97 protein-coding genes, 1 tRNA gene and 2 pseudogenes (1 of these 100 running past the window's edge) are annotated in these 115,343 nt (G+C 66.6%); 70 read left to right on the top strand and 30 right to left on the bottom strand.

Translation table 11 applies throughout. The features are described from left to right. The 3 genes in view from KR541_RS29945 to KR541_RS29935 are tightly spaced (at most 13 nt apart) and all read right to left on the bottom strand, a layout consistent with a single transcriptional unit that may run on beyond the window. Nucleotides 1-109, bottom strand: partial view of an efflux transporter outer membrane subunit gene (locus KR541_RS29945; protein ID WP_124630540.1) — the start only. Its footprint begins 1,379 nt before the window's first position; 109 of the gene's 1,488 nt are visible here — the first part of the coding sequence; its start codon is at nt 107-109; its stop codon lies beyond the left edge, outside the window. Nucleotides 110-122: 13 nt separating this feature from the next. Continuing rightward, on the bottom strand, nt 123-1,712 hold the full coding sequence (locus KR541_RS29940; protein ID WP_089489147.1) for an MDR family MFS transporter: 1,590 nt from the start codon (nt 1,710-1,712) through the stop codon (nt 123-125). Further along, nucleotides 1,705-2,823: an HlyD family secretion protein gene (locus KR541_RS29935; protein WP_124630539.1), complete on the bottom strand. Its 1,119-nt coding sequence runs from the start codon at nt 2,821-2,823 to the stop codon at nt 1,705-1,707. The genes KR541_RS29940 and KR541_RS29935 overlap by 8 nt, the downstream gene beginning before the upstream one ends. 91 nt (nt 2,824-2,914) lie before the next feature. Between KR541_RS29935 and KR541_RS29930 the strand changes: the two genes are divergently transcribed. Then, the gene (locus KR541_RS29930; RefSeq protein ID WP_050011315.1) at nt 2,915-3,751 is read left to right on the top strand and encodes a CerR family C-terminal domain-containing protein; all 837 of its coding nucleotides are present in this window, start codon (nt 2,915-2,917) and stop codon (nt 3,749-3,751) included. Between the two features lie 33 nt (nt 3,752-3,784). Here KR541_RS29930 and KR541_RS29925 read toward each other — a convergent pair whose 3' ends face one another. Together KR541_RS29925 and KR541_RS29920 are read right to left on the bottom strand one after the other, a co-directional pair. Further along, nucleotides 3,785-6,175, bottom strand: coding sequence for a mechanosensitive ion channel family protein (locus KR541_RS29925; RefSeq protein WP_089489149.1), 2,391 nt, complete (start codon nt 6,173-6,175; stop codon nt 3,785-3,787). A gap of 339 nt (nt 6,176-6,514) precedes the next feature. After that, nucleotides 6,515-7,474 carry an LLM class oxidoreductase gene (locus KR541_RS29920; RefSeq protein WP_216089987.1) on the bottom strand — a complete coding sequence of 320 codons (960 nt, stop codon included), beginning with the start codon at nt 7,472-7,474 and terminating at the stop codon, nt 6,515-6,517. A gap of 1,213 nt (nt 7,475-8,687) precedes the next feature. Between KR541_RS29920 and KR541_RS29915 the strand changes: the two genes are divergently transcribed. The 4 genes from KR541_RS29915 to KR541_RS29900 all read left to right on the top strand — a co-directional run bounded on the left by KR541_RS29915 (nt 8,688) and on the right by KR541_RS29900 (nt 12,289). Beyond that, the gene (locus tag KR541_RS29915; RefSeq protein WP_089489150.1) at nt 8,688-9,596 is read left to right on the top strand and encodes an NAD-dependent protein deacetylase; all 909 of its coding nucleotides are present in this window, start codon (nt 8,688-8,690) and stop codon (nt 9,594-9,596) included. Then, the gene (locus KR541_RS29910; protein WP_050011311.1) at nt 9,593-10,234 is read left to right on the top strand and encodes a DUF938 domain-containing protein; all 642 of its coding nucleotides are present in this window, start codon (nt 9,593-9,595) and stop codon (nt 10,232-10,234) included. The genes KR541_RS29915 and KR541_RS29910 overlap by 4 nt, the downstream gene beginning before the upstream one ends. Nucleotides 10,235-10,331: 97 nt before the next feature. Next, nucleotides 10,332-11,744, top strand: a complete 1,413-nt coding sequence (gene gndA / locus KR541_RS29905; RefSeq protein ID WP_050011310.1) for an NADP-dependent phosphogluconate dehydrogenase — start codon at nt 10,332-10,334, stop codon at nt 11,742-11,744. Between the two features lie 200 nt (nt 11,745-11,944). Then, the gene (locus tag KR541_RS29900) at nt 11,945-12,289 is read left to right on the top strand and encodes a DUF4148 domain-containing protein (RefSeq protein WP_069618486.1); all 345 of its coding nucleotides are present in this window, start codon (nt 11,945-11,947) and stop codon (nt 12,287-12,289) included. A 110-nt stretch (nt 12,290-12,399) separates the two neighbouring features. Here the strand turns inward: KR541_RS29900 and KR541_RS29895 are convergent, their stop codons facing one another. Continuing rightward, a complete protein-coding gene (locus KR541_RS29895; RefSeq protein WP_011694691.1) occupies nt 12,400-12,720 on the bottom strand; it encodes a hypothetical protein in 321 nt (106 codons plus the stop codon). 416 nt (nt 12,721-13,136) lie between these two features. On the opposite strand from KR541_RS29895, the gene KR541_RS29890 reads away from it, so the two are divergent. Continuing rightward, nucleotides 13,137-13,871 carry a M23 family metallopeptidase gene (locus KR541_RS29890; protein WP_050011308.1) on the top strand — a complete coding sequence of 245 codons (735 nt, stop codon included), beginning with the start codon at nt 13,137-13,139 and terminating at the stop codon, nt 13,869-13,871. 78 nt (nt 13,872-13,949) lie between these two features. On the opposite strand, the gene KR541_RS29885 is transcribed toward KR541_RS29890, so the two are convergent. Beyond that, nucleotides 13,950-14,588: a Pr6Pr family membrane protein gene (locus KR541_RS29885; RefSeq protein ID WP_089489725.1), complete on the bottom strand. Its 639-nt coding sequence runs from the start codon at nt 14,586-14,588 to the stop codon at nt 13,950-13,952. Nucleotides 14,589-14,816: 228 nt separating this feature from the next. Between KR541_RS29885 and KR541_RS29880 the strand changes: the two genes are divergently transcribed. The 5 genes from KR541_RS29880 to KR541_RS29860 all read left to right on the top strand — a co-directional run bounded on the left by KR541_RS29880 (nt 14,817) and on the right by KR541_RS29860 (nt 20,447). Further along, nucleotides 14,817-15,353: a cytochrome b gene (locus tag KR541_RS29880; protein ID WP_050011307.1), complete on the top strand. Its 537-nt coding sequence runs from the start codon at nt 14,817-14,819 to the stop codon at nt 15,351-15,353. A 157-nt stretch (nt 15,354-15,510) separates the two neighbouring features. Beyond that, complete coding sequence (locus KR541_RS29875) at nt 15,511-15,879, top strand: DUF2946 domain-containing protein (RefSeq protein ID WP_050011406.1); 369 nt, start codon at nt 15,511-15,513, stop codon at nt 15,877-15,879. A gap of 81 nt (nt 15,880-15,960) precedes the next feature. Next, nucleotides 15,961-18,093, top strand: a complete 2,133-nt coding sequence (locus tag KR541_RS29870; protein ID WP_050011306.1) for a TonB-dependent copper receptor — start codon at nt 15,961-15,963, stop codon at nt 18,091-18,093. A gap of 221 nt (nt 18,094-18,314) precedes the next feature. Then, the gene (locus tag KR541_RS29865; protein ID WP_050011305.1) at nt 18,315-19,409 is read left to right on the top strand and encodes a triacylglycerol lipase; all 1,095 of its coding nucleotides are present in this window, start codon (nt 18,315-18,317) and stop codon (nt 19,407-19,409) included. A 3-nt stretch (nt 19,410-19,412) separates the two neighbouring features. Next, nucleotides 19,413-20,447: a lipase secretion chaperone gene (locus KR541_RS29860; RefSeq protein ID WP_089489153.1), complete on the top strand. Its 1,035-nt coding sequence runs from the start codon at nt 19,413-19,415 to the stop codon at nt 20,445-20,447. A 30-nt stretch (nt 20,448-20,477) separates the two neighbouring features. Here KR541_RS29860 and pdxR read toward each other — a convergent pair whose 3' ends face one another. Beyond that, a complete protein-coding gene (gene pdxR, locus KR541_RS29855; protein ID WP_050011303.1) occupies nt 20,478-22,001 on the bottom strand; it encodes a MocR-like pyridoxine biosynthesis transcription factor PdxR in 1,524 nt (507 codons plus the stop codon). Nucleotides 22,002-22,109: 108 nt separating this feature from the next. Here pdxR and KR541_RS29850 point away from each other — a divergent pair, with 108 nt between their 5' ends. From KR541_RS29850 to KR541_RS29830, 5 genes are all read left to right on the top strand, one after another. After that, nucleotides 22,110-23,222, top strand: a complete 1,113-nt coding sequence (locus KR541_RS29850) for an ABC transporter ATP-binding protein (protein WP_050011302.1) — start codon at nt 22,110-22,112, stop codon at nt 23,220-23,222. 76 nt (nt 23,223-23,298) lie between these two features. Further along, nucleotides 23,299-24,345 carry an ABC transporter substrate-binding protein gene (locus KR541_RS29845; protein WP_050011301.1) on the top strand — a complete coding sequence of 349 codons (1,047 nt, stop codon included), beginning with the start codon at nt 23,299-23,301 and terminating at the stop codon, nt 24,343-24,345. Between the two features lie 111 nt (nt 24,346-24,456). Further along, a complete protein-coding gene (locus KR541_RS29840) occupies nt 24,457-25,713 on the top strand; it encodes an ABC transporter permease (RefSeq protein ID WP_050011300.1) in 1,257 nt (418 codons plus the stop codon). 37 nt (nt 25,714-25,750) lie between these two features. Further along, nucleotides 25,751-26,587: an ABC transporter permease gene (locus KR541_RS29835; protein ID WP_050011405.1), complete on the top strand. Its 837-nt coding sequence runs from the start codon at nt 25,751-25,753 to the stop codon at nt 26,585-26,587. A gap of 334 nt (nt 26,588-26,921) precedes the next feature. Beyond that, nucleotides 26,922-28,340, top strand: coding sequence for an MFS transporter (locus KR541_RS29830; protein ID WP_080334132.1), 1,419 nt, complete (start codon nt 26,922-26,924; stop codon nt 28,338-28,340). Nucleotides 28,341-28,402: 62 nt separating this feature from the next. On the opposite strand, the gene KR541_RS29825 is transcribed toward KR541_RS29830, so the two are convergent. Then, nucleotides 28,403-30,136: a S53 family peptidase gene (locus KR541_RS29825; protein WP_050011299.1), complete on the bottom strand. Its 1,734-nt coding sequence runs from the start codon at nt 30,134-30,136 to the stop codon at nt 28,403-28,405. 647 nt (nt 30,137-30,783) lie between these two features. Here KR541_RS29825 and KR541_RS29820 point away from each other — a divergent pair. From KR541_RS29820 to KR541_RS29810, 3 genes are read left to right on the top strand one after another with little or no spacing between them, the layout of a single operon-like run. After that, on the top strand, nt 30,784-31,107 hold the full coding sequence (locus tag KR541_RS29820) for an ArsR/SmtB family transcription factor (RefSeq protein WP_050011403.1): 324 nt from the start codon (nt 30,784-30,786) through the stop codon (nt 31,105-31,107). Further along, nucleotides 31,107-31,538: an SRPBCC family protein gene (locus KR541_RS29815; protein ID WP_216089986.1), complete on the top strand. Its 432-nt coding sequence runs from the start codon at nt 31,107-31,109 to the stop codon at nt 31,536-31,538. Before KR541_RS29820 ends, KR541_RS29815 begins: the two co-directional genes overlap by 1 nt. Further along, on the top strand, nt 31,535-31,975 hold the full coding sequence (locus KR541_RS29810; RefSeq protein WP_089489157.1) for a DUF1801 domain-containing protein: 441 nt from the start codon (nt 31,535-31,537) through the stop codon (nt 31,973-31,975). The genes KR541_RS29815 and KR541_RS29810 overlap by 4 nt, the downstream gene beginning before the upstream one ends. 173 nt (nt 31,976-32,148) lie before the next feature. Here KR541_RS29810 and acnA read toward each other — a convergent pair whose 3' ends face one another. The 5 genes from acnA to KR541_RS29785 form a co-directional block, all read right to left on the bottom strand. Next, a complete protein-coding gene (gene acnA, locus KR541_RS29805) occupies nt 32,149-34,866 on the bottom strand; it encodes an aconitate hydratase AcnA (protein ID WP_050011296.1) in 2,718 nt (905 codons plus the stop codon). A gap of 300 nt (nt 34,867-35,166) precedes the next feature. Continuing rightward, nucleotides 35,167-36,618 carry a bifunctional 2-methylcitrate dehydratase/aconitate hydratase gene (locus tag KR541_RS29800; RefSeq protein ID WP_050011295.1) on the bottom strand — a complete coding sequence of 484 codons (1,452 nt, stop codon included), beginning with the start codon at nt 36,616-36,618 and terminating at the stop codon, nt 35,167-35,169. Between the two features lie 22 nt (nt 36,619-36,640). Then, nucleotides 36,641-37,156, bottom strand: coding sequence for a hypothetical protein (locus KR541_RS29795; RefSeq protein WP_050011294.1), 516 nt, complete (start codon nt 37,154-37,156; stop codon nt 36,641-36,643). 230 nt (nt 37,157-37,386) lie between these two features. Then, nucleotides 37,387-38,394 carry an HpcH/HpaI aldolase/citrate lyase family protein gene (locus KR541_RS29790; protein ID WP_176015423.1) on the bottom strand — a complete coding sequence of 336 codons (1,008 nt, stop codon included), beginning with the start codon at nt 38,392-38,394 and terminating at the stop codon, nt 37,387-37,389. Nucleotides 38,395-38,578: 184 nt separating this feature from the next. Beyond that, nucleotides 38,579-39,565, bottom strand: a complete 987-nt coding sequence (locus KR541_RS29785) for a malate dehydrogenase (RefSeq protein WP_006479357.1) — start codon at nt 39,563-39,565, stop codon at nt 38,579-38,581. A 288-nt stretch (nt 39,566-39,853) separates the two neighbouring features. On the opposite strand from KR541_RS29785, the gene KR541_RS29780 reads away from it, so the two are divergent. From KR541_RS29780 to gltA, 7 genes are all read left to right on the top strand, one after another. Then, nucleotides 39,854-40,678: a GntR family transcriptional regulator gene (locus KR541_RS29780; RefSeq protein WP_006479356.1), complete on the top strand. Its 825-nt coding sequence runs from the start codon at nt 39,854-39,856 to the stop codon at nt 40,676-40,678. 168 nt (nt 40,679-40,846) lie between these two features. Beyond that, nucleotides 40,847-41,263, top strand: coding sequence for a succinate dehydrogenase, cytochrome b556 subunit (gene sdhC, locus KR541_RS29775; protein WP_023474464.1), 417 nt, complete (start codon nt 40,847-40,849; stop codon nt 41,261-41,263). 4 nt (nt 41,264-41,267) lie between these two features. Continuing rightward, the gene (sdhD, locus tag KR541_RS29770) at nt 41,268-41,636 is read left to right on the top strand and encodes a succinate dehydrogenase, hydrophobic membrane anchor protein (RefSeq protein WP_006487767.1); all 369 of its coding nucleotides are present in this window, start codon (nt 41,268-41,270) and stop codon (nt 41,634-41,636) included. 3 nt (nt 41,637-41,639) lie between these two features. Beyond that, entirely contained in the window at nt 41,640-43,415 is a 1,776-nt protein-coding gene (gene sdhA / locus KR541_RS29765; protein WP_050011292.1) for a succinate dehydrogenase flavoprotein subunit, read from the top strand. 21 nt (nt 43,416-43,436) lie between these two features. Beyond that, on the top strand, nt 43,437-44,138 hold the full coding sequence (locus tag KR541_RS29760; protein ID WP_050011291.1) for a succinate dehydrogenase iron-sulfur subunit: 702 nt from the start codon (nt 43,437-43,439) through the stop codon (nt 44,136-44,138). A 6-nt stretch (nt 44,139-44,144) separates the two neighbouring features. Further along, the gene (locus KR541_RS29755; protein ID WP_050011290.1) at nt 44,145-44,417 is read left to right on the top strand and encodes an FAD assembly factor SdhE; all 273 of its coding nucleotides are present in this window, start codon (nt 44,145-44,147) and stop codon (nt 44,415-44,417) included. Nucleotides 44,418-44,483: 66 nt separating this feature from the next. Further along, nucleotides 44,484-45,785: a citrate synthase gene (gene gltA / locus KR541_RS29750; RefSeq protein ID WP_050011289.1), complete on the top strand. Its 1,302-nt coding sequence runs from the start codon at nt 44,484-44,486 to the stop codon at nt 45,783-45,785. Nucleotides 45,786-46,069: 284 nt separating this feature from the next. Here the strand turns inward: gltA and KR541_RS29745 are convergent, their stop codons facing one another. Together KR541_RS29745 and KR541_RS29740 are read right to left on the bottom strand one after the other, a co-directional pair. Further along, nucleotides 46,070-46,807 carry a hypothetical protein gene (locus KR541_RS29745; protein WP_124593214.1) on the bottom strand — a complete coding sequence of 246 codons (738 nt, stop codon included), beginning with the start codon at nt 46,805-46,807 and terminating at the stop codon, nt 46,070-46,072. A gap of 577 nt (nt 46,808-47,384) precedes the next feature. Then, nucleotides 47,385-48,350 (bottom strand): helix-turn-helix domain-containing protein, encoded by a 966-nt coding sequence (locus tag KR541_RS29740; protein WP_050011287.1) that lies wholly within the window; start codon nt 48,348-48,350, stop codon nt 47,385-47,387. Between the two features lie 71 nt (nt 48,351-48,421). On the opposite strand from KR541_RS29740, the gene KR541_RS29735 reads away from it, so the two are divergent. From KR541_RS29735 to KR541_RS29715, 5 genes are all read left to right on the top strand, one after another. Continuing rightward, nucleotides 48,422-48,811 carry a VOC family protein gene (locus KR541_RS29735; protein WP_050011286.1) on the top strand — a complete coding sequence of 130 codons (390 nt, stop codon included), beginning with the start codon at nt 48,422-48,424 and terminating at the stop codon, nt 48,809-48,811. 111 nt (nt 48,812-48,922) lie between these two features. Continuing rightward, nucleotides 48,923-50,173: a DUF1479 domain-containing protein gene (locus KR541_RS29730; protein ID WP_050011285.1), complete on the top strand. Its 1,251-nt coding sequence runs from the start codon at nt 48,923-48,925 to the stop codon at nt 50,171-50,173. A gap of 209 nt (nt 50,174-50,382) precedes the next feature. Continuing rightward, nucleotides 50,383-51,141: a dimethylarginine dimethylaminohydrolase family protein gene (locus tag KR541_RS29725; RefSeq protein WP_050011402.1), complete on the top strand. Its 759-nt coding sequence runs from the start codon at nt 50,383-50,385 to the stop codon at nt 51,139-51,141. Nucleotides 51,142-51,252: 111 nt separating this feature from the next. Further along, entirely contained in the window at nt 51,253-51,717 is a 465-nt protein-coding gene (locus KR541_RS29720) for an Lrp/AsnC family transcriptional regulator (protein ID WP_216089985.1), read from the top strand. A 102-nt stretch (nt 51,718-51,819) separates the two neighbouring features. After that, a complete protein-coding gene (locus KR541_RS29715) occupies nt 51,820-53,397 on the top strand; it encodes an amino acid permease (protein WP_050011283.1) in 1,578 nt (525 codons plus the stop codon). 52 nt (nt 53,398-53,449) lie between these two features. Here KR541_RS29715 and KR541_RS29710 read toward each other — a convergent pair whose 3' ends face one another. Continuing rightward, nucleotides 53,450-54,175, bottom strand: a complete 726-nt coding sequence (locus tag KR541_RS29710) for a glutathione S-transferase (RefSeq protein WP_050011282.1) — start codon at nt 54,173-54,175, stop codon at nt 53,450-53,452. Nucleotides 54,176-54,348: 173 nt separating this feature from the next. Between KR541_RS29710 and KR541_RS29705 the strand changes: the two genes are divergently transcribed. From KR541_RS29705 to asd, 8 genes are all read left to right on the top strand, one after another. Next, nucleotides 54,349-54,954 carry a TetR/AcrR family transcriptional regulator gene (locus KR541_RS29705; RefSeq protein ID WP_080334131.1) on the top strand — a complete coding sequence of 202 codons (606 nt, stop codon included), beginning with the start codon at nt 54,349-54,351 and terminating at the stop codon, nt 54,952-54,954. Nucleotides 54,955-55,122: 168 nt separating this feature from the next. Next, complete coding sequence (locus tag KR541_RS29700) at nt 55,123-56,052, top strand: alpha/beta fold hydrolase (RefSeq protein WP_089489163.1); 930 nt, start codon at nt 55,123-55,125, stop codon at nt 56,050-56,052. Between the two features lie 176 nt (nt 56,053-56,228). Beyond that, nucleotides 56,229-57,638: a 3-isopropylmalate dehydratase large subunit gene (gene leuC, locus KR541_RS29695; protein WP_050011280.1), complete on the top strand. Its 1,410-nt coding sequence runs from the start codon at nt 56,229-56,231 to the stop codon at nt 57,636-57,638. Nucleotides 57,639-57,641: 3 nt separating this feature from the next. Continuing rightward, a complete protein-coding gene (locus KR541_RS29690) occupies nt 57,642-57,788 on the top strand; it encodes an entericidin A/B family lipoprotein (protein WP_011548098.1) in 147 nt (48 codons plus the stop codon). A gap of 68 nt (nt 57,789-57,856) precedes the next feature. Beyond that, nucleotides 57,857-58,507 carry a 3-isopropylmalate dehydratase small subunit gene (gene leuD, locus KR541_RS29685; protein WP_050011279.1) on the top strand — a complete coding sequence of 217 codons (651 nt, stop codon included), beginning with the start codon at nt 57,857-57,859 and terminating at the stop codon, nt 58,505-58,507. Nucleotides 58,508-58,585: 78 nt separating this feature from the next. After that, a complete protein-coding gene (gene leuB, locus KR541_RS29680) occupies nt 58,586-59,653 on the top strand; it encodes a 3-isopropylmalate dehydrogenase (protein WP_011548096.1) in 1,068 nt (355 codons plus the stop codon). Between the two features lie 120 nt (nt 59,654-59,773). Next, nucleotides 59,774-59,893, top strand: coding sequence for a hypothetical protein (locus KR541_RS29675; protein WP_006756675.1), 120 nt, complete (start codon nt 59,774-59,776; stop codon nt 59,891-59,893). Between the two features lie 85 nt (nt 59,894-59,978). Beyond that, a complete protein-coding gene (gene asd, locus KR541_RS29670; protein WP_069618461.1) occupies nt 59,979-61,100 on the top strand; it encodes an aspartate-semialdehyde dehydrogenase in 1,122 nt (373 codons plus the stop codon). A 99-nt stretch (nt 61,101-61,199) separates the two neighbouring features. On the opposite strand, the gene flgE is transcribed toward asd, so the two are convergent. Next, a complete protein-coding gene (gene flgE / locus KR541_RS29665; protein WP_050011277.1) occupies nt 61,200-62,444 on the bottom strand; it encodes a flagellar hook protein FlgE in 1,245 nt (414 codons plus the stop codon). An 812-nt stretch (nt 62,445-63,256) separates the two neighbouring features. Here flgE and KR541_RS29660 point away from each other — a divergent pair. The 12 genes from KR541_RS29660 (at nt 63,257) to KR541_RS29605 (ending at nt 76,655) form a co-directional block, all read left to right on the top strand. Further along, nucleotides 63,257-65,413 carry a FimV/HubP family polar landmark protein gene (locus KR541_RS29660; protein ID WP_216089984.1) on the top strand — a complete coding sequence of 719 codons (2,157 nt, stop codon included), beginning with the start codon at nt 63,257-63,259 and terminating at the stop codon, nt 65,411-65,413. Beyond that, entirely contained in the window at nt 65,413-66,225 is an 813-nt protein-coding gene (truA, locus tag KR541_RS29655; RefSeq protein WP_050011275.1) for a tRNA pseudouridine(38-40) synthase TruA, read from the top strand. Before KR541_RS29660 ends, truA begins: the two co-directional genes overlap by 1 nt. Beyond that, nucleotides 66,222-66,923 carry a phosphoribosylanthranilate isomerase gene (locus tag KR541_RS29650; RefSeq protein ID WP_050011274.1) on the top strand — a complete coding sequence of 234 codons (702 nt, stop codon included), beginning with the start codon at nt 66,222-66,224 and terminating at the stop codon, nt 66,921-66,923. Before truA ends, KR541_RS29650 begins: the two co-directional genes overlap by 4 nt. A gap of 54 nt (nt 66,924-66,977) precedes the next feature. Continuing rightward, complete coding sequence (gene trpB / locus KR541_RS29645; RefSeq protein WP_050011273.1) at nt 66,978-68,171, top strand: tryptophan synthase subunit beta; 1,194 nt, start codon at nt 66,978-66,980, stop codon at nt 68,169-68,171. A gap of 9 nt (nt 68,172-68,180) precedes the next feature. Then, nucleotides 68,181-69,032: a DNA-methyltransferase gene (locus tag KR541_RS29640; protein ID WP_050011272.1), complete on the top strand. Its 852-nt coding sequence runs from the start codon at nt 68,181-68,183 to the stop codon at nt 69,030-69,032. 90 nt (nt 69,033-69,122) lie between these two features. Beyond that, complete coding sequence (gene trpA, locus KR541_RS29635; protein WP_050011271.1) at nt 69,123-69,938, top strand: tryptophan synthase subunit alpha; 816 nt, start codon at nt 69,123-69,125, stop codon at nt 69,936-69,938. Nucleotides 69,939-70,002: 64 nt separating this feature from the next. Continuing rightward, complete coding sequence (accD, locus tag KR541_RS29630; RefSeq protein ID WP_009691548.1) at nt 70,003-70,875, top strand: acetyl-CoA carboxylase, carboxyltransferase subunit beta; 873 nt, start codon at nt 70,003-70,005, stop codon at nt 70,873-70,875. Between the two features lie 100 nt (nt 70,876-70,975). Next, nucleotides 70,976-72,286, top strand: coding sequence for a bifunctional tetrahydrofolate synthase/dihydrofolate synthase (gene folC, locus KR541_RS29625; RefSeq protein WP_089489167.1), 1,311 nt, complete (start codon nt 70,976-70,978; stop codon nt 72,284-72,286). 29 nt (nt 72,287-72,315) lie between these two features. Then, nucleotides 72,316-73,119, top strand: a complete 804-nt coding sequence (locus KR541_RS29620) for an SPOR domain-containing protein (protein ID WP_216089983.1) — start codon at nt 72,316-72,318, stop codon at nt 73,117-73,119. 7 nt (nt 73,120-73,126) lie between these two features. Continuing rightward, nucleotides 73,127-73,621, top strand: coding sequence for a CvpA family protein (locus KR541_RS29615; protein ID WP_027782633.1), 495 nt, complete (start codon nt 73,127-73,129; stop codon nt 73,619-73,621). Between the two features lie 51 nt (nt 73,622-73,672). After that, nucleotides 73,673-75,205 carry an amidophosphoribosyltransferase gene (purF, locus tag KR541_RS29610; RefSeq protein ID WP_050011268.1) on the top strand — a complete coding sequence of 511 codons (1,533 nt, stop codon included), beginning with the start codon at nt 73,673-73,675 and terminating at the stop codon, nt 75,203-75,205. Between the two features lie 259 nt (nt 75,206-75,464). Next, the gene (locus KR541_RS29605; RefSeq protein ID WP_050011267.1) at nt 75,465-76,655 is read left to right on the top strand and encodes an O-succinylhomoserine sulfhydrylase; all 1,191 of its coding nucleotides are present in this window, start codon (nt 75,465-75,467) and stop codon (nt 76,653-76,655) included. Between the two features lie 109 nt (nt 76,656-76,764). Here KR541_RS29605 and KR541_RS29600 read toward each other — a convergent pair whose 3' ends face one another. Genes KR541_RS29600 through KR541_RS29590 form a run of 3 tightly spaced genes read right to left on the bottom strand, consistent with a single transcriptional unit; the run spans nt 76,765 to nt 79,863 of the window. Beyond that, nucleotides 76,765-77,730: an NAD-dependent epimerase/dehydratase family protein gene (locus tag KR541_RS29600; RefSeq protein ID WP_089489170.1), complete on the bottom strand. Its 966-nt coding sequence runs from the start codon at nt 77,728-77,730 to the stop codon at nt 76,765-76,767. Beyond that, on the bottom strand, nt 77,717-78,763 hold the full coding sequence (gene gmd, locus KR541_RS29595) for a GDP-mannose 4,6-dehydratase (protein ID WP_050011265.1): 1,047 nt from the start codon (nt 78,761-78,763) through the stop codon (nt 77,717-77,719). Before gmd ends, KR541_RS29600 begins: the two co-directional genes overlap by 14 nt. 35 nt (nt 78,764-78,798) lie before the next feature. Further along, nucleotides 78,799-79,863 (bottom strand): acyltransferase family protein, encoded by a 1,065-nt coding sequence (locus tag KR541_RS29590; protein WP_050011264.1) that lies wholly within the window; start codon nt 79,861-79,863, stop codon nt 78,799-78,801. Nucleotides 79,864-80,332: 469 nt separating this feature from the next. On the opposite strand from KR541_RS29590, the gene KR541_RS29585 reads away from it, so the two are divergent. The 3 genes from KR541_RS29585 to KR541_RS29575 are packed head-to-tail and all read left to right on the top strand — an operon-like array spanning nt 80,333 to nt 86,467. Beyond that, nucleotides 80,333-82,525 (top strand): NHL repeat-containing protein, encoded by a 2,193-nt coding sequence (locus tag KR541_RS29585; RefSeq protein WP_425542639.1) that lies wholly within the window; start codon nt 80,333-80,335, stop codon nt 82,523-82,525. A gap of 19 nt (nt 82,526-82,544) precedes the next feature. Further along, nucleotides 82,545-84,011, top strand: a complete 1,467-nt coding sequence (locus KR541_RS29580; protein WP_050011262.1) for a flippase — start codon at nt 82,545-82,547, stop codon at nt 84,009-84,011. Next, nucleotides 84,008-86,467: a glycosyltransferase family 4 protein gene (locus KR541_RS29575; RefSeq protein WP_216089982.1), complete on the top strand. Its 2,460-nt coding sequence runs from the start codon at nt 84,008-84,010 to the stop codon at nt 86,465-86,467. Before KR541_RS29580 ends, KR541_RS29575 begins: the two co-directional genes overlap by 4 nt. Nucleotides 86,468-86,895: 428 nt before the next feature. On the opposite strand, the gene KR541_RS29570 is transcribed toward KR541_RS29575, so the two are convergent. Next, nucleotides 86,896-88,071, bottom strand: coding sequence for an acyltransferase family protein (locus tag KR541_RS29570; protein WP_124554022.1), 1,176 nt, complete (start codon nt 88,069-88,071; stop codon nt 86,896-86,898). Nucleotides 88,072-88,287: 216 nt separating this feature from the next. On the opposite strand from KR541_RS29570, the gene KR541_RS29565 reads away from it, so the two are divergent. Both KR541_RS29565 and galU read left to right on the top strand, forming a co-directional pair. Further along, nucleotides 88,288-88,431 (top strand): hypothetical protein, encoded by a 144-nt coding sequence (locus KR541_RS29565; protein ID WP_006479318.1) that lies wholly within the window; start codon nt 88,288-88,290, stop codon nt 88,429-88,431. A 230-nt stretch (nt 88,432-88,661) separates the two neighbouring features. Then, complete coding sequence (galU, locus tag KR541_RS29560; protein WP_027782643.1) at nt 88,662-89,549, top strand: UTP--glucose-1-phosphate uridylyltransferase GalU; 888 nt, start codon at nt 88,662-88,664, stop codon at nt 89,547-89,549. A 365-nt stretch (nt 89,550-89,914) separates the two neighbouring features. Here galU and KR541_RS29555 read toward each other — a convergent pair whose 3' ends face one another. After that, complete coding sequence (locus KR541_RS29555; RefSeq protein WP_050011260.1) at nt 89,915-91,033, bottom strand: acyltransferase family protein; 1,119 nt, start codon at nt 91,031-91,033, stop codon at nt 89,915-89,917. Nucleotides 91,034-91,290: 257 nt separating this feature from the next. On the opposite strand from KR541_RS29555, the gene KR541_RS29550 reads away from it, so the two are divergent. From KR541_RS29550 to KR541_RS29540, 3 genes and pseudogenes are all read left to right on the top strand, one after another. Continuing rightward, nucleotides 91,291-91,740 carry an HU family DNA-binding protein gene (locus KR541_RS29550; protein WP_011548077.1) on the top strand — a complete coding sequence of 150 codons (450 nt, stop codon included), beginning with the start codon at nt 91,291-91,293 and terminating at the stop codon, nt 91,738-91,740. Nucleotides 91,741-91,963: 223 nt separating this feature from the next. Continuing rightward, nucleotides 91,964-92,065, top strand: a pseudogene (locus KR541_RS29545) (ATP-binding cassette domain-containing protein); the annotation flags it as partial. Nucleotides 92,066-92,098: 33 nt separating this feature from the next. Continuing rightward, nucleotides 92,099-92,892 (top strand): annotated as a pseudogene (locus KR541_RS29540) (AadA family aminoglycoside 3''-O-nucleotidyltransferase). A gap of 155 nt (nt 92,893-93,047) precedes the next feature. On the opposite strand, the gene KR541_RS29535 reads toward KR541_RS29540, so the two are convergent. The 3 genes from KR541_RS29535 to KR541_RS29525 form a co-directional block, all read right to left on the bottom strand. Continuing rightward, nucleotides 93,048-93,521, bottom strand: coding sequence for a VOC family protein (locus tag KR541_RS29535; protein ID WP_050011259.1), 474 nt, complete (start codon nt 93,519-93,521; stop codon nt 93,048-93,050). A 393-nt stretch (nt 93,522-93,914) separates the two neighbouring features. Beyond that, nucleotides 93,915-95,072, bottom strand: coding sequence for a porin (locus KR541_RS29530; protein WP_089489176.1), 1,158 nt, complete (start codon nt 95,070-95,072; stop codon nt 93,915-93,917). Nucleotides 95,073-95,491: 419 nt separating this feature from the next. Beyond that, complete coding sequence (locus tag KR541_RS29525) at nt 95,492-96,436, bottom strand: YihY/virulence factor BrkB family protein (RefSeq protein WP_050011257.1); 945 nt, start codon at nt 96,434-96,436, stop codon at nt 95,492-95,494. 154 nt (nt 96,437-96,590) lie between these two features. Between KR541_RS29525 and fdnG the strand changes: the two genes are divergently transcribed. The 8 genes from fdnG (at nt 96,591) to KR541_RS36835 (ending at nt 106,554) form a co-directional block, all read left to right on the top strand. Continuing rightward, nucleotides 96,591-99,662, top strand: coding sequence for a formate dehydrogenase-N subunit alpha (fdnG, locus tag KR541_RS29520; protein WP_143328897.1), 3,072 nt, complete (start codon nt 96,591-96,593; stop codon nt 99,660-99,662). A 10-nt stretch (nt 99,663-99,672) separates the two neighbouring features. Further along, nucleotides 99,673-100,587 carry a formate dehydrogenase subunit beta gene (fdxH, locus tag KR541_RS29515; protein WP_059783956.1) on the top strand — a complete coding sequence of 305 codons (915 nt, stop codon included), beginning with the start codon at nt 99,673-99,675 and terminating at the stop codon, nt 100,585-100,587. Next, complete coding sequence (locus tag KR541_RS29510; protein WP_089489179.1) at nt 100,584-101,210, top strand: formate dehydrogenase subunit gamma; 627 nt, start codon at nt 100,584-100,586, stop codon at nt 101,208-101,210. Before fdxH ends, KR541_RS29510 begins: the two co-directional genes overlap by 4 nt. A gap of 391 nt (nt 101,211-101,601) precedes the next feature. After that, on the top strand, nt 101,602-102,537 hold the full coding sequence (gene fdhE, locus KR541_RS29505; RefSeq protein WP_176015415.1) for a formate dehydrogenase accessory protein FdhE: 936 nt from the start codon (nt 101,602-101,604) through the stop codon (nt 102,535-102,537). Between the two features lie 72 nt (nt 102,538-102,609). Next, complete coding sequence (gene selA, locus KR541_RS29500) at nt 102,610-104,049, top strand: L-seryl-tRNA(Sec) selenium transferase (protein WP_216089981.1); 1,440 nt, start codon at nt 102,610-102,612, stop codon at nt 104,047-104,049. After that, the gene (selB, locus tag KR541_RS29495) at nt 104,046-105,971 is read left to right on the top strand and encodes a selenocysteine-specific translation elongation factor (RefSeq protein WP_216089980.1); all 1,926 of its coding nucleotides are present in this window, start codon (nt 104,046-104,048) and stop codon (nt 105,969-105,971) included. The genes selA and selB overlap by 4 nt, the downstream gene beginning before the upstream one ends. Before the next feature lie 32 nt (nt 105,972-106,003). Further along, nucleotides 106,004-106,099, top strand: a tRNA-Sec gene (locus tag KR541_RS29490). A gap of 206 nt (nt 106,100-106,305) precedes the next feature. After that, nucleotides 106,306-106,554: a hypothetical protein gene (locus tag KR541_RS36835; RefSeq protein WP_235356133.1), complete on the top strand. Its 249-nt coding sequence runs from the start codon at nt 106,306-106,308 to the stop codon at nt 106,552-106,554. A 470-nt stretch (nt 106,555-107,024) separates the two neighbouring features. On the opposite strand, the gene KR541_RS29480 is transcribed toward KR541_RS36835, so the two are convergent. From KR541_RS29480 to KR541_RS29465, 4 genes are all read right to left on the bottom strand, one after another. Further along, nucleotides 107,025-108,272 (bottom strand): citrate/2-methylcitrate synthase, encoded by a 1,248-nt coding sequence (locus tag KR541_RS29480; protein ID WP_204384150.1) that lies wholly within the window; start codon nt 108,270-108,272, stop codon nt 107,025-107,027. A gap of 59 nt (nt 108,273-108,331) precedes the next feature. Further along, nucleotides 108,332-108,724: a VOC family protein gene (locus tag KR541_RS29475; protein WP_050011250.1), complete on the bottom strand. Its 393-nt coding sequence runs from the start codon at nt 108,722-108,724 to the stop codon at nt 108,332-108,334. 60 nt (nt 108,725-108,784) lie between these two features. Next, complete coding sequence (locus KR541_RS29470; protein WP_050011249.1) at nt 108,785-110,071, bottom strand: MFS transporter; 1,287 nt, start codon at nt 110,069-110,071, stop codon at nt 108,785-108,787. An 89-nt stretch (nt 110,072-110,160) separates the two neighbouring features. Beyond that, complete coding sequence (locus KR541_RS29465; RefSeq protein ID WP_050011248.1) at nt 110,161-110,919, bottom strand: SDR family oxidoreductase; 759 nt, start codon at nt 110,917-110,919, stop codon at nt 110,161-110,163. A gap of 313 nt (nt 110,920-111,232) precedes the next feature. On the opposite strand from KR541_RS29465, the gene KR541_RS29460 reads away from it, so the two are divergent. From KR541_RS29460 to KR541_RS29450, 3 genes are all read left to right on the top strand, one after another. Then, complete coding sequence (locus KR541_RS29460; protein WP_050011247.1) at nt 111,233-112,195, top strand: 2-hydroxyacid dehydrogenase; 963 nt, start codon at nt 111,233-111,235, stop codon at nt 112,193-112,195. Nucleotides 112,196-112,790: 595 nt separating this feature from the next. Next, the gene (locus KR541_RS29455) at nt 112,791-113,891 is read left to right on the top strand and encodes a mandelate racemase/muconate lactonizing enzyme family protein (protein ID WP_252996735.1); all 1,101 of its coding nucleotides are present in this window, start codon (nt 112,791-112,793) and stop codon (nt 113,889-113,891) included. Nucleotides 113,892-114,009: 118 nt separating this feature from the next. Then, nucleotides 114,010-115,296, top strand: a complete 1,287-nt coding sequence (locus KR541_RS29450; protein ID WP_050011246.1) for an MFS transporter — start codon at nt 114,010-114,012, stop codon at nt 115,294-115,296. Nucleotides 115,297-115,343: the final 47 nt, after the last annotated feature.

The raw sequence follows: 115,343 nt of genomic DNA, 5'->3' as shown, positions 1-115,343 counted from the left end.
GCGCGGCGGGCGCGCCGCGATAGTCGGGGCCGACCGTGCAGCCGGCGAGCAGGCACGCGGCCACGCACAGGGTGAGCACGGGGCGGCGGGGCAGGGAGAAGGATTTCATCGCGTATGACGGGTCAATGGCCGGACGACATCGGTTGCGGGCCGCGCGGCGGCGTTCTCAGCAGCAGCGCGAGCGGCACGCAGGCGAGCAGCGCGAGGCCCAGCAGATAGAAGGTTTCTGAATAGGTCATGACGACGGCCTGGATCTGGATCTGCCGCGCGAACTGGCCGAGCGCGCGCATGTTCGAATACGCGAGATCGCCGGTGTGCGCGAACCAGTTGGCCGCATAGGCCGACAGGCGATCCTGACCGATCAGCGAGTTCGCGCTCACCGATTCGCGCAGCACGGCCGTATGGAAGGTCGTGCGGCGGTCGATCACGGTGCCGATGATCGCGAGCCCGATCGAGCCGCCGAGATTGCGCGCCATGTTGTAGAGCCCGGCCGCGTCGCCCGAGTCTTCGCGCGCGACGGCCGCCATCGACGCCTGGTTGAGCGGCATCATCGCGAGCATCTGCGCGAGGCCGCGGATCAGTTGCGACCACACGAAATCGTGGCCGACGCTCTGCGCGGTCAGGCTGATGTCGAGCATGCAGCTCAGGCAGAACAGCAGCAGCCCGGTGATCACGAGGATGCGGAAATCGACCTTGCCGAGCAGGCGCGGCAGGATCGGCATCACCAGAAAGGCCGGCAGCCCCGACAGCAGCATGATCGCACCGGCCTGTTCCGCGTTGTAGCCGGCGACGATCGCGAGGAACTGCGGTAGCAGGTAGGACACGCCGTACAGCCCGGCGCCCACCGCGGACACGATCACGATCACGCTCGCGTAACGCGGGTTGCGCATCAGCGACAGCCGCATGATCGGCCGCTTCGCGAAGCGCTGCGACAGCGCGATCAGGACCATCCCGACGAACGACACGACGCTTAGCGTGACGATCATCTGCGATTCGAACCAGCGTTCGCGCTGACCTTCCTCGAGCACGACGGTCAGCGAGCTCAGGCCGATCGCGAGGCCGAGGATGCCGAGCCAGTCCGCGTTGAAGAACGCACTCCATTGCGGGCGGTCCGACGGCAGGCCGAACACCAGCAGAGCCATCAGCAGCAGGCACACGGGCAGGTTCAGGAAGAAGCACCAGCTCCAGTTCACGTTTTCCGCGAGCCAGCCGCCGAGCACCGGACCGAACAGCGGCCCGAGCAGCACGATCAGGCCGAACAGCGTCATCCCGACCGGCAACTGCGACAGCGGCAGGCGGGTGCGGATGATCGTCTGCGCGGTCGGGATCAGCGCGCCGCCGGTGAAGCCCTGGCCGATCCGGCCGGCGATCATCATCGGCAGCGAATGCGACCAGCCGCACATCATCGAGAACGCGATGAACAGCGCGGAGTTCGTCAGCAGGAAATTGCGCAGCCCGAACACGCGCGTGAGCCACGCGGCGAGCGGGATCATCACGATTTCCGACATCAGGTAGCCGGTCGAGATCCACGTGCCTTCGGTGCCGGTCGCGCCGATTTCGCCCTGGATCTGCGGCAGCGCGGAATTCGTGATCGAGATGTCGAGCGTCGCCATCAGCGCGCCGAGCGCGCCGGCCGCGACCGCGATCCAGTCGGTCACGCTCGCGCGGCTTTCGTGCGGCGGCATGGGTATCGTGGCGGGCGTATCAGCCATGATGCTGCTCGTCGCGCACCGAGCGCGTATCGACGTCGACCGTCACCGACAGCCCGGGCAACAGCATGCGTTGCGCGCGAGCGTTCGCGGCGAGGCGGATGCGCACCGGCACGCGCTGGACGATCTTCGTGAAGTTGCCGGTCGCGTTCTCCGGCGGCAGCAGCGCGAACTGCGCGCCGGTGCCGGGCGCGAAGCTGTCGACGACACCGGACAGCGGGCCGTCCGGCAGCGCGTCGACGTGCAGCTCGACGGGCTGGCCGATGCGCATGTTGCCGATCTGCGTTTCCTTGAAATTCGCGACGAGATAGATCGAATCGACCGGCACGACGGTCAGCAGCCGCGTGCCGGGCTGCACGTATTGGCCGACGCGCACCGTCCGGTCGCCGACGCGGCCCGCGAGCGTGCTGCGCACGATCGTATTGTCGAGGTCGAGCTGCGCCTGCGCGGCGCTGGCCTGCGCGGCCTCGAGCTGCGCGCGCGCCTGCTGGAGTTGCGCGGTGAACGACGCGATCTGCGTGCGGGCGGCGGCGATGGACGCGTTGTTCGCGGCGAGCGTCGCCGCCGCCTGGTCGCGCGTGCTCTTCAGGTCTGCCACGCGTTCGTGCGTTTCGGCGCCGGTCGCCGCGAGCGGCGCATAGCGCGTGTATTCGTCGCTCGCATGCTGCGCGTTGATGCGCGACACCTTCGCCTGCGCGTCGGCCTGGTCGAGATTCGCGCGCTGCTGGCTGATGTCGGCCTCGGCGCGCGCGATATCGGCGCGACGGGCGTCGACGGTCGCCTGCGCTTGCGCGAGCGCCACCTGGTACTGGCGGACATCGAGCCGCACGAGCGGATCGCCGGCCTTCACGGGCTGGTTGTCGCGCACGTAGACGTCGGTCACGTAGCCGGCGACCTTCGGTGCGGCGGTCATGCTGTCCGCCTGCAGGTACGCGTCGTTGGTGCTTTCGATGAAGCGGCCGACCGTCCACCAGCGGCCGAGCCACACCGCGCCGCCGACAGTCGCGAGCACGGCGACCGCGAGCAGGACGCGCCGCCTCGTTCCGCCGTTGCGAGGTTTTGTTCCGTTTTCCTGACGATCTGCTTTCTGTGGCGGGTCTTGTGGCGTCGACATGCGGGATCCAATTTATTCCAAGTGGAAGAATTATTCCAGTTGATAAAATTGTGTCAAGTAGAATGTCGATCGAGCGAATGACGAGGAAGGCATGAACGAAGCGAAGAAGCTGCGCCGCACGTCGGCGGGCGGCTACGCGCGCGGCGACGAAACGCGTCAGCGGATCATCGAGGCGGCGATCGAACTGTTCGGCGAACGCGGGTTCGCGGGCGCGTCGACGCGCGAGATCGCCGCGATGGCGGGCGTGAACGCGCCGGCGCTCCAGTACTACTTCGAGAACAAGGAAGGCGTGTACCGCGCGTGCGTCGAGACGATCGCCGAGCACGGCTGGCAGGTGTTCGCGCCGGCGGTCGGCCATGCGCGTGCGATGCTCGACGCCCACGCGAGCGTCGATGCGCTGATCGATGCGTTCATCGGGCTGCTGCGGGCGCTGTCGGACCGAATGTTCACCGCGCCGAAGACGATGAACCAGCGGATGTTCTTCGCGCGCGAGCAAGGCGGCCAGGAACCAGCGAGCGCGAGCGAAATCCTGATGAAGCGCATGCGCAAGCCGCTGAACGACGTGAGCGCGGAGCTGATCGGCCGCATCTCGGGGCGGCCGGCCGACGATCCCGTCACGCGGTTGCGCGCGCTGAGCCTGTTCGGGCAGATCACGGTGTTCCACATCGCGCAGCGTTCGGCGCTGCAGTTGCTCGAATGGGACGCGTTCGAGGGCGAACGCGCGGCGTTGGTGACCGACACGATTGCCGACCAGACGCGCGTGCTGCTCGAGCAATGGCATGCGCAGCGCGATGCGGGGGCCGCTGGTCCGGAAACCGCCGCGAAGCGCGGGCAGGGTGCCGCGGCGAAACGACGTGCGGCGAAGCCGGGGGCCGCACCGCCCGCCGCGAAAAGCACGGCGCGCGTGAAGAAGCCCGCCGCGCGTTGAGCGCCGCCGGTCACCGGCCCCGGGCGATCGCGATCATCCCGGCTTGCGCTCCGCTGCGTCGGGCGACGGCGGCCGGGCCGCCGGTTCGGCGGTATTCTGCGCGTCTGGGCGCGCGTCGTTGTCATCGCTGCCGACGGGTCGCGACCCGTCCGCATAGGCCACGACGCTGCGCTGCGGATTGGCGATCCGGATCCCGCGTTCGAGGAACGTCTCCGCGATCCGCCGGTTGAATTCGCGCTGCACGCTCCAGCGCGCCGAGTCCGTGCACTGGATCTGACCGGCCAGCGCGAGCGCCGCGCCGTCGACCTGGTCGATGCCCCAGTAGCTGAAGTCCGACAGGATGCCGTCGTGGTACTTCGGATCGTCGCGCAACGCGGCGCCGATTTCCTTCAGCGTCGCGATCGCGCGCTCGACGTCCTCGCCGTACGCGATGCTGACCTTGACGGCCGCGTTGCCGAGCCCGCGATTCGTGTTGTTGACGGTCGTCACCGAGCTGAACGGAATCGTGTACAGCGACCCGTCGCCGGCGCGCAGCCGCACGGTGCGGATCGACAGGTATTCGACCGTCCCCGACACGCCGGCGAGCGTGACCCAGTCGCCGACCTGCATCGCGTTTTCCATCAGCAGGAAGATCCCGGTGATGAAATCCTGCACGAGCTTCTGCGAGCCGAAACCGAGCGCGACGCCGAAGATGCTGGCGCCGGCCAGCAGCGGGCCGACGTTTACGCCGAGTTCGCTGAGGCCCGTCAGCACGACGACGAGCGCGATCATCACGAACAGCAGCGAGCGCAGCATCGGCAGCAGCGTGCGCAGCCGCGCGGCGCGCACCAGGTTGCCTTCGCGCGTCCAGCGTTGCAGCCGGCGCTCGATCGCGATGTTGGCCGCTTCCCACACGACGAGCGCGACGATCGCCGCGATCGCGATCGTCACCAGCGCGGACGCGAGCCGGTGGCCGATCGTGCCCGTCTCGAATGCGCGGAAGATCGGCACGCCCCAGATCTGCAGTAGCAGCACGACGGTCACGACGCCGATCGCGCCCGACACGATCTGGCGCAGCAGCGGGTAGTAGCGGTATGCGTGCAGATGAACGAGCGTGCGATCGTCGTCGCGGCGCTGGAACAGCCGCGCGAGCGCACCGAACACGACGATCGACACCATCCGCATCGCGATCATCACGGCGATCGACCGGCCGCCGAGCGCGATCAGTACGCGGTAGCCGTTGTGGACGTCGAGCGCCCACACGAACCACAGCGCCATCACGATGAAGACCGATACGGGCGCCCACGCGTCCGCGAGCGCGTTGCCGACGACGGTGAAGGTCGGACGATCCGCGCCGGCGGCGCGGATGCGTGCCGCGACCGGCCGGCGGCACTGCAGGATCAGCACCGAGATCATCACGTGCCCGACGAGCGCGACGGCCTTCAGCAGCGCGACATGGCCGGCTTCGGTCAGGCCGAAGTTCGCGGCGATCTCGACGGCCGCCGTGCATGCACCGACCGCGATCACGATCCGCGCGATCGAGCGTTGCGCGAACGCGGCCCATGCGTCGCTGATATGCAGCAGCCGCAACTGCCGCGCGTCGGGCTGGAAGAACAGCCGGCTGACGATCGTGACGAGCCGGCAGATCACGTAGGTGTCGATCAACGCTTCGAGCGCGGCTTCGATCGGCGTGTCGGCTTCGACGAGCAACGACATCGTCAGGCTCGCGACGCCGACGAACACGAGCAGCGGTACCGCGCGCAGCGCGAGACTGATGAGTGCGCGCGGCATCCGGTTCAGCAGCGTGGTGTGCCGGCGGGCGTGGCCTCGGCTTTGCGACGGCGGGGGCGCGTGGTCCTCGTCCGATGCGGCGGCATCGGGCGCCGCGCGGCGCGCGGCCACCGCGGCCAGAGCGCGTCGCAGCAGCCGCTTCGCGAGCCATTCGACGACGAGCGCAGGCAGCAGCACCGCGAGGAGGATGCCGAGCGTGCGCGTCAGGTTCGCACGCTCGTCGGCGCGCACGAGCTTGTCGCGCCACCAGCTTCCCACCGAACCGATATCGAGCAGCGAGCGCAGCGACTCCTGCAGCGCGTTGCCGATCTGCGCGGCCCATCGCGAGCCCTGACGGACGAGCATCGAGGCGAGCCCGTTCGACGTGAGCGCGGCCGGCGCCGCGGCAGCCGATGCGCCGCTGGCTGCCGGCGCCGCGCTTGCCGGCACGGCGGGTGCGCTCAACGCGCCGACGGCCGCGATCGCGCGCAGCGTCGTTTCGACCTGCGCACGCTCGCGCGGGTTTTCGAGCACATTCAGTGCCTGCCGCGCCTCTTGCGGCGTCAGTGCGGGCGCGGCGCCGGAGGCGGCCGACGCGGCGGCCGGTGCGGGAGCGGCCGCGTGAGCGGCCGAGACGACGGCGGCGAGCAGCCAGCCGAGGAGGATATGTCGCATGGAATGGGCATGCGGGTGCGTCTCGTCACGCGGCCCGCCAGGCTGAACGATGGACGGAAGTTAACATGATCGCGATCGAAACCGAATAGTTCCGTCGTCGACGAGTTGAATCGGGCATGAAGGCGCCGGCACGGGCGTCGGCGGCACATGCCGGCAAGCCGTGTGCCGGATACGGACGGTCGACCGTCCGATATCGACAGGAACGTCATGTTGGCCCGGTCGTAAGGCGTCTGTAACGCGCCGTTGCCGATTCCTGTCAGGGATGCGCCGTTGCGGGAGCATTCGCCCGGCCACGATCAGCGCTCGCGTCGCATCATGTGAATTGGGATTCCTGATGAATCACGCTTGTTCGTCGTGAAAGACCGGCAACACATGCTCGGCGATTTCCTCGACGACGTCGCGCACCGGCCGGTCCGATCCCGGATTCAGCGTGACATGGTGCGTCCCGGCCGCGCGCATGTCCCGCAGGATATCGACCAACGCGCGGCGCCCGGTCGCATAACCGAGCGGCAGCGCGGTGGCGGGCGTATCCGGATGCGCGGCGAGATCGAGCCGCATCGATACGCCGAACGCGCGAAATTGCGGCGACGCGAGCCGCTCGACCGCCGCGCGCCACATCGAATAGCGGGCGCGCTGCGTATCCGGATCGCGGTGATACGTCATCCAGCCGATCGAATGCCGTGCGATCCAGTCGACGCTCTGTCCGCCCGAGCCGACCGCCAGCATCGGCACCGCGTCGCCGTCGCGCGGCAGCAGCGTGAAGGCGGGCGCATCGGGTGGCGTCTGGTCGGGCAGCACGCGCGCCGGCATGCCGAGCGCGGCCGCGACGACGTCCCAGTGCGCGCGATAGCGGTCGCGCCGGGTTTCCGCGTCGACGCCGAACGCCGCATATTCGGGTGGCCGGTCGCCGGAGCCGAGCCCGAGGATGAAGCGCCCGCCCGACAGCGTCGCGACCGACAGCGCGCCTTTCGCGATATGCAGCGGATGACGCAGCGGCAGCACGATCGCGCCGCTGGCGAGCGCGATCCGGCGGGTGCGCGACGCCAGTGCGCCGAGCAGTACCCACGGGTCGAGGTGGCCGACCGGGTCCGGATAGTCGGCGCTGTTCAACGGCACGTCGCGAATCCACAGCGCGCGAAAGCCGAGCGAATCGGCCAGCGCGGCGAGTTCGAGTTGCTCGTTGAAGTCCGCGACGATGTGGCCGCCGCGAAGCAGCGGAAGCGTGAGGCCGATCGACAGCCGCCCGGACGAGAACACGCGATGCGCGACGTCGGGAGGGGCGGAAGCGGGTGGGGTCATGTCGGGTCCTTGGCGGCGAGGCAGCGGAAGCATGCGGGCGCTCCGTGTCCGAATGCTAGCGTGTTTGCGCGATGCACGAGCGGGACGGCGCAAACCCCGCGCTATCCGCTTCGCAACGCGAGACCCGGGCGGAACGCCGCGCATTGCGACGCGCGGTTGTCGCGATCGGTGCCGTAGAACAGCATGCGGTAGTCGATATCCGGCCCGTGCTTCGTGTCGGACAGGCAGCGAGTTCGGGTTCCGGTCGGGCGGTGGTGCGCCGCGGGAAAGGGCAAGTCCGGGCGCACGCGCGCCGCCGATCGTGGGGCGATTGTAAGGCGACTGGCCGCCCTGCAACGCGCCAACCCGACGATACCGACGCCACCGCCGGTGCGTTTCAGTTTCGAAACATTCGCGCTTTCTGACGGGGCACGATGCCTGCCCGCGGCCCCTGATGTGCCCGCGCGGCCTTGCGGCATGAAGCATGGTGCGCTCCTTGCATGGTTGTATGCGCCGTGAGCGCGATTGCAGGTGCAGTTGGCCCGGCAATCGCTTCAGTGGGTCGGATGTATCGAAGACGGGGACAAGAGAATGAAAAAAGACCGAAACGCAACATGCCGTGTTGCAAACATGAATCGCCGACCTGCCAGGGTATTCGCTTCGCCGCTGATCGCGGCGACGTGAGCGAGCGGCTTTCCGTTCCATCCGAACGATCGGGTTCGTTCTGAACGACGGCGTGCATGGGTGACGCGCGCGTCCGACCAATGTCGGTCGGCCGTCCAGGATGAACCGCGAACGCTGGCGGATGGCCGCGGCCCGGATCCCGAATCGTCATTCCATGGCGCAACGCACCCCGTCGCGCGGCGAATGCGTTTGCACGCCGCGCATGACATCGGCGTGACGAGCGCGACGAACGGGATCGGGTCGGGAAAGCCGATGACGCGCCGATGGGCGCGGCAGTGCGGAACACGTGAAGTCCGGGGGAGCGTCCGTCGATCGCGGTATGACGGACGTCGCAACATTGTGCTGTCAGTTGATCCACTACCCCGATGGATCAATTGTTTGAAGCGCCCGTCGCCGAGCGGCGATGGGCGTCTTTTTGCGTGCTGGTGCGTGCCGCGGCTAGCCGCGGCGGCAGCCCGCCCGATCGCACGGCGTTCTGTATCATGTGCTGGCGCGCGTGGCCGCCCGTGCGGGCGCACGACCTGCCCGCGCGACCGATCACGTTGCCAACATGAACGACACAGCCTTGCCCGACTCCTCCATCGCCGACGTCGATCCGGCCGCGCTCGATGCGCTGCACGCGTTCGTCGAGCGTCATCCGCGCCTGCTCGTACTGACCGGCGCGGGCATCAGCACCGATTCCGGCATTCCCGGCTACCGCGACCGCAACGGCCAATGGATGCGCTCGCCGCCGATCCAGCTCCAGGAATTCCTCGGCTCCGATGCCGCGCGGCGCCGCTACTGGGCGCGCAGCATGATCGGCTGGCCCGTGGTCGGCCGCGCGCGGCCGAACGGGTCCCATGTCGCGCTGGCGCGGCTCGGCGGCGCGGGCCGGATCGAGCGTCTCGTCACGCAGAACGTCGACGGCCTGCATCAGCGCGCGGGCAGCGACGACGTGATCGAGCTGCATGGCGGCATCAACGGCGTGACCTGCCTCGACTGCAGCGCGCATCATGCGCGGGCGACGATCCAGACCGTGCTCGAAGCCGACAATCCCGAGCTGCTGGGCGCGCAGGCCGAGCCGGCCGCGGACGGCGACGCGCATCTCGAATGGGCCGCGCTCGATACGTTCCGCATCCCGGCGTGCCCCGCGTGCGGCGGCCTGCTGAAGCCGGCGGTGGTGTTCTTCGGCGAGAACGTGCCGCGCGAGCGCGTGGCGCTGGCGTCGCAGGCGCTCGACGCAGCCGACGCGCTGCTCGTCGTCGGCTCGTCGCTGATGGTGTATTCCGGCTACCGGTTCTGCGTGTGGGCGCAGGCGCAGCACAAGCCGGTTGCCGCACTCAATCTCGGCCATACGCGCGCCGACCCGATGCTGACGCTGAAGGTCGAGGCGCGCTGCGCACCCGCGCTCGACGCACTGGTGACGCGGCTGGGGCTCGGGCGCAACAGCAACAGCGACACTGCGGAGCGTGCATCGTGACCGGCGCCGCTTCTTCTCACGATCCGTCCGCGCGGCTGTCGGCGCCGGCGGCCGAACGCAATCGCGGGCCGATCCTCGACGTGCTCCGCCGCGTGCTGCCGGCGACCGGCAGCGTGCTCGAAATCGCGAGCGGCACCGGGCAGCACGTCGTTCACTTCGCGCAGGCGTTGCCGGGCCTGCACTGGCAGCCGAGTGATCCCGACGCGCACGCGCGGCGTTCGATCGCCGCGTGGGTCGCGCATGCGGGCCTCGCGAACGTCGCCGGGCCGCTGGCGTTCGACGTGCGCGACACGCCGTGGCCGGTCGCGGCGCTCGACGCGATCGTCTGCATCAACATGATCCACATCTCGCCGTGGGCCTGTACGGAAGCGCTGTTCGCGGGCGCGTCGCGCGTGCTGCGGCCGGGCGGCGTGCTGTTCCTGTACGGCCCGTACCGTCGCGAAGGCCGCCATACGGCGGCGTCGAACGAGGCCTTCGACCGGCAGTTGCGCAGCCGCGACCCGTCGTGGGGCGTGCGCGATCTCGAGACCGTCGTCGCACTCGGGCTCGATCGCGGGCTCGACTGCATCGAGGTCGTCGAGATGCCGGCGAACAACCTGAGCGTCGCATTCCGGCGCCTGCCGCACGCGGAGCAATGACACGCAAGCGGGCAGCGCCGCCGGGTTTCCACTATCCTTTCGCCTGTGCGCGCGGCCCGGCTCGGGTCGCGCCCCGTTTTTTCCGGAGAATTGACTAATGGGCAAACAAGCAATCGGTGTGATCGGGCTCGCGGTGATGGGCCGCAATCTCGCACTCAATATCGAGAGCCGCGGTTACGCGGTGTCGGTGTTCAACCGCAGTCGCGAGAAAACCGACGAACTGATCGCCGAATTCCCCGGCCGCAATCTGGTGCCGACCTATACGCTCGAGGAATTCGTCGCGTCGCTCGAAACGCCGCGCCGGATCCTGATGATGGTGAAGGCCGGGGAAGCCACCGATGCGACGATCGCATCGCTGAAGCCGCTGCTCGAGAAGGGCGACGTGCTGATCGACGGCGGCAATACGCATTTCACCGACACGATCCGCCGCAACCAGGAACTCGCGCAATCGGGGCTGCATTTCATCGGCACCGGCGTGTCGGGCGGCGAAGAGGGCGCGCTGCGCGGCCCGTCGATCATGCCGGGCGGCCAGCGCGACGCGTACGATCTCGTCGAGCCGATCCTCAAGCAGATCGCCGCGAAGGCGCCGTCGGACGGCGAGCCGTGCGTCGCGTACATGGGTCCGGACGGGGCGGGCCACTACGTGAAGATGGTCCACAACGGCATCGAATACGGCGACATGCAGCTGATCGCCGAAAGCTACTCGGTGCTGAAGGACGTCGCGGGCCTGACCAACGACGAACTCGGCGCGGTGTACACCGAATGGAACCAGGGCGAGCTCGACAGCTACCTGATCGAGATCACGTCGAAGATCTTCGGCAAGAAGGACGAAGAGACCGGCAAGCACCTCGTCGACGTGATCCTCGATCGCGCCGCGCAGAAGGGCACCGGCAAGTGGACGAGCCAGAACGCGCTGGATCTCGGCGTGCCGCTGCCGCTCATCACCGAATCGGTGTTCGCGCGCGTGCTGTCGTCGCTGAAGACGGAGCGCGTCGCCGCCAGCAAGATCCTGTCGGGCCCGGCGGCCGCGCCGTTCGACGGCGATCGCGCCGCGTTCGTCGAAGCAGTGCGCCGCGCGCTGTACCTGAGCAAGGTGATCTCGTACGCACAGGGCTTCGCGCAACTGCGCACGGCGTCGGAAGAATACGGCTGGACCCTCGATCTCGGAACGATCGCGAAGATCTTCCGCGCGGGCTGCATCATCCGCGCGCGCTTCCTGCAGAAGATCACCGACGCCTACGCGAAGGATCCGGCGCTCGCGAACCTGCTGCTCGATCCGTACTTCAAGGACATCGCCGCGAACTATCAGACCGCGCTGCGCGACGTCGTGGTGGCCGCGGTGAAGGCCGGCGTGCCGGTCCCGGCGTTCGCGTCGGCGGTCGCGTACTTCGACAGCTATCGTTCCGAGCGGCTGCCGGCGAACCTTGTGCAGGCGCAGCGCGACTTCTTCGGCGCGCACACGTTCGAGCGCACCGACAAGCCGGGCAGCTTCCACGCGAACTGGGCCTGACCGGCGAGCGGGAGCAGCATTGTTGCGAAAATCTATGCTCTGAATAGGGTTTTTCCATCCCGGATGCCAGCATTGTTGGCTCCGGGGAAACAGTGTTTTCGTTCTTTCATGGTTTTCCCTAGGTGCTGCCGGGACTAAACTCTGTTCCATCGCTGCAGACATGGTGTGTGCGGCGGAGCAAAAAAATCCCGGAGGTAATCATGAAATCGCTGATCGCAACGTTCGCTGCTGCTGCCGTCCTCGCTGTCCCCGCCGTCTCGTTCGCTCAACAGAACGCGCCCGTCACCCGTGCCCAGGTGAAGGCCGAACTGGTTCAACTGCAACAGGCCGGCTACAAGCTGGGCAGCGACCGTACGAACTACCCGGAAGGCATCCAGGCCGCTGAAGCGCGTGTGAACCCGCAACAGAACGTCGCCGCCGCCGATACGACCGGCTACGGCGCACAACCGGCCGCCGGCCAGGAATCGGGCGTACCGGCTGCTGCCAAAACCGGCTGGCAAGTCAAGCGCATCGCTGACGGCGCACCGGTCTACAAGGGTCGTTAATGGTACGGCCGCGCTGGCGACCGCATCCGACCCCCTGTCGTACGAAAGCCCGTCGTTCCGCATAGCGGAACGACGGGCTTTTTCATTGGCGGCGCGCAATGCGCCGTCGTTCAGTGCAGCGGGCGTCTGCCGCGCCCGATATCGCGGAACAGCGCTTCCGCCGGTTCCAGCACCTGCAGCCACGTTTCGTCGTAACCGCTCAGCGTGTCGAGCGCGTCGCGCAGCCGTTCGATCGCGAGGACCGGCAGCTCGACGCTGTGACGCGTGGCGCCGGTCAGGTGCGTGACGCTCGCCAGCTGGACGAGCGCATCGGCCGCTTCGGCGACGTCGGTCGCGAACAGCAGGTGCCGGTTGAGCAATTCGACCAGACCGCTGGAACCGGCGAAATCGTCGGCGTCGAGCTGCACGGAGAGAAACGTCGCGTTATTCATTGTCATGGTCCTCGTTGTCGTTGGATCGCGCTGCGCATCACCGAGTATAGGCGGCGATCGAAGCGGACAATATGACGCCGCCGATACGGCAGGCGGCGGTGCGCCTCCGCGACAAACCGCGAGCAGCCACTGGGCGGCCCGCCCGGCCCGGCCAGCAGGCCGCCGGCGCCCGTGCGACGCCGCAAGATTGTTTCCGGATCGGGCAACTGTCGGAGCCTTGACCGCGACAAATGGTATCTTTGCCGATCGGGACGACGCGAAAAAGGGCCGATGAGCGCTTCGCACCACGTTCCGCTGTGGAAACTGACGGCCGCGAAAGCGGTCGGATACTGATTGATCCGGCCGTTCGGCCGGACATCGTGCGTCGCGCGCCGGGGGGCGGTGGGCGGCCCAACGACGCAAATCCGGGAGGACCCTTGAGAGAAACTATTCCCATCCACGGCGCGCTCACGCGCTGGCTGCCGCAGGCGGCGCTCGTCGCCGCGGCCATCGCGCTGACGGGCTGCACAATGACGCCGTGGACCGACAGCTGGCAGCCCACGCGCCAGCCGGCGTCCACGTCGGCGGCGACGCCGGGCGTGATTGCCGGTTATTACCGCGTGAACCCCGGCGATACGCTGGCGGGCATCGCGAACGCTTACGGGCAACGCGTGCAGGACGTCGCCAACTGGAACCGCATGGCGCCCACGGACGCCGTGTCGCCGGGCCAGGTATTGCGGGTCGCGCCGCCGCAGGCCGCGACTTCGTACGGGCAGCCGCCCGCGGCGGCCGCCCAGCCGGGCTCGCTCGCATGGCCGGCCACGGGCGTCGTCGCGACACCGTTCTCGGCCGGCAAGACGCGCGGCGTCGTGATCGCCGCATCCGGGCCCGACCATTCGGTGCGGGCCGCGGCAAACGGGCGCGTCGTGTACGCCGGCACCGGCGTCAAGGCATACGGTCCGCTCGTGATCCTGAAGCACGACAACGGGCTCATCACGGCCTACGGGCACAACGGCAAGCTGCTCGTCAACGAAGGCGACGCGGTGCGTCAGGGCCAGCCGGTCGCCGAAATGGGCGCCGACGCGAGCGGTCGTTCGACGTTCGAATTCGAAGTCCGCCAGAACGGCAAGGTCGTCGATCCGATGAACTTCCTGCCGCGCAACGGCGGCTGATCGTCGGCATCGCCACGTGTGCGCCGGGCGGCGCACACGTTCCCACCTTTCTCCCCCGCCTCTTTCACCTTTCCGCCTTCATCCTTCCTTAAGCGTCGCGCTGCCAGACTGTCTCGCATGATTACCGAGCCAGCAAATGCACAACGCGAGCGCCACCGCGCCGAGCGCGATCAGCGAACACTGGATCGCGACGGGCAGGTAGCCGTGCGGCCGCGGATCGACGAACGGGTAGGGGTACCAGTTCTCCACCGCGCCGCGCACGAGCGTATAGCCGAGATAGACGACCGGAAAGCCGAGCCACGCGAACGCACTGCGGCGCGGAATCGGCGAGCGCGGTTCGACATACAGCCAGTCGCACAGCATCACGAGCGGTACGATCCGGTGCAATACCCAGTTGTTGAACGCCGGCGTGACGTGGAGCAGCGCATCGAGCCGCGCAAGCAGCAGCTCGTAGACGATCGCGGTGATCAGCACGTACAGCACGGCCGCGCCGCGCATCGATTCGTAGCGGGCCGAGCCGGGGCGCGCGATGCGCCACAGCCCCGCGGCCAGTATCGCGGCCGCGTAGAGGCTGCTCAGTTGCGTGAAGTAGCTGAGGTAGTTGCCGAGATGGAAGCTTGGCAGGCGCCAGTAGTCGGCGACGCTGTGCAGCGTGGTGGACACCGCGAGCAATGCGGCGATCAGCCGGTAGGCCGCAACGAAGAACGCTTTGCTCATGATGCCCGCGCGCCGTCGCACCAAAGCTTCATCGTGCCACAGCCGCCCGCCCGCGCGATGCGGATTTTCCATAGGGCAAGCCGTCACGCGGCGCGCGCCGACGATTCATCGGTTATTTGACCGCGCCGTGCAAAACTGGACGCCCGTGCGGCTACAATCGCCACAGCTTTGCCGGGCGCAGGCCGTTTGCAATGGGCGCCCCTCCCCGAATACGACACGAGACGAAGCATGAAAAACATCCTCGCGAAACAGACGCGCTACAGCTCGCCCGCGATCTTCTTCCACTGGGCCATCTTCCTGCTGGTTGCGCTGGCCTACCTGGCCATCGAGATCCGCGGACCGAAGGGCAGCGACAGCCGGGCGTTCTGGATGAGCGTGCACCTGACGGCCGGTACGTTCGTCCTCGTGCTGTCGGTGCTGCGCGTGCTGTGGCGCGTCGTCAGCCGCGTGCCGGAACCGATTCCGCAGACGACGCTGCTGCGCTGGCTGTCGAAGCTCGCACATTTTGCGCTTTACGCGTTCGTCATCGCGCAGCCGCTGCTCGGCATCATGACGATCAACATGGGCGGCAAGCCGGTGTCGCTCGACTGGCTCGGCGTGTCGTTCACGCTGTTCGGCCCCGACAAGGCGCTGCGGCCGACGATCAAGGAGGTGCACGAGCTGATCGGCAATGCGTTCTACTTCGTGATCGGCCTGCATGCGCTGGCCGCGCTCTACCATCATTTCATCCGGCGCGACGACGTGCTGCGCCGCATGATGCCCTGATCGTCCGGCTGCCGGCACGCGCAGCACGCGGGGGCGCATGGTTGTGTTGACAACCATGCGCCCCCGGTTCGTTTACCGTGCGCCCGCACTGGTCATCACGTTGAACATTCTGTAACATCGCGGCTGTTTTTTACATTCCGCTGACTCGTTGCCGTACATGCTGCACCGACATCGTCACCTGACTGCCTGGCTTGGCCTGCTCGCGATCTGGATCGCGATCGCGGCGCCGCTGGTGTCGCAGTGGCGTATCGCCCATGCGGCCACGCCCGAGGCGATCGTCTGCAGTACCGAGCATGGCGCGCATCGTCCGTCCGATGCGCGCGGCATGCACGATCATGCGCTGCATCTCGACGCGTGCGGCTACTGCGGTTTCTTCGCGCATAGCCCGGCCATCGGCGCGCCTGCCGCCGTGTCGGTCGACTCCCTTCCCGTCGTTTCCGTTTCCGCCGCCGCGTCGCCTGCCGTCGCGGCGCGCGGCGACCGTTATCCGCGCGCCTATCCGCGCGCACCGCCCGAGCGCGCCTGACGCGTTTCTTCCGTTCTTATCACCGCCGATATCCGTGCGACCGTCGAGGCCGCGTGGAGGGCGTCACTCGGGCTTTCGATCATGACCAATTTCCAGTTGCGTGCGCCGCGTGCGCCACGCAATGCCGGTGCGCGGCCTTTACCGCGCATGCTGAAACTCACCGTCCGCGCGCTGGCCGTCGGCGCGCTGACCGCGGGCGCTGCCGCAGCCGACACCGCGCATGCTGCCGGTGCGCCGACGGGCGATGCGGCCATGCTGTTGCCGCCCGTCGAAGTCGTCGCGTCGCCGCTGTCGACGCCGCTCGTCGTCGTCACCGATCCGAAGGCGCCGCGCCAGCCGCTGCCCGCCAGCGACGGCGCCGATTACCTGAAGACGATTCCGGGCTTCACGTCGATCCGCAGCGGCGGCACGAACGGCGACCCCGTGCTGCGCGGGATGTTCGGATCGCGGCTGAACATCCTCGCGAACGGGATGCCGACGCTCGGCGCGTGCCCGAACCGGATGGATGCGCCGACGTCGTACATCGCGCCGGAAAGCTATGACGAGGTCACCGTCGTGAAGGGGCCGCAGACCGTGCTGTACGGTCCGGGCGCGTCGGCCGGCACCGTGCTGTTCGAACGCGTGACGCCGCGTTTCGAGCGCCCCGGCATGCGCTTCGACGGCAGCCTCGTCGGCGGATCGTTCGGCCGCAACGACCAGAACCTCGACCTGACCGCCGGCACGCCGGACGTCTATGGCCGCGTCACCGCGAACCACGCGCATTCGCAGGACTACCAGGACGGCAACGGCCACACCGTGCCGTCGCAGTGGGACAAATGGAACGCCGATGCCGCGCTCGGCTGGACGCCCGACGACCATACGCGTGTCGAGCTGACCGCCGGCACCGGCGACGGCTATGCGCGCTATGCGGGCCGCGGGATGGACGGCGCGCATTTCCGCCGCGAGACGTTCGGGCTGTCGTTCGACAAGCGACATCTCGGCGACGTGCTCGACCGGATCGAGGCGCGCGTGTACTACAACGAAGCCGATCACGTGATGGACAACACCACGTTGCGGCAGCCCGATCCGACGAGCAGCATGCCGATGCGGATGGCCGCAGACGTACGCCGCCGCACGGTCGGCGCGCGTGCGGCCGCGACGTTGCGCTTCGGCGACGACGTCAAGCTCGTCACGGGTGTCGATGCGCAGTCGAACCGGCTCGATTCGCGTTCGTCGATGGGGCGGCAGAACTACCGAAACCAGCCGTGGGATGCGCAGGCGACGATGTGGAACGCGGGCGTGTTCGGCGAACTGACGTGGTATACGAGCGACGTCGCGCGCGTGATCGGCGGCGCGCGCGTCGACTATGCGAGCGCAGGCGACAAGCGCGCGATGACGCCCGGGATGATGACGAGCAAGCCGAATCCGACGTTCGACGACGATCGGATGAAGGTGCTGCCGAGCGGCTTCGTGCGCTACGAGCGCGATCTCGCGTCGCTGCCCGTCACATGGTACGCGGGGATCGGCCACGCAGAGCGTTATCCGGACTACTGGGAATTGTTTTCCGCGACGCGCGGGCCGGCCGGTTCGGTCAACGCGTTCTCGGCGGTGCAGCCGGAGAAAACCACCCAGCTCGACGTCGGCGCGCAATACAAGAGCGACCGCTTCGATGCGTGGGTGTCCGCGTACGCGGGCTACGTCCAGGACTTCATCCTGTTCAACTATGCGGCCGGCATGATGGGCCCGACCACGCAAGCGACCAACGTCAACGCGCAGATCATGGGCGGCGAAGCCGGTGTGTCGTGGCGGCCGGTCGCGCCGCTGCGCATCGAGACGTCGCTCGCGTATGCGTGGGGGCGCAACGTGGCGAGCGGCGATCCGCTGCCGCAGATGCCGCCGCTCGAAGCGCGCATCGGGCTCGAATACACGCGCGGCGCATGGTCGGCGGGCGGCCTGTGGCGCATCGTTGCGCCGCAGCATCGCTATGCGCCGAACGAGGGCAACGTGGTCGGCAAGGACTTCGGCCCGAGCGCCGGATTCGGCGTGTTGTCGCTGCATACGCAGTACAACGTCAGCAAGACCGTGCAGATCTCGGTCGGCGTCGACAACGTGCTGAACAAGGCCTACACCGAGCATTTGAACCTCGCCGGCAATGCCGGTTTCGGCTATCCGGCGAACGCGCCGGTGATGGAGCCGGGGCGTACCGCATGGGTGCGCGTGAGCGCGAAGCTGTAGCGTGCATCGCGCGTGTGCGTCGCAGCATGCGCGTGCCTGGACGCCGCACCGCCCGAACGGGCGGCGCGCGTCAACCGATTAGAGAACCGTATCTAGTCGGGGCGCAAACGTTCGCGAGTCGTGCTTCACTCCCGCATTCGACCCGCGCGGTGCGCGCAATGCGGCGTGCGTGTCGATCCGGTGTCATTCGCACCGGCAGCACAATAATCAGGAGAACATGCATGGCCAGATCGATGCGTTCCAGGGTAATGGCAGGGGCAGTGGCATGCGCGATGAGCGTCGCGCCGTTCGCGGCGTCGACCGCGCTGACGACGCTCGCGACGACGCACACGGCGATGGCGGCAACCGCGCCCGCCGACGACTATGCGACGACGCGCTATCCAATCATTCTCGTGCACGGGCTGACCGGCACCGACAAGTATGCGGGCGTACTCGACTACTGGTACGGCATCCAGGAAGACCTGCAGCAGCATGGCGCGACCGTCTACGTCGCGAACCTGTCGGGCTTCCAGAGCGACGACGGCCCGAACGGGCGCGGCGAACAACTGCTCGCTTACGTGAAGACGGTGCTCGCGGCGACCGGCGCGACCAAGGTCAATCTCGTCGGGCACAGCCAGGGCGGGCTGACGTCGCGCTATGTCGCGGCCGTCGCACCCGATCTCGTCGCGTCGGTGACGACGATCGGCACGCCGCATCGCGGCTCCGAGTTCGCCGACTTCGTGCAGGGCGTGCTCGCATACGATCCGACCGGGTTGTCTTCGACGGTGATCGCCGCGTTCGTCAATGTATTCGGGATCCTGACGAACAGCAGCCACAACACGAACCAGGATGCCCTCGCTGCACTGAAGACGCTGACGACCGCGCAGGCCGCCGCCTACAACCAGAACTATCCGAGCGCGGGCCTCGGCGCGCCAGGGAGCTGCCAGACCGGTGCGCCGACCGAAACCGTCGGCGGCAACACGCATCTGCTGTATTCGTGGGCCGGCACGGCGATCCAGCCGACGCTTTCCGTGCTCGGCGCGACGGGCGCGACGGACACGAGCACGATTCCGGTGATCGATCCGGCGAACGCGCTCGATCTGTCGACGCTTGCGCTGTATGGAACCGGCACGGTGATGATCAACCGCGGCTCGGGCCAGAACGACGGGCTCGTATCGAAGTGCAGCGCGCTGTACGGCAAGGTGCTGAGCACGAGCTACAAGTGGAACCACATCGACGAGATCAACCAGTTGCTCGGCGTGCGTGGCGCGTATGCGGAAGATCCGGTCGCGGTGATCCGCACGCATGCGAACCGGTTGAAAATCGCGGGCGTGTGATCGATGGCGGCACGTGAAGGGCGCGCGCCGCTGGCGCGGCGCGCGGCGATCTATGGTGTCGTGGGGCTGGCGGCGATTGCCGGCGTCGCGATGTGGAGCGCGGCGGGATCGCATCGCGGCACGGGCGCCGCGGGTGACGTGCCGGATGCACCCGCGACGAGCCGCGTGACGGCCGCCGCGCCGCAGCCGGCCGTACCGGCGAGTACGGACCTGCCGACGTCGCTCGCCGGTTCCAGCGCGCCGCGCCTGCCGCTCGATGCAGGCGGCCATCTTGCGAAGTCGCGCGCGGTGCGCGATTTCTTCGACTATTGCCTGACCGCGCAGAGCGACCTGAGCGCGGTGGCGCTCGATGCGTTCGTCGTGCGCGAGATCGCCGCGCAGCTCGACGGCACGGTCGCGCAGGCCGAGGCGCTCGACGTGTGGCACCGGTATCGCGCGTATCTCGATGCGCTCGCCAAATTGAGCGATGCCGGCGCGGTCGACAAGTCCGACCTGGGCGCGTTGCAGCTCGCGCTCGACCAGCGCGCGTCGATCGCCTATCGCACGCTCGGCGACTGGAGCCAGCCGTTCTTCGGCGCGGAGCAGTGGCGGCAGCGCTACGACCTCGCACGATTGAAGATCACTCAGGATCGCTCATTGACCGATGCGCAGAAGGCCGAGCGGCTCGCGGCGCTCGAGCAGCAGATGCCGGCCGACGAACGCGCGGCGCAGCAGCGGGTGGACCAACAACGCGCCGCGATCGACCGGATCGCGCAATTGCAGAAGCGCGGCGCGACGCCTGACGCGATGCGCGCGCAACTGACGCAGACGCTCGGCCCCGAGGCCGCCGCGCGCGTCGCGCAGATGCAGCAGGACGACGCGTCGTGGCAGGGCCGTTACGCGGACTATGCGGCGCAGCGTGCGCAGATCGAATCGGCCGGCCTGTCGCCGCAGGATCGCGACGCACAGATTGCCGCGTTGCGGCAGCGTGTGTTCACGAAGCCCGGCGAAGCCGTGCGCGCGGCGTCGCTCGATCGCGGCGCGGGCAGCGCGCATTGACGAACCGCGCGCCGCCGTGTGCGGCAGGCTTCACGCGGCGCGCGTGATGTTCCGCGGCAGATGTTGCTCGATGGTATCGGCGAGCGTGTCGAACGCGGGGCGAATGCCTTCGTGCGCGACGCATGCATAGCCGAGCAGCAAACCCTGCCGCGCGGTGTCGAGGCTGCTGTAGTAGCTGGTGAGCGGGCGCACGATCACGCCCGCGTCGAATGCGCTCTGCGTGACCGCGCGATCGTCGCACGCGTCGGGCAGGCCGAGCACCAGATGCAGGCCGGCCTCGTCGCCCATTACCGGCAGCGCGTCGCCGAAGCGCGCGCGGATCGCGTCGATCATCAGTTGCCGGCGCTCGCCGTACAGCGTGCGCATTCGTCTGACGTGCGAAGTGAGGTGGCCGTCCATGATGAATTCGGCGAGTACGGCCTGCTGCATCAGCTGGCCTTCCCGATACAGCTCCGACAGCCCGGTGCGGAAGGTGTCGACCAGATGCTCGGGCACGACCATGTAGCCCATCCGCAACCCCGGGAACAGCATCTTGCCGAGACTGCCGACGTAGATCACGCGGCCCCCCTCGTCGAGTCCCTGCAGCGACGCGAGCGGGCGGCTGCCGTAACGGAATTCGCTGTCGTAATCGTCCTCGATGATCCAGCAGCGGTGCTGGCGCGCATATTCGAGCAGCATGCGGCGCCGCGCGAGGCTCATCACCATCCCGAGCGGGTACTGGTGCGACGGCGTGACGAGCACGAGCCGCGGCGGATGCTGCATGTCGCTCGCGCGCGGGTCGAGCCCTTCCTGGTCGACCGGCACCGGCGCGAGCGTGAGGCCGGCCGCCTGCAGCACGCTGCGCACGCCCCAGTAGCACGGTTCCTCGACCCACGCGCGATCGCCGATGTCAGACAGCAGCCGCACCGCGAGATCGATCGACTGATGAATACCGGTCGTGATGATCACCTGGTCCGGCGAGCATTTGACCGAGCGTGCGACGCGCAGGTAGTCGGCGAGCGCGCGCCGCAGCGGCCGGTAGCCGCCGCCCGGCGCATAGGTCAGCAGCTCCGGATTGGCTTCCTTCCACAGTCGCGCCTGCAGCCGGCTCCACGTGCGGCTCGGGAATTCCGACACGTCCGGCACGCCCGGCATGAACGCCCCCCACTGGCGCCGCGACACGCCCGCATGCTCGACCAGTTGCCGCCCGCGCATCGACAGGCTGCGCTGCGCGTCGGGCGGCGGCGGTTCGCCAGTGGCCGACGCCGGCGGCGCGGCGCCCGGCACGCGGATCGCGGCGGCGTCCGGCCGCGTGTCGGCCACGTAGGTGCCGCTGCCGGTCGTCGTCAGCACGTAGCCTTCGGCCGTCAGCTGGTCGTATACGTGCAGCACCGTATTGCGCGCGATCGACAGGTCGCCCGCGAGCGTGCGCGAACTCGGCAGCTTTGTGCCGGGCCCCAATTCGCCGGTCAGGATGGCCTGCTGCATCAGTTGCAGCAGTTGCCGGTACATCGGTTCGGGCGAACTGCGGTCCAGACGGGCGGACAGCCAGTCGGCGAGGATCACGGTATCCAAAGTGGTCCTACTAGGAATATTGAAATGGTTCCCTAGTATAGAACCGTGCGGGCCGTATAGTGGGTCCATCTCAAAAACGTTTTGTTGCGCAGCAAGGGGACAGCCACGATGAAGTCCGATGATGTGATCGTCAGCTTTCGCGGCGTGCGGAAGACCTACGACGGCGAGACGCTGGTCGTCAAATCGCTCGACCTCGACATCCACCGGGGGGAATTCCTGACGCTGCTCGGGCCGTCCGGCTCGGGCAAGACGACCTGCCTGATGATGCTGGCCGGCTTCGAATTCCCGACCGGCGGCGAGATCCGCCTCGACGGCGAGCTGCTGAACAGCGTGCCGCCGCACAAGCGCAACATCGGCATGGTGTTCCAGAACTACGCGCTGTTTCCGCATCTGACGGTCGAGCAGAACGTCGCGTATCCGCTGACGGTGCGCAAGCTGCCGGTCGGCGAGCGCGCGGAGCGCGTCGCGCATGCGCTGAAGATGGTGCAGATGGAACGCTTCGCGAAACGCTATCCGGCGCAACTGTCGGGCGGCCAGCAGCAGCGCATCGCGCTGGCCCGCGCGCTCGTGTTCGAGCCGAAGCTGGTGCTGATGGACGAGCCGCTCGGCGCGCTCGACAAGCAGCTGCGCGAACACATGCAGTACGAACTGAAGGCGCTGCATGAAAAGCTCGGCGTGACCTTCGTGTACGTGACGCACGACCAGGGCGAGGCGCTGACGATGTCCGATCGCGTCGCCGTGTTCGACAAGGGCATCGTGCAGCAGCTCGACACCGTCGACCGCCTGTACGAATCGCCGTGCAACGAATTCGTCGCGAACTTCATCGGCGACAGCAACCGGCTGCGCGGCACCATCGCGCGCGTCGACGGCGAATTCTGCGAATTCCGGCTCGACGACGGCACGAAGCTCGTCGGCCGCCATATCGGCGAAGCCGCCGAGGGCGCGCCGGCCGTCGCGTGCATCCGCCCCGAGCGCATGAGCCTCGCCGCACATGGCTCGAACGGCGCAAACGGCGCGAATGGCGCCGCCGCCAATTGCGTGAGCGGCGAGGCGCGCAGCCTCATCTATTTCGGCGATCACGTGCGCATGCGCTGCGCACTGCCCGGCCAGGACGAATGTTTCGTGAAGGTGCCGCTCGGCACCGGCGCGCTCGACGCGTTCTCGCCCGGCGCACCGGTCTCGCTTGCATTCTCGCCCGAACACCTGCGCGTGTTCGCGTGAGCATGGTTTACCCGGTTTTCCGCAGCACGTCGTCAACAACAATGCCCACTTCCACCACGAGAGGAGAGGAACCATCATGAAACGAGCAAGCTTTACCGCGCGCCGTACGGCGCTCGCGCTGGCACTGGTCGCGTTTGGCGCATCGGCCAGCGCTGCCGAACTCACGGTCGTCAACTTCGGCGGCGCGAACGGCGACGCGCAGAAGGCCGCGTTCAACCAGCCGTTCGAGAAGGCGACCGGTAACAAGGTCACGGCCGTCGAGTACAACGGCGAGCAGGCGAAGGTGAAGGCGATGGTCGAGGCGAAGCACGTCAACTGGGACGTGGTCGAAGTCGAATCGGGCGACCTGAACCGCGGCTGCGACGAAGGGCTGTACGAGAAGCTCGACTGGTCGAAGATCGCGAAGAAATCCGACCTGATTCCGGAAGCGCCGCAGGTATGCGGCGTCGGGTTCTTCGTGTGGTCGACCGCGCTGTCGTACAACGCGGACAAGCTGAAGTCTGCGCCGACCGGCTGGGCCGATTTCTGGAACGTGAAGAAATTCCCCGGCAAGCGCGGGATGCGCAAGGGCGCGCGGTACAACCTCGAATTCGCGCTGATGGCCGACGGCGTCGCGACGAAGGACGTCTACAAGGTGCTCGGCACGAAGGCCGGCCAGGATCGCGCGTTCAAGAAGCTCGACGAGCTGAAGCCGTACATCCAGTGGTGGGAAGCGGGCGCGCAGCCGCCGCAGTTCCTCGTCGCCGGCGACGTCGTGATGTCGACCGCGTACAACGGCCGCATCGACGCCGCGCAGAAGGAAGGCAAGAACCTGAAGGTCGTGTGGAACGGCAGCATCTACGACCTCGACTACTGGGCGATTCCGAAGGGCTCGCCGAACAAGGCGCTGGCCGAGCAGTACATCGCGTATTCGCTGACGCCGAAGCCGCAGCAGGCGTATGCGCAGCACATCGCGTACGGCCCGACGAACGTCGCCGCGATCAAGGCGCTCGATGCGAAGACGCTCGCGAACCTGCCGAACTCGCCGGCCAACGGCAAGAATGCGGTACTGGAGGACATCGGCTTCTGGACCGACCACAGCGACGAGCTCGAACAGCGCTTCGCCGCGTGGGCAACGAAGTAAGCGATCAGGCGTCCTCACGGGTGTCGTGATGCAACCGGCCGCGCGACGCGTCGATCGCGTCGCGCGGCATTCCGCCGGAACGTGCCCGGCCGGAGAGAACTCTTGAATACGATGACGATCGCGCCTTCCTCGCCGTCGACCGCCGCGCTCAAGCGCGAGCTGAAGGCCGCCGAGTCCCGCAAGCGCACGATGGCGCTGCTGCTGATCGCGCCGCTCGCGATTTTCCTGCTGCTGATTTTCGTCGTGCCGATCGGCACGCTGCTCACGCGCGCGGTGCAGAACCCGGAGATCGCGACCGCGTTGCCGAACACGGTCGCCGCGCTGTCGGGCTGGGATCGCAAGACGCCGCCGGCGGATGCGGCCTATGTCGCGCTCGCGGCCGACATGACGAAGGTGGCCGACAGCGAAGCGATGGGTGCGCTCGCACGGCGCCTGAACACCGAGATTCCCGGCTATCGCTCGCTCGTCGCGAAGACGGCGCGCGCGATGCCGCTGAAGGGCGACAATGACGCGGCGCTGACGCCCGCGCAGACGCGCGCGAAATTCATCGATCTCGATGCGCGCTGGGGCGACGTCGCGTACTGGCAGTCGATTGCGAAGAACGGCAGCCAGGTGTCGCCGTTCTATCTGCTCGCCGCGCTCGACCACAAGCAGGACGGCTTCGGCCACATCGTGCAGGCCGACCCCGACCAGTCGATCTACGTCGCGATCTTCGGCCGCACGTTCGTGATCGGCGTGGCCGTCACGGTGTTCGCGCTGCTGCTCGGCTATCCGCTCGCGTACTGGATCTCGACGCTGTCGGAACGGCGCGCGAACCTCGTGATGATCCTCGTGCTGATTCCGTTCTGGACGTCGGTACTCGTGCGCGTCGCCGCATGGATCGTGCTGCTGCAGAGCGAAGGGCTGATCAACACGGCGCTGCTCGGCAGCGGGCTGATCTCGCATCCGCTGACGCTGCTGTTCAATCGCGTCGGCGTGTATATCTCGATGACGCACATCCTGCTGCCGTTCATGATCCTGCCGCTCTACAGCGTGATGAAGTCGATTCCGCCGACCTACCAGCGCGCGGCCGTGTCGCTCGGCAGCCATCCGTTCGCCGCGTTCTGGCGCGTGTACGTGCCGCAGACCTATCCGGGCGTCGGCGCGGGCGCGCTGCTCGTGTTCATCCTCGCGATCGGCTACTACATCACGCCCGCGCTGCTCGGCGGGCCGAACGACCAGATGGTCAGCTACTACGTCGCGTACTTCACGAACGTGACGATCAACTGGGGCATGGCGTGTGCGCTCGGCGGGCTGCTGCTCGCGGCGACGCTCGTGCTGTATGCGGTGTACGGGCGCTTCACGCGCACCAACGTGAGCCTCGGCTGAGCGCCGGGCACAGGGAAACGGGAAGGGGATGCCGACCATGAAACTCGCCAGGCCGCTGTTCGCGCCGCACATGTCGTTCGTCGAGCGCGCGTGGTACGTCGCGCTGCGCGTGCTCGTCGTGCTGACGCTGCTGTACCTGATCCTGCCGGTGCTCGCGATCGTGCCGCTGTCGTTCTCGTCGAGCACGTTCCTCGTCTATCCGATCCCGGGTTTCTCGACGCGCTGGTACGAGAACCTGCTCGCATCGGACGAATGGCGGATGGCCGCGAAAAACAGCTTCATCGTCGCGCCGTCGGCGACCGTCGTCGCGACGGTGCTCGGCACGCTCGCGGCCATCGGCCTGACGAAAGCCGACTTCCGCGGCAAGGGGCTGCTGATGGCCGTGCTGCTGTCGCCGATGATCGTGCCGGTCGTCGTGGTCGGCGTCGGCATGTACCTGTTCTTCGCGCCGCTCGGGCTCGCGAATACCTACACGGGGCTGATCGCCGCGCATGCGGCGCTCGGCGTGCCGTTCGTCGTGACGACGGTGGCCGCGACGCTGCAGGGCTTCAACCATAACCTCGTGCGCGCGAGCCTGTCGCTCGGCGCGAACCCGGTTACGACGTTCTTCCGCGTGACGCTGCCGGTGATCGCGCCGGGCGTGATGTCGGGCGCACTGTTCGCGTTCGCGACGTCGTTCGACGAAGTGGTCGTCACGCTGTTTCTCGCGGGCGCCGACCAGACGACGCTGCCGCGCCAGATGTTCACGGGCATCCGCGAGAACATCAGTCCGACGATCGCTGCGCTCGCCACGATCCTGATCATCTTCTCGACGAGCCTGCTGCTCGCGCTCGAATGGCTGCGCGGCCGCAATGCGCGGCGTGCGGTGTCGTGACCTGGTCGACCTGACGTGATGGCGCGACGGCGTCGCCGGCAGCCGCGGCCGGGCCGGCCCCCGGCGCCGCACGACGACGCTGCGCGCGAGCCCGACGGGCCGCCCGGCAGCCGCCGGATCGTCGATCGTTGTGCACTCAACGATGCCGCGCGCCAGGCACGGCATCCCGCAAGCTTTCGTTTCGCTGACTGACGAAGCGGCCGCCTGCACGTTCGATGCGGCTCTGCAACAATACGGATCGCGGCAACGCGCGCGCCGGTCTTGCCGTCCGGTACGCCCGCCGCCGCACTGCTCAATCCGCGACGCCGCGCGTCGCTCGTCAGCCGAGCCCATCTTGTCCGAATTCGCTTCCCCTGCCGGCGCGCACGAGCCGGCCGTCAACTGGCGTGCGATGTCCGCCGTGCTGCTGGCCGTCGCGCTCGCGACGCTCGACACCGCGATCGCGAACACCGCGCTGCCCGCCATCGCGACCGACCTGCATGCGTCGCCGGCCGCGTCCGTATGGATCATCAACGCGTACCAGCTCGCGATGGTCGCGACGCTGCTGCCGTTCGCGTCGCTCGGCGACATCGTCGGCCACAAGCGCGTGTATGTCGCCGGGCTGGCGGTGTTCACGCTGGCGTCGCTCGGCTGTTCGCTCGCGTCGACACTGCCGATGCTGACGGCCGCGCGCATCGTGCAGGGCTTTGGCGCGAGCGCGATCATGAGCGTCAACGTCGCGCTGATCCGCGGTCTGTTTCCCGCACACCGGCTCGGGCGCGGCGTCGGCTTCAACGCGCTCGTCGTCGGCGTGTCGTTCGCGGTGGGGCCGACGATCGCGTCGCTGATCCTGTCGGTGGCCGCGTGGCCGTGGCTGTTCGCGGTGAACGTGCCGCTCGGCGCGTTCGCGCTCGCGGTGGCGATTCCGTCGCTGCCGCAGACGGCGCGCGGCAAGCATGTATTCGATCCGGTAGCCGCGCTGTTCAACGTGATCACGTTCGCGTCGCTGATTTTCGCGCTCGGCGAATTCGCGCAGCGCGGGCCGCTCTCCGTCGTGTTCGCCGCGGCCGCGGTGGCATTCGCATTCGGCTGGCTGCTGATCCGCCGCCAGGCCGGGCATCCGGCGCCGATGCTGCCGGTCGACCTGTTTCGCCGGCCCGTGTTCACGCTGTCCGCGCTGACCGCCGTCTGCGCGTTCGCCGCGCAGGGGCTCGCGTTCGTGTCGCTGCCGTTCTATTTCGAAACCGTCCTGCATCGCAGTGCGGTCGAGACGGGATTCCTGATGACGCCGTGGTCGGCGATCGTCGCGCTCGCCGCGCCGATCGCGGGGCGGCTGTCGGACCGTTATCCGCCCGGGCTGCTCGGCGCGATCGGCCTCGCGTTGCTGAGTGCGGGGATGGTGTCGCTTGCCGCGCTGCCGGTGTCGCCGGGCGTCGTCGACATCGGCTGGAGAATGATGCTGTGCGGAGCGGGCTTCGGCTTCTTCCAGTCGCCGAACCTGAAAGCGCTGATGTCGAGCGCGCCGCCCGAGCGCAGCGGCGGCGCGAGCGGGATCATCGCGACCGCGCGGCTGATCGGGCAGGCGACGGGTGCGGCGCTGGTTGCGCTGTCGTTCGGGATCGCGGGCCGCCACGGGCCGACGCTTGCGTTGATGCTCGGTGCGGGTTTCGCGGGTGCGGCGAGCGTCGCGAGCGGGCTGCGGCTGTTCGCGCCGTCGCATCGGGCCGGCGCGCCGGTCGTGTCGGAACGCGTGGAGGAGCCGGCGACGGAGTAGCGCGGGGCAGTTACAACCGGCGCGCGGCAAGCCATCGCCGCGCGCCGGTCTTCATGCATCGCTCAGAACCCGCCCGACTTGATCAACTGGTTGAGGTTCGCGATGTTCAGGCTGCCGAAGCCGGTCGTCAGATCCCAGCCGGTGGCCGCCGTATAGCCATACCCCTGATAGCCGTTGTTGCCCGACACGACGTCATAGCGCACGAGCGACGGATGCGACGGAATGTCCGCATAGAAGTTGCCGGCCGGGAAGCCGAGGCCCGTGCCGTTCGCCGCGAGCAGACGCGCCCAGAAGCCCGTGAAAATCGGCGCGGCGAGGCTCGTGCCGCCGATCTGCTGCAACTGGCCGTAGTTGTAGATGTACGCGCCCGTGCTTTGCGCGGCGTCGAACGCGACGTCCGGCAACCGGCGATTGCTGCCCGACTGCCACGACGGCGCGGGCAGAATCGTGCTGACGCCGCCGCCCGTCGCCCACAGCTTGCCGTTCGAATCGAGCCCTTCGTTCCACACCGTCTCGTTCGAGAACGCACCCGCCGACGTCGTGTAGAGCGTCGTGCCGCCGATCGCGAGCACGTGCGGCGACGAAGCTGGCCACGACACCGTGTAGTTCGAGCCGTCCGGATAGCCGCGGTTGTTGCACTCGTACACGCCTTCGTCGCCCGACGATACCGAGAACGTCTGGCCCTGCGCGGCGGCCGTCGTGAAGATCTGCTCCTCGGCGTCGAGCGTGCCGTCCGCGTCCGCATCGGTTTCGCACCAGCCGAGCGACACGTTGATCACCTTCGCGGTGTTGTCCGACACCGCGCGGTTGAACGCCTGCGTGAGGCCCGTGTTGCCGGCGGCGTTCAGGTCCGCCATGTAGAACACCAGCTTGCCGACCTGGCCGCCGGCCGAGCCGACGATCGACTGGCTGTCGAGATCCCATTCGCCCTGGCCGTCCTGGTCGTCGGAGTAGCTGCCGCCCGTGCCATTGGTCTTGACGGTCTGCGTGGAGACCGTGCCGTAGCCATTGCTCGACGTGAACTGCTTCAGGTCCTGCAGCGTCTGCGACACGCCGCCGATCGTGACGATGCCGACGGTCACGCCGGCCGCGGTCGGCACGCCGGTCGCGTTGTAGAGGCCCGGGAATTCCTTCGGATAGTGGCCCGTCGCCGTGCCGGCCGCGAGCGCCTGCGGCTTCGCCACGTTGCCGATGCGCAGCATCGGCCGTGCACGCGCGACACTTTGCAGCCCGAGCACCGAGCCGACCACGTCGCCGAGCGCGCGCGGCACTTGCGCGGTCGACGTGTTGGCGAACCCCGAGCGGCCCGCGTACTCGAAGTGCACGAGCGACGTGTTGAACGCGGCCTTCACCGTGCCGGCCGTGCCGCTGGCGGAGATCAGCAGCCGGTTCGGCGCGACCTCGACATTCGTGAAGCCGCTCTTGTGCAGATAGTCGACGACCGACTTCACCTGCGCATCGGTCGGCGCGTAGTTCGCGAGGAACTGCTCGTGCGTCAGGTACTGGCGGTAATGCGCGCTGCCGGGCCGGTTCACGTCGCGCGCCAGTTGCTTGAGCTGAGCGGCGTTGCGCAGCTTCAGGCTGACGACGACGTTGGTCGTTTCACCGGCCGCCAGTTCGAGCGACGGCGCCGCACTGCGCGCCATCAACTGCGGGCCGGTCAGAAAGGCCTTCGTATGGGTATCGACCCAATCCGTCGCTGCGTGCGCCGCGGCGGCGGCAAACACGAGCGGTGCCACGCACGCCAGGCGGCGGGGCGACGGAAGGGGAAGGGCAAACCAGGCGTTCCTTTTCATCGGGAGTCCTTTTTTAGGAGAGGCGACGTTACTGGAACCCCCGGCCCTTGTGGGGCCGCGAGCGGTGACGAGCGTAGGGCGTCGATGCCGTTCGGGTAGCTGCCATTTTCCATAGCTGTCAGTTCTGACAACGGGGGGCATCACTGCACGCGTGGCGTCGTGCGCGACGGTAATGGCGGAGCCGGTGAGCGGAACCGGTTCGCGGCACGGCGGCGCGACAATGCGCGTCGCTCGCACGCACGAGTCGTTCGTTGCAGCATCGGAATGTGAGCGGGCGTGGAAGGAAGCGCCGCGTGGATGCACGGCGTTTGCGTGTCAATGGCGGCGCGCCGTATCGCACTATGTGGTCATTGGAAGCGACTCGTCAGGAACCGCTTCGCGCGGGCACAACAACGGGGCAGGCGGACCCCGAACGTTTCCCGAACTGTGGAACAGCGCATCGGCCAGTCTTGCAGGCCGCTTTCGGATCGCGCGTCGCCATCGCGGATTAGAGGAAATGCTCGAATCGGGCGTGGACGAGAGCCGGTGTGACGAACCCGCCGGTCGCGCGGGATCGAGCCATGTCATTCATGAAATCCCGCCTTGACGCGCGCCGATCAGCGGATATCCTTCAATACATAACCCGTTGGTTATGGATTTTGGACGACATGCAAAAAGCTCAGGACACGCTTTTCAGGACACTCGCCGATCCCACGCGCCGCGCGCTTTTCGAGCGGCTCTGCGCGGAGGGCGAGCTGACGGTTGCCGCGCTGACCGCCCATGCGGGCGTGTCGCAGCCGGCCGTGTCGAAGCATCTCGGCGTACTGAAGCAGGCCGGGCTCGTGAACGACCGTCACGAAGGCCGGCAGACGCATTACAGCGCGCAGCCGCAAGCGCTGGCCCCGTTGATCGACTGGACGAGCCAGATGGCAGGCTTCTGGCAGCGCCGGTTCGATGCCCTCGAAGATCTGCTCAAAAGGATGGATCAGTAATGAACCAAGCCACTACCGAAACGCGCTCCGTCGTCGTTGACCGGGAACTGCCCCATTCGCCGGAGAAGATCTGGCGCGCGCTCACGCAACCGCACCTGATCGAGGCGTGGCTGATGAAGAGCGACTTCGAGCCCGTCGCGGGCCGTGCGTTCAGTTTCCGGGCGGACTGGGGCTCGGTCGACTGCACGGTCCTCGCGATCGAGCCGCACCGTACGCTGTCCTATACGTGGGCGGCGCACGGCCTCGAAAGCGTCGTCACGTGGACGCTCACGCCGACGCCGGCCGGCACGCACCTGCGTATGGAACAGGTCGGCTTCCGCCCCGACCAGGAGCAGGCGTACCGCGGCGCGCAGTATGGTTGGGTACGGTTCTTCGAATCGCTCGAACAGGTGTTGTCGCGTCCTGACACGCAAACGAAGGCCCGCGCATGAGTGCAACGGAGCTGCAACCGTCCGAGCGCATCGACGCACTGATCGCCGGCATCACCGACTGGCGCGGCAAGACGTTCGCCGAGCTTCGCCAGACGATCCTCGCGACGGACGAAGGCATCGTCGAGGAATGGAAGTGGATGGGCAGCCCCGTGTGGTCGTGCGACGGGATGATCGCGGTCGCGAACGCGCACAAGGGCAAGGTGAAGCTCACGTTCATGCACGGGGCGAAACTGTCCGATCCCGACCAGCTGTTCAACGACGGTCTCGAAGGCAATGCGCGGCGCGCGATCGATTTCTTCGAAGGCGACAAGATCGACAAGCGGGCGTTGAAGCACCTCGTGCGCGCGGCGATCGAATACAACCGCACGCATCTGAAGAAGAACGCGCGATCTGGTTCTTCCGCAGGCGCGAAGGCACGAAGTAGCAAGGCGGCGTGACGCGCGAGCCGCATACCGGCGGGTGACGTTCGGCGAAAGCGGGGCGCCGCCGTGCGATCGTCGCTACGACGCCCGCCGGCGCACAGGCGAAAAAAAGCCCGACACGAAGTCGGGCATCCAAATCGGCCGCAACCGCCCGCGAGGCGGCTGCGGCACCTGCAACGGCCGCGCGCTTACGCTGCGAGCAGCGAGCGCAGCACGAACGGCAGGATCCCGCCGTGCTTGTAGTAATCGACTTCGATCGGCGTATCGATGCGCAGCAGCACCGGCACACGCTGCGTTTCGCCGTTCTTGCGGTGAATCACGAGCGTGACGTCCTGCTGCGGCTTGAAGTCGTCGCCGAGGCCTTCGATGTCGTACGTCTCTTCGCCGGTGATGCCGAGCGACTGCACGCTGTCCGCGCCCTTGAACTGCAGCGGCAGCACGCCCATGCCGACCAGGTTCGAGCGGTGGATCCGCTCGAAGCTGCGTGCGATCACGGCCTTCACGCCGAGCAGTTGCGTGCCCTTCGCGGCCCAGTCGCGCGACGAGCCCGTGCCGTACTCTTCGCCCGCGAACACGACGGTCGGCGTGCCGGCGGCGACGTACTGCATCGCCGCATCGTAGATCGACTGCTGTTCGCCGCTCGGCTGGTGGATCGTCAGGCCGCCTTCGACGCGCGTGCCGTCCGCCTTCGCCGGGATCATCAGGTTCTTGATCCGGACGTTCGCGAACGTGCCGCGCATCATCACGTCGTGGTTGCCGCGGCGCGAGCCGTAGCTGTTGAAGTCGGCCTTCTGCACGCCGTTTTCCTTCAGCCACTTGCCTGCCGGCGAGTCTTCCTTGATCGAGCCTGCCGGGCTGATGTGGTCGGTCGTGACCGAATCGCCGAAGATGCCCAGCGCGCGCGCGCCCTTGACGGTCGGGATCGACGCAGCCGGCTCCATCGAGAAGTCGTTGCCGAAGAACGGCGGCTCGGCGATGTAGGTCGACTTCGGCCAGTCGTAGACCTCGCCCGTCTCACCCTCGATCTTGCTCCAGAGGTCGCCCTTCTTGGTCAGCTTCGAGTAGTTGTCCTCGAACTTCTTCGGATCGAGCGCGAACTTGAGCAGCGCGTGGATTTCATCGCTCGTCGGCCAGATGTCGCCGAGGTAGATGTCGCGGCCGCCCTTGCCCTTGCCGACCGGCTCGGTCATCAGGTCGCGCGTGATGTTGCCGGCGATCGCGTACGCGACGACGAGCGGCGGCGACGCGAGGAAGTTCGCGCGGATGTTCGGGTGGATACGCGCTTCGAAGTTACGGTTGCCCGACAGCACGGCCGCCGCGACGATGTCGTTCTTCGTGATCGCTTCGTTCAGTTCCGGCGTCAGGTCGCCCGCGTTGCCGATACAGGTCGTGCAGCCGTACGCCGCGACTTCGAAGCCGAGCTTCGACAGGTAGGGCAGCAGGCCCGTCTTCGTCAGGTACTCGGTGACGATGCGCGATCCCGGCGCGAGCGAGGTCTTGATCTTCGGGTCGACCGTGAGGCCGGCCTCGACCGCCTTCTTCGCGAGCAGGCCGGCGGCCAGCAGCACGCTCGGGTTCGACGTGTTCGTGCACGACGTGATCGCGGCGATCAGGATGTCGCCGTTCTTCACGTCGACGCCGTTGCTCGTCGTGTACTGCGTGCCCAGGTCGTCCGCCTTCTTCGCGAAACCGTTTTCCGCGACCGGCTTCGAGAACAGGTCGGTGAACGTCGACTTGACGTGGCCGATCTCGATGCGGTCCTGCGGGCGCTTCGGGCCGGCCAGCGACGGCGCGACCGTCGTCAGATCCAGCGTCACGACCTTCGTGTAGTCGATGTCGCCGGCGTTCGGGATGCCGAACAGGTTCTGCGCCTTGAAGTAGTTTTCGAACGCGGCGATTTCGGCCTTCGTGCGGCCCGTGCCTTCGAAGTAGTCGATCGTCTTTTCGTCGACCGGGAAGAAGCCCATCGTCGCGCCGTATTCCGGCGCCATGTTGCCGATCGTCGCGCGGTCCGGCAGCGACAGCGAGCGCGTGCCTTCGCCGAAGAACTCGACGAACTTGCCGACGACCTTCTCCTTGCGCAGCATTTCGGTGATCGTCAGCACCAGGTCGGTGGCCGTCACGCCCTCGCGCAGCTTGCCCTTCAGCTCGACGCCGACGACGTCCGGCGTCAGGAAGTACACCGGCTGGCCGAGCATGCCGGCTTCCGCCTCGATGCCGCCCACGCCCCAGCCGACCACGCCGATGCCGTTGATCATCGTCGTGTGGCTGTCCGTGCCGACGAGGGTGTCCGGATAGTACACGGTGTCGGCGCCGTCGGACTTCTTGTGGACGCCGCGCGCCAGATACTCGAGGTTCACCTGGTGGACGATGCCCACGCCCGGCGGCACGACCTTGAACGTGTCGAACGCCTGCATGCCCCACTTCATGAACTGGTAGCGCTCGTTGTTGCGCTGGAATTCCAGCTTCATGTTCAGGTCGAGCGCGTCCTTCTGGCGGAAGTAGTCGATCTGGACCGAGTGGTCGACGACGAGATCGACCGGGACCAGCGGTTCGATCTTCTTCGGGTTCTTGCCCGTGCGCTCGGCGACGCCGCGCATGGCCGCGATGTCGGCGAGCAGCGGCACGCCCGTGAAATCCTGCAGCACGACGCGCGACACGACGAACGGAATCTCGTCGACGCGCTTCGCGGTCGGCTTCCAGTTCGCGAGCTGCTCGATGTGCTCTTCGGTGATTTTCTTGCCGTCGTAGTTGCGCAGCACGGACTCGAGCACGATGCGGATCGACACCGGCAGGCGTTCGATCTTCGTCTTCAGTTCCTTGCCGAGCTGCGGCAGCGAGTAGAACTTGCCTTTGCCGGAACCGCTGTCGAATTCCTTGAGGGTCTTGTGGAGATTGTGGGCCATGGTGATTTTCCTGGGTTTAAGGCTAGGAAACAAAGAGTCCTGTAGATGACCAGGGGGCTGTTTGCGGATGAAACGGACATGCGTTGCCCCGAGAAAGGCCGCTCGCAAGGAGCGTGACGCAGCGAGCGGCCTTTCTCGGGGCAACCCCAAATTTAAAATTTATTCCACGGGAATGCCCCAAATCGGCCGCATGACGGCGTCGTTCGTCGCTTGTTTGGCACGGCCAAACGGCGCTCCTCACTTCTTGTCCTGCGACCGATTTGGGGCATTCGCATGTCCGTTTCATCCGCAAACAGCCCCCTATATCACATACAAGTCGACGTACTCATCGACCGGCATCGCTTCGAGCTTTGCCTGGTCCAGCGACACGTCGAGAATCGCTTGTTGCTGCTTGGCCGGGAAACGGCGGGCAAGGTTGGTCCGGAACTTCTCGACCAGGAGCGGGACGCCTTCGGCACGGCGCCGCCGATGGCCGAGCGGATACTCGACCGCCACTTCGGCAAGCTTCGATCCGTCCGTGAACTCGACCGTCAGCGCATTCGCGATCGATCGCTTGTCCGGATCGTGGTAATCCTGCGTGAACTGCGGATCCTCGACGCACACGGTTTTCGCGCGCAGCGCGTCGATGCGCGGGTCCGCCGCGGCCGCGTCTTCGTAGTCGGCCGCGGTCAGCCGGCCGAACAGCAGCGGCACGGCGACCATGTACTGGATGCAGTGGTCGCGGTCGGCCGGATTGGCGAGCGGGCCCTGCTTGTCGATGATGCGGAGCGCGGCCGCGTGCGTGCGGATCGTGATCCGGCCGATGTCGTCGGCCGTGCGGCCCGCCGCGGCGAGCTGCGCGTGCAGCTGCAGCGCGGCCTCGGCGGCCGTCTGCGCATGGAATTCGGCGGGGAACGCGATCTTGAACAGCACGTTTTCCATCACGTACGTGCCGTACGGGCGCTGGAAGCGGAACGGCTTGCCGTCGAACAGCACGTCGTAGAAGCCCCACGTCCTGGCGGTGAGCGCCGACGGATAGCCCATTTCACCCGTTTTCGCGATCAGCGCGAGGCGCACCGCGCGGGACGTCGCGTCGCCGGCCGCCCAGGATTTGCGCGAACCGGTGTTCGGCGCATGGCGGTAGGTCCGCAGCGCGTGGCCGTCAATGAATGCGTTGGACACCGCGTTGATCAGCTCGTCGCGCGTGAGCCCGAGCAGGCGCCCGACGACGGCCGTCGATGCGACCTTCACGAGCAGCACATGGTCGAGCCCGACCGCGTTGAATGAATTCTCGAGGGCGAGGCAGCCCTGGATCTCGTGGGCCTGGATCATCGCGACCAGCACGTCGCGCATCGCGAGCGGCTTGCGGCCGGCCGCGCGGGCCGTGCGGGAGAGCCAGTCGGCCGTCGCCAGGATCCCGCCGAGGTTGTCGGACGGATGACCCCATTCGGCGGCGAGCCAGGTGTCGTTGAAGTCCAGCCAGCGGATCATCGCGCCGATGCCGAACGCGGCCTGGACGGGATCGAGCTGGAAGGACGTGCCGGGCACCTTCGCGCCGTTCGGCACGATCGTGCCGGGCACGACGGGGCCGAGCAGCTTGGTGCAGGCAGGGTAGGACAGCGCCTCGAGTCCGCATCCGAGCGTGTCGATCAGGCAATGACGCGCCGTCTCCAGCGCGAGCGCGCTGTCGAGGCCGGTGTTCAGCACGTAGTCGACGATGTCGACGAGTACCGAATCCGGCGCGGGGCGGACGTTGGAGACCGGGGCGGACATCGAGGGGCCGGAGGGAACGCGCTTAGTTCGTTGCCGGCTTCAGCTCGTTCGACTGCGTCGGTGCTGCCGTGCCTTGCGCCATTTCCGGCGTCACGCATTCGTCCGCGAGGCGCTCGCCGCCGTTGGCGTCGGAGAACAGCATCGCCTTGGTCGGGATCACGACCAGCTTGAAGCCTGCGGCCGGATCGTAGAACGTGTCGGCGCCCGTCGTCGTGGCTTGACGCGGCAGCTTGTAGTTCTTCTTCGCCCAGTGAACCGTGACGACCTGGTCGCGCTTCATGTCGCCGGCGAGGTCGAACGACAGACCTTCCTTACAGGACCACTTGACCGCGCCGTCCGGTACCGGATCGACCTTGGCGGCCGCGCGTGCCTGCGCCTTCTTGCTGCGCGGGATGATGCGCTTGGCCGGTGCCGGGCGCTTGGCCGTGGCCTTCTTCGCGGTCGTGGTGGCCGTACCCTGGGCAAACGCGCTCGGAGCCGACACCAGCATCGTGGCGGACAAGGCGCCGATGGCGGTAGCGATCAGGAGTTTCTTCATGGAGTCAGAACCTTTCGATAATCAGTTGACAAGGGCCGGCAATCGAAACTGCCGGCCGGTTTGAAACTGCACGCGCCCCGAAAGCGCGCAGCGGCCGCTATTTTCACCTATTTGGCCGCGCGTATATCAGGTTTTCGGGCTCCGTTACGTTTTTTGTCGTTTCGCAAACGTCTGTCCGGTTGGCGAAACGTCGAATGCATGAAACGCGTGTATCGACGGGCGGCGCGCGCTCACGGCGCGACGTCCGCGGCGGCCGGGCCGAACAGCGGCGCAGCCTCGTCCGGTACGGGCTGGCCGGTGGCCCGCGCACGGCGCAGCACCGACCAGTAATACCGATAACTCGCGCGATCGTGCAGCGTATCGCCGTGGCGCGTCGGGCCCCAGTCGGCGGCCTGCGCGGCCAGCAGGATCTCGGCGGCCAGCGTGACTTCGTCGGCGCGCGGCGCGAACGCGTCGACGATCGGGCGGATCTGCGCCGGGTGGATGCTCCACATTCGCGTGAACGCGAATTCGTCGCGCGCGCGGCGGGCGTCGCCGGCGACGACGCTCATGTCGCGCACTTCCGTGGTCACGTTGTGCGACGGCGTCTTGCCGTGCGCGTGACAGGCCGCGGCGATTTCCAGCTTCGCGCGGCGCACGAGCGGGTGATCGAACTGGCCGGGCGAGCGCATCGCGGAATCGGGAATCGCGCCGTGGTGCGCGGAGACGAAATCCATCAGCCCGAAGCTCAGCGTGCCGACCGTCGGCAGCGCGGCGAGGGCGGCCGCCTGCGCGAGCGCGCCGTGCGTCTCGATCAGCACGTCGGCCGGGATCGGCTGCGCGATGCCGAACTCGCGGCGCGTGCCTTCGATGAACGCGGTCATTTCGGCCGCGTCGGCGGCGCTCGCGATCTTCGGCAGCGTGATGTAGGCGGGTGCGCGCGACGCACGCAGCACGATGCGCACGTCGTCGCGCCAGTGCGGGTGGGAAAAGTCGTGGATGCGGACGCCGACGCGGCCGAAGCGGTTCTCGGCGCTGCCGAGCAAGTCGGCGACGAGCGCCGCGTGCGCGGCTTCCTGGCCGACGGCCGCGCCGTCCTCGCAGTCGAGCGTGAGGTCGAACACGGGACCCAGCTCGGCCTGCAGCGCGAGCGACTTGCGCATCAGCTTCTCGCTGCCCGCGTAGTGATCGCAGCAGGGCAGGATCGCGGGCGGGGACGCCCCGTCGTACAGCACTTGTGCAGGAGTGAGCGCGGCCATGTCTTCTACGTGAGGGAAGCGGGTCAACGTGGCGGAAATCGGATTCGGGCAGGCTCTGGGCCGGTGCGCGGCGCGGCGCGGGCGGCAAAACGTGCGCGAATCGGATCGGCGGGCCGGGCCGGCGGCGTGCCGGCCCGTGCCGAAGCCGGGCGCCGCGAAGGCTGCCCGGCACGATGCGTGATGCTTAGTTCTTCAGCAGGTGGGCGACGCCATCGCGCTCTTCGAGCAGCTCGGCCAGCGTGCCGTCCATCTTCTCGCGCGAGAACGCGTCGATTTCCAGGCCTTCGACGCGCTTGTATTCGCCGTTTTCGCAGGTGACCGGCACGCCGTAGATGATGTCTTCGGGGATGCCGTACGAGCCGTCCGACGGGATGCCCATCGTGACCCACTTGCCGTTCGTGCCGAGCACCCAGTCACGCACGTGGTCGATCGCCGCGTTGGCTGCCGACGCCGCCGACGACAGGCCGCGCGCTTCGATGATCGCCGCGCCGCGCTTGCCGACGGTCGGGATGAACGTGTCGCGGTTCCACACGTCGTCGTTGATCAGCTTCAGCAGCGATTCGCCTTCGGCGGTCGCGAAGCGGAAGTCCGGGTACATCGTCGGCGAGTGGTTGCCCCACACGGCGAGCTTCTCGATCGACGCGACCGGCTTGCCCGACTTGGCGGCGAGCTGCGACAGCGCGCGGTTGTGGTCGAGGCGCAGCATGGCCGTGAAGTTCTTCTTCGGCAGATCCGGCGCCGACTTCATCGCGATGTACGCGTTCGTGTTCGCCGGGTTGCCGACGACCAGCACCTTCACGTCGCGGCTCGCGACTTCGTTCAGCGCGGCGCCCTGAACCGTGAAGATTTCGGCGTTCGCCGACAGCAGGTCCTTGCGCTCCATGCCCTTCGAGCGCGGACGCGCACCGACCAGCAGCGCGACGTCTGCATCCTTGAATGCGACCTTCGGATCGTCGGTGATCACGACGCCTGCGAGCAGCGGGAACGCGCAATCGTCGAGTTCCATCACGACGCCCTTGACGGCGCCTTGGGCTTGCGGGAGGTCGAGCAGTTGCAGGATGACCGGCTGGTCCTTGCCGAGCAGGTCGCCGTTCGCGATGCGGAACAGCAGGGAGTAAGCGATTTGACCTGCGGCGCCGGTGACGGCAACGCGCTTTGCGGGCTTAGCCATTGAAAATCTCCAGGACGGGTGAAGCGTTGGACGCGAGCGAAAACGCCATTCTATGCGCGTTGTGCGTAGCGTTGCATTGAAGCAGGGCGGAGGACTCGCGATGGCAGACGCAGTGAACCTGGAGACGGCCGTGGCACGTAGCCGGGGACGCGCTGTTGCACCCGCGAACCCTTGCTCGACCGGGAGTGTAGGAGCCGTCACGCGCAAAGTCAAACGGTATCATATGTCTTATATAAGACAGATGTTTTGCGGAAATTGAGTGGACGAAAAAGTGCGGTTTGTGATGAAATGCGCGCCATGACATCGAACCAGGCGAACACCGCGAATCAAACCGGCGCAGGCGGCCCAGGGCAGCCGGGCGCGGGCGATCCCGCAGCCTCGCCCGCGGCGTCCGCGTCGCCGACGTTCAGCCCGTTATACCAGCAGATCAAGTCATTGATCACGCAAAGTCTCGAATCCGGCGAATGGAAGCCGGGCGAGATCATTCCCAGCGAAGTGGAGCTCGCGGCCCGCTACAAGGTCAGCCAGGGCACCGTGCGCAAGGCGATCGACGAGCTGGCCGCCGAAAACCTCGTGGTCCGGCGGCAGGGCAAGGGCACTTTTGTTGCAACGCACAACGAAGATCGCGCGCAATTCCGCTTTCTGCGTCTGCTGGCCGACGACGGCGCCGAGCACCCGCACGTGAGCCGCCTGCTCGAATGCCGGCGCCTGCGCGCGCCGGCCGAGATCGCGCGGCAGCTCGACCTGAAGCCCGCCGATCCGGTCGTGCAGGTGCGCCGCCTGCTGGAATTCGACAGCGAAGTGACGGTGCTCGACGAGATCTGGCTGCCGGGCGCGATGTTCCGCGGGCTGACGTTCGAGCGGCTGAGCGAGTACAAGGGGCCGCTCTACGCGATGTTCGAGACGGAGTTCGGGACGCGGATGATCCGCGCGACGGAGAAGATCCGTGCGGTCGCGGCGGATCCGGCGGTGGCCGACCTGCTGCACGTGCCGGCGGGCTTCCCGCTGCTGTCGGTCGAGCGCGTGTCCTATACGTATGGGGACCGGCCGGTGGAAGTGCGTCGCGGCTGGTATGTCACAACCGGGTACTACTATCAGAATGACTTGAGCTGACGACGTTCGGTTCAGCCGCGTGCATTCGCGTTTCCCACGCTCGCGAAGCACGTTTCGGGCCGCCTTTGTTCGTGTTCGCGCAATGATCCAGAGCAGACTTTCGCTGCAGCGCGATATAAAAAGGCGCTAAAATCGCGGATTAGTGTGACAACATAGTAGGGGTCTAGCATGACTGACGCAGTAAGAAAGCCGAGGCCGGAATACCGGAACATCGGAATCGGCGACATCACGTTGAAATATCGCATGCCCCTGGCGGCGATATTGTCGATTCTCCATCGTATCAGCGGCGCGCTGCTGTTCCTGTTCCTGCCGTTCCTGCTGTTCCTCTTCGACCAGAGCCTTACCTCCGAGCTCAGCTTCGAAGTCTTCAAGGCTTTCCTCTCCAACATCGTCGTCAAGCTGATCGTCCTCGCGTTGTCGTGGGCCTTCTTCCACCATTTCTGCGCCGGCATTCGCCACCTGCTGATGGACGTCAACCATGACGCCGTCACGAAGGAAGGCGGCAAGCGGACGGCCGTCGTCGTCTTTGTCGTCTCGATCGCGCTGACGATCGCCATGGCACTCAAACTGTTCGGAGCATTCTAAGAAAATGGCAGCCAACAACCGAATCGGCTCGAAGCGCCTCGTCGTCGGCGCTCACTACGGCCTGCGCGACTGGCTCGCGCAGCGCGTCACCGCCACGATCATGGCGGTCTACACGGTCATTCTGCTCGTCCTGTTCTTCGGCGCGCACGATTTTTCGTACGAAGGCTGGGCATCGATCTTCGCCGCGCAATGGATGAAGCTCGCGACCTTCGTGATGCTGCTTTCCCTCTTCTACCACGCATGGGTCGGCGTGCGCGACATCTGGATGGACTACGTGAAGCCCGTCGGTGTGCGCCTGCTGCTGCAATCGCTGACCATCGTCTGGCTGCTCGCATGTGCGGGCTACGCCGCGCAGATTCTCTGGAGAGTGTAAAGAATGGCTGCAATCAAAACTTCCCTCCCGCGCCGCAAGTTCGACGTCGTGATCGTCGGCGCAGGCGGCTCCGGCTTGCGCGCAGCGCTGCAACTGTCGCGCGCGGGCCTGTCGGTCGGCGTGCTGTCGAAGGTGTTCCCGACGCGTTCGCACACGGTGGCCGCGCAAGGCGGTATCGGCGCGTCGCTCGGCAACATGAGCGAAGACAACTGGCACTTCCACTTCTACGACACGATCAAGGGCTCCGACTGGCTCGGCGACCAGGACGCGATCGAGTTCATGTGCCGTGAAGCGCCGAACGTCGTGTACGAACTCGAACACTTCGGCATGCCGTTCGACCGCAACGCGGACGGCACGATCTACCAGCGCCCGTTCGGCGGCCACACCGCGAACTACGGCGAGAAGCCGGTCCAGCGCGCTTGCGCGGCCGCCGACCGTACCGGTCACGCGCTGCTGCACACGCTGTACCAGCAGAACGTCGAGGCGAAGACGCAGTTCTTCGTCGAATGGATGGCGCTCGACCTGATCCGCGACGCGGACGGCGACGTGCTCGGCGTGACGGCCCTCGAGATGGAGACGGGCGACGTCTACATCATGGAAGGCAAGACGACGCTGTTCGCGACGGGCGGCGCAGGCCGGATCTTCGCGGCGTCGACGAACGCGTTCATCAACACCGGCGACGGCCTCGGCATGGCGGCCCGCTCGGGCGTCGCGCTGCAGGACATGGAGTTCTGGCAGTTCCACCCGACCGGCGTGGCCGGCGCGGGCGTGCTGATCACCGAAGGCGTGCGCGGCGAAGGCGGTATCCTGCGCAACGCGAACGGCGAGCGCTTCATGGAGCGCTACGCGCCGACGCTGAAGGATCTGGCGCCGCGCGATTTCGTGTCGCGTTCGATGGACCAGGAAATCAAGGAAGGTCGCGGCGTCGGTCCGAACAAGGATCACGTGCTGCTCGACCTGTCGCACATCGGCGCCGAGACGATCATGAAGCGTCTGCCGTCGATCCGCGAAATCGCGCTGAAGTTCGCGAACGTCGACGCGATCAAGGAACCGATCCCGGTCGTCCCGACGATCCACTACCAGATGGGCGGTATCCCGACCAACATCCACGGTCAGGTCGTCGGCACGTCGCGCGATCACAAGGAACCGATTAACGGCTTCTACGCAGTGGGCGAATGCTCATGCGTGTCGGTGCACGGTGCGAACCGTCTCGGCACGAACTCGCTGCTGGACCTCGTGGTGTTCGGCCGTGCGGCCGGCAACCACATCGTTCAGCACGTGAAGAACCAGAAGGAACACAAGCCGCTGCCGGCCGATGCGGGCGAGTTCTCGCTGGCGCGCCTGAACAAGCTCGACACGTCGAGCTCGGGCGAGTACACGCAGGACGTTGCGAACGACATCCGCGCAACGATGCAGAAGCACGCAGGCGTGTTCCGCACGTCGGCGCTGCTGAAGGAAGGCGTCGACCAGATGGCCGGCCTGAAGGCGCGCGTGGAAAACATCCACCTGAAGGACAAGTCGAAGGTGTTCAACACCGCGCGCGTCGAAGCGCTCGAGCTGGAGAACCTGATCGAAGTGGCCCGCGCGACGATGGTGTCGGCGGAAGCGCGCAAGGAAAGCCGCGGCGCACACGCGCACAGCGACTACGAACACCGCGACGACGACAACTGGCTGCGTCACACGCTGTGGTACAGCGAAGGCGATCGCCTCGACTACAAGCCGGTTCAAATGAAGCCGCTGACGGTCGAATCCGTGCCGCCGAAGCCGCGCACGTTCTAAGCCGAGTCAAAGGAATCCGAAATGGCAAAACGCATTTTTGAAGTCTACCGCTACGATCCGGACAAGGACGCAGCGCCGCGCATGCAGACGTACGAGCTCGATATCCAGCATGAGCGCATGCTGCTCGACGCGCTGGTCAAGCTGAAGGCCCTGGACGAGACGCTGTCGTTCCGCCGTTCGTGCCGCGAAGGCGTGTGCGGTTCGGACGCGATGAACATCAACGGCAAGAACGGTCTCGCGTGCCTGACGAACCTGAACGACCTGCCGCAGAAGGTCGTGCTGCGTCCGCTGCCGGGCCTGCCCGTCGTGCGCGACCTGATCGTCGACATGACGCACTTCTTCAACCAGTACCACTCGATCAAGCCGTACCTGATCAACGACGCGCCGCCGCCGGAGAAGGAACGCCTCCAGTCGCCGGAAGAGCGCGACGAGCTCGACGGCGTGTACGAGTGCATTCTGTGCGCGAGCTGCTCGACGTCGTGCCCGAGCTTCTGGTGGAACCCGGACAAGTTCGTCGGCCCGGCCGGCCTGCTGCAGGCTTACCGCTTCATCGCGGACAGCCGCGACACCGCCACCGGCGAGCGCCTCGACAATCTGGAAGACCCGTACCGTCTGTTCCGTTGCCACACGATCATGAACTGCGTCGACGTTTGCCCGAAGGGCCTGAACCCGACGAAGGCGATCGGCAAGATCAAGGAACTGATGGTTCGCCGCGCGGTATAAATTTTAATGAGCGACGATTCGCATCAATCCGACCCGCACCGCCGCGCGCGCCTGCGCTGGCGCGCGCGGCGGGGTCTGCTGGAGAACGACATCGTATTCGAGCGTTTCTTCAGCCGATACGAGCATGACCTCACCGATGCAGACGTAGGCGCGTTGTCGCGCCTGCTCGATCTGAGCGACAACGACCTGATGGACTTGCTCCTCGCGCGCAAGGAACCAGAGGGCGACCTAGACAGCCCGGAGATTCACCGGCTGTTGGAGATGCTGCGCAACGTGTAACGCCAACATGTAACACGCTGTGCCCGTTATCGAATCCCGTTTCTTTATTTCGATTGAGGATGTGCCATGACTCCGTCTGATGTTAAAGCCACGCTATCGTTCAGCGACAACTCGCCGAGCGTCGAAATGCCGATCTACAAGGGCACGATGGGCCCGGACGTAATCGACATCCGCAAGCTGTACGGCCAGACCGGCAAGTTCACGTACGACCCGGGCTTCATGTCGACGGCAGCTTGTAATTCGGCGATCACGTACATCGACGGCGACAAGGGCGAGCTGCTGTACCGCGGTTACCCGATCGACAACCTCGCGCAAAACGCCGACTTCCTCGAAAGCTGCTACCTGCTGCTGAAGGGCGAACTGCCGAACGCGGCGCAGAAGAAGGAGTTCGTCGACACCGTCACCAAGCATACGATGGTGCACGAGCAGATGCACTTCTTCTTCCGCGGCTTCCGTCGCGACGCGCACCCGATGGCGGTGCTGGTCGCGGCCGTCGGCGCGCTGTCGGCGTTCTATCACGACTCGCTCGACATCAACGACCCGCGTCACCGCGAAGTGTCGGCGATCCGCATGATCGCGAAGCTGCCGACGCTCGTCGCGATGGCGTACAAGTTCAGCATCGGTCAGCCGTTCGTCTATCCGAAGAACGAACTGTCGTACAGCGCGAACTTCATGCACATGATGTTCTCGAACCCGTGCGAAGAGTACAAGGTCAACGACGTGCTGGTCCGCGCACTCGACCGCATCCTGATCCTGCACGCCGATCACGAGCAGAACGCATCGACGTCGACGGTTCGCCTGGCCGGCTCGTCGGGCGCGAACCCGTTCGCGTGTATCGCGGCCGGTATCGCGTGTCTGTGGGGCCCGGCGCACGGTGGTGCGAACGAAGCCGCGCTGAACATGCTCGAGCAGATCGGTTCGCCGGACAACATCCCCGAATTCATCAAGCAGGTGAAGGACAAGAATTCGGGCGTGAAGCTGATGGGCTTCGGTCACCGCGTGTACAAGAACTACGACCCGCGCGCGAAGCTGATGCGCGAAACCTGCTACGAAGTGCTGAACGAACTGGGCCTGCACGACGACCCGCTGTTCAAGCTCGCGATGCAGCTCGAGAAGATCGCGCTGGAAGACGAATACTTCGTGTCGCGCAAGCTGTACCCGAACGTCGACTTCTACTCGGGTATCGTTCAGCGCGCGCTGGGCATCCCGACGTCGATGTTCACGTGTATCTTCGCGATGGCACGTACGGTCGGCTGGATCGCACAGTGGAACGAAATGATTGCCGATCCGGAACAGAAGATCGGCCGTCCGCGTCAGCTGTTCATCGGCGACACGCCGCGCGAAGCGAAGCCGCTCAACGCACGTTAAACCGTGCGCGGCGCGAACGGTCGTCAGGCCGCTCGCGTCCGGCAATCGCAACGCCACGACACCCCGGTGGGTCATCCCGCCGGGGTGTTTTCATTTGTGCGGCCGACGCTGGCGCGAGGTAAGCGCTCGATGCACACCGTCCGTTCATGAGCGTGCGGCACGGGCAATCTGATTCCCATCAGATGTGCAATGGGATTGATATCCTCCGCTGCCTTCGGGCAGGGAGGACGTCAAGGTCATGCTTTACGCTCCCAACGTTCGTTGCCGATCGGCTAAAGGCGTTCTTACCATTCGCGCCGAATGCCGGTCTTTACGATGTGTGCGTCATAGTCGTCCTCGGAACTGAGCTGGGCTCTAAGGGCATTGTAATAGTCAGGAGCTTGAACACCATGGACCTGATGCTGGTTACCATTTGACGCCTGATAATATGGGTTCATTCCGGGCTGATCCGGCACGACGACGGCCCGCGGATATACCGGCTGACGCGCGGCTAATTCCCGATCAACTTGGCGAGCGGTGTGCGCATGCGATTGCGGGACGTAAACGCCACGAAACTCTGACGGCGGAATACTGTGACGGGTATCTTCGTACGGGGAGGCATAGGCCGCTGGGGCACTGGCGTGCGCTGTCACCATAAAAGTACTCTGCATCCGATGGTAGGCCTGCGATTGCCCGTGCGGCGACAAACTTGTTGTTCGTTGATCCGTCGCCATCATCTCGAGAATCTGCTCAGGCTTCATACCGTACTCCATCGCTGCCTCAAACTCTTTACGTTGTTCGGGACTCAACGAGCGAAGCACCTCTTCCGTTGATGGCGCGTGTGTTTCAGTATGCAGCGGGCCGTATCCATGGCGTTCGAGCGCGACGGACAGCGCCCCATGCGCAGAGTTTTCCACTGCCATGCGCGCGGAGCGCGCCCTCTGTTGAGGATCCGGGCTACCGTGTATCCGGGTAACATCGATATCGCTCCGCGCCACTTGACCGTCGTGTGATTGATTAAATGCAATGTGCTGATCTCGCATCTGGTCTTGAGAAAGGATACCGTGTCGCCTTACGCTGCTATAGGGGCCAGCAAACGCGGGATCAGTCGTCGTTGGCGCAGAAGATGGACGCCCATTGAATGCCGGAGGCATCCCATGGATAGGCGGCTGCGTGTGAGAGGCGGGCCCAGTCCGCGACCCTGCCCCCGAGCCGGGCGCTGGGTAAGGTTCATGAAAATCAGTCGTGTAAGCGTTATTGCCATTCGTAACTCGAGGAAAGCTGTTGCCGCCCGTCATGTCGGTTTCTCCGGTTAACACAAGGTGTAGTGCCGATATTAATGATGTACGCCGACCCGGAAGCCTCACTCATGCGCAGTAAAAGCATGAAACGCGAACCGGAGAACGCTTCAATCCGGAAGCGGCAATTGACCGGGAGGAGTGCAACTAAAGATTGCACCTGTGAAGGCATTCTTCCGCATGCGCGACGAGCTCGGCCGGCGCGAGCAGAACCTCTGGCAGCAGATGCGGGCGCTGATCGCGCGCGAAGTCGAATCGAAGGTGCGGGCGTCATTGGGCTCGCACTCGTCGGGATCGACGCCGTTCAGGCGTGCGGTGCCGATCAGGCGATACGCGATCCGGCGCGGCGCTCCAGCGACGGCGGCCGTGTGTCGAGCGCTGGCGCATCGTCGTCGGGCGCGTGGCCGTGCTGCTTGAAGAACTGCCGGTACGCGCCGGGCGTCATGCCGTGCGCAGCGAGGAACTGGCGGTTGAAGTTCGCGGCATTCGCAATGCCGCAGCGCGCGGCGACCGTCGCGATCGGCCAGTCGGTGCCGGCGAGATGGCGGCACGCGTGCGCGAGCCGCAGCCGTTGCACGTAGCGGCCGACGCTTTCGCCGATATGACGCGCGAACAGCCGCTGCAGCGTGCGTTCGGACAGGTGCGCGACGGCCGCGAGCGCGTCGATGCGCAGCGGTTCGTGGAACTGCCGGTCGATCGCGTCGAGTACGCGATCGAGGCGTTCGGCGCCGGATGCGGTGGAGTCGACCGAGGACGTGGCTGCGTCGGAGCGATCGTAGGCCTGCGAGGTGGCGAGCGGTTCGCCGCCGGCTTCCGCGAGATCGGCAAGCGTATCGAGCGTGGCCGCGAGCCGCACGCGCGGCGACGGATCGAGCAACCGCGGCAGCCGCGCGCGCATCGCGCGGGCCGTCTCCACGTCGAAGCGCAGGCCCGGCGCCGCGCGCCGCAGCAGCGAGCGCAGCGGCGCGTATTCGGGGCAGCAGTCGGCCAGCCGCCGTACCCAGTCTCCGTCGAACCAGACGACGAGCGCGACCTCGGGCGCGCCGCGATCGATGCGCGCGTTCGACGACCACGTATGCGGCAGGTTCGGCGGCACGAGCACGAGATCGTCATCCGCGTAGCGTGCGACGTGATCGCCGATGAAGCGCTGGCCGCGGCTGTTGAGCGTCAGCGTCAGTTCGTACTCGGGATGGCGATGCCACTCGAACGGAATGCGCGCGAGCTGACGGTGATACACGCGGATCGAACAGCCGGACGCGAACGTCACATGCTCGTATTGCGGTTTCATCGCGGCCTCCGGTAGGGGCGGGCAGCGCGCCGTGGCATGATCGTGAGAGATCTTCACGACGGAGCGATGCCATGTTTTCACATGTTTGCGTGGGCGTCGGCGATACGGCGCGCGCCTACGATTTCTACGCGCCGCTGTTCGCCGAACTCGGGTTGCGCGTCAAATTCCACGAACCGGACGGCTGGTCGGGCTGGATGCCGGCCGACGCCGACCGGCCGCTGTTCTTCTTCGGCAAGCCGCTCGACGGACGCGCGCCTGAACCGGGGAACGGCCACACGATCGCGTTCGATGCGCCGACCCGCGATCACGTCGATCGCTGCCATGCGCTCGCGCTTCAGCACGGCGGCGCCTGCGAAGGGCCGCCGGGCCTCCGACCGCACTATCACCGCGACTACTACGGCGCGTATTTCCGGGACCCGGACGGCAACAAGCTGTGCGTGGTCTGCCATCGTCCCGAGTAACGCGCGGTTGTCAGGATTGTATCGATTATTGGCTGGATAGTATCGATGATGACCGTGCGGCGGCCGTACGCTGAGTGCTCATCAAAACGCGATTCAGCGAGGAGACAAGCGATGCACCTGACGATTGACGATCTGCCGGCCGCGATCCGCACGGCGAAACGGGCGCTACGCGCCGACTTGCCCGGCTACGCGGCCACGTTCCGCGAAGTGGAGGGCGACATCGCGCGGCAGGTCGACGCGATCCGCCGCGCGCACGCGCATGGCGATGACGTGATTCCGGTCGTGCCGTTCGCGGATGTCGCGAGCGGGACCGTCGATCCGCTCGCGATTGCCGCGATCCGCACGCACGGCGCGGTCGTGATCCGCGGCGTGTTGGATGCGCAGCAGGCACGCGACTGGAACGACGAGATCGGCGCGTATCTGGATGCGAACCGTTTCACCGAGCGGCTGCATGCGCGCGCGGAAGACCGCTATTTCGGCAACCTCGCGTCGGGCAAGCCGCAGATCTACGGCGTCTACTGGTCGAAGCCGCAGGTGGCCGCGCGCCAGTCGCCGGCGCTCACGCAGGCGCGGGTGTTCCTGAACCGTCTGTGGCGGCATGCGGACGGTACGCGCACGCATTTCGATTCCGACCAGGTGCCCGCCTATGCGGACCGGATTCGTCGCCGGCCGCCCGGGTCGACGTCGCTCGGGCTGTCGCCGCACGTCGACGGCGGCTCCGTCGAGCGCTGGCTCGGCGCGAATTTCCGCCAGGTCTATCGCCACGTGCTGGCCGGCCGCTGGCGCGATTACGATCCGTTCGATGCGGCGTTCCGCCCCGACGTCGAGGAGATTCCGTCGCCGGCCGTGTGTTCGATGTTCCGCACGTTCCAGGGCTGGACCGCGCTGACGCCGCAGGGGCCCGGCGACGGCACGCTGCAGCTGATCCCGGTCGCGAACGCGATGGCCTATGTCGTGCTGCGCGCGCTGCAGGACGACGTCGCCGACGACGACCTGTGCGGCGCGCGTCCCGGCCGCGCGCTGTCGATCCGCCCCGAATGGCACGCGCTGCTGCTCGACGCACTGGTGCCGATCCCGCACATGGAACCGGGCGACGCGGTGTTCTGGCACGGCGACGTCGTGCATGCGGTCGAGGACGCGCATCGCGGCAGCGGCGACAGCAACGTGATGTACATCGCGGCCGCGCCCGGCTGCGCGAAGAACGATGCATACCTGCAGCGGCAGCGGCTCGCGTTCCTGCGTGGCGACAGCCCGCCCGATTTCCCGGCCGACCATTTCGAGGCCGATTTCGATGGCCGTGCGGGGGAGGGCGATCTCACGGCGCTCGGCCGTGCGCAGATGGGATTCGAGCCCGGCGCGTAACGCGCGGGCGGCGGGCGAAACGGCCATTCGCGAGACGGCGGGCGGCCCGTCTGCCGAATCCGCTGCGTGGTGCGCGCAATTCGACGCAATCGGCTGTCGGTGGCGCCGAAATCGACGCGAATTGCGCAAATTGGCTTCCGATAATGGTCCGGACACAACGCTGCCGGCCCGTGCACCGCACGGAGGCGGCGCAGATCATGGAGGAGTCGATGCAATTCACGCAAGCGATCGTTCGCCGTCCCGCGCCGTCTTGCGGCGCGGGCCTGACCACCGCCGAACTCGGCGCACCCGATTACGACAAGACGCTCACGCAGTTCCATGCATACTGCGACGCGCTGCGCATGCTCGGCGTCGAACTGACCGAATTGCCGCCGCTCGATGCGTTTCCCGATTCGCATTTCGTCGAGGACGTCGCGGTCGTCACGCCGGAATTCGCGGTGATCACGCGCCCCGGCGCGCTCGCGCGGCGCGGCGAGACCGCGCACATCGAAGCGGCGCTGCGCGTGCATCGCGAACTGCTGCCGATGCAGCAGGGCCGCCTCGACGGCGGCGACGTGATGCTGGTCGGCAAGCGCTTCTTCATCGGCCTGACGAGCCGCACCGACGCGCAAGGCATCGCCGCGTTCGAGTCGCTGGTGTCGCGCCATGGCTATTCGGTCGTCGCGGTGCCGGTCGGCGCCGGCCTGCACCTGAAATCGGTCGTCAACGCGCTCGGCGACGACACGCTGCTCGTGACCGACGCGCTGGCCGCGCATCCGGCGTTCGCCGACTATCGCCGGATCGCGATCCCGGCCGCCGACGAATACGCGGGCAACACGCTGCGCGTGAACGGCACGCTGATCACGCCGGCCGGCTATCCGCGCGTGCATGACGCGATCGCGCCGCTCGGCATGCCGCTGCACGTGATCGACACGAGCGAGTTCCGCAAGATGGACGGCGGCCTGACCTGCCTGTCGCTGCGGTTCTAGCCGATTGGCGCGCGGCGGCTTCGGCCGGATAATGTGGCCCCGCGCGGAATGGCAGACGTTCCGCGCATGAGCCACGAGCCACGAGCCACGACCCGACCGGAGCGAACGCGGATGACCGACAAGAAGATGCAGCTCGACAAGATCGATCTCCGGATCCTCGACATCCTGCGTACCGACGGACGGATTTCCTACCGGAAGCTGTCGGAGCTCGCGAATCTCACGCCGCGGCCGTGCCAGGCGCGCGTGGAGCGGCTCGAGGCGCTCGGCGTGATCGAAGGGTACCGCGCGGTGATCAAGGCGCCGCGCGCGACCAAGCCGATCGTCGTGATCGCGCAGATCGTGCTGGCCGACCACGGGCGTTCGCAAGCGCCGTTCGAAGAGGAAATGCGCGCGAATCCGGCCGTGCTCGATTGCTGGCTGGTGAGCGGCACGTTCGATTTTCTCGTGCGGCTCGCGTGCGAGGACCTCGACGAGTACCGGCGGATCGCGAACGCGTGGCTGGAAAGCCCGCGGTTCCGGATCGAGAAGATCGTGACGACGGCCGAACTGCAGTCGATCAAGCGCAGCGTCGCATGATGCGACCGGCCCGGCAGGGCCGGTTTGGATGCGAATGACCGGGTCAATCGATTTGCATTCCGAATCGAATCGGCTGGCCGGCTCACAATCAGGGGGAACACCATGGATGCCATGCAAGCGGCGACGGACACGGCCGCACCGTCCGGGACGGCGCTGAAGCGCCGTCTGCAGGGCCGCCACGTCGCGATGATCGCGATCGGCGGGTCGATCGGCACGGGGCTGTTCGTCGCGTCGGGCGCGTCGGTCGCGCAGGCGGGGCCGGGCGGGGCGATCGCCGCGTATATCGCGATCGGGATCATGGTCTACTTCGTCGTGACCGGGCTCGGCGAGATGGCCGCGCTGATGCCGGTATCGGGCTCGTTCGCGATCTACGGCGAGAAGTACGTCGACGAAGGCTTCGGCGTCGCGCTCGGCTGGACCTACTGGTACAGCTGGGCGGTGACGATCGCGATCGAGCTGGTCGCCGCGCAGATTGTGATGCGCTACTGGTTTCCGTCGGTGCCGGGCGTGTGGTGGGGCGCGGGCTTCCTCGTGCTGATCTTCCTGCTCAATACGCTGTCGGTGCGCGGCTTCGGCGAATCGGAATACTGGTTCTCGCTGATCAAGGTCGTCACCGTGATCGCGTTCATCGCGGCCGGGCTGCTGATCGCGGCCGGCGTGCTGGGCGGCGGGCATACCGGCAGCGGGCATACCGGCGGCGGGCATACCGGCACCGGGCATCCGGTCGGCTGGCGCAACTTCACGACCGGCGACGCGCCGTTCGTCGGCGGCGTGCACGCGATGATGAGCGTCGCGCTGATCGCGGGCTTCTCGTTTCTCGGCACCGAGCTGGTCGGCATCACGGCCGGCGAATCGGAGAACCCGCGCAAGACGATCCCGCGCGCGGTGAAGCAGATCTTCTGGCGGATCATGCTGTTCTACGTGCTCGCGATCTTCGTGATCGGCCTGCTCGTGCCGTACACCGATCCGAACCTGCTGAAGAGCGACGTGACCGACATCGGCGTGAGCCCGTTCACGCTCGTGTTCAGCCACGCGGGATTCCCGCTCGCGGCCGGCGCGATGAATCTCGTGATCCTGACGGCCGTGCTGTCGGCCGGCAATTCCGGCACCTACGCGGCGACGCGGATGCTGTACAACCTCGCATCGGAAGGGCGCGCGCCGGCCGTGTTCGCGACGCTGTCGCCGGGCGGCGTGCCGCGCAACGCGCTGTACGCGACGATGGCCGTCGGCGGGCTGTGTTTCCTCACGTCGTTGACCAACAACCAGCGCATCTATCTGTGGCTGCTGAATACGGTCGGCATCACCGGCTTCATCGCGTGGCTCGGCATCGCGGTCTGCCATTACCGGTTCCGCAGGGGATTCCTGAAGCAGGGTTATCGACTCGATCAACTGCCGTATCGCGCGAAATGGTTTCCGTTCGGGCCGGTGTTCGCGGTCGCGGTCTGCATCGTGATTTCGCTCGGGCAGGATTACCAGGCGTTTTTCGCGGCGCGCATCGACTGGATGGAAGTGTTGTCGATCTATGTATGGATTCCGCTGTTCGTCGCGATCTGGTGGGCGTATCGCCGCGCGCGCAAGAGCCGGCTCGTGCGCTACGAGGAGATGGACATCGGGCCGTGGCTCACGCGCTCGGTGGAAGCCGTCGACGCGGCCGCCGCGCAGCACGGGCAGCCGCGCTGATCCTGCGTGAAATTCGCCCGTGCGCGCACGTTCCGCGGTACGTGCCGGGCCGTTACTTGTCCAGCTCCGGATAGTGCCGGAAGATCCCCATGTCGTTGAACGGGATGCGGCGTTCCGACTCGAGGTAGCGCGCGACGGGCGGATGCCGCGCGACGCGATCGTGCAGCGCGACGAGCGTCGCGACCTTGCGCTCCGCGCGCTTCATCGCTTTCGGGAACGCATAGCGCAGGCCCTCGATCAACTGGAACATCGTCAGGTCCGCGTAACTGAGCGCGCTGCCCGCGATATAGCCGCGCTTGTGCGGGTTCTGTTCGAGCACGCGATCGAAGTAGCCGAGGAATTTCGGCAGCCGGTTCTCGAGGAAATCGGCCGCGCGCTCGGCCGCTTCCGCTTGCTGGTCCTCGTAGTACAGGCCGCTGCCGATCGGATGGTGCGTGTCGTGGATCTCGGTGATGAAATCGGCGGCGGTCAGCTGGATCTGATGGACCCACAGCCGGCCGGCTTCGTCGTCGGGCGCGAGCCCGAGCCGCGCGCCGAGAAACAGCAGGATGTTCGCGGTCTGCCCGACGACCACGTCGCCCGCCTTCAGGAACGGCGGCGCGAACGGCACGCATTCGGCCTTCGCGCTGTCCATCATGCGCATCATGGCCGACACGCCCATCCCGCGCCCCGATTCGCGCGCGACGTCGACGTAATCGGCTTCGGCCGCTTCGAGCGCGAGCCGCACATATTCGCCGCGGCCCTGGATTTCAGGCCAGTAATAGAGTTCGTACCGCATGCAAGGCTCCTGTCCGGTCGATGCGCCGGGACGCACGCATCGCGATGGCGGGGAGGGCAGCCGCGCGCCGCCCGTTGCGAATAGACAGTCTATGAGATCGAGTGCGAAATGCCAGTGACGCCTGTACGGTTCGCATGGCTTGATTTGGAAATGATCATTTCCTATAATGGCGCATGGCTAGGAAAATTGCAGCGAACGTGGGCAGGCCGCGAGAATTCGATATGGATGAAGCGCTGGACGGCTTCATCCGCGTCTTTCGCGAGCGTGGCTATCACGCGACTTCTATCGGCGATCTGTCCCGGGCGACGGGGCTCACCGCAGGCAGTCTTTACAAAGCCTTTGCCGACAAGAACGCCATCTTCGTTGCCGCGTTGAACCGGTACATCGATCGGCGCGTCAGCGAGCTCAACATGATCCTTGCCGATGAAGAAAACGGACGGGACAAGGTGCGAGCGCTCCTGCGCTTTTACGCGGACGTCTCGCATGGAGACGAGGGTCGAAAGGGCTGTCTGGTCGTCGGCGGCGCCATGGTTCTGAGTGCGTTGGATAGCGAGATCGCCGGCATCGTCCACAGATCGATGCAGAGGATCGAGCGTCTCCTTCGCGATTTGATCAAGCAGGGGCAGGCCGATGGATCCGTCGATGCCGCGCTGAACGCGCAAGCCACGTCGAGCTGTCTGTTTGCCATGGTGCAGGGGCTTCGAGTGGTGGGGAAGCTCGGCCAGAGCCGGAGCGACATGTCGATGCTGGTTGACGAGGCAATGCGGCTGCTCGACTAAGGTTTGTGCGTCACCCGACAGGCGACGCGATGTGAAGCAACACGCGAAACCGCGCATGCGCGTGATTCGGTTTCGCCGAATTAGGAAACAAATATTTCCGAACGGAAGTGCTCCCGCTGCTCGGGGGCCATCATCCAGCGCAGTCGATTCTGTGGAGAGGACGAACTTATGTACCAGCATCAATCCACCGCGGATGCTTCGCATCTCGAGGCCGCGCCCTATTTTCGGGAAGACCCGCGGCTCAGCGGCTTTCGTCATCGGTTCGATACGGTAGACGGGGTGCGCCTTCATTTCGTCGAAGGAGGCCGCGCCGACGGCGAGACCATCGTCCTGCTCGCCGGCTTTCCGGAAAGCTGGTACGCGTGGCGGAGAGTCATGCCGCTTCTCGCGGACGAATTCAGGATCGTGGCGCCGGATCTTCCCGGACAAGGCGATTCGGACCGTCCACTCGTCGGTTACGACACGCAGACCGTCGCGGCAACGCTTGCGCGCCTGCTGGAGCAGCAAAAGATCGCGCGCTTTTACCTGGCCGCTCACGACGTCGGCGCGTGGGTCGCCTATCCGTTTGCCGCGATGTATCCCGATGCGGTGAAGCGATTGGCGTTGCTCGACGCGGGGATACCCGGCATCACGCTGCCCGCCGCACTGCCGATCGAGCCCGGCAACGCATGGCGCACGTGGCACTTCGCGTTTCATACCGTCGCCGACCTGCCGGAGACGTTGATTGCCGGCAAGGAGCGCGAGTATCTCGATTGGTTCTTGCGTCGCAAGGCGGCCAATCCCGAGTCGTTCTCCGACGCGGATGTCGACGAGTATCTCCGGGTGTTCACCCGGGACGGCGGGTTGCGAGCGGGGCTGGCCTTCTACCGGGCCGTGTCGGCGTCGTCGGCTCAGAACCGCACGCTGCAGGCGCTGGGGAAGCTGAAGATGCCCGTGCTCGCTGTCAGTGCGGATCAGGGGTCCATACCCGACATGGCGGGGCCGCTCGGACACGTGGCGGAAGATGTGACGGCCGCGACGATCGCGCATAGCGGGCATTTCATTCCCGAGGAGCAACCGCAGGCGCTGGCGCGCGAGCTGCGCAATTTCTTCCGGTAGCACGCCGCCGCAAGCCGCCGCGCTTGCCGGGTAATGCTTATCCGGGTATCGCGTGTACTACCCAACTCACTGTTTTTATTCACTTTTTTCGTTATCGTGGTACTCCATGGGCCGATTTTGCGTGGCATAATCGACCGCATCCGCAAGGCTTGTAGTCACAACGACCCCGCATACCCATGGCACAGACTCTCTACGACAAACTGTGGAACACCCACGTGGTCCACACCGAGGAAGACGGCACGACCCTGCTCTACATCGACCGTCAGCTGCTGCATGAAGTCACGAGCCCGCAAGCGTTCGAAGGGCTGAAGATCGCGCAGCGTCCGGTGTGGCGCATCAGCGCGAACCTGGCCGTGTCGGACCACAACGTGCCGACGACGGACCGCAGCCACGGCATCGCCGATCCCGTCTCGAAGCTGCAGGTCGACACGCTCGACGCGAACTGCGACGCGTTCGGCATCACGCAGTTCAAGATGAACGACGTGCGCCAGGGCATCGTCCACATCATCGGGCCGGAGCAGGGCGCGACGCTGCCGGGCATGACGATCGTGTGCGGCGATTCGCATACGTCGACGCACGGCGCGTTCGGCGCGCTCGCGCACGGCATCGGCACGTCGGAAGTCGAGCACGTGCTCGCGACGCAGACGCTGCTGCAGAAGAAGAGCAAGAACATGCTCGTGAAGGTCGAGGGCGCGCTGCCGCGCGGCTGTACCGCGAAGGACATCGTGCTCGCGATCATCGGCAAGATCGGCACCGCGGGCGGCACGGGCTACGCGATCGAATTCGGCGGCTCGACCATTCGCGCGCTGACGATGGAAGGCCGCATGACCGTGTGCAACATGGCGATCGAGGCCGGCGCGCGCGCAGGCATGGTCGCGGTGGACGACACGACGATCGAATACCTGAAGGGCCGCCCGTTCGTGCCGACCGGCGCGGAATGGGATCAGGCGGTCGAGTACTGGCGCCAGTTCAAGTCGGACGACGGCGCGCAATTCGACCGCGTGGTCGAGCTGAATGCCGCCGACATCGTTCCGCAGGTCACGTGGGGCACGTCGCCGGAAATGGTCACGTCGATCGACGGTCGCGTGCCCGATCCCGAGCGCGAGAAGGATCCGGTCAAGCGCGACGCGATGGAGCGCGCGCTGGCGTACATGGCGCTCGAGCCGAACACGCCGATCGAATCGATCAAGGTCGACAAGATCTTCATCGGCTCGTGCACGAACGCGCGCATCGAGGACATCCGCGCGGCCGCGTACGTCGTGAAGAAGCTGAACCGCCGCGTCGCGTCGAACGTGCGGCTCGCGATGGTCGTGCCGGGCTCGGGCCTCGTGAAGGCGCAGGCCGAGCGCGAAGGGCTCGACAAGGTGTTCACCGATGCGGGCTTCGAATGGCGCGAGCCGGGCTGCTCGATGTGCCTCGCGATGAACGCCGACCGGCTCGAGCCGGGCGAGCGCTGCGCGTCGACGTCGAACCGCAACTTCGAAGGGCGGCAGGGCGCGGGCGGTCGCACGCACCTCGTGAGCCCCGCGATGGCGGCGGCCGCGGCGATCGAAGGTCACTTCGTCGACATTCGCCAGCTGGGGTAACACGTGACGGCATCGAAGGTCATCGCGCGGCTGGTTGCCGCGCTGGCGCTGGCCGGGTTGGGCTTCGGCCTGGCCGGCTGCAATACCGTCCGAGGCTTCGGGGAAGACGTCAACGCCGCCGGCAGCGCGCTCAAGCGCGCCGCGGAGTGACGTTTCCCGCCGAGAATTTGTCGATGTGCGCCGGCTGACTGCCGGCCCTTCAACCGGATAGACGGATCATGGAAAAATTCACTGTACATACCGGCGTCGTGGCGCCGCTCGATCGCGAGAACGTCGACACCGACGCGATCATTCCGAAGCAGTTCCTGAAGTCGATCAAGCGCACGGGCTTCGGTCCGAACGCGTTCGACGAGTGGCGCTATCTCGATCACGGCGAGCCGGGCCAGGACAACTCGAAGCGTCCGCTGAACCCGGACTTCGTGCTGAACCAGCCGCGCTACCAGGGCGCATCGGTGCTGCTCGCCCGCAAGAACTTCGGCTGCGGCAGCTCGCGCGAGCACGCGCCGTGGGCGCTGCAGCAGTACGGCTTCCGCGCGATCATCGCGCCGAGCTTCGCGGACATCTTCTTCAACAACTGCTACAAGAACGGTCTGCTGCCGATCGTGCTGACCGAGCAGCAGGTCGATCACCTGTTCAACGAGACGGCCGCGTTCAACGGCTTTCAACTGACGATCGATCTCGACGCGCAGGTCGTGCGCGCGGGCGACGGCCGCGAGTATCCGTTCGAGATCGCCGCGTTCCGCAAGTACTGCCTGCTGAACGGTTTCGACGACATCGGCCTCACGCTGCGCCACGCGGACAAGATCCGCCAGTTCGAGGCAGAGCGGCTCGTGAAGCAGCCTTGGCTCAACACCAAGCTGGTCCGCTGACATCGCGTTCGAGGCGGCGCGCTTTGTGCGCGCTCGCCGGCCTGCCTCCATCACACTCTACCCAGTCAGGAATTTCGCATGAAGATTGCAGTGCTGCCCGGCGACGGCATCGGTCCGGAAATCGTCAATGAAGCGGTGAAGGTGCTGAACGCACTCGACGAGAAGTTCGAACTCGAACAGGCGCCGGTCGGCGGCGCGGGCTACGAGGCGAGCGGCCATCCGCTGCCCGACGCGACGCTGGCGCTCGCGAAGCAGGCCGACGCGATCCTGTTCGGCGCGGTCGGCGACTGGAAGTACGACTCGCTGGAACGCGCGCTGCGCCCCGAGCAGGCGATCCTCGGGCTGCGCAAGCACCTCGAGCTGTTCGCGAACTTCCGCCCGGCGATCTGCTATCCGCAGCTCGTCGATGCATCGCCGTTGAAGCCGGAACTCGTCGCGGGCCTCGACATCCTGATCGTGCGCGAACTGAACGGCGACATCTACTTCGGCCAGCCGCGCGGCGTGCGTGCGGCGCCGGACGGCCCGTTCGCCGGCGAGCGCGAAGGCTTCGACACGATGCGCTATTCGGAGCCGGAAGTGCGCCGCATCGCGCACGTCGCGTTCCAGGCCGCGCAAAAGCGCGCGAAGAAGCTGCTGTCGGTCGACAAGTCGAACGTGCTGGAGACGTCGCAGTTCTGGCGCGACATCATGATCGACGTGTCGAAGGAGTACGCGGACGTCGAGCTGTCGCACATGTACGTCGACAACGCGGCGATGCAGCTCGCGAAGGCGCCGAAGCAGTTCGACGTGATCGTCACCGGCAACATGTTCGGCGACATCCTGTCGGACGAAGCGTCGATGCTCACGGGCTCGATCGGCATGCTGCCGTCGGCGTCGCTCGACAAGCACAACAAGGGCCTGTACGAGCCGTCGCACGGTTCGGCGCCGGACATCGCGGGCAAGGGCATCGCGAACCCGCTCGCGACGATCCTGTCGGCCGCGATGCTGTTGCGCTACTCGCTGAATCGCGCCGAGCAGGCCGATCGCATCGAGCGCGCGGTGAAAACGGTGCTCGAACAGGGCTACCGCACCGGCGACATCGCGACGCCGGGCTGCAAGCAGGTCGGCACGGCCGCGATGGGCGATGCGGTGGTCGCCGCGTTGTAAGCGTGTGGCAATGAAGTGCGGTAATTAATGTGGAAAAGGGTGCGAACGGGCCGGAAAAATCGGCCGGTTCGCGCACGGTTGGCCGTTGTGCGGGCCACCGGCTTTGTGTAGACTCGAACGATGGCGCTGATTTCCCTGATCTCCCCGGTCCTGAAACTCCACGGCAACACTGCCCGTGCGGGTGCGCGCGCCATCGTCATCACGAAAACCATTACCACGAAAACGATCATTAAACGCTGATCGCCGTCGTGCCCGCCTGTTTCCCCGCGCGGTCACGCGGGGACGGAAATGGCGGGGAAGCTCCATTCAAAGCAAAGGGTTAGTCATGAACGTAGGTCTCGTAGGTTGGCGCGGCATGGTCGGCAGCGTCCTGATGCAGCGCATGCAGGAAGAGGGCGATTTCGACCTGATCGAACCGGTGTTTTTCAGCACCAGCAATACGGGCGGCAAGGCGCCGTCGTTCGCGAAAAACGAGACCACGCTCAAGGACGCGACCAACGTCGACGAGCTGAAGAAGTGCGACGTGATCATCACGTGCCAGGGCGGCGACTACACGAACGACGTGTTCCCGAAGCTGCGCGCGGCCGGCTGGAACGGCTACTGGATCGACGCGGCATCGTCGCTGCGGATGCAGGACGACGCGGTCATCATCCTCGATCCGGTCAACCTCGACGTGATCAAGGACGCGCTCGTCAAGGGCACGAAGAACTTCATCGGCGGCAACTGCACGGTCAGCCTGATGCTGATGGCGCTCGGCGGCCTGTTCCGCGAGAACCTCGTCGACTGGATCACCGCGATGACGTACCAGGCCGCATCGGGCGCGGGCGCGCAGAACATGCGCGAGCTGCTGTCGCAGATGGGCACGCTGAACGGCGCGGTGCAGGAACAGCTTGCCGATCCGGCTTCCGCGATCCTCGACATCGACCGCCGCGTGCTGGCCGCGATGAACAGCGACGCGATGCCGACGAGTCACTTCGGCGTGCCGCTGGCCGGTTCGCTGATTCCGTGGATCGACAAGGATCTCGGCAACGGGATGTCGAAGGAAGAGTGGAAGGGCGGCGCGGAAACCAACAAGATCCTCGGCAAGCCCGCGATGGGCGAGCCGGGTTCGATCCCGGTCGACGGCCTGTGCGTGCGGATCGGCGCGATGCGCTGCCACTCGCAGGCGCTGACGATCAAGCTGAAGAAGGACGTGCCGCTCGACGAGATCAACGGCATCCTCGCATCGGCGAACGACTGGGTGAAGGTCGTGCCGAACGAGCGTGAAGCGTCGATGCGCGACCTGTCGCCGGCGAAGATCACCGGCACGCTGACGGTGCCGGTCGGCCGCCTGCGCAAGCTCGCGATGGGCGGCGAATACCTGTCGGCGTTCACGGTCGGCGATCAGCTGCTGTGGGGCGCGGCCGAGCCGCTGCGCCGCATGCTGCGCATCCTGCTCGACAAGTAAGCACGTTGGCTGTCCGGCCCGCGGGCCGGGCTGCACGATACGACGCGCCGCGTCGGCCTTGGGATTCAGGGCCGGTGCGGCGCGTTTTTCATGCGCGGTTCAGCGCAGGTTCAGCAGCGTCTGGTCGACGGCCTGCTGGGTCTTGATCGTCTGCGCATTCGCCTGGTAATTGCGCTGCGCGGTGATCAGGTTCACGAGTTCGGTCGTCAGGTTGACGTTCGAGTTTTCCAGCGCGCTGCCCTGCAGCGTGCCGTGGTTCGTGCTGCCCGGCGCGGAGATCTGCGGCACGCCCGACGCGGCCGTTTCCGCATACTGGTTGCCGCCGATGTTCACGAGCCCGTTCGGGTTGTTGAAGTTCGCGAGCGCGATCAGGCCGAGCACCGCGCTCTGGCCGTTCGAGTAGTTGCCGGTCAGCTTGCCGTCGGTGCCGATCGAGAACGTCGTCAGCGTGCCGCTCGCGAAGCCGTCCTGCGCGAGGTTGTTCACGCCGTCCTTGCCGCCGTACTGGGTCGTGCCGCCGAGGTCGAGCGTCAGGTTCTGCGGATTCGCGCCGCCCGTCGTGTTCGGGATCGAGAACGCGAACTGGCCGAGGCTCGCGGTCGGCTGGCCGGTCGCGGCCGACGTCGTCGAGCTGATCCGGCCCGATGCGTCGAACGTGACGGTGCCGAGATTCGTCGGCGTCTGGCCCTGCGCGCCCGCGTAGGCTTGCCACGTGCCGGCCGCCGGCTTCACGAAGTACAGGTTGACCGGCTGCGAACCGCCAAGCGAGTCGTAGACCTGGATCGACGTGTTGTAGTTGTACGTCGTGTTGTCGGTCGCGTTGAACGGCGTCTTGGCCGGCACCTTGTCCTGCGCGTTCAGGTTGAACTGGCCGGTGATCTTGTTCGTCGCGCGCGGCGCGATGTTGCTGGTCGGCGCCTGCAGCGGCACGGTCTGCGCGGTGTTGATCACGCCGCCGGCGCCTGCCGCATAGCCCATCAGGTTGCGGCCTTGCGCGTCGACGATCGCGCCGTTCTTGTCGCGGTGGAACGTGCCGTCGCGCGAGTACGTGGTCACGCCGTTGCTCGACATCTGGAAGAAGCCGTTGCCGTTGATCGCGACGTCGAGCGACGACTTCGTCGAATTGATCGTTCCCTGGCTGAAATGCTGCTGCACCGACGCGAGCCGCGTGCCGATGCCGATCTGCGTGTTGACCGACGTCGCGACCGAATTTGCGTACATGTCGGCGAAGTTTGCGCGGCCCTGCTTGAAGCCGACCGTGTTTGCGTTCGCGATGTTGTTGCCGATCACGTCGAGATTGCTCGACGCGCCGGCCAACCCGCTCAAACCCTGTTGATAGCCCATGTTCGTCCCCGTAACGAGCTGGTGAGTGATGCAGTCGTGCGACTGCGCGATGGCCCTCCGGTACTGCACGGCATCAGCCCGGCCGGCGCGCTCCCGCCTTTCCCGCATGGGCGAGCGCGACGTCGAAACATGCCGATTCCTGTTTGAAGGCGATCGTATCGACGGCGGTTATTCGGTCTGTGTAATTTTGTGTAATGAAATTGAATTGATGCAGAAATGATCGCTTTTGTATGAGTAATCAAGCGAGAGAGAGGGGGTCAAAGCCTTGCGGGGCGGGGATTTGGTGGTGTGGATTTTCATTTCTCCGATAAGAGGCGGAAATTGGCTTCTTATCGGCGAATTGGAATTGATTGGAGTGGGATGGGGCGCCGGTCGGGATTTGTCTTGATTTTCCGGCTGTTAATTCATTAACGGCGGACAGGATGGATTGTTGAGGGAGTGCTTGCGATTCTGTCGCCGCGATCCTGCGGCGGACGCCCGCTGAGCGCCAAAAAGCCGCGTCATTCGAGCGGGGCGCGAGGCTGCCGCGAGACGGCTTCCAACTGCGGCACGCAGGTTCGTTTTGATCGATCGGATGCATGGGCTACGGGCAGACGGACCCGCGCGACACGAGCGCCCGCCCGGGCCCGGTGGCACCTGTCGGCGACGAATTCGGCCGGAACCCGATCGTGTGAAGTAAACTACGCGGTTACGACGCACAGACCCGCCGAAAGCGTCGCGTTCCGCGCGACGCTTTTGCATTTCTGCAGCGCTTTATTGACGCTTCCAACCGCGAATCCGAGCCGCGCCCGTGCGCGGCGATAGAGCCAACGATGTCCCGAATTTCCTTGTTTCCGCGCCAGTCCCGTCTGTCGCGCGCCGTGCGTGGCGCGCTGGCGATCCTGGCGCTCGGCGCCGCCGCATCGGCGTGGGCAGTCGGCACCGGCGACCTGCCGGCATCCGCCGTCGGCGGCGCCGCCCCGCTTACCGTGACGGTCCAGCCGGGCCAGTCGCTGAACGACATCGCGAAAGCGGCCACGCAATCGCACGATCCGGCCGTGCTCGCGCGCGCCGGTCGCGCGCTGTTCGACGCCAATCCGCAGGCGTTCATGAAGCGCGACGCGAGCCGTTTGAAAGTCGGCGCGACACTGACGGTGCCCGCGCTCGATGCGACCGGCGCGGCGCTCGCGCCGGCCGGCGCATCCGCCGCGTCCGCTGCATCTGGCCCGACGGCCGCTTCCGCGCCCGCCGCCGCATCGGGTGGGGCAGCGATCGCGCAGCACGGCGCATCCGCGCCGCAGCCCGGTTCGGCCGCGCAACCCGCGCCGGTGGCGCCGGCCCTGCATGCCGCTCCGGTGAGCGGCGCGAGTGCCGCGACGGCGACGGCGGCGGGCGCATCCGCTTCGAGCGGTGCTTCGGCGTCGATCGGTGCGTCGGCCGCGCATGGCGCATCGGCTGTCGACGGCACGCAGCCGGCGGCGCCCACGGGCGGTGCGAGCGGCCCGCATGTATGGAGCGGTGCGATCCAGTCGGCGCCGTCGTCCGCGAGCGAGGCGACGGGGCAGTCGGTGCCGGGCAACCCGGTTGCCGGCATGCGCGAGCCGGCCGGCGCGGCACCCGCCGTCGGTGCGTCGCAGCCGCGGCCGTCGAGCCTGCAGCAATTGCTCGCGTTGAAGAACCGCGTGCTGATGGAGTTGCAGAAGCACGGCATCGGCAAGCCGGCGACGACGACCGGCGTCGCGCCTGCTCCGGCGCCTGCCGCGCCGCGTCCGGCTGCGAATGACGCGGGTGCATCGGCCGCTGCATCGACGGCGGACGAAGTCGCGTCGGGTGTGGCAGCCAGTGCGCTGCAACCGGCATCGGCTTCCGTGCAACCGGTCGCACCCGTCGCGACCTCGGCACGTCGTACCGAGCAGATGGACTGGCGCCCGGCCGCGGCGGCCGGCGCTGCCGTTATCGTGCTCGCGGCCGGCTTCGCATGGCGCAAACGCCGGAAGGGTCGGCGCGCGGACGAGGCGGGTGCCGCTGCGACCGCGGCCGCAGCAGGTGGCGCCGCGGCTGCGGAGGCGGAAGCGGAAGCCGCGCCGTCCGTCGAACGCGAACTGCCGATCACGCCCGAGATGCCGATCGCACGCGATGCCGCGTCCGACATGAATCTCGCCGCGGCGACTGCCGCCGCCGCGGAGACGATCGAGCCGCCCGCGGCGGATACATCGCCTGCGCTTGTAGTGACGGCGCCGCACGACGAGTCGCCGGAATTACCGCCTGCTGACGCTGCCGTGTCGCCGGCGAACGACGCGATTCCGGGTTCGGCTGAGGCTCCGCACGACGCAGAACCCCTGGAAGAAGCCACTGCCGCCGACAAGCCGGCCGAGTCGACCAAGCTGGCCGAGCCGTCCGCCGCATCCGTCGCCCCTTCGAGCGCCGAAGCCCAGCACGCGACACTGATGCAGAACGCGATCAGCGCGCTCAACAGTCTCGACATGCCGTTGCCGCCGCGGACGGCGGAGGAGCCGTCGACGACGGGGGAACCGCCCGCGCAGGCACCGCAGCCCGACGCCGATAAAATTGCAACTAACGGTCAAGCCGCGCAGCATCCGCCGATGGGTTCGGCTGAAACGACACCGGAACATCCGGCCGACCAGGAAGACGAGCTCGACTGGGATCCGGACGCGGTGACGTCTGTCGGCCAGGCGGGCAGCCCAGCTACGTCGTCGTCGTTGCCGCCGCTCGGCGGTGCGCAGTTCGGCGCGCTGAAGCTCGACTTCGATCTCGACCTGCCGTCCACGCCGGGCGCCGCGCTGCCTGCGCTTACCGCGGACGAGCTTGCGCGCATCGCCCGCAACAAGCTCGACCTCGCGGCCGAGTACGTCGAACTGGGCGACCTGTCCGGCGCGCGGACGCTGCTGCAGGAAGTGGTCGACGCGAACGACGCCGCGACGCGCGACGATGCCCGCGCGCTGCTCGCGAAACTGGCGGACGAGGCGTGATGCGGATCGCGCTGGGTATCCAGTACGACGGCGCGGCGTTCTGCGGCTGGCAGGCGCAGCCGCACGGCAAGACCGTGCAGGACCGGCTCGAACATGCGCTGGCCGAGTTCGCGCGGGTGCCGCTGCACACGACGGTGGCCGGGCGGACCGATACCGGCGTGCACGGGCTCGGGCAGGTCGTGCATTTCGACACGGACCTCGATCGCGAGGTGTTTTCGTGGGTGCGCGGCACCAACGCGTTCCTGCCGCCGACCGTGTCGGTGCAGTGGGCGAAGCCGATGCCGGACACGTTCCATGCACGCTTCTCGGCGTTCGAGCGCACCTACTACTACGCGCTGTACGTGCACCCGGTGCGTTCGCCGATGCTGGCCGGGCGCGCGGGCTGGATCCACACGCCGCTCGACGACGACGCGATGCGCGCCGCCGCCGCGCACCTGATCGGCGAGCACGATTTTTCGTCGTTCCGGTCGTCGGAATGCCAGTCGAAGACGCCGGTCAAACACCTGTATCAGATCGACGTGCGGCGCGAGGGGCATTTCATCCATTTCCGCTTCCGCGCGAACGCGTTCCTGCATCACATGGTGCGCAACCTGATGGGCTGCCTCGTCGCGGTCGGGCGCGGCCGCTATCCGGCCGACTGGCTCGCCGACGTGCTGGCCGGCCGGGACCGCAACCTCGCGGCCCCGACGTTCATGGCCGACGGGCTGTATCTCGCCCACGTCGGCTACCCGGCGGAATTCGCCGTCCCGCCCGCGCAGCTCGGCAGCGTGCCGTGGAGCAGCGTCTGGGCCGATCTGGACCCACAAACATGACGGAGCACGCCGTGTCTTCTTCGACTTCCGCCGCGGCCGGCCAGCCGCCGCGCACGCGCATCAAGCTGTGCGGGCTGTCGCGCCCCGAGGACGTGCTGCACGCGGCGGCGCTCGGTGCCGATGCGATCGGCCTCGTGTTCTACCCGAAGAGCCCGCGCGCGGTGACGATCGCGCAGGCGGCCGAGCTGGCGAGCCTCGCGCCGCCGTTCGTGTCGGTGGTCGGGCTGTTCGTGAATGCGACCGAAGCCGAGATCGAAGCCGTCGTGCGCGACGTGCCGCTCACGATGCTGCAGCTCCACGGCGACGAGACGCCGCAGCAGTGCGATGCGCTCGGCCGCGCGGCCCGCCTGCCGTGGTTGCGCGCGGTGCGCGTCGGCCCCTCGACGCAGCGTGCCGATTTGGTAGAATCGGCTCTTCATTATTCGAAAGCGCGCGGCCTCCTGTTCGACACTTTGGTGCCGGATTACGGCGGTAGCGGCAAGGTCTTCGATTGGTCTCTTATTCCCGCAGAGCTCGCGCGTCGGGCCGTTTTGAGTGGTGGCTTGAACGCGCAAAACGTCGGTGATGCGATCCGCCAGTTGCGTCCGTTTGCTGTCGATGTCTCGAGTGGCATCGAAGTGGAGGGCGCGAAGGGCGTGAAGGATCACGCCCGGATGGCGGCGTTCGTACGCGCGGTGCGCGAGGCGGACGCCGGGTGATGCAAGCCGGTGCGGCCCCAAAAGCGGGCGCACCGACCGATCGAGAGAGACACCATGTACAACCTTCCTGATGATCGGGGCCACTTCGGCCCGTATGGCGGCGTGTTCGTCGCCGAGACGCTGATTCACGCGCTGGACGAACTGCGCGCGGCGTATGAAAAGTTCCAGAACGATCCCGACTTCGTCGCCGAATTCGAGCGCGAGCTGAAGTACTTCGTCGGCCGCCCGTCGCCGATCTATCACGCGCAGCGCTGGAGCGAGATGCTCGGCGGCGCGCAGATCTACCTGAAGCGCGAAGACCTGAACCACACGGGCGCGCACAAGATCAACAACGTGATCGGCCAGGCGCTGCTCGCGAAGCGCATGGGCAAGAAGCGCGTGATCGCGGAAACGGGCGCCGGCCAGCACGGCGTCGCGACCGCGACGATCTGCGCGCGCTTCGGGATGGAGTGCGTCGTCTACATGGGCTCGGAGGACGTGCGCCGGCAGGCCGCGAACGTCTACCGGATGAAGCTGCTCGGCGCGACGGTCGTGCCGGTCGAATCGGGTTCGCGCACGCTGAAGGACGCGCTGAACGAGGCGATGCGCGACTGGGTCACGAACATCGAAAGCACGTTCTACATCATCGGCACGGTCGCGGGCCCGCACCCGTACCCGATGATGGTGCGCGACTTCCAGCGCGTGATCGGCGACGAATGCAAGGTGCAGATGCCCGAGCTCGCCGGCCGGCAGCCGGACGCGGTGATCGCGTGCGTCGGCGGCGGGTCGAACGCGATGGGCATCTTCTATCCGTACATCGACGACGAATCGGTGCAGCTGATCGGCGTCGAAGCGGCCGGCGACGGCCTCGACACGGGCCATCACGCGGCCTCGCTGATCGCCGGCAGCCCGGGCGTGCTGCACGGCAACCGCACGTACCTGCTGCAGGACGACAACGGCCAGATCATCGAGACGCATTCGGTGTCGGCGGGCCTCGACTACCCGGGCGTCGGCCCCGAGCACGCATGGCTGAAGGACAGCGGCCGCGCGCAGTACGTGCCGATCACCGACGCGGAAGCGTTGAAGGCGTTCCACGACTGCTGCCGGATCGAGGGGATCATCCCCGCGCTCGAGTCGAGCCACGCGATCGCGTATGGCGTGAAGCTCGCGCCGACGTTGCCGAAGGACAAGCTCCTGCTCGTCAACCTGTCGGGTCGCGGCGACAAGGACATGCACACGGTCGCCGAGCGATCGGGCATCGAGCTCTGACCCCGACCGATGCGTGACCTGATCGAAGAGCCGGGCGGCGGTGCCGCGAGCGAGGCGGAGGCGGTTCAGCCCGCCGCTGCCGTGCCGCGCGCGCTGCCGTCCGGTATCGAGCTGCACAACCGCGATTTCCTGACCCACGCCGCGCACTTGCCGGATGCGTCGATCGACCTGATCGTCGCCGATCCGCCGTACGGGCTCGGCAAGGACTACGGCAACGATTCGGACAAGCGTTCGGGCGACGATTTCCTCGCATGGACGCGCGCGTGGCTCGAGCTCGCGATTCCGAAGCTGAAGCCGAGCGGGTCGATGTATATCTTCTGCACGTGGCAGTACGCGCCGGAAATCTTCAGTTTCCTGAAGACGCAGCTCACGATGGTCAACGAGATCATCTGGGACCGGCGCGTGCCGAGCATGGGCGGCACGACGCGCCGTTTCACGTCGGTGCACGACAACATCGGCTTTTTCGCGGTTTCGAAGGCGTATTACTTCGATCTCGATCCGGTCCGCATCCCGTACGACGCCGATACGAAGAAGGCCCGCTCGCGCAAGCTGTTCGAAGGCAGCAAGTGGCTGGAGATGGGCTACAACCCGAAGGACGTCTGGTCGGTCTCGCGCCTGCATCGGCAGCACGCGGAGCGCGTCGATCATCCGACCCAGAAGCCGCTCGAAATCATCGAACGGATGGTGCTCGCGAGCTGCCCGCCGGGCGGCCGCGTGCTCGATCCGTTCATGGGGAGCGGCACGACCGCGGTGGCCTGCGCACGGCAGGGGCGCGACTTCGTCGGCTACGAGATCAACGAAAGCTATTGTGCGATCGCGCACGAGCGCGTGAGCGCGCTCGCCGCGCCGGCGTGCGCGTGAATCGCGCCGCCGCATCGCCGAATGCTGCTTTGCATGGGACCGGAGTAAGCGCTAAAGCGCTAACTCCGGATCGACATAGGAAAAATTGCCATGAATCGTATTCAGCAGACCTTCGCCGCGCTCGCCGAACAAGGCCGTAAGGGCCTGATCCCGTTCATCACGGCCGGCGACCCCGATCCCGCGAAAACCGTCGAATTCATGCATGCGCTCGCCGCAGGCGGCGCGGACGTGATCGAGCTCGGCGTGCCGTTCTCGGACCCGATGGCCGACGGCCCCGTGATCCAGCGCTCGTCGGAACGCGCGCTCGCGCGCGGCGTCACGTTGAAGAGCGTGCTCGCCGACGTGAAGCGTTTCCGCGAAACCGACGCCAAAACCCCCGTCGTGCTGATGGGCTATGCGAACCCGATCGAACGGATGGGCGTCGACGCGTTCGCGGCCGAAGCGCACGCGGCCGGCGTCGACGGCGTGCTGGTGGTCGACTATCCGCCGGAAGAGGCGGGCGTGTTCGCGGAAAAAATGCGGGCCGCGCAGATCGATCCGATCTTCCTGCTCGCGCCCACGTCGACCGATGAACGCATCGCCGACGTCGGCAAGATCGCGAGCGGCTACGTGTATTACGTGTCGCTGAAGGGCGTGACCGGCGCCGGAAATCTGGATGTTTCGAGCATTGCGGGTAAAATCCCGGCCATCAAGTCGCGCGTGCCGGTTCCGGTGGGCGTCGGCTTCGGTATCCGCGACGCCGAAACGGCGCGCGCGGTGGCCGAAGTGTCGGACGCCGTCGTGATCGGCAGCCGCCTCGTGCAGCTGCTCGAGAGCGCCGCGCCGGAAGGTGCCGCCGCCGCGCTGAAGTCGTTCATCGCCGAGTTGCGCGCCGCGCTGGACGGCGCCGGCAATACGGCGCGATAAACACAACACAGGAAGCGGGAACGGGCCGGTCGGCCCGCCCCGCCACGGAACAGGAAACCATACGATGAGCTGGCTCGACAAACTGTTGCCGCCGAAGATCAAGCAGACCGACCCGAAAAGCCGCAAGGGCATTCCGGAAGGCCTGTGGGTCAAGTGCCCGTCCTGCGAGGCCGTTCTCTATCGCAACGACGTGGACGCGAACCTTCACGTGTGCCCGAAGTGCGATCACCACATGCGCATCGGCGCGCGCGAGCGCCTCGACGGGCTGCTCGATCCGGAAGGCCGCTATGAAATCGGCCAGGAAATCGTGCCGGTCGACTCGCTGAAGTTCAAGGACAGCCGCAAGTACCCCGATCGTCTGAAGGAAGCGATGGACGAAACCGGCGAAACCGACGCGATGGTCGTGATGGGCGGCGCGATCCACACGCTGCCCGTCGTCGCGGCGTGCTTCGAGTTCTCGTTCATGGGCGGCTCGATGGGTTCGGTCGTCGGCGAGCGCTTCGCGCGCGGCGCGCAGAACGCGCTGGAGCAGCACGTGCCGTTCATCTGCTTCACGGCGTCGGGCGGCGCACGGATGCAGGAAAGCCTGCTGTCGCTGATGCAGATGGCCAAGACCACCGCGATGCTGACCAAGCTGGCCGAAGCGAAGCTGCCGTTCATCTCGGTGCTGACCGACCCGACGATGGGTGGCGTGTCGGCGAGCTTCGCGTTCCTCGGCGACGTCGTGATCGCCGAGCCGAAGGCGCTGATCGGCTTCGCCGGCCCGCGCGTGATCGAGCAGACGGTCCGCGAGAAGCTGCCGGAAGGCTTCCAGCGTGCCGAATTCCTGCTGAAGACGGGCGCGATCGACATGATCGTCGACCGTCGCAAGATGCGCGACGAGATCGCGCAGTTGCTCGCGCTGCTGCAGCGACAGCCGGCCGACGCGCTGGCCTGACCGGCGCAACGTGGTGAACTCTGCGCGTCGCCTGGCCTCAGCGTCAGGCGGCGCGCTTCGTTTTTTGGCGTAGTGGCGGTACCGATCCAGATTTGATCCGATGAGCACTTTTCCCACTCTTGACGCGTGGCTTTCGCATCTCGAACGCGCGCACCCGGTCGGCATCGACATGGGCCTGACCCGTATCGGGCAGGTCAAGGCGGCGCTGCAGCTCGAATTCGCGTGCCCGGTGATCACCGTCGGCGGCACGAACGGCAAGGGCTCGACCTGCGCGTTCCTCGAGACGATCCTCGTGCGCGCGGGCTACAAGGTCGGCTGCCACACGTCGCCGCACCTGCTCGAATTCAACGAGCGCGCGCGCGTGAACGGGCAGAACGTGACCGACGACGAACTGCTGCCGCACTTCGAGGCCGTCGAAGCCGCGCGCACGTCGCTGGCCGAGCCGGTCTCGCTCACGTATTTCGAATTCACGACGCTCGCGATCCTGCATCTGTTCGCGTCGCGCGGGCTCGACGCGGTGATCCTCGAAGTCGGCCTCGGCGGCCGGCTCGACGCGGTGAACATCATCGATACCGATTGCGCGATCGTCACGAGCATCGACATCGACCACACCGAATACCTCGGCGACACGCGCGAGAAGATCGCGTTCGAGAAGGCCGGGATCTTCCGCGCGGGCAAGCCGGCGATCTGCGGCGATCCGGCCGCGCCGCAGACGCTGATCGATCACGCCGAAGCGATCGGCGCCGATCTGTGGCTCGTCGGCCGCGATTTCCGCTACGAGGCGCAGGCAGGCGCCGAGCGTCAGCAATGGAGCTACCTCGGCCGCGACAAGCGCTATCCGGCGCTCGCGTATCCGGCGCTGCGCGGCGCGAATCAGCTGATCAATGCGTCGGCCGCGCTCGCGGCGCTCGAGGCGCTGCGCCCGGTGCTGCCGGTGTCCGCGCAGGACATCCGGCTCGGGCTGGCGAACGTCGAGCTGCCGGGGCGCTTCCAGGTGCTGCCCGGCAAGCCGGCGATCGTGCTCGACGTCGCGCACAACCCGCATGCGGCGGCCGTGCTCGAGCAGAACCTCGGCAACATGGGCTTCTTCCCGTACACGTACGCGGTGTTCGGCGCGATGCACGACAAGGACATCGACGGCGTGCTGCGGCACCTGAAGGGCGAGATCGACCACTGGTGCGTGACCGACCTGCCGCTGCCGCGCGCGGCTTCCGCGGAGCAACTCGAAGCGGCGCTGCGCAAGGCTGGCGTGGAGGAGGGGCCCGATTCGAGCGTGACGCGCTATGCGTCGCCCGCGGAAGCGTTTCGCGATGCACTAAAAAGAGCATCCGAGAATGATAGAATCGTGGTTTTCGGCAGTTTCCATACGGTTGCCGGCGTGCTGGCCTACCGTAAATCGCAGCAACACTGACTGACGGGCAGTTTCGGACTCAGCCATTCATGGGAATTTTCTCGTTCGGCAAGAAAGACGACGACGCGCCCCCGCGGCGCGGCGGTCGCACCGGGGCCTCCCGGAACGTGCGCACGGAGCGCACTGAACGCGTCGAGCGACGCTCGCGCCGCACCGAGCGTCCGGAATCGGATGCACTGCTCCTTGATCCGACCCTTCCAGAAAAGCAACGCGCGCGCCGGCGTCTCGTCGGCGCGATCGCGCTCGTCGTGGCTGCGGTGATCGTGCTGCCGATGGTGCTCGATTCGCACCCGAAGCCGGTGACCGACGACATCGCGATCGACATCCCGAACCGGCCCGCGCACCAGGCAGTCGTGCCGCGCGACGACGACGTGTCCGACGTGCAGGCAGGTGTCGCGCACGACGAACCGCCGGCCTCCGACACGGCCGTTGCGGCCGCACCGGCGCCCGCGCCGAAGGATGCGGCCAAGCCGGTCGCGAAACCCGAACCGACCGCCACCGCGAGCGTGACGCCGCCGAAGCCGGCCGCGCCGAAGCCTGCGCCCGCAACCGTCGCGAACGACGGCGCCGCGAGCCCGGACAGCGGCGACGCATCGTCGCCGGCGTCGCCGGCCGGTGCGCGCTTCGCGGTGCAGCTCGGGTCGTTCAAGGACGACGCGACGGCCCGTTCGTGGGCGACCAAGTTGAAATCGGCGGGGGTGCCCGCATATGTCGAGCATCGCAAGCAGGCAGACGGCAGCACGGCTACACTGTTGCGTGCCGGCCCGTTCGCGGATCGCGCGGCGGCCTCCGCCGCGATCGCGAAGGTGCGCGAAGCCGGTCTGACGCAGTAAGGCCACGATGCTGACGGCTTTCGACTACGCTGTATTGGCGGTGATCGTGTTGTCGGCGCTGCGCGGTGCGTGGCGCGGCTTTGTGTCCGAGATTTTTGGGCTGATCGGCTGGATCGCGGCGATCGTGATCGCGGGCCGCTACGTCGGGCTGGTCGTGCCATACATTCCGGCGAACTGGCCGGGCGGCGCGCTGACGCAGTGGGTGATCGCCTTCGCGTTGCTCGTGATCGGCGTCGTGCTGGTCGCCGGCGTGGCGAACGCGCTGCTGTCTCGGATCGCGCAGGCGAGTGGCCTGGGCGGTGTCGACCGCTCGCTGGGCATGATGTTCGGGCTCGTCCGCGGCTGTGTGCTGGTGGTGCTGCTGGTCGCGGCGGCCGGGCTGACCGAACTGCCCAAACAGGATTTCTGGCGCAATGCGCTCTTGCGTCCTTTTGCCGAACAGGGCGTGCACGAGCTGAAGCAGCTCCTGCCCGACGGCATGGCCCAGTACGTACGCGTGTGACGACGCGGCCGGGCAGGACGGAACCGATTTTGTCATCTTGAAGGACATGCCATGTGCGGCATCGTAGGTGTTATCTCCCAATCCCCGGTCAATCAGCTGATCTATGACAGCCTGCTGCTGCTGCAGCATCGCGGTCAGGACGCGGCGGGCATCGCGACGGCGGACGGCAGCAATTTCCACATGTACAAGGCGAACGGCATGGTGCGCGACGTGTTCCGCACGCGCAACATGCGCAGCCTGCCCGGCACCTACGGCATCGGCCAGGTGCGCTATCCGACGGCCGGCTCGGCATCGAGCGAGGCCGAGGCGCAGCCGTTCTACGTGAACGCGCCGTTCGGGATCATCCTCGCGCACAACGGCAACCTGACGAACTGGATGCAACTGAAGGACGAGATGTTCCGGATCGACCGCCGGCACATCAACACCAATTCCGACAGCGAAGTGCTGCTCAACGTGTTCGCGCACGAGCTGCAACTGTCGACCACGGGCCTCGAGCTCGATCCGGCGTCGGTGTTCAAGGCGGTCTCGGGCGTGCATCGCCGCCTCGAGGGCTCGTACGCGATCGTGTCGCTGATCGCCGGCTACGGCCTGCTCGCGTTCCGCGACCCGTTCGGCATCCGGCCGCTTTGCATCGGCAAGCTCGAAACCGAACACGGCACCGAATGGATGGTCGCGTCGGAGTCGGTAGCGGTCGAAGGCATCGGTTTCGAATTCGTGCGTGACCTGGAGCCGGGCGAAGCGGTTTTCATCGACAAGGCCGGCAACTTCCACAGCCAGCAGTGCGCGGAGAACCCGACGCTGAATCCGTGCATGTTCGAATACGTGTATCTGGCCCGTCCGGATTCGTGTCTCGACGGCGTGCCGGTCTACAACGTGCGCCTGCGCATGGGCGACTATCTCGCCGAGAAGATCAAGCGCGAACTGCCGAACGTGCCGATCGACGTCGTGATGCCGATTCCCGATTCGTCGCGCCCGGCGGCGATGCAGGTCGCCGCGAAGCTCGGCGTCGAGTATCGCGAGGGCTTCTTCAAGAACCGCTACGTCGGCCGCACCTTCATCATGCCGGGGCAGGCCGTGCGCAAGAAGTCGGTGCGCCAGAAGCTCAACGCGATGAGCATCGAGTTCAAGGACAAGCATGTGCTGATCGTCGACGATTCGATCGTGCGCGGCACGACCTCGCACGAAATCGTGCAGATGGCGCGCGATGCGGGCGCGAAGTCGGTGATCTTCGCGTCGGCGGCGCCGCCCGTGAAGTTCCCGAACGTGTACGGCATCGACATGCCGACGCGCGGCGAGCTCGTCGCGCACGGCCGCACCGACGAGGAAGTCGCGAAGATCATCGGCGCCGATCATTTGATCTATCAGGACGTCGACGATCTGCGCCGCGCGGTGCGCGACATCAACCCGAAGCTCGAGAACTTCGAGGCGTCGTGCTTCGACGGCAACTACATCACCGGCGCCGTGACGCCCGAGTACCTCGATGCGATCGAGCGCGCGCGCCTCACGCCGGCGTCGCAGGCCGATCGCGACACGGCCGGCGACACCGAGCGTTCGCAGATGAACCTGCAACTGTCGGTCGAGTAACGCCGGCGCACGCTTTTGTCGAGGCGTGATAGGATGTGGCCTTGCGTCGATTTGATATCAGCTTGCGGACGCGGGGCAACTTCCCAAAACAGCTAAAGCGAAGGCCGGCGGCAGCCGGCCCGAGTCGATCGCTGTCGTACCGCACCGAAGCCCGCTGATGCCGACGCATAGCGGGCTTTTTGTTTTTGGCCTCGGCTTTGACCGGGTCCGCGCCTCGTGCACGACCGTCGGCGCGGCCATCGAATACGGAAAACGGAACATGGACGACTCCCTCAACTTCGACACGCTTGCGGTGCGCGCGGGCACGCTGCGCAGCGACTTCAACGAGCATTCGGAAGCGCTGTTCCTCACGTCGAGCTTCTGCTTCTCCAGCGCGGCCGACGCGGCCGAGCGCTTCGCGAATTCGGAAGACTACTTCACCTATTCGCGCTTCACGAACCCGACCGTCACCATGTTCCAGGAGCGTCTCGCGGCGCTCGAGGGCGGCGAGGCCTGCATCGCGACGGCGTCGGGGATGGCCGCGATCATGTCGGTCGTGATGGCCGCGCTGCAGGCGGGCGACCATCTCGTCAGCTCGCGCAGCCTGTTCGGCTCGACGCTCGGGATGTTCTCGCAGATCTTCAGCAAGTTCGGGATCACGACGACCTTCGTCGACCCGACCGACCTGAACGCATGGCACGAAGCCGTGCGGCCGGAAACGAAGATGTTCTTCCTCGAGACGCCGTCGAACCCGCTGACCGAACTCGCGGACATCGAGGCGATCGGCAAGATCGCGAAGGCCGCGAACGCGCTGTTCGTCGTCGACAACTGTTTCTGCAGCCCGGTGCTGCAGCAGCCGCTGAAGCTCGGCGCGGACGTCGTGATGCACTCGGCGACGAAATTCCTCGACGGGCAAGGCCGCGTGCTTGGCGGCGCGCTGGTCGGCTCGAAGGAATTCATCATGGGCAAGGTGTTCCCGTTCGTGCGCAGCGCGGGCCCGACGCTGTCGGCGTTCAACGCGTGGGTGCTGCTGAAAGGGATGGAGACGCTGTCGCTGCGCGTCGAGAAGCAATCGGCGAACGCGCTGGAGATCGCGCGCTGGCTCGATTCGCATCCGGCGGTCGCGCGCGTGTTCTATCCGGGCCTCGAATCGCATCCGCAGCATGAGCTCGCGAAGCGTCAGCAGAAGGCGGGCGGCGCGATCGTGTCGTTCGAACTGAAGGGCGACACGCCCGAGCAGCAGCGCGCGAACGCATGGCGCGTGATCGACGGCACGAAGCTGGTGTCGATCACCGGCAACCTCGGCGACACGCGCACGACGATCACGCATCCGGCCACCACGACGCACGGCCGCATCACGCCGGAAGCGCGTGCGGCAGCGGGGATCACCGAAGGGCTGATCCGCCTGGCGGTCGGCCTCGAGCATGCGGGCGACGTTCGCAACGATCTGGCGCGCGGCCTCGACGGCTGAGGCTGAGCGATACAGCCCGTTTGTGCTCGGCATCAATGAAACGGGCCGCTCGAGAGAGCGGCCCGTTGTCGTTGCGGCGCATGCCGTCGCGCGCGTGTCGTGCCGCCGTTCAGCCGGCGGCGTGCGCGGACGGTGCGGCACGCATCGCGTCCACCATCCAGCGCAGCGTTTCGTCGAGCGGCGTGACCGGCAATTCGCCCACCGCGCGCCGCAGCTTGTCGCGCGACCCGCTCAGGCTTTTCACTTCGTTGTGCCGCACGAAGCGCGGATCGATCGTCACGTCGATCACGTAGCCGGCGATCCGCGACAGCATCGCCAGCACTTCCTTCAGCGAATACGCGCGTTCCGAGCACACGTTGAACGTCTCGCCGGCCGGCGCGGCTTCTACCAGCTTCAGATAGGCGGCCGTCACGTCGCGCACGTCGGAGAAATCGCGGCTCACGTCGAGGTTGCCGAGCGAGATCCGCGGCGCGTTGCTCGCATAGTGCGCGACGAGCTTCGGCAGCAGATACGCATCGCTCTGGCCGACACCCGTGTAGTTGAACGGCCGCGCGATCACGATCGGCAGCCGGTCGGCCCAGAGCTTCGCCGCATATTCCATCGCGAGCTTGCTGATCGCGTAGTCGTTCGCCGGGGCAGGCGCGACGGTTTCGTCGAGCACGCCGGGCGTCGAGTTGCCGTAGATGTTCGCGCTGCTGGCCAGCAGCACGGCCGACGGACGGCGGTCGAGGCCGGCGAGCGCCGCCAGCAGGTTGCGCGTGCCGACGATGTTGACCGCGTAGGTCGGCGACGGCTCGTCGTCGGCGACATGGGCACGCGCGGCGAGATGCACGACCGCGTCGGGTCGCGCGTCGGCCGCGGCCGCGCGCATCGCATCCGCGTCGAGCAGGTCGACGGGCAGCAGCGTGCACTGTGCGAACGCCGGATCGGCGGGGCGCGGCGTACCGGGCGCGACCGTGCCCCAGACGTCATAGCCGGCCGCCTGCAGGCGTTCGGCCATGTAGCGACCGGTGAAGCCCGTCAGGCCCGTGACGAACGCACGGCGCGACGGACGCCCGGTTTCAGAACGTGTCATGGTGTTGGTTCCGCGTCAAATCCGCTTCGACCATCATCTGACATAGTTGTTCGAGCGTCGTCTTGGGCGCCCAGCCCAGTTTGCTTTTCGCCTTGTCCGCGCAGCCGATCAGCAGGTCGACTTCGGCAGGGCGGTAGAACTTCGGGTTCACTTCGACGAGCACGTTGCCGGTCGATGCGTCGAGGCCGCGTTCCTGCTCGCCCTTGCCGGTCCATTCGAGCTGGTAGCCGGCCGCCGCGAACGCCATCCGCACGAAGTCGCGCACGGTTTCGGTGCGGTTGGTCGCCAGCACGTAGGTGTCGGGTTCGTCGGCCTGCAGCATCCGCCACATGCCTTCGACGTATTCGAGTGCGAAGCCCCAGTCGCGCTTCGCGTCGAGATTGCCGAGCTCGAGCTTGGTCGCCTTGCCCAGCTTGATCTTCGCGATCGTGTCGGTGATCTTGCGCGTAACGAATTCGCGGCCGCGCAGCGGCGATTCGTGGTTGAACAGGATGCCGCTGCTGCCGAACAGGCCATACGATTCGCGGTAGTTCACGGTCATCCAGTGCGCGTACAGCTTCGCGACGCCGTACGGGCTGCGCGGATAGAACGCGGTGGTTTCCGTTTGCGGGATCGCCTGCACCTTGCCGAACATCTCTGACGTCGACGCCTGGTAGAAGCGCGTCTTCGGGCTCACGACGCGAATCGCCTCGAGCAGGTTCAGCGGGCCGATGCCGGTCACTTCGGCGGTCGTCGCCGGCTGGTCGAACGACACGCCGACGAAGCTTTGCGCGGCCAGGTTGTACAGCTCGTCCGGCTGCGTGCGTTCGAGCAGGCGCAGGCTGGAGCCCGCGTCGGTCAGATCGTGTTCGACGAGCGTCAGGTTCGGGTGCGTGTCGACACCCAGCTCGGCGATGCGCCAGAAATTCACCGAGCTGGTGCGGCGGTAGGTGCCGGTGACCTCGTAGCCCTTGTCGAGCAGCAGTTTGGTCAGGTACGCACCGTCTTGCCCCGAAATCCCGGTGATGATGGCCTTTTTACGCGTTTGGCTCATGGCGTTGTCCTGGTAGAAGCAATGGATGATGAAAGTCAGGCGGTCGTGCCGGCGGCGGCCGGCACCGCGCGGCGCGCAGGCCCGCGCGTCAGGCGCCGTTCGAAGCCGTACCAGCTCAGGGTCGCGTACGCGAGCGTGATCGCCAGCGCGAGCGCGGCCGTGACGAAGCGGTTCAGGTGCAGCGGCCACAGCGCGTACAGCACGCTCAGGTGGATCAGGTAGACGGTGTAGCTGACGGTGCCGACGTAGACGAGCATCGGGTTCGTCAGCACGCGCTGCACGAGGCCGCGGCCGCGCAGTGCGATCACGACGATCGACGTGCACAGCAGCAGCGAGATGCTGTAGAGCGCCGCGTTCGACAGCGGCGTGTTCGCGGCGCGAAAGCGCGGGAACGACAGGTGCAGCCAGCCGAGGATCGCGAGCGACACGAGCGCGCCGACGATCGCGAGCGGATAGAACGGCTCCAGCGCGCGCCGGTCGCGGCGCAGCACGATCGCGAGCAACGCGCCTGCCGCGAGCAGGTCCATCCGGAACGGCGTCAGGTAGTAGATCGGCCAGAACGAATCGAACCACGGCGTCGCGATCGCGCGCAGCACCGGCGCCGCGACGATCAGCGCGGCGGCGACCCACAGCAGCGCGCGCTCCGAGCACCACAGCACGACGAACGGCCAGAAGATGTAGAACTGCTCCTCGACCGCGAGCGACCACAGCACGTTCAGGCTGTCATGGCCGATGCTGCCGAGCGACAGCCCGATATTGGTCGAGAAGAACGCGAACCACGGCCAGTGCGGCAGCCAGCTCGCGCCGAACAGCAGCGTCGACACCACCAGCAGCAGCACGTACGGCGGCAGGATGCGGCGTACGCGGCGCGCGTAGAAGTGGCTGAAGTACGACTGCCCGCGCGCCTTGCGATCGAGCAGGATGCCGGTGATCAGCAGGCCGCTCAGCACGAAGAACAGGTCGACGCCCATCCACAGCGGCGCCTTCAGCGCGTGTTGCAGGAAGACGGCGCCCACCGCGATCGCGCGCAGCCCGTCGAGCTGCACGATGCGGCCGTGTTGCGGCGGGGCGAGGTCGGCGGGGCGCGACAGGGCCGTCATCGCGCGGCTCCTTCACGACCCGCATCCGATGCGTGTACGTATTGCATGCCTTTAAATGGAATATGGAATCGCAATCGATTCTAGGGAAAAGAAATCGGTAAAAAAACGCGCGCCATTTATCTGACGACAACCAGGCCAATGCCGATGATTACGATCGCGCGATGAAAGGTTGGCTCGCGGACGGGCGCGCCGGGCGGCGCGGAGCGGAATTTTCTACGTGGTGACGCGGAAAGAGCGGTCGTTATTGCCGTTTTCCGTGGTCATTTACTCGCTGTTCCGGTTCGATATTTCAGGCAGAAACATCCCCAAATATTTCCAAATTTCTTGTGATTATTTTTGCTTGTAACCTGCATCGCGACGTTTGAAACCCATTTAGCGACAGCGCGCCGCCGCGGGCGATCCGAGGCGGCGCCGGTCGCTGTTGCATCGAGTCTGGAGAAGCGCATTGCGACGTCTGATTCTGGTTGGCATGACGGTATGCGCGGCACTGCTGACGAGCGCCGTGCCGGCCGAAACGGTGTTGCCCGCGACGACGTCGTGGATCGGCAACACGTTCGGCTATGGCGACGGCACGTGGACGCAGATCGATATTCGCGCGATCGCGGTGACGCCGGAGGGCAAGGTGTATACGAATGCGCCGTGGGACGAGAGCGGCGCCGAGGCGAGCGTCTACCAGGACGGGAAGATGCTCGGCTTCGCGGGCGGCACGCACGGCTGGGGCAACCTCGGCGGCAGCGCGATCGCGGTGAACAGCAAGTACGCGTATGTCGCGATCGGCGTCGGCAACGAGCGCGGCCATCTGCAGTCGCCCGGCATCTGGCCGGACAAGGGCAAGCAATGGTTCGGCATCTCGCGGCGCACGATCGGCGACATGAAGCAGCCCGCGCCGTTTCGCGCGGCGCCGCAGGTCGCGCCGGGCGGGCGCGCCGATACCGGCCGCGCGCGGATGGCCGCGAGCTTCATGATGATGAACGAGGTGTCGGCGCCCGCGCGCTCGGAAGTCGGTGAGGCGAAGGCGGAAGTGGGCGGCCTCGCGGCTGACGACAAGACGCTGTTCGCGACCAATCCGTCGCGCGACGTGGTGGATGTCTACGACGCGGAAACGATGCAGCAGAAGGGCACGTGGAGCGCGCACGAGCCGGGCCGCATCGCGTTGGCGGGCGACGGCACGCTGTGGCTGCTGACCGATACGCTCGGCGGCCCCGCGCATCTCGTGCACGTGCGGGCCGACGGCCGCAAGCTCGACGACGCGCCGGCGCTGCCGGAAGGCACCGACGCGGTGGACGTGGCGGTCGACGCGAAAGGGCGCGTGCTCGTCGCGGACAACGGGCCGCGCCAGCAGATCCTGATCTTCTCGAAAGGCGGCAAGGGCTATGCGCCGTCGGGCACGCTCGGCGAGCGCGGCGGCATCTTCGCGGGCCCGGTGCCGGGCCGGCCCGGGCCGCAGCGCTTCAACGGGCTGACGGGCGTCGGCGTCGACCGCGCGGGCAACATCTATGTGTCGATGAACGGGATCGGGCCGCGCCACGACACGATCGGCGCGGGGCTCGGCGCGGTGCTGGAAAGCTACACGCCGGACGGCAAGCTGCGCTGGCAGGTGCAGGGGCTGCTGTTCGTCGACGGCGCGTGGCTGGACCCCGCGCGGCCGAACAGCGTGTACACGGGCAACAAGCGCTTCGAGCTCGACCTGTCGAAGCCGCCGGGCCAGGACTGGAAATACGTCGGCTTCCTGTCGAACCGCTTCAAGTATCCGGACGACCCGGTGTTCCACACCGACCAGTATCCGGGCATGCCGATCGCGCGGCGCGTCGACGGCCGCACGTTCCTGTACCTGACCGACATGTACGCCGATCACCTGAAGATCTACCGCTTCGACGCGAAGCGCGACGGCGAGGTCGCGATTCCGTCGGGCCTGATCGCGGGGCGCGCGCGGCCGGTCGACAAGGTGCCGAACAAGCCGCCGGGCGGCGACTGGCTATGGCGCGACGCGAACGGCAACGGCCGGATCGATGCCGACGAGTCCGAGATCAACACGACGGGCAAGGCAAAGGCGGGCGGCTGGGGCTGGTGGGTCGACACGAAGGGCGACATCTGGCGCACGAGCGACGTGCGAGGGATTCATCGCTTCGGCTATGGCGGCGTCGACAAGGCCGGCAACCCGATCTATTCGTACGACAAGGTCGCGACCTACCCGATGCCGCAGCCGTTCACGCAGCTGCGCCGCGCGATCTACGAACCGCAGACGGACACGCTGTACGTGACGGGCTACACGGCCGACGCGCCGCCGCAGCCCGGCATCAACAAGGAAGTCGGCCGCGTGCTGGTGCGTTTCGACAAATGGTCGAGCGGCTCGCCGGTGGTGCGCTATCAGGTCGCGCTGCCGTGGCAGCTCGACGCGAAGCCGATCCTCGACCTGATCGGGATCACGGTCGAGGGCCGCTACCTGTTCACCGTGGAGCCGGTCGGCAAGATCCACGTGTACGACAAGGAAACCGGCAAGGAAGTCGGCGTGATGAGCCCGGGCGCCGAGGTCGGCAAGGCGTCGGGCTGGGTCGACGTGCCGTTCGGCATCAGCGCGTTCCGGCGCGAGAACGGCGAGTACCTGGTGTTCGTCGAGGAAGACGCGCGCGGCAAGGTGCTCATGTACCGCTGGAAACCGTAACAGGCCCCTGGGCTAAAGCATGGACAAAGGCATACTCAAGAACGTTTCGATCAACTTCATCGGGCTGATCCTGCCGACCTTCGTGTCGCTGGTGACGGTGCCCGCGTACATCCACGCGCTCGGCGTCGAACGCTACGGCGTCGTCAGCCTCGTGTGGACGCTGATCGGCTATTTCGGGATACTCGATCTCGGGATGAGCATGGCCGCGCAGAACCACATCTCGAAGGCGCTCGCGAGCGGCAACGCCGACGAAAGCGCGCGCGTGTTCTGGAGCGCGTTCTGGCTGAATCTCGGCACCGGTATCGTCGGCGGCCTGCTGATCTATTTCGGCGCGTTCGTCTACACCGCGTATTTCACGAAGGTGTCGGCCGCGATGCAGCACGAGGTGTATCTGGCGCTGCCGTGGCTCGCGCTCGCGATTCCGCTCGCGAACGTGTCGTGGGTGTTCGCCGGCGCGATCAACGGCGCCGAACGGTTCGGCGTGTTCAACACGAACCAGACGATCGGCACGTTCCTGTTCCAGTTGCTGCCGCTCGGCGCCGCGTGGTGGATCGCGCCGAACCTGCAGACGGTGCTCGCCGCGGCGGTCGTCGCGCGGCTGATCGCGGCGGTGATGCTCGGTCAGGCCAGCATCAAGGTGCTCGGGATTCGCCGCATCGATCCGCCGCAGTGGGGCACCGCGAAGGGGCTGTTCAACTTCGGCGGCTGGATGCTGATCGCGAGCACGACGAGCATGATCGCCGACACGCTCGACCGCGTGATGCTCGGCGCCGGCATGGGCGCGAAGTTCGTCACCTACTACACGGTGCCGCAGAACCTCGTCACGCGGCTGAACATGCTGCCGAACGCGCTGGTGCGCACGCTGTTCCCGCGCCTGTCGGCGGTCGGCCGCGATCATGCGGATACGCTCGCGCGCCAGTCGCTCGAATTCCTGAACGGCGTGTTCACGCCGGTCGGCATCGTCGCGATCTTCGCGCTCGCGCCGTTCCTCACGCTGTGGGTCGGCGCCGATCTCGCCGCGCATTCGGCGCCGGTCGGCCGCGTGCTGGTGATCAGCGTGTGGCTCGTCGGCCAGGCGAGCGTCACGCGCATCCTGATCCAGTCGCAGGTCAATCCGGCCCGCGCGGCATTCGCCGGGCTCGTCGAGATGCCGTTCTTCGTCGGCGGCCTGTGGTTCGGCATTCATCACTTCGGGCTGATCGGCGCGGCGGTGGTCGTCGCGGCGCGCGCGCTCGTCGACTACGGCGTGCTGTTGTACCTGTCGGCGATCCGGATGCGCGCGATCGTACTCGACATGCTTGCCCATCTCGCCTTCCTGCTGGCGAGCCTGTTTCTCGCGCAGGCATGGCCGGGGCTGGTCCAGTCGATCGGCATGTGCGCGGTCGTGCTGGTGCTGAACGTCGCGTGGTCGCTCACGATGACGCCGGGGCTGCGTGCACTCGTGCGCGACCTGTTTGTCCGTCTCAATGCGAGGAGAACTGCATGAATCGCGATCTGGCGGAACACGCCGTCCTGAATCTCGCCACGGCCGATGCCGCCGTGGTCCATGCCGGCGACGCCGCCGCGCCGCACCCGGCCGAACGGGCCGGCGCGCGGCAGCCGACGCGTGCGCTGCGCGTGGCGATCGTCCACGACTGGCTCGTCACCTATGCGGGCGCCGAGCGCGTGCTCGAACAGATCGTCGCGTGCTTTCCCGACGCGGACCTGTTCAGCCTCGTCGATTTCCTCGACGATCGCGCGTTCGTGCGCGGCAAGCCGGTGACGACGTCGTTCATCCAGAAGCTGCCGTTCGCCCGCACCAAGTACCGCAGCTACCTGCCGCTGATGCCGCTCGCGATCGAACAGCTCGACGTGTCCGAGTACGACCTCGTGATCTCGAGCAGCCACGCGGTCGCGAAGGGCGTGCTGACCGGGCCGGACCAGGTGCACATCAGCTACGTGCATTCGCCGATCCGCTATGCGTGGGACCTGCAGCACCAGTATCTGGAACAGTCGAACCTCACGCACGGGCCGAAATCGCTGCTCGCGCGGATGATTCTCCATTACATCCGCAACTGGGATACGCGCACCGCGAACGCGGTGGACGGCTTCGTCGCGAACTCCGCGTTCATCGCGCGGCGCATCAAGAAGGTCTACCACCGCGACGCGGCGGTGATCTTTCCGCCGGTCGACGTCGACGCGTTCTCGCTGAACGCGGTGAAGGAGGATTTCTACCTGACCGCGTCGCGGATGGTGCCGTACAAGAAGATCGACCTGATCGTCGAAGCCTTCTCGAAGACGCCCGAGCGCAAGCTCGTCGTGATCGGCGACGGCCCCGAGATGCAGAAGATCCGCGCGAAGGCGGGCCCAAACGTCGAGATCATGGGCTATCAGCCGTTCGCGGTGCTGCACGACCGGATGCGGCGCGCGAAGGCGTTCGTGTTCGCGGCCGAGGAGGATTTCGGGATCTCGGTCGTCGAGGCGCAGGCGTGCGGCACGCCGGTCATCGCGTACGGCAAGGGCGGCGCGCTCGAGACCGTGCTCGACCCGCAGTCGAACCTGAACCCGACCGGCCTTTTCTTCGACGAACAGACGCCGCACGCGATCGTCGCGGCCGTCGACGATTTCGAGCGCGCGCCGCAGCGCTTCACGCCTGACGCGTGCCGCGCGAACGCGGAGCGGTTTTCCGCCGACACGTTCCGGCGGCGCTTCCTCGACTACGTGGAGCAAGCGCTGCCCGGCTCGACCGCGCAGCGCGGCACGGCGGCTCCGCTGCCGGTCGCCCGCGGCCCGGCGACGCTCGTGCTCGACCAGAGCGGCGTGCTCGGCGGCGCCGAGCTGTCGCTGCTCGAGATCATGAAGCACATGCGCGCGAACGCCGACGTGCTGCTGTTCGACGACGGCCCGTTCCGCGCGGCGCTCGACGAGATCGGCGCGCGCGTCGACGTGGTCGAGCAGGGCGCGCTCGCGGGCGTGCGCAAGCAGGGCGGCGTGTCGTTCGGCGCGGTGAAGCAGCTCGTGCGGCTGGTGCGCGACGTCGCCCGCCGCGCGCGCCGCGCCGAGGTGATCTACGCGAACACGCAGCGCGCGATGGTGGTCGCCGCGCTCGCCGGGCGGCTCGCGCGCAAGCCGGTGGTCTGGCATTTGCGCGACATCGTCAGCACCGACCATTTCGGCGGCAAGCAGTTGCAGGCGATCAAGTACTGCGCGCGGTTCGGCATCACGCGCGTGATCGCGAACTCCGATGCATCCGCGCAGGCGTTCCGCGCGCTGACCGGCTTCACGCCGCAGCACGTCGACGTCGTGTTCAACGGGATTTCGGCCGAACCGTTCGACGCGCTGGAAGGCGTGAGCCAGGCCGCGCTGCGCGCGCGCCTCGGGTTGCCCGCCGACGCGTGGCTGGTCGGCTCGTTCAGCCGTCTCGCGCGCTGGAAGGGGCAGCACGTGCTGCTGGAGGCCGCCGCGCGGCATCCGGACATGCACGTCGTGCTGGTCGGCGCGCCGCTGTTCGGCGAGGACGACTATGCGGCGCAACTGCACGAATACGTCGCGCAGCATGCGATGGACGAGCGCGTGCATTTCCTCGGGTTCCAGCGCGACGTGGCCGCGTGCATGACGGCCGTCGACGTCGTCGCGCACACGTCGATCACGCCGGAGCCGTTCGGGCGCGTGATCGTCGAGGGGATGCTCGCGCGCCGGCCGGTCGTCGCGGCGCGCGCGGGCGGTGTCGTCGAGATCATCGAGGACGGCGACAACGGGCTGCTCTGCGAGCCGGGCAACGCGGCCGCGCTGGCCGATGCGCTGGCGACGCTCAAGTGCGACCGCGCGCTGCGCGAGCGGCTCGTCGCGAGCGGGCGGGCGACCGCGGTGCGCCGGTTCGGGACCGAAACCTACGTGGAGCGGGTCGAGAAGATCCTCGCGGATACGGCGAAGGCTGCCAAGGCGGCGAGCGCGAAGAAGTAGCAGCCGGCGCGAGCCGGCGGGAAAGGGCGGAAAATGGCGGAAAATGGCGGAAAATGGCGGAAAACGGGCCCCCATGCGGCGTTGCGCTGTGCGGGGGCTTCGTTTTTCAGCGGGCGGGGCGTGTGGCTGCGACGGGTGAGCTGGTTTGCGCCCCGGGTCCGAGTCGGGCGCGAGCGTAGCCGAGCGTCGTCTGGAACAGGATTGGGCCGTCGGGAACGTGAAGCGAGCAGTCGACACCGTCGCGCTCGTGCTTCGGCAACCGCGCACAAGGGGCCCGCGGGGGCCGTAGCGCGGTCGAAGGGCGGCAGGCCACTCATTCCTTGTCGACCCGGCCTGCAACCGCGTGCCGGCCATGAAAAAGCCCTCGCGCAGCGACACGCCGCGCGAGGGCTCCGGACCGGACGGCCGATCGAGCCGGCCGGCTCGCGTCAGGCGGCCTGTTCGGGCGTCGACGCGACGACGCGGGCGGTGCGGGTCGGCTTGAAACTGGCCGACCACGTCATCGCCGGGCGTTCGAACATCCGGTAGAACAGGTACGCGACCGGAATCGCGACGGCCATGAACGCGAACGACGGCCAGATCGACAGCTGCAATTCGGAGTGGAACAGCACCGAGCCGAGGCAGACGAACAGCGGCAGGTGGATCAGGTACAGCGAGTAGCTGAAGTCGCCGAACCAGCTCAGTACGCGCAGCGGCGGCGTCGTGCGCGGCGGCCGGGCGAGCGCGCGGTACAGGAAGCATGCGAAGCCGGCCGACCACAGCTGGAACGCGCCGTACTGGCCGAAATGGAATGCGCCGCAGCCGGCGGCCAGCAGCACGGCGGCCGCGACGTACCACGCGCGCGACGGCACGACGGCCGTGCCGCGCGACTGCTGCGCGCGCACGTCGGCGATCCATGCGCCGATCGTCCAGGACAGCCAGTACGACGTGAAGAACTGCAGGTCGTGCCGTTCGAGCAGCCACGCCGACGCGACGTTGACGAGCGCCACCGCGGCGACGACGGCCGGCATGCCGATGCGCCGGCGCAGCGCGAACAGCAGCGGGTAGATCGCGTAGAACTGCACTTCGAGCGACAGCGTCCACAGCGCGCCGTTCGACCCGTACGTGTAGCCGGCGACGCCTTGCAGCGAGAACAGGTTCACGAGGAACGCGACGAGGCCGACGTCGCGGATCTTGTGGCTGACGGGCTCGATCTGCAGGCTGACCGCATCGAGCGCGAGCGTGAACAGCAGCGCGGCGAGCAGCACCGGGTAGATGCGCGCGAAGCGGCGCACCCAGAAGTTCGGCGCGTCGAGCCGGTACGCGGGATTGGCCGCGAGCTTGAGCGCCGCGTTGCGGTGGATGCAGTAGCCGCTGATCACGAAGAAGATCGGGACGCCGGCCGAGCCCCACGCGAACGGGAAGGTCAGGTAGCCGGCGATCGCGCCCGGGCTGAGTGCATGACCGTAAGCCTGATGGAAGCTCTGCATGCCGACCCAGACGACCTGGCGGCAGTGGAAATAGGCGACGAGCAGCGCCGCGAAGCCGCGCATCGCGTCGATCACGTGTTCCTTGTGGTCGGCGACGGGCGGCGCGGCCAGAGACGATCCGCTGAAAGCTTGCATGCGATTCGATTCCTTGCGACGGATGGACGGGAAGTTCATCCAATCGTAATGCGCAAGAATTCGGTCAATGAATAAAAAAATCTCGTCCGGAAATATCGGTATTCCGCATCATGGGTTTATCGCTGCCTGAAAGCGGTTCCGCGACGGGCACGAATTATTTGCCGATTTTTTTCTGATAGTTTGAAGCTCCAGTTGATTGATGCAAGGAGCGGCAAGATGGACATGCATTGGATCGCAAGCGCTGCAGTACTGCTGGTCATGGCCGTGCTGTCGGCGTACCGCGAGGCGCTGAAGAACGAACCGATCCGCCCGGGCCTCGAGCGGGGCGGCGTGCCCTATATCGAGGAATTCGAATCGTAAGAATTTGTATCCGGAAAATCGGTAATTTGTTTCTGCTCCGGCAATCGGTTCGGCAATATCGACCGGGTTGAAGCGATTATATTTTTTCCGGAATAATCGGGCAATCAGTTCATATCGAAAATGAGCGGAGCGGAATTGGCAGTACCGTCGATTCTCGATATGCCGTTCGGAACACAATCGCGCCGGGTCGCAGGTCGACGCGGCGCAGTCAACGCTATCAGGATGCGAACATGTTGAAAGTCACCAGGGCCGTGTTTCCCGTTGCCGGTCTCGGCACGCGGTTCCTCCCGGCAACGAAGGCGAGCCCGAAGGAAATGTTGCCCGTCGTCGACAAGCCGCTGATCCAGTACGCGGTCGAGGAAGCGATCAACGCCGGTATCACCGAGATGATCTTCGTCACCGGGCGCAGCAAGCGCGCGATCGAGGATCATTTCGACAAGTCGTACGAGATCGAGGCCGAGCTCGAGGCGCGCGGCAAGGAAAAGCTGCTGGAGCTCGTGCGCGGCATCAAGCCGAGTCACGTCAACTGCTTCTACGTGCGCCAGCCGGAAGCGCTCGGCCTCGGCCATGCGGTGCTGTGCGCGGAGAAGCTCGTGCACGGCGAGCCGTTCGCGGTGATCCTCGCCGACGACCTGCTGCACGGCGAACAGCCGGTGCTCAAGCAGCTCGTCGACGTGTTCGACCACTATCACAGCTCGGTGATCGGCGTGGAGACGATCCCGCGCGAAGACAGCCGCTCGTATGGCGTCGTCGAAGGTCGGGAGTGGGAAGAGGACATCATCAAGCTGTCGGGCATCATCGAGAAGCCGGCGCCCGAGGATGCGCCGTCGAACCTCGGCGTGGTCGGCCGCTACGTGTTCATGCCGACGATCTTCGATCATCTGCGCAAGCTCAAGCCGGGCGCGGGCGGCGAACTGCAGCTCACCGACGCCGTCCAGTCGCTGCTCGCGAACGAACAGGTGCTCGCGTATCGCTACTACGGCACGCGTTTCGACTGCGGCAGCAAGATCGGTTATCTGAAGGCAACCGTCGAGCTCGCGCTCCAGCATCCGGAAGTGAGCCGCGAATTCGAGGCGTACCTGCGTACCTGCTTGCCCGCGCTGGCTGCCGTCGCTTAAGCGGCCGCGCGCTCCGTCGTTTCAGGTGGTGGTTGTTCCGTTGGCCCCGGCCGCTCGCGCGCCGGGGCTTTTTTGTTTTTGGCGGGCGCACGAGCGTGGTGCGTGACGTCTGGATGCCGCACCTCGGACGGGCGGAGGTTGGTGGCCCGCGACGCGAGGAGTAGGCCGATGAGGTGGGACGTCGCGCGTGAAACCGGTGCCGACGCATTCGTCGCGTGACCGGATCGGTGGATGGGTTGCGCGGGTTGCACGACGCGCGCTGGGGTGTCGCGCGATGACGCGGCATCGGCTGCCAAGCAGCTGGCCGCCGGCCGCCGGGCGTCACCGGTATCGACGCATTCCGATCCGTTGCCGCCGCCCACCGCTCAGCGCGGCGACGTGCTCGGTTGCGCGGCGAAGTGTCGGGCCAGCATCGCGGCGATCGGCTTCTTGAAGTCGAGCAGCCGTTTTTCGAGATAACGCCAGGACAGGTGCGCAAGCAGCACGGCGAGCGCGAATTGCAGCATTTCCGGCAGCGCGTCGCGGACGATTTCCGGCATCGGCACGTGCGCGAACGACGCGGGCAGCGCGCCGAAGCGCGCCGGAATCAGGTTGTGGAACAGGTAGAAGCCGTAGCTGATCGTGCCGAGATACGCGAGCGGCGCCCAGTCGAGCAGCGCGACGACGGGATGCTCGGGCGCGCTGACGATCCACAGCATCAGCGCGCCGAGCGACACCGACAGGCCGAGATCCGCGAGCCCCGCGACCGCATCGGGCAATGCCGTGCAGGCGGGCAGTACGAGGAAGAAGACGACGCCGGCCGCGCCGAGCCAGCCGGGCGGCACGCGGCGCGCGGCGGCCGCGCCGCGATCGGCGAGCGCCATCGCGCCGACGCCGCCGAGCGCGATCAACGCGAAATTCCACGGGGAAAACGCGTAGATCAGCACCGGCGACGCGTCGGACAGGTAGAGCGCGAGATGCGCGAGCGCGCACAGCGCGACGGCCGCGATGCCGAGCGCGACGTGTCGCGCGGCGGGCACCGCGAGCAGCGCGAGCGGGGCGATCAGATAGAACTGCTGTTCAACGGCGAGGCTCCAGAAGTGCGACGTGGAGCCCGGCCAGCCGTCCTTGACGACGCCGATCCAGTAATTCGACAGGAACACGGCGTGCCATGCGAGCCCGAGGTTGACGCCGCGCTGGTAGAACAGCGCGTGCGCGATCGCGAGCGCGGCGAGCAGCAGGTAGTAGACGGGAAAGATCCGCAGCGCGCGCTTCGCGAGGAACAGCGCGAGCGCGTGGCGACGCGTCATGGCGCCGCGCTCGACCGCCTGGCGGTTGCGATGCAGCTCGCCGACGATCAGGAATCCGCTGATGAGGAAAAACGTCCACACGCCAAGCTTGCCGACGTCGACGGCAAGGACATGGCCCTTGTGGGACAGGAAAACGAGGATGACGGCGAGGGCTCGCAGGCCGTCGAGTCCTTTGACGTATCTGACTTCGCGCATGGAGGCATCCGGGCATTGAGCACGCCCAGTATAGGTGCGCAAATATCGAACGTAATTCGCGTTCGGGCCCATACGTGAAGGTGTTTTTTCACGCTCGGGCGTCGATGAAGTCGGTCGCGCGCAACAAAACCTGCGGGAAACCCCGCGAAAACGCATAAAAGTACTGCACGAAGCGTCAAGGCGCTTGTAGAATCCGGCGTTGAAGCGCGCGCGTTGCACGCTTCGTGTATCCAACGACCACACCTGGTAGGAGAAACATGGCGACTTCCGCAAAAAAGGTGGCCAAGAAGGCTGCCGCACCGGCCACCAAGAAAGTGGCTGCCAAAAAGGCTGCGCCCGCGAAGAAAGTAGTGGCCAAGAAGGCTGTCGCAAAGGCAGCACCGGCTGCTCCGACGCCGCTGAAGGACAAGTTCACGAAGGCATCGCTCGCAACGCACATCGCTGAGCGCGCAGCTGTCGAAGTGAAGGCGGTCAAGGCAGTGCTCGTCGCACTCGAGAACGTCGTGCTGGGCTCGGTTCACAAGAAGGGCGCGGGCGAGTTCACGCTGCCGGGCCTGCTGAAGATCACGGCACAAGTCGTGCCGGCGAAGAAGAAGCGCTTCGGCAAGGATCCGTTCACGGGCGAAGAGCGTTGGTTCCCGGCGAAGCCGGCCAGCGTGCGCGTGAAGGCACGTGCGCTGAAGAAGCTGAAGGACGCGGCAGCGTAATGCCGCGCAACGACTGCCGAATGCATGTCGGCAGCCGTTGCGATGTCCCGAGATCCCCGTACGCGAAAGCGTGCGGGGATTTTTATTGGGCCGCGCAACGCGCGCGGCGGCGAACAGGCGGCATGGCGATCACCGGTTGCCCGGCACATGACGCGCGGCGGATCGTATGTCGCGCATCTGCATCCCCATCGCCGAGCGGCGAGCTTCGTTCGCGCGACGCGTGTCGGTGTCGCTGCGGCAGGGCGAAACGCTCGGCATCGTCGGCGAATCGCGATCGGGGAAGTCGACGCTCGCAGTGGCGCTGCCCGGGTGTCGTTTCGTCGCGTTCCATTGGGCGCGCGTCGTCAGGTTTGCCGTCGTGACCGACTTCATTCCGCATGAGATCGCCGCACAGCTCGCCGCCGCACGCGTCGCGATCGAACGGCATCTCGGCGCGACGCTGCAAGCGATCCACCTGTGTTCGGATCGGCGCTCGACGGCGGCCTGAAACCGCGCAGCGACATCGATTTGCTGGTGACGGTAGCGGTACGCCCGGACGAAGCGCTGCGGCCCGCGCTGATGTCGGACCTGCTCGGCGTGTCTGCGCCGCCGGGTTGCAGCAGCGGCATGCGTGCGCTGGAGGTCACCGTCATCGCGCACGGCGACGTGGTGCCGTGGCGTCATCCCGCGCGACGCGAGTTGCAGTTCGGCGAGTGGCTGCGCAGCGATCTGGAAGCCGGCACCGTCGAGCCGCCGCTGATCGATCACGATCTGGCCATCCTGTTGACGAAGGCGCGACAGCACAGTGTCGCGCTGGTCGGGTCGCCCGCGAACGTATTGTTCGAGCCGGTGCCGGTGCGCGACTTCGTCGCCGCGCTGCTCGCGACCGTTGCGCAGTGGAAGGCCGAACCGGACTGGCGTGGCGACGAGTGCAACATCGTGCTCGCGCTCGCGCGCATCTGGTACAGCGCCGCGACCGGCGGGATCGCACCGAAGGACGTCGCCGCGACGTGGGTGCTGGCGCGTTTGCCGGACGCGCACCGGCCCGTTGTTGCGGCTGCGCGTGCTGCCTATGTCGATGGCGAGGCGGGCGCGGCGATTCTGTCGGGCGAGCCGCTGGCCGAATTCATCGGCTACGCGCGGCGAGCGATCGAGTCGATGTTGTCGGCGTAGCGGCGGGCGCCGGCGAAGCACGTCAACGGCTTACGGCCCGCCTGCCACGGATAGCGAACCCGTTCGAGCCGGGTGCATGCGCGACCCGTCGAGCCGGGTGCGTGCAGACGGCGATCCGGCGCGGCATCGCGCATCCGCCAGCCGGCCGCCTGTCGTCAGCCCGCGGTGCCCGCAAAGGCGGCCTTCAGCGCGGCGTCGTCGAACTTCGTCATCTGCATCATCGCGGCGGCCACGCGGCCCGCCTTGACCGTGTCGCGGTCGGCCATCATCGGGATGAGCGCTTCCGGAACGATCTGCCATGACACGCCGTAGCGATCCCTCAGCCAGCCGCAGCCGTCGGCCGTGCCGCCGTTGTCGAGCAGGGCGCTCCAGTAGCGGTCGAGTTCCGCCTGGTCCGCGCAGCTGACGAGCAGCGAGATTGCGTGGTTGAACGCCTCCGTGCGCGGGTGGCTCATCGCAAAGAATGGCTGCCCGAACAGCTCGAATTCGACCATCCGCGTGCCGTCGGTGCCGGGCACGGCCGTGACGCGCACGATGCGCGAATCCGGAAAGATGCCGGCATAGAAGGCCGCGGCTTCTTCGGCTTCCGTCGAATACCAGAGGAAAGGCGTGATCTTCTGAATCGTCATGACGAGTCTCCTGTCTGCATGGGTGCGGGGCAACCGTATGCCGCCATCGATACGACGGACGACGCCCGCCGAAGTCGACACGCGGCGCAAACAAATCCTGCGTCGGTTAACCCGGTCGGCGCCGGCTGTGCGGATGATAGGCGCTCAACGGAGAAACGGCGACCTCTCCGGCCATCGGAAACGGGGTTGCGGGTGCATTGCAGCCGCCAGGCGCCGTTGCCGGCGCGCCGACCTGTGTCGGGTCCCGGCTCGGGGCGAGGCGGCCCTGCGGGCGATGTCGGCTCCGCCTGCCGGAGATGGACGAAAAAAAGCCAGCCGCGGCCGAAACCGGGGCTGGCTTTCCAGGTCGGCGGCAAGGCGTCGGAGACGCCATGCACGCCGGATACTTCGTTTTTAGAACTTGTGACGCAGGCCGAGTGCGACCATTTCCTGGGACTTCGTGCCGGCGTAGCCGTACGAGCCGATCGACGCTTGCGCAGCTTGCGTCGTATTCGCGTCGACGCGTTGCGTGCCGCTTGCGTGCTGGTATGCGCCGACCAGGTAGACGTCCGTGCGCTTCGACAGCGAGTAATCCGCGCCGAGCGAAACCTGATGGTACTTCGCGTCCGTGTCGCCGCTCGCCTTCGTGTACGAGTAACCCAGACCCAGCAGCAGCGGCGGCGTGACCTGGTACGTCACGAACGCGCGACCCGTATTGTACTTCTCGGTCGAACCGAAGCCCGACGATGCGTCCGGCTTGTACTGTGCGTTGCTGTAGCCGAGGCCGAGCGTGACCGGGCCGATTGCGTACTGGCCTGCGACTTGTGCGATGCCGATCGACTTCGCCGTCACGTAACCCGAGTTGATCGGGCCGTCGACGATGTTGTCGGCCGTCGTCGACGTCCAATTGGTGCGCGAGCCTGCTGCCGGCGTCGGGTTGTTTGCGTAGAAGTAGCCAGCTGCAACACCAATCGGGCCGTTGTTGTAAGCGGCTGCGACCGACCACGTCTGACCCGAACCCGGCTTGCCAGCGACGCCGCTGAGACCGTACAGGCCTTCGAACTGGAAGCCACCCCAAACCGGCGAAGCGTATTTGATCGCGTTGCTGACGCGCAGGCTGTTGTCGTTGTTGTCGACGTCGCCCGGCGTTGCGAAGAAGCTGCCGAAGTAGTTGTCAGCCGTGACTGCTTGGACCAGGTCAACCACCGGGTCGTACTGGCGGCCCAGCGTCAGCGTGCCGTACTGGTTGCTTTCCAGGCCGACGTAAGCCTGGCGGTTGAAAATCGTGTTCGATGCGCTCAGCTTGCCCGTGCCCGGGTTGAAGCCGTTTTCAATCTGGAAGATTGCCTTCAGGCCACCGCCCAGATCTTCCGCACCCTTCAGGCCCCAACGGCTGCCTTGCAGGTTGCCCGACAGCATCTGCCACATGTTGTTGCCCGTGCCGTCATTGCCGTGAACGTAGGCAATCGACGTGTCGATCACGCCGTACAGCGTCACGCTCGACTGAGCCTGAGCAGCACCAGCGGCGCCCAGCAGGGCGAGCGAGAGGGTCGAGAGAGCAAGTTTCTTCATCGTTGAGTTTCTCCACGCAAGTGATTCATCGTTATTTGTTGCGGATTGGAGAATAGCTCAGTGCCATACACGCAAGAAAGCTCAAAAAATAAAGTGTCTCGAAAAGGTAACAGCGCCGAAAAGTCCATATAGATCAAGCACATCAGCAACTGTTCCTGTTTATGAAACAGTTGACAATTGCTGCGCCGCGATTGTTTCAATAGTTGATGCTGATGGCCGCAGATCCCTTGTTTTAGCCCGTTGCAGTAACGAAACGAGGGTGTGCAAACGTTTGCAGTTGCAGCTGGATGCATGTCGGCGTGCAACGCATGCGTCGACGCCGCGCGCATGCGCGGCGGGACGACGGGGTTGCAAAGGGGAGAGGCGTGTGCCGGGCCCGCGCGAGACCGATGCGCGGCCGCTTGCAGAGGGCGGGTGAATCAGTCGTCGCGCGGGCGATCGTCGGCGTGACCGGGTTGAACTGCCTGAGCGGACGCGGCCGGCGCCGGATGCTCGGCCGGCCGATGCGCGTCGCCGCGGGCCGCCGCGAATTCCGCGCCGAGCAGCAGCACGATCGCGGAGAAGTACAGCCACATCAGCAGGACCGCGAACGATCCGGCCGCGCCGAACGCACTCGCGGTGCCCGCATGCGCGAGATACAGCGCGAACAGCTTCTTGCCGCCGGAGAACAGGATCGCGGACACGATGCCGCCGATCGCGGCGTCGCGCCACGCGACGCGCGCATCGGGCAGGAATTTCATCAGCGACGCGAACGCGGCCGCGAGCACCGCGATGCCGACGAAGAACTGGATGAGGTTCGTGACGACCACGTATGGCGAATCGCCGAGCAGCCAGGTGCCGACGAAGGTGATCGCGGTGTCGAGCACGAGCGACACGATCAGCAGGAATGCCACGCCCAGCACGAGCCCGAACGAAATCAGCCGCACGCGCACGAGGCCGAGCATGCTCGACCAGCGGCTTTCGGTGGCCGGCCAGATCACGCTGAGCGCGGCGCTGAGCGACGCGAACGTGGCCGACGCGCCGATCGCGAGCGCGGCGAACGAGATCAGCGTGGCGAGGCCGCCGCGTTGGCCCGCGCGGTGCGCGTTCTGCACGATCGTCTGGATGCTGGCCGCCGCGTCGTCCCCGATCAACTGGTGCGCCTGTTCGAACACCTGGCCGCGCGCGGCGTCGTCGCCGTAGAACCAGCCGGCCACCGCGATCACCATCACGAGGGTCGGCGCGAGCGAGAACGCGGAGAAAAACGCGATGCCCGCGGCCATCGCGGAGCAGCGGTCGGACGAAAAGCGCTTGAACGCGGTGAGGGCCCAGTTGGCCTGCTGCTGGGCGAGACGGGTGGCTTCGGAAGTGATCTGTCGTTTCATGACGGTTCGGTTGCGCGCGGAACGCGGATCATCGCGGGTTGGTCGCAGGTTGGTCGGACAAATCGGTATTGATCCGAGGATTCGATCAGAGTTGCCTGAACTGTCTATAATTCCTTTCAGTCGTACCCCACCCCACAATAACGCCGAGACCGCCATGCTACAAATGTCCCGGCGCCAGTTCCTGAAGGTGACCGCCACGTCGCTTGCCGGATCGAGTCTTGCCCTGATGGGCTTTTCTCCGTCCGAAGCGCTGGCCGAAGTCCGACAGTACAAACTGGCGCGCACCGTCGAAACGCGCAACACCTGTCCTTACTGTTCAGTAGGTTGCGGCATCCTGATGTACAGCCTCGGAGACGGCGCGAAAAACGCGCAGCCGAGCATCATCCATATCGAAGGCGATCCCGACCACCCGGTCAATCGCGGCACGCTGTGCCCGAAGGGCGCGAGCCTGATCGACTTCATCCACAGCCCGAACCGCCTGACGCACCCCGAGTATCGTGCGCCCGGCTCGGACAAGTGGGAACCCATCTCGTGGAACGACGCGCTCGACCGCATCGCGAAGCTGATGAAGGCCGACCGCGACGCGAACTTCGTCGAGACGGCCGAAGACGGCGCGAAGGTCAACCGCTGGCTCACGACGGGCATGCTGGCGGCTTCGGCGGGCAGCAACGAGGTCGGCTACCTGACGCACAAGACCATCCGCAGTCTCGGGATGCTCGCATTCGACAATCAGGCGCGTGTCTGACATGGCCCGACGGTGGCAGGTCTTGCCCCGACGTTTGGCCGTGGAGCGATGACGAACCATTGGGTCGACATCAAGAACGCGGACGTGATTCTCGTGATGGGCGGCAATGCAGCCGAGGCCCATCCGTGCGGTTTCAAGTGGGTAACGGAGGCGAAGGCGCACCGCAAGGCGCGGCTGATCGTCGTCGACCCGCGCTTCACGCGTACGGCCTCGGTGGCCGACTACTACGCGCCGATCCGCACCGGCACCGACATCGTCTTCCTGGGCGGCGTCATCAATTATCTGCTGACGAACGACAAGATCCAGCATGAGTACGTGAAGAACTACACGGACTTCTCGTTCATCGTGCGCGAGGATTTCGCGTTCAACGACGGCATCTATTCCGGCTACGACGCCGAGAAGCACGCGTACCCGGACAAATCGAGCTGGGACTACGAGCGCGGCGACGACGGTTTCGTCAAGGTCGACCCGACGCTGCAGCATCCGCGCTGCGTCTACAACCTGCTGAAGCAGCACTACGCGCGCTATACGGCGGAGAGGGTCCAGCAGGTCTGCGGCACGCCGAAGGACAAATTCCTGAAGGTGTGCGAGATGCTCGCGACCACGGCCGTTCCCGGCCGCGCCGGCACGGTGCTGTACGCGCTCGGCTGGACGCACCATTCGATCGGCGCGCAGATCATCCGCACCGGCGCGATGGTGCAGTTGCTGCTCGGCAACATCGGCATCGCCGGCGGCGGGATGAACGCGCTGCGCGGTCACTCGAACATCCAGGGGCTGACCGACCTCGGGCTGATGTCGAACCTGCTGCCGGGCTACATGACGCTGCCGATGCAGGCCGAGCAGGACTTCGACGCGTACATCAAGAAGCGCGTGCAGGAACCGCTGCGGCCGAACCAGCTCAGCTACTGGAAGAACTACAAGGCATTCCACGTCAGCTTCATGAAGTCGTGGTGGGGCGATGCAGCCACCGCCGAGAACAACTGGGCGTACGACTACCTGCCGAAGCTGGACAAGCAGTACGACCTGCTGCAGGCGATCGAGCTGATGAATGCCGGCAAGATGAACGGCTACATCTGCCAGGGCTTCAATCCGCTCGCGGCGGCGCCGTCGAAGGTGAAGACGGCGGCGGGCCTCGCGAAGCTGAAGTGGCTCGTGATCATGGATCCGCTCGCGACCGAGACGTCCGAGTTCTGGAAGCATCACGGCGACTACAACGACGTCGATGCGTCGAAGATCCAGACCGAGGTGTTCCGCCTGCCGACCACCTGCTTCGCGGAGGAAAACGGCTCGCTCGTCAGTTCGAGCCGCGTGCTGCAGTGGCACTGGAAGGGCGCGGAGCCGCCGGGCGAAGCGAGGAGCGACCTCGAGATCATGTCGGGGCTGTTCCTGCGCATGCGCAAGCTGTACCAGAAGGACGGCGGCAAGTACCCGGACCCGATCGTGAACCTGACCTGGCCGTACGCGAACCCGGAAAGCCCGACGCCCGAAGAACTGGCGATGGAGTTCAACGGGAAGGCGCTCGCCGATCTGCCCGATCCGAAGGACCCGGCGAAGACGCTCGTGAAGAAGGGCGAGCAGCTCGCCGCGTTCGCGCAACTGAAGGACGACGGCACGACCGCGAGCGGCTGCTGGATCTTCTGCGGCGCGTGGACGCAGGCCGGCAACCAGATGGGGCGGCGCGACAACTCGGACCCGACCGGCATCGGCCAGACGCTGAACTGGGCGTGGGCATGGCCCGCGAACCGGCGGATCCTGTACAACCGCGCGTCGTGCGACGTCGCCGGCAAGCCGTTCGACCCGACCCGCAAGCTGATCGGCTGGAACGGCAGCGCGTGGAAGGGCGCCGACGTGCCGGACTTCAAGGCCGACGAACCGCCCGAAAACGGGATGGCGCCGTTCATCATGAACCCGGAAGGGGTCGCGCGCTTCTTCGCCCGCGCGGGGATGAACGAAGGTCCGTTCCCCGAGCACTACGAGCCGTTCGAGACGCCGCTCGCGGCGAACCCGCTGCACCCGAACAACCCGCTGGCGCTGAACAACCCGGCCGCCCGCGTGTTCCCGGACGATCGTGCGTCGTTCGGCAAGGTGGCGGACTTCCCGCACGTGGCGACCACGTACCGGCTGACCGAGCATTTCCACTACTGGACCAAGCATGCGCGGCTGAACTCGATCATCCAGCCCGAGCAATTCGTCGAGATTGGCGAAGACCTCGCGAAGGAAGTCGGCGTCGCGCATGGCGAGCGCGTGAAGGTGTCGTCCAAGCGCGGCTACATCATCGCGGTCGCCCTCGTCACGAAGCGGATCAAGCCGCTGACGGTCGACGGCAAGAAGGTCCAGACGGTCGGCGTCCCGTTGCACTGGGGCTTCAAGGGCCTGACGAAGCCCGGCTATCTCGCCAATACCCTGACTCCGTCCGTGGGCGACGGCAACTCCTATACACCGGAATTCAAGTCGTTCCTGGTGAAGGTCGAAAAGGCGTAAGGGGAAAGAGATGGCATTGCAATCGCTGGATATCAAACGCGTTTCGGCCACCACGACGCCACCGCCCACGGTGCGCGAACCGGTGACGGGAAGCGTCGCGAAGCTGATCGACGTATCGAAGTGCATCGGCTGCAAGGCATGCCAGACGGCATGCATGGAGTGGAACGACCTGCGCGACGAGGTCGGCACCAACGTCGGCGTGTACGACAACCCGGCCGACCTGACCGAGCATTCGTGGACGGTCATGCGGTTCTCCGAATACGAGAACCCGGCGGGCGACCTCGAGTGGCTGATCCGCAAGGACGGCTGCATGCACTGCGAGGATCCGGGCTGCCTGAAGGCGTGTCCGTCGCCGGGTGCGATCGTGCAGTACAACAACGGGATCGTCGATTTCCACGAGGAGAACTGCATCGGTTGCGGCTACTGCGTGACCGGTTGCCCGTTCAACGTGCCGCGGATCTCGAAGAAGGATCATCGCGCATACAAGTGCACGCTCTGTTCCGACCGCGTCGCGGTCGGCCAGGAACCGGCCTGCGTGAAGACCTGCCCGACGGGCGCGATCGTGTTCGGCACCAAGGAGGACATGAAGCAGCACGCGGCCGAGCGGATCGAGGACCTGAAGGAGCGCGGCTTCGAGCATGCGGGGCTGTACGACCCGCAAGGCGTGGGCGGCACGCACGTGATGTACGTGCTGCACCATGCGGACAAACCGTCGCTGTATCACGGGCTGCCCGACAACCCGTCGATCAGCCCGATGGTGAAGCTGTGGAAGGGCATCGCGAAGCCGCTGGCGGTGGCCGGCCTCGCGCTGACCGCGCTGGCCGGCTTCTTCCACTACACGCGGGTGGGTCCGAACGAGGTCACCGACGACGAGGAAGCCGCCGCTCGCGACGAAGCGCGACGCATCAAGGAGGACGCGAAATGAACCACGACGACCCCAACCTGATCGTCCGCTACACGCCGAACGAGCGCACGAACCACTGGATCACCGCGATCACGTTCGTGCTGCTCGCGTTGTCCGGGCTCGCGCTGTTCCATCCGTCGATGTTCTGGCTGACCGCGCTGTTCGGCGGCGGCCAGTGGACGCGGATCCTGCATCCGTTCGTCGGCCTCGTGATGTTCGTGTCGTTCGCGATTCTCGTGGTGCGCTTCTGGCACCACAATGCGCTCGACGCGGACGACCGGCAGTGGCTCAGGCAGATCGGCGACGTGCTGACCAACCAGGAAGACAAGCTGCCGCCGGTCGGGCGCTATAACGCCGGACAGAAGCTGCTATTCTTCACGCTGGTGGCCTGCCTGCTGCTGCTCCTGCTGTCGGGCATCGTGATCTGGCGGCGTTACTTCTCGTTCTACTTCCCGATCGGGGTGATCCGCGCGGCCGCTGTCGTGCATGCCGTGGCGGCCTTCGTGCTGATCGCGAGCATCATCGTGCACATTTACGCGGCGTTGTGGGTGAAGGGTTCGATCGGCGCGATGGTGCGCGGCACCGTCACGCTGGGCTGGGCCCGCAAGCATCACCCGAAGTGGTTCCGTGAAAGCGTGAAGTAACGCAGCGGAGCGGGGCGGTACGCCGATTGCGGCGTGCTGTTCCGCCAACCGTCGGAATCGCCTGAGAGCGCCGATTCGTCGGCGCTTAGTTTGGGGGCTGTTTGCGCATGGAACGCGCATGCGAATGCCCGAAATCGCTCGCAGGGCAAGGAGCGAGGAGCGCCGTTTGGCCGAGCCAGACAAGTGACGAGCGACGCCGCCCTGTGGGCGATTTCGGGCATTCCCCTAAAATGGATAATTAGACACGGGTTGCCACGAGAAGGGCCGCTCGCCACGTTGCGCTCCTTGCGAATACGCCAGTATTCGCTGCGTCGCGCGCCTCGCGAGCGGCCCTTCTCGTGGCAACGCATGCGCGTTCCATGCGCAAACAGCCCCCTTGGAAGATATTTTCGTGACACAACGCATTCTGGAGCCGACCGAGATCTCGGCACTCGATCATTCGGCCATTCCGCGCTTTCGTCTGCCGGAGCGCGCGACCGCGTTCGCGGCGCGCGCCGCGCGGCTGCGCAAGCTTGCCGACCTGAACCCGATCAGCGGCTACCTGCGGCTGATGGCCACCGTCGCCGATGCGCAGCACGCGACGCTGCAGACGCTGGAGCTGCCGCTGCCGTCGAAGGAAGCGATCGCACGCGCGCAGGAACATTCGATGCCGCTCGTGCCGGCGCTCCACGGCGAGCGCGATTCGCGCTGGCGCGCCGTGCTGTATGAACTGCTCGACCGCGTCGAAAGCGCCGGGCTCGTCAATCCGCAGTTGGCGAAGCTGCTCGACCGGCTGCGGCTGATGGCGCCGGCCGAGCTCGACGCGCAGGCCGACGCGATCCTCGCGCTGCGCTTCGCCGAAGTCGATCCGGCCACCGCGCCGTTCCTGATGGCCGCGCTGCAGGTCGTGTGGACGGACCTCGCGAGCCGCGTGACGCCGACCGACGTTCCGTATCTCGACCAGCCGGGGCTGTGCCCGGTGTGCGGCACGCATCCGGTTGCGAGCGTCGTGCGGGTCGGCGGCCAGTATCAGGGCTACCGTTTCCTGCAGTGCGGGCTGTGCACGACCGAGTGGCACATGGTGCGCACCAAGTGCTCGCACTGCGATTCGACGAAGGGCATCGCGTATCACGGGATCGAAGGCGGCAGCGAAGCCGTCAAGGCCGAATCGTGCGACGAATGCAAGACCTATCGCAAGATCGGCTATCAGGAGAAGGACTACGAGTTCGAGCCGCTGGCGGACGATCTCGCGAGCCTCACGCTCGACCTGCTGATGAACGAGGCCGGCTACCAGCGCAGTTCGCCGAACCCGCTGCTGTGGCCGGACGTGTCGCGGGAAGCGGACTGAAGGCACGGGCCGGGGCGGTGCGCGAGCGTCGGCCCGGCCGACTGCGAAGCATGAGACTGGAGCGATAACGACGTGACCGAACCGGGTGTGAATGAATTGAATGCCGTGCTGGCGCGTGTGCCGTCGGTCGAGCGCGTGCTGTCGTCGGCGCCGCTGCAGCCGCTCGTCGCCGACTATGGCCGCACGCGCGTGCTGAATGCCGTGCGGGCCGAACTGGCACACTGGCGCACGGCCGCGCAGCACGACCCCGCCGCGGCCGAGTCGCTCGACGAGCCGCGCATCGCCGCTGCCGTCGCGCATACGCTGGCCGCGCAGAGCGCGGGCGCGGTGCGGACCGTGTTCAATCTGACAGGCACCGTGCTGCACACGAACCTCGGGCGCGCGCTGCTGCCCGACGACGCGGTGCGCGCGGTGGTCGACGTGCTCACGCGGCCCGTCAACCTCGAATTCGATCTCGCCACCGGCCGCCGCGGCGATCGCGACGACCTGATCGACGCTCTGCTGTGCGAACTGACGGGCGCGGAAGCCGCGACCGTCGTCAACAACAACGCGGCGGCCGTGCTGCTGACGCTGTCGGCGCTCGCGACGAAGCGGGAAGTCGTCGTGTCGCGCGGCGAGCTGGTCGAGATCGGCGGGGCATTCCGCATTCCCGACATCATGAGCCGCGCCGGTGCGAAGCTGCGCGAAGTCGGCACGACCAATCGCACGCATCTGCGCGACTACGCGGACGCGATCGGCCCGCGCACGGCGCTGTTGATGAAGGTGCACTGCAGCAACTACGCAATCAGCGGCTTCACGAAGGAGGCGACGCTCGCCGAACTCGCGCCGCTCGCGCGCGAGCACGGCGTGCCGGTCGCCGTCGATCTCGGCAGCGGCACGCTGGCCGACCTGTCGCAATGGGGCCTGCCGCACGAGACGACCGTGCAGGAAACCGTCGCCGCCGGCGCAAACGTTGTCACGTTCAGCGGCGACAAGCTGCTCGGCGGCCCGCAGGCCGGCCTGATCGTCGGCGATCGCGCGCTCATCGCGAAGATCAAGAAGCATCCGCTCAAGCGTGCGCTGCGCGTCGGCAAGCTGACGCTCGCGGCGCTCGAACCGGTGCTGCGCCTGTATCAGTCGCCCGAATTCCTGCGCGACCGGCTCACGACGCTGCGCCTGCTGACGCGCCCGCAGTGCGAGATAGCCGACGCTGCCGAACGCGTGCGCCCCGCGTTGCAGGCTGCGTTCGGCAGCGGTTTCGACGTGACCGTCGAGCCAATGTTCAGCCAGATCGGCAGCGGCGCGCTGCCGGTCGACCAGTTGCCGAGCGCCGGGCTCGTGGTGCGCTCGGCGGACGGCAAGCGCAGCGGCCGCGCGCTCGCGCAGCTCGAGAAGCGGCTGCGCGAATGGCCGCGCCCGGTGATCGGCCGCATCGCCGACAATGCGCTGCGGCTCGACCTGCGCTGCCTCGAAGCGGCCGACGAAGCGGCGTTCGTCGCGCAATGCGTGCCGCTCGCGGGGCCCGCCGCATGATCGTCGGGACCGCGGGGCACATCGACCACGGCAAGACCACGCTCGTGCGTGCGCTGACGGGCGTCGACACCGATCGCCTGAAGGAAGAGAAGGCGCGCGGCATTTCGATCGAACTCGGCTACGCGTATACGCCGCTCGACAACGGCGACGTGCTTGGCCTGATCGACGTGCCGGGCCACGAGAAACTGATTCATACGATGGCGGCCGGCGCGTGCGGGATCGACTTCGCGCTGCTCGTGATTGCCGCCGACGACGGCGTGATGCCGCAGACGCGCGAGCATCTCGCGATCCTGCAACTGCTCGCCGTCACGCATGGCGCTGTCGCGCTGACGAAATGCGATCGCGTCGATGCCGCGCGCGTCGCCGAGGTGCGCGACGAGATCGCCGCGTGGCTGCACGACTCGACATTGGCCGGCGCGCCGATCTTCGAAACGCGTGCGACCGTGGCCGACGATCCGGGCGTCGCCGCGTTGAAGCAGCACCTCGCCGACGCGGCGATCGCGTGGCGCGCGCGTCGCGACGACGGGCTGTTCCGGCTCGCGGTCGATCGCGTGTTTACGCTTGCCGGGCAGGGCACTGTCGTGACGGGTACCGCGTTCGCGGGCCGCGTCGCGACGGGCGACACGCTCGCGATCGTGCGCACGGGCGGCGCGGCCCGCGTGCGCAGCATCCATGCGCAGAACCGGCCGGTCGAGGGCGGCCGCGCGGGCGAGCGTTGCGCGCTGAACCTGGCCGGCGTCGACAAGGCCGACGTCGAGCGTGGCGACACCGTCGCCGACGCGCGGCTCGTCGCGACGTCGCCGCGCCTGGACGTCGAGCTGACGCTGCTCGCGGACGCCGGGCTGACGCTGACCCACTGGGCGCCGCTGCATGTGCATCTCGGCACGCTGCATCGCGTGGCCCACGTCGCGCTGCTCGACGGCGACACGCTCGCGGCCGGCCAGCGGATGCGCGTGCAACTGGTGTTCGACGAGCCGGTGTTCGCGCTGCCGGGCGACCGCTTCATCGTCCGCAATCCGCAGGCGACGCGCACCGTCGGCGGTGGCCGGGTGCTCGATCCGTTCGGGCCGGCCCGCAAGCGCCGCACGCCTGCGCGTCGCGCGTGGCTCGATGCGCTCGCGGCGTGGCTCGACGAGGGGCGCGTCGATGCGCTGCTCGCGCAGGCGCCGCTCGGCATCGCGCGCGCGACGCTCACGCATCTGACGGGGTTCGCGCCGAATGTGCTGGCGTTGCCCGGCGATGCGCTGGCGATCGGGCAACGCGATGCCGCGTCGAACGAAGGCGCGGTGATTTCGCATGCGCACTGGCGTGCGTTGCAGACGCGGGCGGTCGAGACGCTGCGTGCGTACCACGAGCGCATGCCCGACGAGCAGGGGCTCGACGCCGCGCGCCTGCGGCGAATGGCCGCGCCGCTCGCGAGCGATGCGCTGTGGCGCGCGCTCGTCGACGCGCTGGTGTCCGGCGGCGAAGTCGTGCGCAGCGGGCCGTGGCTGCATCTGCCGTCGCATTCGGTGAGCCTCGAGCCGCGCGAGGAAGCGCTGGCGCGGCAACTGCTGCCGCTGATTCACGCGGGGCGCTTCGATCCGCCGTGGGTGCGCGACCTGGCGCGCGACACGGGCGCGGCCGAGGACGCGGTGCGCGCGCTGTTGCGCAAGCTCGCACGCCGCGGCGACGTGCAGCAGGTCGTGCGCGACCTGTTCTATCATGCCGACGTCGCGCGCGAACTGGCGGAACTGGTCGCGCATCTCGCGCCGTCGCGCGGCGGCGGGCTCGATGCGGCGACGTTCCGCGACGCGACGGGGCTCGGTCGCAAGCGCGCGATCCAGATTCTCGAGTTCTTCGATCGGGTTGGGTATACTCGCTTCCACCGCGATCTTCACTACCTGCGGCCTGATAGCGGTTGGGTGGGTATTCAGGCGTAGGCGCTCGTCGTTCTTCGGTTTCTTTTTCCCACGGAAGGCATTCGTATCCGGTGGTACGGCTGGACTTCAAATCCAGTTGGGGGTGTCAGACACTCCTGGGTAGGTTCGACTCCTGCTGCCTTCCGCCATGCCGGGCTTCCGCGGCGTTCCTTGAGCTTCCTCTGAAAGTCCGCAAGCTGAGGGTTCGTACTGTGTCGAGCATGACCAGTCCAAGAACCTCCTGACTTACCATGACCTGATTCAGCAGTACATCAACCATGAGGAAGCCATCGAGTTCAGGCAGTCGGAGATCGCAAGTCTGAAGTTCCCGCTCAAACTCACGTCGGTGACGCAGGTGGACTCGAAGGTGAGCCCCGCGGTGCAGTTGGCAGACGTAATAATTGGAGCGACTATTGAGGCGGCCAACACGTTGAGAGGGCGTAAGGTAATCGGGCTGGATGCCGAGACGGTGATGGCGCTATATAGCGACGAGCAGATCATCCACCTATTGCCATCGCTGGACTTTGAAGAGCAAAAGCGTTTCAGGCAAGGCTCGCAAGGAGCTGAGCTGATCGATTGCATGGCGACTCATTTTCACCGATGATGGCGTCGACGGGGTGTCAGGATTTCCGTGTTCAAGGCGGGTTGAGATTCACACGGATGGTCGAACGAATCGATCCTCGTAGAGGATCGCGAACTGGTTCATAGCCGTCTTCGAGTCACGTAGAGCAAATTAATTCTGTCACTCTAGAATCCATACGGTTCAAGGCGTCTGCCTCAAGCGAATCTGTCTTGTCGTGGGGGTTGTGCTGCCATTCGGAAAGCTTCATTGCAAGCGTCTGCAGATAACTTCTGTAATCTGCCTGTCTGTTTGCATTAAACGCCCCCGCGAAGGGCTCGGGTAAGCGGCCGCTGTGGAGCATTGCCCGTTCAAACTCAGGTTTCGCACAACGCGTGATTGCCGCTGCCGGCGTCGCAGGGGAGTTGACACCGGTCTTCGCAGGCCGCGGCAAATGACAACTTTGCCTCGCAAACGGTGACGCGTTCAATTTGGTGTGCGGCGCGTCACGCGGGTTACTCCACCACCTTGAACACGCGATTCTTATCGATCACGCCGGCTTTCGGTAATTTGCCATCGTCGTCAGCGGCGGGCCGCAGATGCCGATCGTCGAGCGCCGGCCCGGTATAACGGCTGCGCGGCCGGATCACCTTGCCGACGCGCAACTGCTCGATGCAGTGGGCGAGCAGCCCGACGCTGCGCGCGATCGAGAACAGCCCAAACGCCGCATCGCGGGGCAACCGAAGCTGCACCGACAACATCGCAAGCGCTACGTCGATGGTCGGCCGCAGGCCGGTGAGCGCCGTAACCTTGTCCACGAAGTGCGCGATCTCGGCCGGCGGGTCGAGTCGCGCAAGCAGCGCGGCCGCGCGCGGATCGCCGTCGGGGTACAGATGATGACCGAAGCCGGGAAGCGGGATCGCGGACCTCAGGTGATGATCGACGACGCGCTCGGCCCCCAATCGTTGCACGTCGTCGAACATCGCCCGCACGCGTCCCGACGCGTCGCCGTGCAGCGGGCCCGATAGCGTGGCGAGCCCTGTCAGCAGGCAGCCGGCCAGGGACGCACCGGTCGATGCCGTGATGCGCGCGGCGAATGCCGAGCTCGTGATCTCGTGGTCGGCGACCAGCACCATCGCGCAGCGCAGCAGGTCGGCGCCACGGCTGTCGAGCGCCCAGCCGGCCGCGAGCCGCTGATGGGTGCAGAGCGGGCCTGCGCTGGCATCGTCATGTGCGCCGAACGCGCGAGACACGATCGCGACGAGCTGCCCGGCCTCGGTGTGAAGCGCGCTGTCGAGGCGGCCGAGCGTCGAATGGCCGTTTGCGGCCAGCGTCGCGAGCATCGTGAACGCGCATTGCCGATCGGGCTCGCCGGCCGGCAGTGCGAGCGCCGGCGCATCGAACGACACGGGCGCGGTAGCCTGCCAAAGCAGCGCAGCCGTTTCCTCGAGCGTCGCGCTCTCGGCGAGTTGAATGCTGTCGCGGCCGCGATACCACGCGCGGCCCTTCGAGAACGTGGTGATGCCGCTATAGATGCACGGCTCGGCGCCGAAGATCGTGCCGGCCGCCAGCGCCGCCCGTTTGCGGCCGACTTGCTTCTTGCGGCACAGTGCGACCACGTCCTCGGCGCGATACAGGCTCCTGCGCGGATCGTCCGGATCCTGAATCACGGCGATGCTTCCGCGGCTCGCGTACGCATAGACGGTCTGCGCCCGCACACCGAGCCGCCGCGCCGCTTCTGTCAGGGTGATCCAGTTCTGCATGGGAGTCTTGATAAGGATGCGGCCGGTGCGTGGCCGCGTGCGCCGACTATAGACCGGGTTCAGTTGAATGTCATCTCGGCCGGACGCCGCTCGAGCACTTCGACGAGGATGTCGCCAGGCGCGCGCACGAAACAGCAGCGCACGCCGGCGCGGACCCGCGCGATGGGCTGGACGATCTCGGCGCCGTTGTCGACCAGGTGCGGGTAAGCCGCGTCGAGATCATCGACCAGCACGCCGAAGTGATCGATTCCCTGCACGCGCGCGCCGTCCGGCGTGATTGCCGAATGCGCGTGCGGCAGCGCCGTGATGAACAGGTTGATGTCACCGATCCGCAGGTCGACGCGACCGGGGCGTCGCACGATTTTGGCGTTCAGGCAGCGCGCGAACCAGGCGGCGGTGGCTTCGGCATCGGCCGAGCAGAGTTGCAGGTGATCCCATTTGAATTCAATCATGATGGTGGAGGGTCGAGTTGGGGAGTCAGCGCAAGGGCAGGTGGGCGGCACGAGCGCGGGTCAGAGCTCGATACGCGACAGCTTGCCGAGCAGCACCGAATACGACAGTGTGCCGACGAGACAGATCGCGCCCATCAGGTTCAGCGCCCAGAAGAAGCTGCCGGTGTGCTGCGTCACATAGCCGATCATCAGCGGCGTGGTCACGGCGGCGATATTCGCGGCGAGGCTCGTGATGCTGCTGGTAAGCCCGACATAGCGTTTGGGCGCGATCTCGGACACCGCCGCCCAGGACATCGAGCCGATGCCCTGCGCAAAGAACGCGACGGTCAGGATCGCGATTACCAGCGTGTTCGAATGCACGAAGTTGACCAGCACGATCGATGCGCCGAGGAAAGTGCCGATGACGAGCGGCGCCTTGCGCGATGACGACATCGACACACCGCGCCGGATGCAAAGATCGGACAAATAGCCGGCGATAAGGATGCCCAGCGTCGCGCCGATGAACGGCATCGCCTGGAACACGCCGACCTTGATCATCGACATGTGTCGCTCCTCGACCAGGTAGGTCATGAACCAGGTCGTGAAGAACACGAGCAGCGTGTTGTTGCAGAACTTACCGAGACAGATCGCGAGGACCTGCCGATAGCCGAGCAGACGCAGCGCCATGCGCCAGTCGAATGGATCGCGCGCCGTCACCACCGGGCGACCTTCGGTGATGTAATCCAACTCGGCTGCATTGACGCCGCGATGGCGCGACGGGTCGCGATAAAGCCGATACCAGACGACGCTGAACAGGACGCCGAACGTGCCTGTCGCGAAGAACACGGCGCGCCAGCCAAATGCCGACGAGATCCACAGCAGCAGGCCGGTGAAAAGTGGCGTGCCGATGTACTGGCCCATCACGTACACACTCGTTGCGAAGCCGCGCTCCTGGACCGGGAACCACATCGTCACCGCACGCGCGTTCGACGGGAATGCGGGCGCCTCGAGCGCACCCATCGCGAGCCGCGAGCCGAGCAACATGTGGTATCCCTGCGCGAACCCCTGAGTCAGCGTCGCCAGCGACCAGCCGACGAGCGACAGCGCGTAGGCCACGCGCGAGCCCAGCCAGTCGGTGAGCACGCCCGCCGGCAGTAGCGCGATGGAATAGGCGAGGCCGAACACGGCGAACAGCTCGCCCATTTGCACGCGCGTGAGCGCGAGATCCTTCGACAGTGCGGGCGCGACGATGCCGAGCGCGGAGCGGTCGACGTAGTTGAGAATCGTTGCCACGAGCAACATCGACAGTACGCCGTAGCGTACCCTCGAGCGTCTTGCGGCGCCTGCATGTGTGTCGAGCCGGCGCATGGCCGAAACGTGCTCTTCTGCGGTTTTCAATGTCGTCTCCAATTTTAATGTGGGGTGCGCCGGCGCACTTGCCGTGTGCGCGCGTGCGGTCAGCCGCGTCCGACGAAGGGCATCGCGCTCGCCATGATCGTCATGTTCAGAATGTTGGCTTTGAGCGGCAGGTTGGCCATCTGCACGATCGCACTCGCGACATGCGCAACGTCGACCCGCGGCTCGGGCGCGATGCGGCCGTCGGCCTGCAGCACGCCGCTGTCCATGCGTTCGGTGAGCGAGGTCGCGGCGTTGCCGATATCGATCTGGCCGCACGCGATGTTGAATGGCCGGCCATCCAGGGCAAGCGAGCGCGTGATGCCGAGGACGGCGTGCTTCGTGGCCGTGTACGCGATCGTGTTCGGGCGCGGACTGTGGGCGGAGATCGAGCCGTTGTTGATGATGCGCCCGCCTTGCGGCGTCTGACGCTTCATCTGGCGCCACGCGGCGCGGGCGCACAGGAACACGCCGGTCAGGTTGGTCGCGACCACGTCGTTCCAGAATTGCAGCGTGTAATCGTCGATCGGCACGGCGCCGGCGTTGCGGCCCGCGTTGTTGAACAGCACGTCAAGGCGCCCGAACGTGTGTACGATCTGTGCGAAGCTCGCGTCGACCGATGCTTCGTCGGACACGTCGGTTGGAATTGCCGCTGCCACGCCCCCGGCCCGCTCGATGATCTCTTGCGTCCCGAGGAGCGGATCGATGCGCCGGCCGAGCAGCGCGACGCTGAAACCTGCTTGCGCGAGCGCTACCGCAGCGGCCTGTCCGATGCCGGTGCCGGCGCCCGTCACCGCCGCGATCTTTTTTCCTGTCTGCATTTTCACGACCTCGTGTTCGGTTCGTTGAGCATGAGAAAAGGATTGCGCGGCGGCGACGCCGCAGCAATCTTGATTCGTTCAATCAACATCAACTGCCCCGTCCTGACGGGCGCAAATCAGGGTTTTCCTGAGTTCGTGGCGGTGCCGCGCGCGCGTTGCCGCTGCCTCGCACGACGGGGATATGCCCGGAGGCGTTCGGGCCATCCGGCGGCGCGCACGGCCGTGCGGACATGTTGATCGAATCAATCAAGATTGACCCGCGCCGACCGCGATTCGTAGGCTGTGCTCCGTTATCCGAACCAAGGACGAGACCATGCCTGACAACAATCGCACCCAGCTGCTGGTTGCGCGACGCGTTCCCGCTACGGTGGCCGCGCGCGCGGCAGCCGAATTCAACGCCTATGTGACGGACGCCGACATGGACGCCCCGTCCGTCGTCGAGTTCTGCAACCGCTATCAGACGCCGGCGGTGCTGATCGGCAAGAAATCAGGACTGCAGGCCGAGCACATTGCGGCATTGCCGTCGAGCGTGAAGATCATCGCGAACGCGAGCGCCGGCTACGACCACATGGATGTCGCCGCCGCACGCGCACGCGGAATCGTGGTCAGCAACGCACCCGACGCGCTGACCGACTGCACGGCCGATTTCACGATGCTGCTCGTTCTGGCCGCGTGCCGGCGTGCATCGGAATACGAGCGCATCGTGCGCGCGGGGTGGGGCAAGTCGTTCGGCATGACCGACATGCTCGGCACGCGCGTGAACGGCAAGACGCTCGGGATCGTCGGTTTCGGCCGGATCGGCCGCGCGGTCGCCCAGCGCGCACGCGGGTTCGGGATGAAAATCGTCTATACCGATCGGCGGCCGGCACCGCTGGAGATCGAGGCCGGCGCGCGCTATTGCGCGGATCTCGACACGCTGCTGTCGCAGTGCGACATCCTCACGTTGCACGTGCCGGGCGGCGGCACGCCGTTGATGACGCGCCGCGAGTTCGGTTTGATGCGCGACGGTGCGGTGTTCGTCAACGCGGCGCGTGGAAGTCTCGTCGACGAGGATGCGCTTTACGACGCGTTGACCTCGCATCGGCTGTTCGCCGCGGGCCTTGATGTTTATTGGAACGAGCCCAACATCGATCCGCGCTTTGCCACACTCGACAATGTGTTTCTGTCGCCGCACATGGCGAGTGCGACCATCGAGACGCGCGACCAGATGGGGCTTACCGCGCTCGACAATGTCGCGGCCGTGCTTGACGGGAGGAGAGCACCGAACGCGCTGTGATGATGGCGGCCGCGCGCGCTGGTCCATGCCGGGGTATCCGATCGCGGGACGACCGGCAGTCGGCGCGTCGTTACTTCAACAACCGCTGCGCCATCAGCACGTCGTACGCGGCCTTGAACGGGCGGACGCCCTGCGGAATGCCCGAATAAGCAGCCGGATGCACGAGCGTCGCTTTTGTCTCGTCAAGGGAGGAGGGACATCGGACGCCCTGATGTCGATGGTTGCAGTGTTTTCTCCTAGAACTCGCCTGATGCGACTACTCCACGCCTCCGCTTCTGGGTTCCATGAAACATTGAATTCCGCCTTCTCCGTTCGATTTATGTCATAAGATGTCGCATAACACGTGGATGTGAGCCATCCTTGCAAACACGCGGAAAGTAGTTGGAGATAGGTTGCACAACGACGACACTCGTTATACGATGACTGACTAATTTGGCGGCCGACGGCATGCAGCCGAACGGTCTCGCACTGCTGCCGTCGTCCGTCACATCGCATTTTCCGCCGTCGGCCGCATCCATGCCCCCGACCCTCCGCACCGGGAATACGTTCGTGAAAATCGTCGCCATCGAAGTCATTCGCCTTTCGCTCGCATTCGATGCGGGCCGCCGTCCCGTCGCCGCAGTTGAACCGGCCGGCCGCGGACTCGTATAACGCCGCAGACCGCTCGCTGCGCCGCATGGAGTCGCTGCTGGTCAGGCTAACCGATGACGCAGGGCGCGTCGGCTGGGGCGAAGCATTCGGTCATATGGTCAATCCCGTCACGTTCGCCGCGCTCGAAGGCCCGGTCGGCCGCTGGTTCAAGGGCGCCGAATTCGAGCCTACACGGCACGGGATCGCCGCATTGCGTGACGCGGCCGATCGCGCGTTGCATGCGTTCGGGCGCACCGGACCGGTGCTGTACGCGTTGTCCGCGATCGACACGGCGCTGCACGACCTCGCCGCGCAGGCGGCCGGCGTGCCGCTGTATCGCTGGCTCGGCGGCCATCGCAACGAGATCGATGTGTATGCGAGCCTGGTCAGCTACGACAACGACCCCGATGAAGTCGCGCGCCACGTGCGGCGGGCGTCGGACGAGGGGTTCCGGCGCATCAAGCTGCACGAGACGCAACGTGCGGCCATCGCTGCCGCGCGCGCGGCACTGCCGGCCGGCAGCGAACTGATGGTCGACGTGAACTGCCCGTGGGCGGCGAGCGACGCGCTGCGGCATGTGAGCGAGCTGGCCGACCTGCGGCTCGGCTGGATCGAGGAACCGGTGTGGCCTTGCGACGACGCGGGCGGCATCGCGCGCGTGCGCGGCGCCGGCGTGCCAGTCGCGGCGGGCGAGAACGCGTCGGGTGTCGCGGGCTTTCGCGACCTGTTCGAACACGGGGCGCTCGACGTCGCGCAGCCAAGCATCGCGAAGATCGGCGGACCGACCGGTATCGCGGAAGTGATCGCGCTTGCGGCGGAGCACGGCGTGCGCGTCGTGCCGCACTGTTTCTACTACGGAGCGGGGCTGCTGGCGACCGCGCACGTGGTCGCGGCGCTGCCCGACGATGTCGCGCTAGAAATTCCCTATCTCGACTGGCCCGAGCGGTTGCATGACGCGCAGCGGCCCGGGGCGCGGGTGCGCTTGCCCGATGTGCCCGGGCTTGGCTTCTTGCCAGACGAAGCGGTGCTGGAGCGCAACACGATTGCGCACGCGACCATCGGTTGAACGCAGGAGGCGTGCGCATGGCGCACGCATCTGAAGCCGTCGCCGATGTGGCGGCGCAATCGGAAACCATGAAGCCGGGCGGATGCGCAGGCACTTGCCCGGCTCGACAGGAGACAACATGAAAACGCGTTACCGCTGGTGGATCGGCGCGCTGCTGTTCGGCGCCGGTATGCTGAATTATCTCGATCGCGCGGCGCTGTCCGTCGTCGCGCCGATCATCAAGCGTGAACTCGGCATCGACGACGCGCAGATGGGCATCCTATTCAGCAGCTTCTTCATCGGCTACTGTGTGTTCTGCTTTGTCGGCGGCTGGGCCGCGGACCGGTTTGGGCCCCGGCGCGTGTTCGCGTGCGCGGCCGGCGTGTGGTCGCTGTTCTGCGGCGCGACCGCGCTGGCCGGATCGTTCGCGCATCTACTCGTGGTGCGTGTCGCGTTCGGGATCGGCGAAGGGCCGATGGGGACGACCACCAACAAAGCGATCTCGAGCTGGTTTCCGCGCCGCGAGGCGGGACGCGCGGTCGGCTGGACCAATGCCGGGCAGCCGCTCGGCGCGGCGATCGCGGCGCCGATCGTCGGTCTCGTCGCGCTGCAGTTCGGCTGGCGCGTGTCGTTCGTCGTGATCGCCGCGCTCGGCTTCGTGTGGCTCGCCGCGTGGTGGGCGTTGTTCCGCGACGATCCGGCCAGCCATCCGCGCGTGTCGCCGGAAGAGGCGCGCGAGATCGCATCCGACCGGACGATCGACGTCGCACCCGATGCGCATGCGGACGATCGTGCCGTGCGTCCGCTACTGCGCGATCTGTTGTCGCGGCCGGTGCTCGGCGTCGCGCTCGCGTTCTTCAGTTTTAACTACGTGCTGTACTTCTTCCTGTCGTGGTTGCCGAGCTACCTGACCGACTACCAGCATCTGAATATCAAGCAGATGAGTGTCGTCGGAATCCTTCCGTGGCTCGGCGCGACCGTCGGGTTCGTGGCCGGCGGCACCGTGTCGGATGGCATCTACCGCCGCACCGGCGACGTGCTGTTCGCGCGCAAGATCGTGATCGTCGTTGGGCTCGCGGTCGCGGCGGCCTGCGTGCTGCTGGCGTCGCGCGTGAGCTCGCTCGGCGCGGCCGTCACGCTGATCGCGATCGCGAGCCTGTTCGCGTTCATGGCGCCGCAGGCTTGCTGGTCGCTGCTGCAGGAAATCGTGCCGCGCGAACGTGTCGGCTCGGCGGGCGGGTTCGTTCACCTGCTTGCAAATCTGGCGGGCATCCTGTCGCCAAGCGTGACCGGCTGGCTCGTTCAGTATGGCGGTGGGTATGCGAGCGCGTTCGTGCTCGCGGGTGCATCGGCGCTGGCCGGTGCGGTGATCCTGACGTTCACGGTGCGCGCGCGGGCCGTTGTGCAGATGCGCGGGGCTGCCTGACGATGTACTCCGTTGAACTAGCAACGCGGGAGTGGGTGAGACCTGAT

Source organism: Burkholderia sola (assembly GCF_905400185.1).
Lineage (GTDB): Bacteria > Pseudomonadota > Gammaproteobacteria > Burkholderiales > Burkholderiaceae > Burkholderia > Burkholderia sola.
The sequence above is the reverse complement of the archived record's forward strand: the minus strand, read 5'-3'. Positions and strand labels throughout refer to the sequence as shown.

Bases quoted from the DNA above. Each gene is read 5' to 3' on its own strand.
- KR541_RS29940 (WP_089489147.1), bottom strand. From the start codon at position 1,712: ATGGCTGATACGCCCGCCACGATACCCATGCCGCCGCACGAAAGCCGC.
- KR541_RS29935 (WP_124630539.1), bottom strand. From the start codon at position 2,823: ATGTCGACGCCACAAGACCCGCCACAGAAAGCAGATCGTCAGGAAAAC.
- KR541_RS29930 (WP_050011315.1), top strand. From the start codon at position 2,915: ATGAACGAAGCGAAGAAGCTGCGCCGCACGTCGGCGGGCGGCTACGCG.
- KR541_RS29925 (WP_089489149.1), bottom strand. From the start codon at position 6,175: ATGCGACATATCCTCCTCGGCTGGCTGCTCGCCGCCGTCGTCTCGGCC.
- KR541_RS29920 (WP_216089987.1), bottom strand. From the start codon at position 7,474: ATGACCCCACCCGCTTCCGCCCCTCCCGACGTCGCGCATCGCGTGTTC.
- KR541_RS29915 (WP_089489150.1), top strand. From the start codon at position 8,688: ATGAACGACACAGCCTTGCCCGACTCCTCCATCGCCGACGTCGATCCG.
- gndA (WP_050011310.1), top strand. From the start codon at position 10,332: ATGGGCAAACAAGCAATCGGTGTGATCGGGCTCGCGGTGATGGGCCGC.
- KR541_RS29900 (WP_069618486.1), top strand. From the start codon at position 11,945: ATGAAATCGCTGATCGCAACGTTCGCTGCTGCTGCCGTCCTCGCTGTC.
- KR541_RS29895 (WP_011694691.1), bottom strand. From the start codon at position 12,720: ATGAATAACGCGACGTTTCTCTCCGTGCAGCTCGACGCCGACGATTTC.
- KR541_RS29885 (WP_089489725.1), bottom strand. From the start codon at position 14,588: ATGAGCAAAGCGTTCTTCGTTGCGGCCTACCGGCTGATCGCCGCATTG.
- KR541_RS29880 (WP_050011307.1), top strand. From the start codon at position 14,817: ATGAAAAACATCCTCGCGAAACAGACGCGCTACAGCTCGCCCGCGATC.
- KR541_RS29875 (WP_050011406.1), top strand. From the start codon at position 15,511: ATGCTGCACCGACATCGTCACCTGACTGCCTGGCTTGGCCTGCTCGCG.
- KR541_RS29870 (WP_050011306.1), top strand. From the start codon at position 15,961: ATGACCAATTTCCAGTTGCGTGCGCCGCGTGCGCCACGCAATGCCGGT.
- KR541_RS29865 (WP_050011305.1), top strand. From the start codon at position 18,315: ATGGCCAGATCGATGCGTTCCAGGGTAATGGCAGGGGCAGTGGCATGC.
- KR541_RS29860 (WP_089489153.1), top strand. From the start codon at position 19,413: ATGGCGGCACGTGAAGGGCGCGCGCCGCTGGCGCGGCGCGCGGCGATC.
- KR541_RS29850 (WP_050011302.1), top strand. From the start codon at position 22,110: ATGAAGTCCGATGATGTGATCGTCAGCTTTCGCGGCGTGCGGAAGACC.
- KR541_RS29845 (WP_050011301.1), top strand. From the start codon at position 23,299: ATGAAACGAGCAAGCTTTACCGCGCGCCGTACGGCGCTCGCGCTGGCA.
- KR541_RS29840 (WP_050011300.1), top strand. From the start codon at position 24,457: ATGACGATCGCGCCTTCCTCGCCGTCGACCGCCGCGCTCAAGCGCGAG.
- KR541_RS29835 (WP_050011405.1), top strand. From the start codon at position 25,751: ATGAAACTCGCCAGGCCGCTGTTCGCGCCGCACATGTCGTTCGTCGAG.
- KR541_RS29825 (WP_050011299.1), bottom strand. From the start codon at position 30,136: ATGAAAAGGAACGCCTGGTTTGCCCTTCCCCTTCCGTCGCCCCGCCGC.
- KR541_RS29820 (WP_050011403.1), top strand. From the start codon at position 30,784: ATGCAAAAAGCTCAGGACACGCTTTTCAGGACACTCGCCGATCCCACG.
- KR541_RS29815 (WP_216089986.1), top strand. From the start codon at position 31,107: ATGAACCAAGCCACTACCGAAACGCGCTCCGTCGTCGTTGACCGGGAA.
- KR541_RS29810 (WP_089489157.1), top strand. From the start codon at position 31,535: ATGAGTGCAACGGAGCTGCAACCGTCCGAGCGCATCGACGCACTGATC.
- acnA (WP_050011296.1), bottom strand. From the start codon at position 34,866: ATGGCCCACAATCTCCACAAGACCCTCAAGGAATTCGACAGCGGTTCC.
- KR541_RS29800 (WP_050011295.1), bottom strand. From the start codon at position 36,618: ATGTCCGCCCCGGTCTCCAACGTCCGCCCCGCGCCGGATTCGGTACTC.
- KR541_RS29795 (WP_050011294.1), bottom strand. From the start codon at position 37,156: ATGAAGAAACTCCTGATCGCTACCGCCATCGGCGCCTTGTCCGCCACG.
- KR541_RS29790 (WP_176015423.1), bottom strand. From the start codon at position 38,394: ATGGCCGCGCTCACTCCTGCACAAGTGCTGTACGACGGGGCGTCCCCG.
- KR541_RS29785 (WP_006479357.1), bottom strand. From the start codon at position 39,565: ATGGCTAAGCCCGCAAAGCGCGTTGCCGTCACCGGCGCCGCAGGTCAA.
- KR541_RS29780 (WP_006479356.1), top strand. From the start codon at position 39,854: ATGCGCGCCATGACATCGAACCAGGCGAACACCGCGAATCAAACCGGC.
- sdhC (WP_023474464.1), top strand. From the start codon at position 40,847: ATGACTGACGCAGTAAGAAAGCCGAGGCCGGAATACCGGAACATCGGA.
- sdhD (WP_006487767.1), top strand. From the start codon at position 41,268: ATGGCAGCCAACAACCGAATCGGCTCGAAGCGCCTCGTCGTCGGCGCT.
- sdhA (WP_050011292.1), top strand. From the start codon at position 41,640: ATGGCTGCAATCAAAACTTCCCTCCCGCGCCGCAAGTTCGACGTCGTG.
- KR541_RS29760 (WP_050011291.1), top strand. From the start codon at position 43,437: ATGGCAAAACGCATTTTTGAAGTCTACCGCTACGATCCGGACAAGGAC.
- KR541_RS29755 (WP_050011290.1), top strand. From the start codon at position 44,145: ATGAGCGACGATTCGCATCAATCCGACCCGCACCGCCGCGCGCGCCTG.
- gltA (WP_050011289.1), top strand. From the start codon at position 44,484: ATGACTCCGTCTGATGTTAAAGCCACGCTATCGTTCAGCGACAACTCG.
- KR541_RS29745 (WP_124593214.1), bottom strand. From the start codon at position 46,807: ATGCGAGATCAGCACATTGCATTTAATCAATCACACGACGGTCAAGTG.
- KR541_RS29740 (WP_050011287.1), bottom strand. From the start codon at position 48,350: ATGAAACCGCAATACGAGCATGTGACGTTCGCGTCCGGCTGTTCGATC.
- KR541_RS29735 (WP_050011286.1), top strand. From the start codon at position 48,422: ATGTTTTCACATGTTTGCGTGGGCGTCGGCGATACGGCGCGCGCCTAC.
- KR541_RS29730 (WP_050011285.1), top strand. From the start codon at position 48,923: ATGCACCTGACGATTGACGATCTGCCGGCCGCGATCCGCACGGCGAAA.
- KR541_RS29725 (WP_050011402.1), top strand. From the start codon at position 50,383: ATGCAATTCACGCAAGCGATCGTTCGCCGTCCCGCGCCGTCTTGCGGC.
- KR541_RS29720 (WP_216089985.1), top strand. From the start codon at position 51,253: ATGACCGACAAGAAGATGCAGCTCGACAAGATCGATCTCCGGATCCTC.
- KR541_RS29715 (WP_050011283.1), top strand. From the start codon at position 51,820: ATGGATGCCATGCAAGCGGCGACGGACACGGCCGCACCGTCCGGGACG.
- KR541_RS29710 (WP_050011282.1), bottom strand. From the start codon at position 54,175: ATGCGGTACGAACTCTATTACTGGCCTGAAATCCAGGGCCGCGGCGAA.
- KR541_RS29705 (WP_080334131.1), top strand. From the start codon at position 54,349: ATGGCTAGGAAAATTGCAGCGAACGTGGGCAGGCCGCGAGAATTCGAT.
- KR541_RS29700 (WP_089489163.1), top strand. From the start codon at position 55,123: ATGTACCAGCATCAATCCACCGCGGATGCTTCGCATCTCGAGGCCGCG.
- leuC (WP_050011280.1), top strand. From the start codon at position 56,229: ATGGCACAGACTCTCTACGACAAACTGTGGAACACCCACGTGGTCCAC.
- leuD (WP_050011279.1), top strand. From the start codon at position 57,857: ATGGAAAAATTCACTGTACATACCGGCGTCGTGGCGCCGCTCGATCGC.
- leuB (WP_011548096.1), top strand. From the start codon at position 58,586: ATGAAGATTGCAGTGCTGCCCGGCGACGGCATCGGTCCGGAAATCGTC.
- KR541_RS29675 (WP_006756675.1), top strand. From the start codon at position 59,774: ATGGCGCTGATTTCCCTGATCTCCCCGGTCCTGAAACTCCACGGCAAC.
- asd (WP_069618461.1), top strand. From the start codon at position 59,979: ATGAACGTAGGTCTCGTAGGTTGGCGCGGCATGGTCGGCAGCGTCCTG.
- flgE (WP_050011277.1), bottom strand. From the start codon at position 62,444: ATGGGCTATCAACAGGGTTTGAGCGGGTTGGCCGGCGCGTCGAGCAAT.
- KR541_RS29660 (WP_216089984.1), top strand. From the start codon at position 63,257: ATGTCCCGAATTTCCTTGTTTCCGCGCCAGTCCCGTCTGTCGCGCGCC.
- truA (WP_050011275.1), top strand. From the start codon at position 65,413: ATGCGGATCGCGCTGGGTATCCAGTACGACGGCGCGGCGTTCTGCGGC.
- KR541_RS29650 (WP_050011274.1), top strand. From the start codon at position 66,222: ATGACGGAGCACGCCGTGTCTTCTTCGACTTCCGCCGCGGCCGGCCAG.
- trpB (WP_050011273.1), top strand. From the start codon at position 66,978: ATGTACAACCTTCCTGATGATCGGGGCCACTTCGGCCCGTATGGCGGC.
- KR541_RS29640 (WP_050011272.1), top strand. From the start codon at position 68,181: ATGCGTGACCTGATCGAAGAGCCGGGCGGCGGTGCCGCGAGCGAGGCG.
- trpA (WP_050011271.1), top strand. From the start codon at position 69,123: ATGAATCGTATTCAGCAGACCTTCGCCGCGCTCGCCGAACAAGGCCGT.
- accD (WP_009691548.1), top strand. From the start codon at position 70,003: ATGAGCTGGCTCGACAAACTGTTGCCGCCGAAGATCAAGCAGACCGAC.
- folC (WP_089489167.1), top strand. From the start codon at position 70,976: ATGAGCACTTTTCCCACTCTTGACGCGTGGCTTTCGCATCTCGAACGC.
- KR541_RS29620 (WP_216089983.1), top strand. From the start codon at position 72,316: ATGGGAATTTTCTCGTTCGGCAAGAAAGACGACGACGCGCCCCCGCGG.
- KR541_RS29615 (WP_027782633.1), top strand. From the start codon at position 73,127: ATGCTGACGGCTTTCGACTACGCTGTATTGGCGGTGATCGTGTTGTCG.
- purF (WP_050011268.1), top strand. From the start codon at position 73,673: ATGTGCGGCATCGTAGGTGTTATCTCCCAATCCCCGGTCAATCAGCTG.
- KR541_RS29605 (WP_050011267.1), top strand. From the start codon at position 75,465: ATGGACGACTCCCTCAACTTCGACACGCTTGCGGTGCGCGCGGGCACG.
- KR541_RS29600 (WP_089489170.1), bottom strand. From the start codon at position 77,730: ATGACACGTTCTGAAACCGGGCGTCCGTCGCGCCGTGCGTTCGTCACG.
- gmd (WP_050011265.1), bottom strand. From the start codon at position 78,763: ATGAGCCAAACGCGTAAAAAGGCCATCATCACCGGGATTTCGGGGCAA.
- KR541_RS29590 (WP_050011264.1), bottom strand. From the start codon at position 79,863: ATGACGGCCCTGTCGCGCCCCGCCGACCTCGCCCCGCCGCAACACGGC.
- KR541_RS29585 (WP_425542639.1), top strand. From the start codon at position 80,333: ATGACGGTATGCGCGGCACTGCTGACGAGCGCCGTGCCGGCCGAAACG.
- KR541_RS29580 (WP_050011262.1), top strand. From the start codon at position 82,545: ATGGACAAAGGCATACTCAAGAACGTTTCGATCAACTTCATCGGGCTG.
- KR541_RS29575 (WP_216089982.1), top strand. From the start codon at position 84,008: ATGAATCGCGATCTGGCGGAACACGCCGTCCTGAATCTCGCCACGGCC.
- KR541_RS29570 (WP_124554022.1), bottom strand. From the start codon at position 88,071: ATGCAAGCTTTCAGCGGATCGTCTCTGGCCGCGCCGCCCGTCGCCGAC.
- KR541_RS29565 (WP_006479318.1), top strand. From the start codon at position 88,288: ATGGACATGCATTGGATCGCAAGCGCTGCAGTACTGCTGGTCATGGCC.
- galU (WP_027782643.1), top strand. From the start codon at position 88,662: ATGTTGAAAGTCACCAGGGCCGTGTTTCCCGTTGCCGGTCTCGGCACG.
- KR541_RS29555 (WP_050011260.1), bottom strand. From the start codon at position 91,033: ATGCGCGAAGTCAGATACGTCAAAGGACTCGACGGCCTGCGAGCCCTC.
- KR541_RS29550 (WP_011548077.1), top strand. From the start codon at position 91,291: ATGGCGACTTCCGCAAAAAAGGTGGCCAAGAAGGCTGCCGCACCGGCC.
- KR541_RS29535 (WP_050011259.1), bottom strand. From the start codon at position 93,521: ATGACGATTCAGAAGATCACGCCTTTCCTCTGGTATTCGACGGAAGCC.
- KR541_RS29530 (WP_089489176.1), bottom strand. From the start codon at position 95,072: ATGAAGAAACTTGCTCTCTCGACCCTCTCGCTCGCCCTGCTGGGCGCC.
- KR541_RS29525 (WP_050011257.1), bottom strand. From the start codon at position 96,436: ATGAAACGACAGATCACTTCCGAAGCCACCCGTCTCGCCCAGCAGCAG.
- fdxH (WP_059783956.1), top strand. From the start codon at position 99,673: ATGGCATTGCAATCGCTGGATATCAAACGCGTTTCGGCCACCACGACG.
- KR541_RS29510 (WP_089489179.1), top strand. From the start codon at position 100,584: ATGAACCACGACGACCCCAACCTGATCGTCCGCTACACGCCGAACGAG.
- selB (WP_216089980.1), top strand. From the start codon at position 104,046: ATGATCGTCGGGACCGCGGGGCACATCGACCACGGCAAGACCACGCTC.
- KR541_RS29480 (WP_204384150.1), bottom strand. From the start codon at position 108,272: ATGCAGAACTGGATCACCCTGACAGAAGCGGCGCGGCGGCTCGGTGTG.
- KR541_RS29475 (WP_050011250.1), bottom strand. From the start codon at position 108,724: ATGATTGAATTCAAATGGGATCACCTGCAACTCTGCTCGGCCGATGCC.
- KR541_RS29470 (WP_050011249.1), bottom strand. From the start codon at position 110,071: ATGCGCCGGCTCGACACACATGCAGGCGCCGCAAGACGCTCGAGGGTA.
- KR541_RS29465 (WP_050011248.1), bottom strand. From the start codon at position 110,919: ATGCAGACAGGAAAAAAGATCGCGGCGGTGACGGGCGCCGGCACCGGC.
- KR541_RS29460 (WP_050011247.1), top strand. From the start codon at position 111,233: ATGCCTGACAACAATCGCACCCAGCTGCTGGTTGCGCGACGCGTTCCC.
- KR541_RS29455 (WP_252996735.1), top strand. From the start codon at position 112,791: ATGCGGGCCGCCGTCCCGTCGCCGCAGTTGAACCGGCCGGCCGCGGAC.
- KR541_RS29450 (WP_050011246.1), top strand. From the start codon at position 114,010: ATGAAAACGCGTTACCGCTGGTGGATCGGCGCGCTGCTGTTCGGCGCC.